This window comes from Leucogemmata humicola (genome assembly GCF_055379415.1).
Map to the genome: position 1 here is coordinate 3,277,031 of NZ_AP040875.1, position 114,791 is coordinate 3,391,821.

The window sequence follows — 114,791 nt, forward strand, 5'->3', positions numbered from 1 at the left end:
CTGAACACGGCCCGGCGCCGATTCCATGAGCGCCTGCGAATTGATGTAGGCGACCTTGAGAGAAGCTCCGCCGCCCTGCGCCTGCGCAACAGTTGCTACGACCGAGAGAATGAGCGCGATCGTCGTCGCGCGGAACGTGGAACGCATTTGAACTCCGATTAGAAGATCTGACCGAACTTGAAGTGGACCTGCCACTTTGGATCCTTGTGACCAAGTGCGTCGGTGCGATCGAACCCGTAGCCAAGATCGACGCCCAACGGACCCAGCGGGGTGACGAGCGAAGCACCAAATCCGGCACCACGGAAGAGGCGTGTCGGATCGAAATCACTTGGACGTTCCCACAAATTGCCCGCGTCGTAGAACGCGTCCATGTACAACTGCTGGCTGACACGAAGGCCGAGCTCAACCGTGCTCGTATAATACGCGTTGCCGAACGAACTCCGTTGGGCCTGGAATTGATCGGCGTTCGGAAGATATCCCCTCGGCGTGATCGAGAACTCCTCGTATCCGCGCAAAGGATTGCCATACTGCACGCCGCCCAGCGAAAAAGCTTGGGAGACGAAGAATGGTCCTGGGTTGCCGAACAGCGCACCGGCCCGCGCCGAAAGGCCAACGACGAGCGCGAGCGGCTCCGGTCCCAGCGATTTTCCAAACGTCGCTAGCGTCGAGTACGATCGCATCTCGGTCGTGAGTCGCTGGAATGATGCCGTTCCCCCCAGCGGACCACCGTTTAACTGCACTGCAACGTTCTCGTGAACACCCGCCACTGGGAACGGCGTCCCTAGGCGCGTGTCGTGGTCCAGGGTCAGTCCAACCGTCGATCGGAAGCACCCGTTGCAGTCGATCGTGCCGACGAGACCATCGCCGCCGTAGCTCACGCGCTCGCCGCCGTAGCTCAAATAGAGGCGCGTCCAGCGCGAATTCGGCAACGGGAAGCCAAGCTGTAGCTGGCCGCCGCTCGTGTTCGACTGACCGATGTCGCGAATGATGAATCGCGAACGCTGGTTGTAGAGGGAGACCGTTCCGGAAACGTTCGACTGACGGATGCGCGGATCGGTGTAGCTGAGGCTGAAGTCGCGAATGTACTGGCCGAACTGCCACTGCAGTGATCCGCGCTTGCACTCGCCAAACAGGTTGGGCTGGTCGAAGCCAAGGAAACCTCCGACACCGGTGCCCTGGCCCACGGACGCGCCAAAATTGACGTTACCCGTGCGCTTTTCCTTGACGTGGAAAATCAGGTCGATGTCGCCGTTCTCGTTCGCCTGACGCGTGTCCGGCGGCGGCATGTCCTGCTCGAAGAAGCCGAGGTTGGCGATGCTTCGATAGCTCTGAATGAGGCGATCGCGATTGAACACGTCGCCCGGCAGCATCACGATCTGATCGCGAATGCAGGTCTCGGTCGTGACGTCGTTTCCGAAGATGTCGATACGGTTGACGATGGCCGGCGTCCGCTCATCGATCTCCCATCGTAGGTCGACCGTTGGCACCGAGTCGGCACCGACCTTTCGGCGCTCGATGATCGGGCGAATGCTCGCGTAGATGTAGCCCTGGTTTTCGTAGGCTTCCTGAACCTTGCTGGTCGCCTCATCCCAGGCGGTCGCGTTGAAGACGTCCTTGTCTTCTTTCGGACCTTTGCCCACGAGCCCCTTCACGGTTTCCGTCACGCCCTTCTGCGACGTGTTCTTGTCGCTGAACGGATAGAGCCGAGCGATGTCGTCGCTACTGAAAACCTTGGCGCCACTCACTTCGAAGTCACCGATCTTGTACTGCTTGCCTTCTGCGACCGTGAGGCGGATGAGCGCCTTTCCGAGCTCGCGATTGATGATCAGGGTGTCCTTGATCACCTGCATGTCGATGTACCCATGCGACGCGTACAGCTGCGGAATCGTCTTACCCAGATCCTCGGCGAATTTGTCCTGATCGAACTCGCCGTTGCGCCACCAGAAAAAGCCCTCAGGCTTCGTGGCAATCGAGCTGACGATCGTCTTGTCGCTCAACGCCTTGTTCCCTTCGACCTCGACGCCGGAGATAGCGAGTCGGCGCCCTTCGTCGATGCGGAATACGAGAGTCGTCGTGACGCCTTCTGTAAGCGTGTCCACGTGAACTCTCGCGAGGTAATACCCTTCGCTCTGATAGAGCGAATCGATCCTCGCTACGTCTCGCGCGACTTGCGCTGGGTCGATCGGCTTTCCGACCAGGACGTCGACGCGGTCTTTGACCGAATTCATCGACACCTTGTCTGGTCCGACGACCTTTACGTCGCTGAGGACTCGCCTCTCACGTAAATGAAAAACGAGGAGGGTCTTTCCATCGACCTCCTCGCAGGACGTCGTGACGACATCGAACTGATTCGTCGCGTACAGGTCCTTGATCGCTTTGGACGTTATCCGTCCATTGATCGTAGTTTTGGGTGCGATTCCGACGTCGTTCCGGAGCACGTCTTCGGTGATGCGGCTTTGGCCGCGAAAAGCGACGCTATCGGGGGTGGCGCACGCGCCTACGGAGCTCTGTTGAGCTCCGAGTGCCGATCCGACCCCCAACAGCCCTGCAAAGACGAGCGCAGAACGCAAATATCGCATAGTCCGGGAATATACACAGAAAGCGGCCGGTCGATCCCAAGTGGGATTGACCGGCCGCTTTCCTCGTAAACCTTTACGCCTGGGGTGTCGGCGTCAGCACGCGGAACTCGAGCCGGTCGGCGCCGTCGGGAGCGACGTCGACCTCAATCTCATCCCCCCGCGAGAACTCTCCCATCAGAATCTTCTCCGACAGTGGATCCTCGATGAACTTCTGGATCGCTCTCTTCAGCGGTCGTGCACCGTACTGCTCGTCGTACCCGTGTCCGACGAGGAAGTCTGTCGCCGGCTGAGTGAGCTTGAGAACAAGCTCTTCCTCCGCCAAGCGTTTGCGCACGTCCTTGAGCAGCACGCTGACGATCTGCGAGATGTGCTCGCGGTTGAGCGGATGGAATACGATCACGTCGTCGAGTCGGTTCAGGAATTCCGGGTTGAAGACGTTCTTCAACTCCTCGCGAACCTTCTCTGCCCGCCGTTCCCAGTTCGCCGCGGCGTCACCACTCGTGAAGCCAAGCGACTTGGTCTTGGTGAGATCACGCGCGCCGACGTTCGACGTCATGATCACGACCGTATTCTTGAAGTCGATCACGCGACCGTAGTTGTCGGTCAAGTGACCTTCATCCAACACCTGGAGCAGGATGTTGAACACATCCGGGTGCGCCTTCTCGATTTCGTCGAGCAGGATCACGCTGTACGGCTTGCGGCGAACCGCCTTCGTCAGCGTACCGGAGTCTTCGTATCCCACGTAGCCCGGAGGCGCACCGATGAGGCGCGACACCGAGAACTTCTCCATGTACTCGCTCATGTCCACGCGAATCAGCGCGGACTCGTCGGCGAAGAGGAACTTGGCGAGGGCGCGTGCGAGCTCGGTCTTTCCGACGCCGGTTGGGCCGGAGAACACGAACGAGCCGATGGGTCGGCGAGGATCTTTGAGCCCCGCCCGACTGCGCCGAATCGCCTTCGAGATAGCCCTGATCGCCTCGTCCTGGCCGATCACGGTCTGATGCATTTCGTCTTCCATTCGCAGGAGACGCGCGGTCTCCGCTTCCTGGAGACGCGTCACCGGAATACCCGTCCAGCGGCTGACGATGAAGGAGATCTCCTCCTCGCCGAGCACAGGGCGGTGCGACTGACGCCGCGCTTCCCATTCCGATTGCTTCTGCTTGATGTTGCCCTGAATCTCACGCTCTTTGTCGCGAAGCGACGCCGCGCGCTCGAAGTTCTGATCGCGAACTGCAGCTTCCTTCTCGCCGTTGACCTTCTCGAGGTCGCCCTTGAGCGCCGCAACTTCCGGCGGCGGAGCCTGCGCAGCCAAACGCGCACGCGCGCCGGCTTCGTCGATCACATCGATTGCCTTGTCCGGAAGGAAGCGGTCGGTGATGTAGCGCTCCGACAGCTTCGACGCCGAAACCAGCGTCGAATCAGGAATCGTCACCTTGTGGTGATCCTCGTACTTCTTGCGAAGTCCCTTGAGGATCTCGACCGTCTCGTCCACCGAGGGCGGATCGACGATGACCGTTTGGAAACGGCGCTCGAGCGCTCCGTCCTTCTCGATGTACTTGCGGTATTCGTTGAGCGTAGACGCACCGACGCACTGCAACTCGCCGCGCGCCAGCGCGGGCTTGAGCATGTTGCTCGCATCGATTGCGCCTTCGGCAGCACCCGCACCCACGAGCGTGTGTAGCTCGTCGATGAACAGGATGATCTGCTTGTTCTGCGCGATCTCGTTCATGACCGCCTTGAGGCGCTCTTCGAACTGACCGCGATATTTGGTGCCGGCAATGACCGCCGCCATGTCGAGCGACAGCACGCGATGGTCGCGAAGCGACTCGGGGCACTCACCGTTGGCGATGAGCTGCGCGAGTCCCTCGACAATCGCCGTCTTGCCGACGCCCGGCTCACCGATGAGCACCGGATTGTTCTTCTTCCGGCGGGTGAGCACTTCCATGACACGCTGGATCTCTTTGGCGCGCCCGATCGTTGGATCGAGCTGGCCCTCGGCTGCGAGCTGCGTGAGATCGCGGCAGAAGTGGTCGAGCGCAGGTGTCTTGGATTTGTTCTTTTCGCCCTTCGGCTGGGCCTGGGGCGGCGCGGCACTGCCGCTCGCCTGCTGAGCGCCACCCTGCGGCATTTCAGTGCCGAGGATGCGCAGCGTCTCGGCGCGGGCGGCGTCGAGATTGACGCCCGCGTCGGTCAGGACCTGCGCCGCGATTCCCTTCTCTTCACGAAGGAGACCGAGCAGCAAGTGTTCCGTGCCGACGTAGCTGTGATTGAGTTCGCGCGCTTCGCTCATGGCGAGCTCGAGCACCTTTTTGGCGCGCGAAGTATAGGGAAGATCGGGTCCGGTCGTTTGACCGGCTTTTCCCTTCTTCACCGTCTCCTCGATCTTTTGCTGAATGTCGTCGAGTTCGACGCTGAGGTTTTGCAGCACCGTTGCTGCAACGCCTTCACCCTCGCGGATCAGACCGAGCAGGATATGCTCGGTCCCCACGTACTCATGGTGGAGACGCGCGGCTTCCTCGCGAGCCATCGCGAGTACTTTCCTCACCCTTTCAGTGAAGTTATAGCCGTTCATAGTTCCCTCACATCCGGGTCATGGTAGCGTTTAGCCAACCGAGCCCGCTTCCTCTTCTAGCGCTTTACGCACATAGCGTGCGCGCGCCAGGTTGGTTTCGCTTTCCGTGAGCGCTCGACCTTCGGCGAAGGCCAAGTGTGCGGCTTGCGAAAATATCAGGAGCTTGTTGAGGGTATATACACTGAGGGTACTGATCAGTTTCAGCCCGACCGCCAGCCGAACGCCGCTGAGGTAATTCATCGCCTCGTCAAACGTGAGGCTGCGTGCGTATCGAAGCGTGCCGTATGCGCGCCAAAGCTTGTCCTCGATAATATAACCCGCATCTCGCAAGAGCACACGACGAGCTTCCGCCTCTCGCTCGACGACGTGGCCGACGACGCGTAACAGTTGGTCGAGGAGTTCCTCCTCCGAGCGGCCCAAGGTGGTCTGGTTGGAAATCTGAAAGAAATTTCCCACCACCTCGCTCCCCTCTCCATACAACCCGCGATACGTCAGTCCCATTTGCTGCAAACTGGCTAAAACCTTTCCTATCTCCTTGGTCAGAACGAGCCCAGGAAGATGAATCAGAACCGAGCCCCGCATTCCCGTCCCAACGTTCGTGGGACAAGCCGTCAGAAAGCCAAACTCGTTGTGATACGAGTATGGAAGTCGCGCGCCTAAGTCACGGTCCAGCTTATCGATGGCCGCGAACGCCTCCTGTAGAGCGAAACCTGACCGGAGCGCCTGAAGCCGCAGGTGGTCCTCTTCGTTGACCATCACACCCAGGCCGTCGGCCAGGAACACCGCCGCACCCGTCCGAAGCGGGTGCTGGGCGTCGATCCCCGCCAACTCTTTGCTCACCAGGTGTCGCTCGTGAAGGAGCGCCCTGGCCGTCGGCGGGAGCTCGTCCAAGCGATACAGCACAGCCTGCTGCAGCGCCGAGACGGAACCGACCGCCTCACGCACCTGGGACAGTACGCGCAACCGCTCGCCATCTCGAGCCCGACCCGTAAACGCATAGCCATCGACGTTCCGCGCCAGGCGAATTCGCGTCGACAGCACGATGTCCGAATGCGCACCCGATGCGTCGAGCCAACCAACGCCACCGTCGGGAAGAAGAGAGAGATCCATGCTCACTCCATCACCCGAATGCGGTCACGTAGATCGGCCGCCAACTCGAACTGTTCGCTTTCCACCGCGCGCCGAAGACGATCCTTGAGCTCTCCCAACACCGCAGAGCGTTCGAGCGTCTCCGACATCGGCGGCTGATACGATCGACCAACGTGTCGATGGTTGCCGTGCACACGACGCAGCAGCTCGCGAATGCCCGCTTCAAAATTCGAGTAGCAGCGCGCGCAGCCCCAGCGTCCCGTCGCGCGAAAATCCGCCATCGTCGTGTTACAGAACGCGCAACGCGCGCCGCCAGCGCCACCCTCAGTCGGCGCTGCCGTCTGCTGGTGCACCGCCTGAAGAAATTCGCCCAACGGATGCTTGGGCATCGCCGCCGGCGTCTCGATTCCCCGCTCGGCCGCGCAGCGATCACAGAGGTGCACCTGATGGACGGCATTGTTCTCGATCGTCGTCAGGTGCACTTCGGCATCGCGCTCACGGCAGCTGTCGCACAGCATCAGGGAACGACCTCGCTCACGTCCGTATCGGCCAACCGACCGTCCTCCAACAACAACGTCCGGTCGGCACGCGCGGCAAGCGAGCGATTGTGCGTCGCAATCACCATCGCAATCTCCAGATCACGCGACAACTCGGCGAATAGATCGTGCAGTCGCTCACTGTTCATGTGATCGAGATTGCCCGACGGCTCGTCGGCCAACAGCACCGCGGGATCGATCGCCAATGCGCGCGCGACGGCAGTGCGTTGCTGCTCCCCGCCCGACAACTCTGCCGGCCGATGACGCACACGCCCTTCGAGCCCGACGCGCGCGAGCAAGCTCTGCGCACGAACGCGCGCGCGCTCGTCGTCCCATCCGGCGATGCGCAGTGGCATCATCACGTTCTCCAGCGCCGTGAATTCACGGAGCAGGTGATGAAACTGAAACACGAACCCGATCGACCGATTCCGCAGAGCCGACAGCTGATCGTCTGTTCGCCCAGCCAGAGCCTCACCCGCAACGCGAACGCTGCCTCGAGTTGGTTGGTCGAGCGCGCCGAGCAACTGCAAGAGCGTGCTCTTGCCCGTGCCGCTCGCGCCGACGACAGCCACCATCTGGCCTCGCGACACCTGGAGGTTCACGCCGTCGAGCACGGTGATCGTCCCGCCGTCGCCGCCGGTGTAGACCTTCGCTAGATCAACCGCCTCCAGCACGATCATTCGTGTCGAATCGCCTCCACGGGGTACAACCGCGCCGCCTGTCGGGCGGGATAGATCGTCGCAACCGCTGCGACGGCCAAGCTGGCTAACACGATCAGCGTCACGTCTCCCGCCTGAATCGAAATCGGCAGGTGGTCAATGAAATATACGGACGGATCCAGACGGATGAGTCGCCGTCCGTCGATCAGCATCGCCGCCGCGACACCAATGATCAGACCTGCGGTCGTCCCGATCACTCCAATCACCAAGCCTTGCGCGAAAAACACCCGGCGAATCGACGACGCCCGCATGCCCATCGCCCGCAAAATACCGATCTCGCGGGTCTTGTCTGTCACCACCATCACCAGCGTGCTGATGATGTTGAACGCCGCGATCAGCACGATCAACAACAGGATCACTCCCATGCCGAGCTTTTCGAGCTTGAGCGCGCTGAACAGCGAGTTGTTCTGTTGGTGCCAGTCGACGACGCGATACGGCATGCCCAACGTGTCCTGCAACTGGGCGGCAACCAGCGGCGCATCGTTGCGCGTTTTGGTTTTCACTTCAATGCCCGTCACCGACGGACCGAGCTGCGCCAACTCCCGCGCCTGATCGAGCGAGATGATCACGTACCGATCGTCGTACTCGAACATTCCCGTATCGAAGATCGCCGTCACCTGAAAGAACTTGGTAATCGGCTTCGGCATTCCCGTGGCTGGATCGATCTCATTAGAGATCGTGATCAGCTGGATCGAGTCGACGCCGGGTACCACGTTGAGGCGATCGGCCAACTTCGTACCGAGCGCAGCGCCGCGATACTTTCCATCGGGCGTTTGAAAGGAAAAATCGCCCGCGGTGGCGTGTTTGCGAATGGCCGTCACCTGCGGCACGCCGGCGCCGTCCGGCGGGATGCCCTCGACGATCGCGGCGTCGAAATACTTTCGCTTCGCGGCACGCACCACCGCCTGCGTATGAACGAACGGTCCCGCTGAAACGACTCCCGGTTGGCGCCGGATCGTTTCGAGGGCCTTGTTCCAGTCGTTCATCACCATGTCCTCACCCCAGGTGAGAACGCGCACATCGGGACTGCCAATGAGAATCTTCTCACGAAGATCATCCTGCAGGCCCGTCATGACGCCCATGATGACGATGAGCGCACTCACCGCCACGGTGACCCCGCCAATCGAGATGAGGCTGATCAGCGACAGCAGCTTTGAACCACGACGGCTGCGTAGATATCGCGACGCAAGCCCCCACTCGAGACGAGTCTTCATTCCGGTCGCAGCGTTGGAAAAAGAATCACGTCGCGAATATTCGGCGTGTTGGTGAGGTACATGAACAACCGGTCGAGCCCAACGCCCACGCCGCCCATTGGCGGCATGCCGTACTCCATGGCCCGCAGATAGTCCTCGTCGACACCCGATGCCTCGTCATCGCCGGCAGCCTTGAGGCGCGCCTGCGCTTCGAACCGACGACGTTGATCGATCGGATCATTGAGCTCGCTGAACGCATTCGCCAACTCGCGGCCACGGGCAAACAGCTCGAACCGCTCAGTCAGCAGCGGGTTGCCGCGCTTGGGCTTGGCCAATGGCGATAGTTCCACCGGATAGTCGACGACGAACGTCGGCTCCACGAGCTTCGATTCGACCAACGCTTGGAACATTTCATCCAGCAGTTTGGGACGGCTCAGATTCTCCACCTTCTGAACACCAACACGCTTCGCCGCGTTCCGTACTGCCGCATCATCCATCGTCATTGTGTCCGCGCCGAGCGCTGCGTTGAGCGACGGGACCCACTCGATGCGCGGGAACGGCGGGCGCAGCTCCGGCACGCCCTCGCTTCCGTGCTCGACCGCGCCCTGCACGTCGGGCGGCGCCCAGCCAGCCCGAACGGCGTCGGCAGCCCGAACCACCAGGGACTCTACCCGTGACATCATCACGGTGTAGTCCGCATAGGCCTCGTAGAACTCGAGCATCGTAAACTCCGGATTGTGCGTCCGATCGATGCCCTCGTTTCGAAAGTCATGCCCAATCTCATACACACGGTCGAAACCGCCCACCACCAATCGCTTGAGATACAGCTCGTCCGCAATGCGCAGGTACAGCGGCATATCGAGCGCGTTGTGGTGCGTGATGAACGGACGGGCCGTGGCGCCACCGTACAGCGGCTGCAGCACCGGTGTTTCGACCTCGAGATAATCGAGCTCGTCGAGCGCACGGCGGATCTCTGCCGTCATGCGCGAACGCGCGCGAAACAGCGACCGCACTTCCGGGTGCACCGCGAGATCCGCATACCGCTGTCGATACCGTTGCTCGGGATCAGAGAATCCTGAATGGCGCACGGTCACGCCCTCCACGACTTCCTCTTTGCCAAACGGCAGCGGACGTAGCGATTTTGCGAGCAGATGCACTTCAGTGGCGCGCACCGTCACTTCGCCGGTGCGAGTTCTGAACAACGGCCCAGCGACGCCAATCACGTCGCCAATGTCGAACAGGTCGAGCGTCGAGTAGGTCTCGTCGCCCAGCTGGTCCTTCTTGAAGTACAGCTGAATGCGACCCGTGTCATCGGCGAGATGCGCGAACGTTGTCTTTCCGTGCGCGCGCCACGCAACCACGCGGCCTGCCACGCGCACCGTCGCGCCTTCCTCCTGCTGTCCTTCCGGGTGCGATGCGATCGCATCGGCCGCATGATGCGTACGATCGAACGAGTACGCGAACGGCGTGATTCCGCGCTCGGCGAGTGCATCGAGCTTCTCGCGGCGTGCGCGCTGGACGAAGTTGAGATCCTCGCTCACGCGGCAGCACTCCCATCAGAGGCTCCGCTCGGCGCGCCGAGCGACGAGAGATACGCTTCGATGAAGGGATCGATGTCGCCGTCCATGACGCGTTGCACGTCTGGAATCTTCAGCTCGGTGCGGTGATCGTTGACCATCGTGTACGGTTGAAAGACGTAGCTGCGAATCTGGCTGCCGAAACTCACGTCGCTCTTGGTCGCATCCAACTCGGCCTTCTTCTTCGCCTGCTTGTCCGCCTCGAGTTGATAGAGACGGTTCTTCAACTGCTTCATCGCCGTCGCTTTGTTCTTGTGCTGCGAACGCTCCGCCTGCGATGACGTGACAATCCCGGACGGAATATGCGTCAGTCGGACCGCGGAGCTCGTCTTGTTGACGTGCTGCCCCCCGGCACCGGACGCGCGGAACACGTCCATCTTGATGTCCTCGTCGCGGATTTCGATGTTGATCTCGTTGTCGACCACGGGATAGACGAAGGCCGACGCAAAGCTCGTATGACGTCGCGCCTGCGCATCAAACGGAGAGATGCGAACGAGACGATGGACGCCGGCTTCCGCCTTGAGAAATCCGTAGGCGTACAGCCCCTTGATCTCGAGCACGGCGCCCTTGATTCCCGCTTCTTCGCCTTCGCTCAGATCGAGAATTTCGACGACGTATCCCTTTCGTTCCGCCCATCGCGTGTACATGCGCATGAGCATCTGCGCCCAGTCCTGCGCTTCGGTCCCTCCGGCGCCAGCGCTGATCTCGAGCTGCGCGTCGCGGAAATCGTCTGGACCAGACAGCAGTGATCGCAAACGGAACGCTTCGATCTCGTTGCCCAGCGCCGTAGACTCACGCTCGACTTCGGCCGACAGCTCTTCGTCTGGCTCTACCGCGAGCATCTCTTCGAGCTCGCTCGCGCTCTGCACTCGACCGCTGATCGCTTCAAACGGTTCGAGCCAGCTCTTCAGCGCTTTCACTTGCTGGACAACAGCCTGTGCGCCCTGTTGGTCACCCCAAAACCCGGGCGCGGACATGCGCTCCTCGAACTGCCTCAGCGTGTTCTGCTTGGCATCCAGGTCAAAGGTACCTCCTGAGCTCCGCAAGACGCTCGGCATACTGCCTGAGCTGTCGCGCGCGCTCGCTTTCGGCCATCTGACTCTCCGGTATGACACGAGCCGTCCTGCGCTACTGGCAGACGGCTCGTGTGTGAAGTCTCGTCTCTGTTGAAGATAGCGGCAAAGGGTGAGGCAGCATACCCCGACGCCGCTCGCGTGTTCTAGAACATCTTCTGACCGGCGGCGAGAATCTCGTTCAACGCATCTTGGAAATGCGTCGTGGAGTCGGCGAAATCTCTGCCCACCTGATCGACGTATTCCTCGTAGCTCTTCTTGATTTCCTCACGGAACAGATCGCGCAACGTTCCGTCGCGCAGTCCTTCATCGCGCCGCTGCGGAAAGTACGTCACCAAATCGGAAATCAACGCGCGTGACAACCGACGCGCCTTTGCATTCGGATCGTTCGCGAGGAACGGATTGATCGGTGCGCGCGTCGGCGTCGGCGCACTACCAGCCGGCGCAGTCGGCCGCGGCGCGGCTGGCGGTGCCGCGATGGGCGCCTGCGGTGCCTGCGGCATCGCCGGAGCGACCGGAGCTGGCGGCAGCGACGACGCGCCTGATGGCCGACTCGGGGCCGCTGGACGCGCCAATGGCGGCGTCATTGGCGGTGCTGCGGGACGTCCGATGCCAGCCGCAGGCATGGGGCTCCGCGGCGGGAGACCGGTTGGCCGAGCGGGCGTGGCCGGCGGCATTGGGGCGGCGGATGCGCTGGGCGTGGGACCGGCCGGCCGCGGCGGAAACATCGCCGGGCGGCTGGCCGCCGGCGTGGCCCGCGGCGGCACGAGCGGTCGCGCTGGTGTGAGCGGCGCGGCAGGAGTTGGCGTGCGCGGAACAGCACGCGGCTGCACTGGCGGTTGCGGCGCGACGGGCGCTACCGAGGTCGGCACCGGTGGCGTCGGTGACCTCGGGGGTGCAACGGCCGGCGTTGAACGTGCGCCGGGTGCGGGAGCCGATGCCGCCGCGTTCGATCGCGGAGCAGTCGACGCGGTCGACTGCATCGCATGGAACGGTACCGTCGGCGCATCATACGCGGGCGCGGGCGCCGACGGAACGATGGTTGGCGCACTCGGCGCACGTTGCGCCCTCGGCACCGATGCACCGATTCGACTCGGCGGCCCGAACTCGTCTTCGATCGACGACCCGACGCCGACAGTGATCACGCCGCCACACACCGAGCAGCGCGCGCGAATGCCGCCCGCAGGAACCTTGGCGGGATCGACTCGAAAAACGGACTGACACTCCGGACAGTGAACGTTCACTTCGCCTCCGTGGCCGACGTCACTCGCCGCGATTCCGATCCCGCCATCTCCGGCGGCGGCGGCGCGTCGGTGCGCCGATCGATCGAATACACGGACCCAGGGAGCGTCTTGGCGTAGCTCTTCATTTCGGTCGCGAGCGCGCTCACCTGCGCCGCGTGCGTGAACCGCCGGCGCTCGTTCGTCACCACTCCGATCGACACCGTCATCAATGGTACACGATGAAGCTGTCCACGGCGATCCTTGCCGAAAAAATACCCGGCGCGTCGATCGGGTTCGGAATACTGGAACGGGATGAGCGTGTCGAACACCGAAACGATTTCGGTGCACACTTCGTTCACATCCGCGAGCGGAATGATGTAGATGAAATCGTCGCCGCCGATGTGCCCCACGAAGCCGTCTTCGCGGCAAATGCCCTTCACGACGTCGTGGAGAATCTGTGCGAGGATTCGAATGACACGATCGCCTTCGTAGTACGAATACCGATCGTTGAATTCCTTGAAGTGATCGAGGTCCGCGTAACACGTCGCAAAGAGCGTGTTGAGCGCGAGACGTCGTCCGATCTCCGATTCGATCTCCACGGCGCCTGGAAGGCGCGTCGACGGATGCACGTACAGATCGCGATCGGATCGACGCAGCATGGCGTCGAGGCGAATCGTCGCCTCGGCGGGATCGGCCGGGTCTCGAATCACTTCATCGCCGCCAGCGCGAAAGCCGGCGTCGAATGACTGCGGATCGTTCGCCGAAATGACCACGGCGGGCACTACGCCGGTGTACGAATCACTCTTGACTCGGCGAAGCGCGTCGAGGACCTCGGCCGGTCGACGACGACTATCGAACACCACGACTCGCGGTCGGCTGCGGAGCGATGCGCCCATGAGCGTATCCGCGTCCGTCACGGTCACGATCGGAACCCCCAGCGCGTCGAGCCATCGCTGCACCACTTCGGGCGGAGCGACGCCATCGGGCGAGTACAAGATCGCGCTTGTCTTAGCCACTAATGTGTGGAGGGGTGTCAGGCGTAAGGCGCCATAATATGGCCGCCGTTGAGTGAAGTCAACTTATGATAGCGACAGCAGTTGCGAGCTTAATGGTGCTGTGACTTGGCTCACCACGGAACGCTCGCGCCAAGCCTTGTCGATCCGTCGGTTCCGTGCTGCACCTGGAGCCGAAACGTCGTAAACGCGTCCACCATACTGAGGAAGTGATTCGCGCCAACCAGCAGCAGGTCGCGGATTGCAGCGCGGTTCGCGTCGTTCCGCTTGTCGGTGTAGCGCTTGAAGATATCCCACTCGAATTGGTGATCATGCCACGACCAGCGGAATTCCGGCTTGATCGCCACCTGCTCGTACGCTGCGAGCGCTTCGGCCTGTGTCGGATACACGCTCTGTAGCGTTTCCCAACGCTTCCCATTGTACGTCGTCGGATCAGTCTCCGGCACGACCGGCCCGCTCGTGGTCTTGCTATAGACGCCGCTCTCGAGCGCGTCGCGCATCCATTCGTAGTATGCCCAGTTCGCGTCGGGGAATGTCGTCGTGTAGTGAGCGCGTGCCACGTCGCGTGCGATTTCTTTAAACTGCCGCTCGCGATCTTTTCGATCGTTGATATCCTTGGCGTACATCCACCACGCCAGCGCCTCGACCGCGAGATAGCCGACGAATCGGTCGTCGCCCAGCAGGATTTGACCAGAGCCTGGCACGACCGCTGACGCGAGCGGTGAGTATTTCCGCAAATGGCTCGGCGCCTGAAATGGGGCGAGCATCCGGTGCAACGCTGTCGCGCTTTCGAATTGCAGCGAGCGCACATCGTCAGTCGCGGCATTCGAGCCAACAGAGTCTCGCCCGCGCTCACGAACGCCAGCGCGGACTCCATCGAGACTTTGCGCGCGCGCTACCACCGCGCCGGCCGCGAAACTCATCGCGACCGCAACAACAAGCGCGCGCACCGCCCGCATTAGAACCCGTACCGGATCGAGAGGTACGTGAACTTGTTTCCCGTATCGCCGCCGACGTCGCTCAGGAACTGAGCAAAGTCGAGCCGCCACCGTGCGAACGACGCCCCCGCACCGACCGTCGGCCCCGATCCGGTCGGGCCACTGAAAACGTACCCAGCGCGCGCGTGATACAGCTTCACCCACGAGAACTCACCGCCAACGTTGAAACCCGGGCTTCCTACGCCGTTGAGTCGCGAGACTACGTCGGCGGCAATGCGCACGCCGGCGTCCGGGTAGGCCTTCATGCGCGGCGTGAACTGAATGCCGATGTCAGCCCGACTCGGGAGCGGATCCGCTTGCGGCGAATCGTTGACTTGGAGCGGGAATCCAACATTGCGTACCGTCGCGCCGATGACGAACAGCGAATCCTTCGTGACGATATACTGCCCGCCGACATCGATCGCGCCAGTAATCGGCCGACTCTGTGAGACGGTCTCGACCTGACCTGTCGTGCTGAAATTGAGCGCCAGCAATTTCAAACTGAGTCCAAAGGCCAGGCGGTCACCAAACGGCGCGGCGATCGTTGCCGCGGCGATGTTCGTCGAATTGCGAAAGCTACCCGTTTTCACATCGCCCTGAATGGCATCTTGCTCGCCGGCATCTACGTAGCGAAAGCTCACGCCAAACGAAATGATGTGCGGCATCGGATACACGAAACCGACGCTGACGTCTGTCGCGTCAGGGACCGCGCCACCAGTGACGATGTTGAAATTCAGTTCGCGCGAGCCTCGCGCGATTAGCGCCGGATTCCACCACAGCGCCTCCGTGCCCGTAGCACTCGCCGCCGCGGCTTGACCCATGCCGAGAACGCGAGCGCCGTTTGGACGCACAAAGTCCGGCGCGCCTTCAACCGGGTTCCCGGTCTGCGCGCGACTCACCCGGCTCGCGCCGAGTACGAGGCAACACCCAGCAACGAATCGCCACGACACGTTAGAGCGGCGTGGCCTCATCGATGAGCATAATGGGGATCCCGTCGCGAATCGCGTAGCGAAGACGACAGGTATGGCAGATCAATGCCGCTTCCGTCTCGCGATACTCGAGCGCGCCCTTGCACTTGGGGCACACGAGAATGGCGAGAAGCTGTGGGGAGACGGTCATGACGAGCGGTCCTCGGGGAGCTTGTAGCCCAATCGGTTCAGTGCGTGCGGGTTGCGTCGCCAATTCGGAAGGACCTTCACCCACAAGTCGAGATACACGCGCGAACCGATCAGCGTTTCAATCTTCTGTCGCGCCTCGCGTCCGATGGAACGGACGCGTTGCCCTCCGGCGCCGATGAGGATTTGCTTCTGGCTGTCGCGCTCGACGTGGAGGACTGCTCGAATGTACACAGGCGACTGCGATTCGCGGAACTCCTCAATTTCGCAAGCCACGCTGTACGGAACCTCGTCGTCGAGCTGCTCGAGCGCCGTTTCGCGTACGAGCTCTCCGACGAAGAACCGGACTGTCTGTGTGCTGAGTTCATCCTCCGGATAGAGGAACGGGCTTTCGGGCAGCATCGCGGACAGTGCAACGAGTAGCGCGTCCACTCCCTCGCCCGTGCTGGCAGCGATGAAGTGTGCGTCGGGCTCTCGTTCGCGGAGCGACTCACGCTGACCGTCGTTGAGAAGGTCGGTCTTGTTGATCGCCAGAACGACGGGCGCGCGGACGGGCTGTTCGAGCTGCGCGACTTCAGTGAGCGGCGCGGGCGGTCCTTCCCAGCCGTCCACGAGATAGAGCACGACGTCGGCCTCGTTCAGAGCGGCGAGCGCAGTGCCGCGCATCGATTGCTGCAGCGGGTACCGCGGGTTCAGGAGCCCCGGCGTGTCGAGGAAGATCATTTGCGCGTCGTCGGTGGTCTTGATGCCAACGATGCGATCGCGCGTCGACTGCGGCTTCGGGCTGACGATGCTCAGTTTTTCGCCGACGATGCGGTTCAGGAGCGTGGATTTTCCGGCATTCGGCTTTCCGACGACGGTGATGATGCCGGCTTTAGGCATATGGGAAAGCTAGTGGCGTGTGCGCAGACAATAGACGACAGGGATGTGAGATGGACACGGCGCGCGTGAGGCGTTCGGCGTGCGGCGTTCGGTTTGCGGGCGTTGAGGCGTGAGGCGTTCGATGTGCGGGCGTGCGGCGTGAGACGTCGGTCCTAGAAAGCACAATGCCCCCTGGCGGGAAGCCAGGGGGCATTGCAAAGAGGTGCCGGCGACGGCCTACTCTCCCGCGCTCTCGCGAGCGGAGTACCATCGGCGCTGTAGGGCTTAACGATCGTGTTCGGAATGGGAACGAGTGTGGCCCCTACGCTCTGGTCGCCAGCGTAATACGTCAGTTGTAATGACGACGGAAGGTGTGGTAGATCGGAATTTCGAATTCCCTTAAAGATCGTGTTGCTCTGCTTGCAGTTGCTTGTTTCCCAAATTGGGAGTAGTCAAGCCGTACGGGCGATTAGGACCGCTGCGCTTGGAACGGATTGCTCCGCGTCCACGGGCGGCCTATCGACGGGATGGTCTGTCCCGGCCCTTCAAGAGGCTCAAGGCCTCGGGAGAGTTCATCTTGGGGCGTGCTTCCCACTTAGATGCTTTCAGCGGTTATCACAGCCGACCATCGCTACCCGGCGGTGCCCTTGGCAGGACAACCGGGACACGAGCGGGTCGTCCGACTCGGTCCTCTCGTACTAGAGTCCGCTCCCCTCAACTCTCCAACGCCCACGACGGATACAGACCGAACTGTCTCACGACGTTCTGAACCCAGCTCATGTACCACTTTAACCGGCGAACAGCCGGACCCTTGGGACCTTCTCCAGCCCCAGGATGTGATAAGCCGACATCGAGGTGCCAAACCGCGCCGTCGATGTGAACTCTCGGGCGCGATAAGCCTGTTATCCCCAGCGTACCTTTTATCCGTTGCGCGATAGCCGCTCCACCCCGGGCTACCGGATCACTACGGCCCACTTTCGTGGCGGCTCGATCCGTCGATCTCACCGTCAGGCTGGCTTCTGCCGTTACACTCTAGAAGCGCGAGTACCGTCCGCGCTGAGCCAACCTTGCGCGCGCCTCCGTTACTGTTTCGGAGGCGACCGCCCCAGTCAAACTGCCCACCTGCCACGGTCCCAGAAAGGGTGTGCCTTCCGTGGTGAGGGCGTCGCACGACGCAGGGTGGTATTTCACTGATGTCTCCCCGGAAGCTAGCGCCCCCGGATCATCGACTCCCACCTATGCTACACAGCGATGTGCAACGACCAATGACAAGCTGCAGTAAAGGTGCATGGGGTCTTTTTGTCCTGTCGCGGGGACTCGGAATCCTCACCGAGACTGCAATTTCGCCGAGCACGTGGTCGAGACAGTGCCCAAGTCGTTACGCCATTCGTGCAGGTCGGAACTTACCCGACAAGGAATTTCGCTACCTTAGGACCGTTATAGTTACGGCCGCCGTTTACCGGGGCTTCGGCTCAAAGCTTCGAGAGCAAGCTCTCTAACCTCTCCCCTTAACCTTCCGGCACCGGGCAGGCGTCAGTGTGTATACGGCGCCTTGTGCGGCTTGGCACACACCTGTGTTTTTGCTAAACAGTCGCTTGGGCCGATTCGCTGCGACCTACGAAAGCTTCATTGTACATGTCACCTTCGTAGGCATCCCTTCTTCCGAAGTTACGGGATCATTATGCCGAGTTCCTTGACCACGTTTCACTCGTTCACCTGAGGCTGCTCGCCTCACCCACCTGTGTCGGTTTACGGTACGGACGTCTTGCAACTCCCCCGAAAGCTTTTCTCGCCTGTCGACTCCACACGACGTGCACTTGGGTTGCCCCGCGTACTTGTGATCAGGTCTCGACGATTTTTAAGGTCATCTACACCCTTCAACGGCCATCCACAAAGCCGCTCGTGCTTCGTTCCAGTGTCCCTCTCGGCTTCAACGTTGCAACACGGGACGGGAATTTCAACCCGTTTACCATCGGCTACGCCTCTGGGGCCTCACCTTAGGCTCCGCCTCACCCTGCGCTGATTGCCATGGCGCAGGAACCCTTGGGTTTCCGGTGTCTGAGGTTTTCACTCAGATTTGCGCGTACTCATTCCGGCATCCTCACTTCTGGTCGCTCCAGGCCAACGTTTGCCACGGGCCCTTCACTGCTCCCAGAACGCTCCCCTACCCCTCATTCAAAGAATGAAGGCCAAGCTTCGGCGGGCCGCTTAATCCCGACCATTCTCGGCGCAATCACGCTGGACGAGTGAGCTATTACGCACTCTTTAAAGGAATGGCTGCTTCTAAGCCAACCTCCTCGTTGTCACGGCACGATCACATCCTTCGCTATACTCAGCGGCCACTTCGGGGCCTTAGCTGTGGCTCTGGGTTCTTTCCCTCTCGCCGTTGGACATTATCGCTCAACGACTGCCTCCCGAGGTCCATCGGTCAGGTATTCGGAGTTTGGTTGGGGTTGGTAGGCCGCTCTGGCCCCCGCGCCCATCCAGTCGCTCTACCCCCTGCCGACATGTCTCGAGGCTCTACCTCAATAGATTTCGGGGAGAACCAGCTATCTCCAGGCTTGATTGGCCTTTCACCCCTACCCACAAGTCATCCGAGCGGTTTTCAACCCACACCGGTTCGGGCCTCCACTGCGTGTTACCGCAGCTTCACCCTGCTCATGGGTAGATCGCCCTGGCTTCGGGTCTGCACCCGGGTACTCTCGACGCCCTCGTTACAGGACTCGCTTTCGCTCTGGCTCCGCTGGTGACCAGCTTAGCCTCGCACCCGAGTAGCAACTCGCCGGATCATAATGCAAAAGGCACGCAGTCAGAGAACATCCAGGGCGAACCCCAGAGTCTCCTCCTACCGCTTGTAGGCATGTGGTTTCAGGATCTCTTTCACTCCCCGCACGGGGGTGCTTTTCACCTGTCCCTCACGGTACTCGTCCACTATCGGTCACACGGGAGTCTTTAGCCTTGGAGGGTGGTCCCCCCAGCTTCACGCCCGGACTCTCGTACCGGGCGTTACTCAGGAACTCCACCTCGATTGACCCATCGGCTTCGGCTACCGGGCTGTCACCGTCTCGGGCGCCCCGTTCCAAGGGACTTCGCCTGCCTTCGTCAATCGATCCTGTGGGTCCTACAACCCCAGTCCCACAAGGAGACTGGTTTAGGCTGAGGCCCGTTCGCTCGCCGCTACTAGGGCCATCTCACTTGATTTCTCTTCCTCGAGGTACTGAGATGTTTCAGTTCCCCCGGTTCGCTCCGTTCGAAAACGGTGATGGGACTCGCATCCCAACGGGTTGCCCCATTCGGCCATCTCGGGATCAGTGCGTGTGTGCCGCTCCCCCGAGCTTATCGCAGCTTACCACGGCCTTCATCGCCTCCGTGTGCCCAGGCATCCCCCACATGCCTTCACTCGCTTGACTACAAAGTCTGTATTCAAGCAGAGCTCCTACGATCTAACTATTACAACATTTCGAGTGACAATCGTCTACGTCAAACAAGACGTCTTACAGACGTGCTGCTGGACGAAATAGAAAGTCCTCAATAAGGATTCTAAATCCGCGATCTACCACTACTTCCGTTGTCAAACAGCATCGACACTCATCACTCCGAAGAGTGCGGTGTCAAAACTGAAGAAATTGAGATTTGGGAATGGATGTTCGAGACGAGCGACTTACGAACGCTTTCCGCTCACGGAGACCGAAGTCTTGGAGCTTACTCGCGATCCGTTAAGGAGGTGATCCAGCCGCAGGTTCCCCTACGGCTACCTTGTTACGACTTCGCCCCAGTCACTGCGCTCGCCTTCGGCCGCTTGATCCCTTGCGGGTTTCGACACGGACTTCGGGCGCTCACAGCTTCCATGGCGTGACGGGCGGTGTGTACAAGGCCCGGGAACGTATTCACCGTGGCGTAGCTGATCCACGATTACTAGCGATTCCAGCTTCATGGAGGCGAGTTGCAGCCTCCAATCCGCACTGAGATCGGCTTTCTGGGATTGGCGCACTCTCGCGAGTTGGCAACCCTCTGTACCGATCATTGTAGCACGTGTGTAGCCCTAGACGTAAGGACCATGATGACTTGACGTCATCCCCACCTTCCTCCGGTTTGGCACCGGCAGTCTTTCTAGAGTCCCCGACTTTACTCGCTGGCAACTAGAAACGGGGGTTGCGCTCGTTGCGGGACTTAACCCAACATCTCACGACACGAGCTGACGACAGCCATGCAGCACCTGTGCATGGACTCCGAAGAGGGGCCCTGGTTTCTCAGGGCTTTCCCATGCATGTCAAGCCTAGGTAAGGTTCTTCGCGTTGCGTCGAATTAAACCACATGCTCCACCGCTTGTGCGGGCCCCCGTCAATTCCTTTGAGTTTCAGCCTTGCGGCCGTACTCCCCAGGCGGGGCACTTAATGCGTTAGCGCCGGCACTCAGGGGGTCGCTCCCCCAAGCACCTAGTGCCCATCGTTTACGGCGTGGACTACCAGGGTATCTAATCCTGTTTGCTCCCCACGCTGTCGCGCCTCAGCGTCAGCTACTGCCCAGCAGGCCGCCTTCGCCACCGGTGTTCTTCCGGATCTCTACGCATTCCACCGCTACACCCGGAATTCCACCTGCCTCTACAGTGCTCAAGCCCGGAAGTATCGACGGCCGACTCGGGGTTGAGCCCCAAGCTTTCACCGTTGACTTGCCGGGCCGCCTACGCGCCCTTTACGCCCAGTGATTCCGGACAACGCTCGCACCCTCCGTATTACCGCGGCTGCTGGCACGGAGTTAGCCGGTGCTTCCTCACCCGGTACCGTCAGGCTCCTCGAAAGAAGCTGTTCGTCCCGGGCAACAGTGGTTTACACACCGAAATGCTTCATCCCACACGCGGCGTCGCTGCGTCAGCCTTTCGGCCATTGCGCAAGATTCCCCACTGCTGCCTCCCGTAGGAGTCTGGGCCGTCTCTCAGTCCCAATGTGGCTGGCCATCCTCTCAGACCAGCTACCCGTCGTCGCCTTGGTGAGCCGTTACCTCGCCAACTAGCTGATAGGCCGCGAGCCCCTCTCAATGCCCCGGAGGTTTCCTCGTAACGGGACTCCCCGTCACGATCGTATGCGGTATTACCCGGCCGTTGGGCCGGCTATCCCCCACATCGAGGTAGGTTGCTCACGTGTTACGCACCCGTTCGCCGGTTGCCCTTGCGGGCCCCCGTGACTTGCATGTGTTAAGCACGCCGCCAGCGTTCGTCCTGAGCCAGGATCAAACTCTCCAAGAGTGTTTGAAATAGCTCTCTCGAACTACGCTGTCTCCGCTGTCGCTTGTGCTAAGCGTCGACAGCGTTGTCCGAATCACAGAAATGTTCGGTCTAAACTCTTCCCGATGCCCCGAACGGACACCGGATCAATGAGTTCGCCTCGCACATCCAGATTCCCAAACTCAATTATCAAACAGCGTTATAAGCTTCGCGTCGCATTCAGCGACAGCCTTTAATCATACCAAGATTCGGTCACATCGTCAAGTCAATTTCGAAACATTTCTTCGACATTTCCGCGACCAAAATCGCAGAGCGACTCGACAACTTCGAAGCCATTCCTACCAGCCTCTACCGCCCAAAAACTCGCTGCAAAAACCAACAAACTTCTGGGCGAGCCCTAATCATAAACCTCTGTACTCCAGCCCTCAACCCCTAACGCGAGATTTTTTCATCCACTTTCGTGGCTCTCACGCCCCGAGCTGAGGACCCTCAACTCACTACTCCACCGACGCTACGGGGACCCGTGGCCGGGTCCCCGTAGCACGGCAATTATGGGCCGTGTAGGAATCGAACCTACAACCTAGCGATTAAGAGTCGCTTGCTCTGCCAATTGAGCTAACGGCCCGAGCATTTTCGGGCGAGACCTACTCCCGTTTGACGCGCCAGGAGGGAATCGAACCCCCGACCCACAGCTTAGAAGGCTGTTGCTCTATCCAACTGAGCTACTGGCGCTTCATCCACCAATGGCGGCCTTAGGTCGGGGCGCCCGGATTTGAACCGGGGACCTCCTGCTCCCAAAGCAGGCGCGATACCAGGCTACGCTACGCCCCGCGAGCCTTCGAATGTATCCGCACACCCGAACAGAATCAACTGCTCAGTTTCGCTGATTTTCAATTCGGATTTCACCGCCCCCTGCAACCACCCACACCCCCTAACCAAGCCGCCCGACCTCGGCGCCCACACGCTCGAGCAGCGCCCGAAATGCACGCGCTCGATGACTTACGCTCTCCTTCGACGCACGGTCGACCTCGCCGAACGTACGACCGAGCTCGTCTGACCAGAAAAACGGGTCGTACCCGAAGCCAAACGTGCCGCGAGGACTCTCGACAATCGACCCGTGCACGACGCCGCGACTCACGAGCTCGCGCGCCCCATCGACGTACGCCGCAGCGCAAACATAGTGAGCCCGCCGGTCGCTCACCCCGTGTAGCCGCTCGAGGAGCAGACGATTGTTCTCATCGTCGAGCGCCTGCCCCGCGAGATCGGTGCGACCGCTCCATCGCTTGCTGTGCACACCAGGGCCGCCGCCGAGCGCATTGACGACGAGTCCTGAATCATCGGCGAACGTCGGCCGCCCACTACGGGCGTGAAAATACCGCGCCTTTGCCAGCGCATTCTCTTCGAACGTCGCAAACGCCTCGAGCGCATCCTCGTCCGGTGTCTCATCGATGCCGGCGTCACCGAGATCGATCACGGCGACGCGATGTGCCGCAAACAACGGACGTAGCTCGCGAATCTTTCCGCCGCTACGGGTCGCCAACAGCGACGCGTCGTCAGCGAAGGGCAAGTGCGCGCTGCTGTGCAACGTCCAACTCCCCGAGGCCCTTCACGGCGAGGTCGAGCAGCGCGTCGAGCTCTCGACGGTCGAACGTTCCGTGCTCGCCCGTGCCCTGGACTTCGACGAATCCGCCTTCGCTGCTCATCACAACATTCATATCGACGGCAGCGCGAACATCCTCTTCGTATTCGAGATCAAGACGCGGCGTCGTCCCGATCACGCCCACGCTCACCGCCGATACGCGGCGTTTCACCGGCGTCGCGGGGATTCGTCCGCTCTCGACGAGCCAGTTGAATGCATCCACCGCCGCCACGCACGCGCCCGTGATCGACGCGGTTCGCGTACCGCCGTCGGCGACGAGAACGTCGCAGTCGAGCTTCACGGTGTATTCACCAAAGCGAAAGTCGTCGAGCATTGCGCGAATGCTCCGACCGATGAGGCGCTGGATTTCCTGCGTGCGTCCGCCAATCTGCGTGCGCTCTCGCGACGTTCTCGTCTTTGTCGCGCGCGGCAGCATCGCGTACTCGGCGGTGAGCCAACCCTCGCCACGACCGCGTTTCCATCCGGGAACACCTTCTTCGACGGATGCCGTGCACAGCACACGGGTCGCACCAAACGAGATGAGGCACGAACCCTCGGCGTACGGCGCGACGCCGCGCTCGAGGGTTACAGGGCGCATTTGATCGTCGGTGCGTCCAGAGCGAGTCGGAACGGTTTCAGTGGCCACGGAGACGGGCAATGGTGGATGTCGTAGAGTGGCCCGGCGTGAGTGGAATGACGACGACATCCCCGCCCCATCCGCGGACTTCAGTCGCGCCGACGATCGAGGCTTCGGTATAGTCGCCGCCCTTGACCAACACGTCGGGGCGGAGCACGGAAATCAATTCGAAAGGCGTATCGTCGTCGAAGACGACAACCGCATCGACCATCGAGAGCGCGGCCAGCACGTAGCAACGCTCAGGCGCGCTGCGAACCGGTCGCTCGGGTCCTTTGAGACGGCGCACTGATTCGTCGCTGTTGACGCCGACAACGAGGGCGTCGCCGGCGCGACGTGCGCCGAGGAGAACATCGATGTGACCTGGATGCAGCAGGTCGAAAACGCCGTTGGTGAAAACAACCTTGCCCGATACCGTCGCGCGCCACGCTCGCGCGCGCTCCCAACTCATCACACGTTCGAGTGGATCGGAGATCACGCTCAAGGCGTGCCCTCGGCGTGCGGATGGAAATGCACCTCACGCACGTACATGGGCACTTCGATGTTCACGTAGTAGTCGGACTCGATGGCGATCGACTTGTCGGTACGCCGAATTGAAATCTTAGTGGCGCCTTCGGGCAGACCAAGTGAATCAGCCGACGCTTTGAGGTGCGCGAGAATCTGATCGTTCGTCCGCTGACTGGCGAAACGAACTTCCTGGCGCATGTCATCCTGATACTGATAAAAACGCCAGTAGACGCGGCCGATGTTCGCACCGAAATAGACGATTGCGGCAACGACGAAAAGACTGAACAGACATCCCAGGGCCGAAGCCCCACGCCGTTGATTCACCAATTGCTCTGTACCCCCTCGATGATCTTCTGAACCAGCTTCGCGATCGCCTGCTTCCGCCCGTCGGGTTCTGCACGCTCGGCGTAGTCCGCCTCCTCGCGCAGCGACTTGTTCTGGTAGAGCACGTGACCGTTCGACTGATCGATGATCTCGACTTCGATGGTGACTTGCAGGCGGCGACGCGCCGTCACGGCCTGCTGCGGGTTGGCGCTGAAGCTTACGGGAATATCGGCATCGTACGACACAAGCGTCCCATGCGCCAGCGCATCGGCGCGCTCACGCGGCGCGTCACGAACACCCAACCGCTTTTGCAGTTCGGAGTGCATCTGGTCGTACAGTTCTTTGGGAAGATCGGGCGACGTCGTCTGATTGTCGAACGGAGCGACGGCCATGGTGCCGATGTTCGGCGGCAGACCCCCGCCCGCGAAGCTGTACATACAGCTCGTGAGCGACAGCAGGAAAAGACTACCGACTAAACCGCCAAATCGACGCATCAAATCCGGGGACCTCTTCACGACGAGTAATCGACAGCTGGAGCGAACGACGCGCTCCCTCGTTTCGGTAGCGCACGTGTGACGCGTCTGTGCGCTCGACCCATTCTGCTACCCGCCCTCCCGAGACTCGTTCGGCTCTTACTAGTGTGTCACCGCGGAACGTGAGACGCCAAGCGACCGGACTTCCGATGTCTGCGCGAAGGAGCGGACCGTCAATTCTGATAGCGGTATCGGGCAAATTCGGGAGCGCCACACGCCCGAGCGCTGCCCACATCAAGGTAGGTGGTGGAATGAATCGGCGCACCATATCACCACCGGGCGCATCGAGCGAATCACGAATGAGAATGGCCGCGCCACCAAGACTTCCACCGAGATAGAAATCGAGACGAGCACTGTCTGGAGCCGCAATCCGTGCGGCTCCATCACCGCGACCAGCCAACCCGCGATCATCGAGCTCCCAATCGAAGACGAGCAGATAGTGCCCGGGGAAAAGAACAGTTCGCGGGAGACGCTCCGCAGGGGCCGGAGCACCGGTCAACGGCGTCAGTTTCGGCGCGCAGGCGGCGACGGCGCAAAGGAGCCCAAGCGCGGCAAGGCCTCGCTTCATGTGCGGTCGAAGAGCGCGCGCACGACGGTCGGCAGCGCTGTCGGCCTGCCTTTTGGATCGATCGAAACGAGCGCTGTGCGCGCCGTCACCAATCGATGGCCGCTGTCGGCCTTAGTAATCACGTAGTCGAACGTGATCCCTCGCGATCGGACTTCGGCAAGCGTCGTACGAATCCGAATCATGTCGTCGTAGCGTGCCGCCGAGTGGAAACGCGCCGAGAGTTCAGACACCGCGAGCCCAATGCCGGCGCGCTCCATGTCGGCATAGCTCATCCCGCGCGCCCGAATGAAGTCGGTACGTCCGACTTCACACCACACAAGATAGTTCGTGTGGTAAACGACACCCATCTGATCGGTTTCAGCGTAGCGGACGCGAAACTCGACGTCGTGGAACAGCGGCGCGACCTCAGCGCCAGTCGATTCGTTGGTCACGCGGCGAAGATCGTTGGGAAGCTCATGTTTGTAAAGCGACTGGACGGTGATAGAATTCGCGCGTGCTGACCACGCCGTGCTACATCATTTCCGACGCACATTTGGGGTTCGCATCGGCGGACGTCGAGCGCGCCATCATTTCCTTCGTTCGTCACGTCGCCGAGACCGGCGGATCGATCGTGATCAACGGCGATCTGTTCGAGTTCTGGTTCGAGTGGAAAACGGTCATTCCGCGACGTGGGTTTCGCACACTCGCCGCATTGGCCGACGCAACGGACGCCGGCGTCTCGATCACGATGATCGCCGGCAATCACGACTGTTGGGGCGGCGACGTCTTGCGTCGTGACGCCGGCGTCGACTACAGATTTGGTCCGTGGCTTGGGGATCTGGCCGGTTGGCACACGCGCATCGAGCACGGAGACGGGCTGCGCTTGAAGGAGGACCGGCGATATCGCCTGCTCCGCCACGTCCTGCGCAACTCGCTGGCAATTCGTTCGTTTCGTTGGGTGCACCCCGACGTCGCAACGCGCTTGGCGACGGGAAGCTCGCAAGCCAGCCGCACCTACTCCGCTCGTGATGGCGGACGCGGCCTCCGTGACGCGGCCATTCGGGCCGGTGAGGCAGATCGGTCGCTCGAGCTCATCGTGTTCGGCCATTCGCACGTCGCGACGCTCGAGCGGTTGCCCAACGGCGCGATCTACGCGAATCCAGGATCCTGGCTCGATGCGCCGACGTTCTTGAAAGTGACGCAGAACCAGATTGCGCTCCGGCAGTGGGATGGATCAGCCGAGAGTGCGGATCTCAACACCTTCCATCGTTCCGCCGAGAAAGCGCTGCCCTAGTTGGAGAAACTGCAGCGGATCGTCGGAGGCGATGAACCGATAGACCGGATCCGCATCAGACTTCGCGGCGAGCTGCGCCGACGCGAGCGTGCGCGCCGTCTCCGCCGCGGTCTCCTCGGCGCTGTCGATCAGGCGCACGTCCGGTCCGAGTACATCGCGCAAAAGCGGCTTGAGCAGCGGATAGTGCGTGCAACCGAGAACGAGCGTATCGATTTCGGCTTCGAGCATCGGCTCGAGATACTCGCGCGCGATCAATCGCGTTGCGTCGTGATCCGTCCAACCCTCTTCGACGAGCGGAACGAACAACGGACACGCGCGAGGCGTCACGAGGACGTCAGGGCTCAGCGCGCGAATCGCGCGCTCGTAGGCGCCTGACTTGATCGTGCCCGCGGTGCCAATCACGCCGATGTGACCTCGCCGTGTTGCGGCGACGGCGGCACGCGCACCTGGCTCGACGACGCCGATCACTGGCATATCCATCTCATCGCGCAACACGGTGAGCGCATGCGCCGTCGCGGTGTTGCAAGCGATGACGATGCCCTTCACACCCTGATCGCGGAGAAAGCTCGCGATTTCGCGACTGTACCGACGTACTGTATCGGGACTCTTTGGTCCGTAAGGCACGCGCGCGGTGTCGCCGAAGTAGACAATACTCTCATGCGGCAACTGTCGAATGACTTCGTGCGCGACTGTCAGGCCGCCAATGCCAGAGTCGAAGACGCCGATGGGCGCCGGGTTCGTCATCACCACTTGAACGACGCGCGGACCGTCGTTCCCCCTGATCGCGGGAGGATACTCAGACCCAGTCGCGCCGGAACGTCCCAGAGGTGTGCAGCGACGAACGCATCTGCGCCAGCAAAGAGATGGTTGGCAACGAGAAGCGCAGCCCAATCTTCGACGTGTGCGGCGCGTGTGTGCACGTACGCGTCATTGAATTGCGCCGGCGCCACGAACGGAGGCGTGAGAACTTCACCCTGATCGTTCACATACTGCGTCACGACACTGTCGTTCGCGGTTCGCCGCGCCTCGTGCAGATCAGCGCCCGACTCGCGAATCATCGCGATACTGATTGCTTCAACGAGTAGAAACGCCGCAGCCGCTTTGTGACGGCCAAGCACGGCCTGCGAATAGCCGGGCACGAGAAACGAATACAGGAAGGCGCGTCGCGGCGTAATCGGCGGTTGCAGGAGTGCGGCCGACGGCGGCGGCGGTGCTGGGACGGCCCGCGCCGCGCTATCGGGCCGCTGCGCGCCGACGTGCGACGCGCACAACATGAGCGCTGCGATCAGTGGAACGAGTCGCGAACTACGCGCGAAAAACCAGAGTTTCATCACTGAGTAAGTCGGTCGCGACCGGCGTGGACGAAATGGCGGGAGTGCATGGGAATCGAACCCACCCAACCCGACGTGGTCAGGTCGCGAACGGTTTTGAAGACCGTGAGAGCCACCAGGCTCCATCCACTCCCTCGTAGCTCACGCAAGCACGAGACCGTAGCGCTGCCGCGGAATGATCTCACCGATCTCCACACCTTCGGGGATGAGCGAAAGGTACTCGGCAACTTTAGTCGCGGGCACGGCGACGAGGAGTCCGCCCGACGTCTGCGGATCCATGAGGAGGGCGCGATCGGCCTCGGAGGCATCGTTCCAATCCACGCGCGATTCGAGGTAGGCAGCATTGCGTTCAGCGCCACCCGTTCGAATACCGCGGGCCCACGCCTCTCTTGCGCCCGGCAGCCCGGGCACGAGCCTGGGATCGATCTTCAACGTGACTCCACTCGCTTCGGCAATGTGCGATGAGTGGCCGAGGAGACTGAATCCGGTCACGTCCGTCGCGCACTTTGCGCCGACGGCAATCGCTGCGCGGGAAGCTGCACCGTTGAGCTTGCACATCGACGCATACAGCGCCGCAGCCTCATCGGTTCCAAGTTCGCCCCGCTTCCCCGCGGTAGCCAGAATGCCGGTCCCGAGCGGTTTGGTGAGCACGAGCCGCTCACCGACCGACGCGCGTGCGTTGCTGAGAATCCGCTGCGGATGGACACGGCCGGTCACGGAGAGCCCGAACTTCAACTCCTCGTCGATGATGCTGTGCCCACCGACGACGAGCGCCCCGGCTTCGTGCACCTTGTCCTGGCCGCCGCGGAGAATCTCGGCCAGCACATCGGTCGAGAGCTTGCCGGCGGGAAAACCGACGATGTTCAGCGCCGTGAGCGGCTCCCCCCCCATGGCGTATACATCGGACAGCGCATTGGTCGCAGCGATCTGACCAAAAAGATACGGATCGTCGACGATCGGCGCGAAGAAATCGACCGTCTGCACGAGTGCGAGATCATCGGACAACAGGAACACGCCGGCGTCGTCGAAGGTCTCGCGACCAACGAGCAGCCGTGGGTCCGACTGAATCGGCACGGCCTGCAACGCGCGCGTGAGATCCGCGGCGCCCAGCTTCGCGGCACAACCGGCACACCGCGCGAAGCTGGTGAGACGAACCGTGTCTTCGAACGCTGGCGATGTCGTCGATGATAGATTTGTCATAACACTCTGCTAATCGGCCTACGGAACCGCGACGACTGCCTCGATCTCGACGAGAACACTGCGTGGAAGTCCCGCGACCTGCACCGTCGATCGCGCCGGCCGCGCGTCGCCGAGGGCTCGTGCGTACACCTCGTTGACGGCGGGAAAGTCGCTCATGTCCTGCAGAAAGATCGTCGTCTTCACGACATCCTTCCACGTCGCGCCGACAGTGGCGAGTACTTCGGCGAGATTCGCCATCACACGTTCGGTCTGCGCACCGACGTTGCCCTGCACTACCTGGCCGGTGGCGGGATCGATGGCGATCTGACCGGCCGTGTAGAGGAAACCGTTGGCGACGATGCCCTGCGAATACGGACCGATGGCGGCAGGCGCCTTGTCCGTGTGAACGATCTTCAAGCTCACAATTCGCTCCTCGGGGAAATTGGAAGTCTGAACAGGCGCACGGTATTCGCCAGCGTCAGCGCTCCGCACGCCGTTGCGTCGATGCCGCGGGCCGCGGCCACGCGCGCGACGGTGAAGCTAACCCAAGCGGGCTCGTTCCGCTTCCCGCGATTCGGGACAGCCGCCAAGTAGGGCGAGTCCGATTCGACGAGGACGCGATCGTCGGGCACGAGGCGAATCAGGGCGTCGTCGTCCCATTTCTTGAAGGTGACGATGCCGCTGAAGGACACGCACCACCCGGCCGCCAGCCCCACCTCGGCGAGGTTGTGTGAACCCGTGTAGCAGTGCAAAACGCCGCGAATTCCAGCCGCACCCGCCTCGGCGACCATGGCCGCGGTGTCCGACTCGGCCTCGCGAGTATGGACTACAACGGGGCGATCGAGCTCTCGGGCGAGCGCGAGTTGCGCAGCGAAGGCGCGACGCTGGAGGTCTCGCGGCGAATGATCGTAGTGATAGTCGAGCCCACATTCGCCGATGGCGACAGCGCCGCCCTGCACGAGTTCTCTGATCGCGGCGACGTCAGCGATCGGATCGAAATCGGCGGCATCGTGCGGATGGACCCCAGCGGTCGAGAAGACGAATCCGGGATGGGCGGCGGCGATCGTCGAGGCGCGCGTGGCCGCGGCAATCGACTCTCCAATGCACACAACCGCGCGCGCGCCAGTAGCGCGGGCGCGATCAATGACGGCATCGCGGTCATCATCGAATGCCGGGTCCGCGAGGTGGGCGTGGCTGTCGATGAAGGTGGTCATAGATGCACGAACCGCCGCACAGGGCGGCGGTTCGTCGATTCAGTTGGTCTAGCGGGTTCCGACTGGAGTCGGTCGCTCACGCTTGCGATCCTCGGCAAGTGCGCGGGCCGTGCCCTTCGTCTCGGTGCCCGTGCTACGCGGCCACTTGTGCTCGATCCACAGAAGGATCGGACCGGCAACGTAGATGGAGCTGAACGTTCCGGTGAACACACCGAACGCCATGATCCACGAGAACGGACGAATGACTTCACCAGCAAAGACGAGCAGCGACAGCGTCGCGGCAAGCACCGTGGCGTGGGTCAACACGGAGCGCGGCAGCGTTTCGTTGATCGACCGATTGAGAACGTCGCGCAACGACTCCTTGCGCTGCTTCTTCAGATTCTCGCGAACGCGATCGAAGATGATGATCGTGTCATTGAGCGAGTAACCGATAACCGTGAGCAGTGCGGCAACGACGGTCAGCGACACCTCGAGGTGCATCATGGCAAGGAATGCCATCGTCGTGAGGATGTCGTGTGCCGTGGCGATGACCGCGGCCACACCGAAACGCCACTCGAACCGGAACGCCAGGTAGATCAGCGTCACGAGGAACGAGATGAGAATCGCCGTGAATGCCTTGGTCTTGAGCTCAGCTCCGACGCTAGCACCAACCGATTCAGCGCGAACGACCTTTGCCGCATTTGCCGGAAGCGACTGCTGAAGCGCGTTGACGATGGCGCCGCCGACACTGTCGGCGTTGGCCGCCGCCTTTGCACCCGCCGCAGGCGGAACCTTGACGAGGTACTCGTTCGGCGAACCGAACGCAGCGATTTCAGCTCCTGCGAAGCCCGCCTTATCCGCCGCTGAACGAACTACTTCAGCCGCCGCCGGACCGTTCTGGAACTGAAGCTGAACGACGGTGCCGCCGGTGAACTCGATGCTGTAGTTCACCGCTTCGCCCGTGCGCGCTCGGTGATACGCCATCAGCGCTACGCCGAGCAGGATGAACGCGATGGTCGCAGCGACCGCCGTTCGCCAATGCTTGACGAAATCGTATTTGGTGTCGTGAAGAATGCGCAGCATTAGATGCTCAACGTCTGGGCACCGCGCGAGCGGTTCAGCCACAGGAGGTAGAAGGTCCGCACCACGAAGATCGAGGTGATGAGCGAAGCGAAGATACCGGCGATCAGGGTGACAGCGAAGCCTTTGACCGGACCTGTGCCGTACTGGTAGAGCACCGCAGCCGTGAGGATCGTCGAAACGTTGGAGTCGACGATCGCCGGCATGGCGTGGCGGAAGCCTTCGTCGATTGCCGTTCGAACAGTCTTACCGCGGTCGAGTTCTTCACGGATTCGCTCGAAGATCAGCACGTTCGCGTCGACGGCGATACCGATCGACAGAACGAAGCCAGCGATTCCTGGAAGCGTGAGGACCGCATCGAAGCCGGCAAGCGCAGCAAGCGTGTACAACACGTAGAGCACCAGTCCGCCGACTGCAAGCAGTCCGGAGAAGCGGTAGTAAACGATCATGATCAACACGACGAGCGCGATGGCAATGATGCCGGCGCGAGCGCCCTTGTCGATCGAATCCTGGCCGAGGCTTGGTCCGATGGTCTGCACCTGAGCAACGCGAAGCTTCACGGGAAGCGCGCCGGCATTGAGCACGAGCGCGAGATCCTGAGCGGCCGCGAGATCCTTGCCACCCATCGTGATCTGACCACGTGTGCCGATCGCGCTGTTGATGACCGGTGGGCGTCCCATCACGCGGTCATCGAGGATGATCGCCATGTAGTCGCCCACGTGCTTGCCAGTCTCACCGCGGAAGCGACGTCCACCTTCGTTGCTGAGCTCGAACTCGACGATCGTACCTTCGGGGCCCGTGTTCGGACGCGCCTTCGTCAGGTATTCGCCGGTGATGATCGGCTTGGAATCAACGAGATAGTACGTGCGATACCACTTCCCCTGCAGCAACGACGAATCGGTGCCGGGAATGAAATCCTTTCCCGGCGGCATCACGGCGCGAACCGCCGAGTCAGCCAGGTAATTGGTCAGCGCGGGGATCTTGCTCACGTCGACGTAGAACTCGCCGGGCATCTGGCCCTGTTCGAGCAGCGTCGAGAGCGCACCACCAGGCTGGAGCTTGAGAGAATCAGCGGCAGCCGCCGAGTCTTTCTTTGCAGAGGCGACAGCTCCCTTCTTGGTCGTGTCCGCCTTCTTCGACGTATCCGACGTCGTTAGCAAACCCTGAAGACCCTTGTTGGCGGCCGAAGCGGTCTTGGCGCTCGTGTCGTTCTTGGCGACGAGGCCACGCTGCTTGATCGCGGCATCGAGCCGCGGCAGTGCTCGTTCGAGCGCCTGGGTCTTGTCGGTGATCTTGAATTGGAGGAAGGCCGTTTCTTCGACGACCTTTCGCGCGCGAGCCGGATCCTGAATGCCGGGAATCTGAACGACGATGCGATCAGAGCCCTGCTTCTGGACGACGGCTTCCGACACGCCGAATCCTTCGATACGCGTGCGGACCGTCTTGAGCGCGCGATCGAGGGCTTCTCCCCTCTGATCGGCGGGAATGGTCTGCTTCGAATCGTCGACTTCGAGCGCGAGGTACGTTCCGCCCTTGAGATCGAGGCCTCGCTGCAGGGGAACCTTACGCGAGGTAACGTCCTGGAGTGTTCCGTCCGGCTGTCGTTCGCGCCGCGTAACGTTACGCGGGAACAGGAACCAGACCGACACCAGACAGAGGCCGATGATGGTCAGTACGCGATACTTCAGGGGCATACGACTGCGGGAAAGGGGTGGTTGTCTTTCAGTGAAGCTTCACAAGAGCCTTTAACGTTAACTGGCCCTTAGGCTTGGGTCAACGCAAGTCGCGCGGCAGCGGCGTCTCGACCGAGCTGTGCTTTCAGGGCGTCGAGGCCGTCGAATTTTACGGTGTCCCGGAGGCGGGCCACCAGCTCAATCGACACTGCCTCGCCGTACCAATCGCCACTCACATCGAACAGATGAACCTCGAGCGTAGGCGTGAAGTCGCCGAAGGTGGGACGTGGGCCCAGGTTCATCATACCGCCGAAAACGCCACGCGTTGTTTGGGCGCGAACAGCGTATACACCGACTGGCGGAAGAAGTTTGCGCGCGGCGGATACCGCAATATTCAGCGTCGGATAGCCGATGGCGCGGCCGCGCTGATCGCCGGGCACGACCGTTCCGCGAAACCCGTAGGGACGCCCAAGGGCGCGTCGCGCCCGCTCCAGATCGCCGTGAGCCACCGATGTGCGGATGGCACTCGATGAGATCGGTGCACCGGCAGCATCGAGCGTGGGCGGAACCACATCGACTGTGAATCCGCGACGCGAGCCAATCTCGGAGAGAATGTTCGCGTCGCCCTGCCGGCCGCGGCCGAGGCCGTGGTCATAGCCAATGACGAGCTCGCGCATGTGGTAGCGCCGCTGCAGTAGCTCGACGACGAACTGCTCGGCGGAATACGACGCCAGCGTTTGCGTGAATGGCAGAACGACGGTGAGCAGCGGTCCGCTGTCAGCCAGAGCGTCTCGCTGTTCGGCATCCGGCGTCAGCAGCATCGGCGCGGCGGACTGATTGACGACCTCGAGCGGATGCGGGCTGAACGTGACGAGCAGTCCGGGCAATCCGGCTGCAGTTGCCCGCTCGCTCACGCGCCGCAGGATGTCCCGGTGGCCAAGGTGGACGCCGTCGAACGTGCCGACGGTTATGACCGATCCAGCCGCGAGCTGCGGAAATCCGTCGTCGTCACGCATCGCGAAAGACCGCTTTGGGGCGGAGCTGACCGTCGCGCGTATCGGCGATGGCAACCAGCTCTCCCAGAGCGTCCACGAGCGCGACACGCGGTCCCTCGACGCGCGGCGCAATACCATTTCCGTGCGTCACGCGTCGCAGGTCGTCGCCGTCGAGAGCTTGCACCGGGAGATCGGGAATCGCGGCGGTGAGGGGACGCTGGAGGCCAGCGCCATTCTCGATGTCGGACATCGACGACGCTTCAGCGACCGAAAACGGGCCGGAATCGGTGCGCCGCAGTTCAGCGAGGTGTCCGGCGCTGTTCGTGAGACGTCCCAGATCGCGAGCCAGCGCACGAATGTACGTGCCCCCGCTGCACGTGATCCGAGCGTCGAGTCGATTGCCCTGGCGACTCGTGATGGTCCATCCATGGACCGTGATGCGAACCGGCTCGAGTTCGAGCGGCATTCCTCGTCGCGCGGCATCGTAGGCGCGTGTCCCATCCACCTGCTTCGCGGAATAGTTCGGAGGCAGCTGGTCGATGACGCCCGTGAGTTGAGCGATTGCTAAATCGACGGCCGCGTCGGTCGGCAGCTCCGCCGTGCGCGTTACAGTGCCGGTGCGATCGTCCGTGTCGGTCTCGGTGCCGAGCTCAATGGTGGCTTCGTACACCTTGGGCTCACCGGGGACGAACGGAATTAGTCGCGTTCCGCGACCAAATAGCACGACCAGGAGTCCGGTCGCAAACGGGTCGAGCGTTCCAGCATGTCCCACGCGCTTGGTGCGAAGTGCGCGACGAACGATGGCGACAACGTCGTGCGACGTGATGCCCGCCGGTTTATCGACGAGCAGCAGACCGCTCGACTCAGTGGCCGGCGTCGCCATCCGCGCCATCCCCGGGGTCCTTCGGCGGTTGGGCGTCTTTGATCTTTGCAAGAAGGTCCTCGATGCGGGCCGCGCGAGCGATGCTCTCATCGGGCTTGAACGTGATCTCGGGAGCGAGCCGGAGCCTGAGCGCGCGGCCTACACGCGATCGAAGGTGCAGAGCGACGCTGTCCAATCCCTCATACGTCGCGCTGCGTTCTTCGTCCGTCCCCATCACGCTGACGAACACCTTGGCCTGACGAAGGTCGCGGGTCACCTCAACGCCGGTGACCGTGACCATGCCCTTGATACGCGGATCCTTCACGTCTTCGGCCAGGAACGTCGCAACTTCTTCACGGATGCCGGCCGCCACGCGGTCTGCGCGGCGATTGTCAGGAGGCATCGCGGCTCAGGTCGACGCGGTCGACTCGAGCGTACGCGCGACCGATTCGGTCCGGTAACACTCGATGATGTCGCCCACCTTGAGATCGTTGAAGTTTTCCACGCCGATACCGCACTCGAAGCCTTCGCGGACTTCGCGAGCGTCGTCCTTGAAGCGCTTGAGCGACGAGATCGTTCCGTCGAACACTTCGACGCCATCGCGAACGACACGCACGCGTCCCTGTCGGTTGATGATGCCGCTGCGAACCGAGCAACCGGCGATCGTTCCGATACGAGAGATCTTGAACACGTTGCGCACTTCCGCTTCGCCGAGCACGACTTCGCGTTCTTCCGGACGAAGCATGCCTTCCATTGCCGCGCGAACGTCGGCGACCGCTTCGTAGATGATGCGATAGAGCTTGATCTCGACGCCTTCACGCTCAGCGGCCGTACGGGCGTTATTGTCCGGACGCACGTGGAAGCCGATGATGACCGCGCCAGCCGTGCGCGCGAGCAGAATGTCGCTCTCGGTGATTGCGCCAACGCCGCGGTGAATGACCTCGACCTTGACCTCGCCAGTCGAGAGACCAATCAACGCGTCGGCCAGCGCTTCCGCCGGACCGCCCTGGTCAGCCTTGATGACGATGTTGAGCGTATGCGCAACACCAGCGGCTGCCTGCGCCATGAAGTCTTCGAGCGTGACGCCACCGCGCGTTCCGCGACGACTCTTCGCTTCGCGATCGAGACGTTCGCGTCGCTGCGCAACCTCGCGTGCGGCCGCCGCGTCCTCGACGACGAGCAACTGATCGCCCGCCATTGGAACGCCCTGGAAGCCGAGGATCTGCACTGGGATTGCCGGGCCAGCCTTCTTGACCGGCTTACCACGTTCATCGAGTAGCGCGCGAACGCGGCCGGAGTACATGCCGCAAATGAAGTCGTCGCCAACGCTGAGCGTTCCGTTCTGGACTAGCACCGTCGCAACCGGGCCCTTACCGGCGTCGAGCTGTGCTTCGACCACGGTGCCCTGGGCACGGCGATTCGGATTCGCCTTGAGGTCGAGGATTTCCGCCTGGAGGAGAATCTGATCGAGGAGCGTGTCGACGTTCGTGCCCTTCTTCGCCGAAATCTCGGTAGAGAGCGTGCTGCCGCCGAATTCCTCGAGCACGACGCCGTACTGCAGCAGCTCCTGCTTGACCTTGCCAGGATTCGCCTGCGGCAAATCGATCTTGTTGATCGCGACGATCAGCGGCACGCCGGCGTTCTTGGCGTGCGAGATCGCTTCGATCGTCTGCGGCATGACCGAGTCATCCGCGGCGACGACGAGAACGACGATGTCGGTCACCTGCGCACCGCGCGCACGCATGGCCGTGAATGCTTCGTGGCCAGGGGTGTCGAGGAACGTGATGAACTTTCCGCTCGGCAGCGATACGTGGTACGCGCCGATGTGCTGCGTAATACCGCCCGCTTCACCCGCGACGACGTTCGCCTTGCGGACGTAGTCGAGCAATGACGTCTTACCATGGTCGACGTGACCCATGATCGTGACGATCGGCGGACGCGGTGACAGATCTTCGGGTGCGTCCACCTCGGCGGTCGTGACGCCTTCCTCGGCCTGATACGCATCTTCACGCACGGCTTGGAAGCCGAACTCGCCGGCGATCAACTCGATCTGATCGAAGTCGAGACGCTGATTGATGGTGACCATCAATCCGAGATTCTTGAACGCGAACGCGACGATTTCCGTCGCAGCGATCTTTAGAATCTGTGCAAGTTCGCTGACCGTGATGAATTCGTTGACGCGAACGGTCTTGCGCTCGCGCTCGGCCTCGGCCGCACGGGCGGCTTCGAGTTCCTCGCGCGATCCACGTCGGAGATCGCTGGAGCTTCGTCGCGACGGCGCACCGCGCAGGGTGGCCATCGTTTTCGAGATGTTCGCATCCACCGCTTCCTGATCGACCGCTCCGCGCTTGCCCTTTTTGCGACGACCACCGCGATCGGCGACGCCACCGGCTGCGCCACCACCGCCGCCCTGGTTGCCGCCACCACCGCCCTGTCCACCGCCGCCGCCGCCACCACCACCCTGACCACCACCGCCACCGGGACGGCGATCATCGCGACGCGCCATTCCGGGACCGCCGCCAGGAGCGGCAGACGCGATAGGACGCGGCGGGAAACCACCGCTGCTCGCGACAGGTCTGGGGCGCGGAGCCCCAGGCGTGATCGGTCGCGGACGCGGACGTTCCGGTGTAGCCGGATGCGAATGCGTTGTCGGCGCCGGACGCGGACTCTCGCCAGCGGGCGACGACGGACGCGCCGCCTCTGCTTCCGCAGCGCGCGCCTCGGCGCGCTCGGCGGCGATGGCGGCAGCAGCTGCTTCGGCCTGCGCGCGAGCGGCTTCTTCGGCGCGCATGACTTCGATGCGCGCGGCTTCGAGGCGAGCCTGTTCGGCGGCGATCGCTTCCTGCTCGGCGGCGTAGGCGGCTGCCGCTTCTGCGGCTGCTGCAGCGGCTGCGGCCTGCTCTTCGGCGGCGGCTTGAACGTCAGCGGCCTTACGGCGACGGCGGACGGGTTCGCCGGCGGCGCCGGTAGCGGCAACGTCCACCGGCTCTGGCACCGGCTCCGGCGCGGGCGCCGTGCGACGACGACGCGCGGTCGGTGCGGGAGCAGTCTGCTTCTCGGCGCGGGCGCGCTTCTCACGCTCCCAACGCGCGCGGATGCGAGCGACCTGGTCGTCGGTGAGCATACTCATGTGGCTACGAATGGGAATGTCCATTTGCCGAAGAAGGGTGACCACTTCTTCGGCGGACACTGCGAATTCGTTCGCCAACTCACTGACTGAAAGCTTGCTCAAACATCCTCCTCATGTGCCTTAGGACGGCTCGCCGTGGCAGCCTCGCGGAGGCCGGCAGCTAACTGCCGGTCCACGACGCCCACAACTGCCGTTTGATCACGTCCGACGGCCGCGCCTAAGTCGGCCGCGGACGGAACTTCTATAAACCTAACCCGCCGTGCATTGAGCAGCGGAACGATCTTATCCAAGCTGTTCTGCGACGCGTCGGCGGCAACGATCGCGAACACAACTTTGTTCGCTCGCGCCTCTACGCGCACCTGGTTTACACCTACGATTACCCCGCGCCCTCGTATACCGAGACCAAGCAACCGAAAGACGCGTTCCAGATCCACGAATACTCGCTATGCGGCCGAATCGCCTTCCCCACTACGGCCCGATTCCTCGTTGCTGGAATCTTCGGTGGTGAGTTCGTCGATCATGGCCATGATTCGATCAGCCTCTTCCGGCGCAATACCAGGAAGCTTGAGGAAATCCTCGCGATCGAGATCGATGATGTCGTTGAGCGTGCGATATCCGGCATCCTCGAGCACCGCTACCGTTGCCGGCGGCATGCCGCCGATTTCCGTCAGGCGAACATCCGCCATTTCCTCTGTTTCTTCTGGAAGCGGAGCGAAGATCTGCGATTCGGCGCCGCCGCGTTCCATCCATTCACGACTCGAGTACAGATCGATCTTCCAGCCGCTGAGCTCAGAAGCGAGCCGCACGTTCTGCCCGTTGCGTCCGATGGCCAGCGAGAGCTGGTCTTCGTCGACAACGGCCTGAATCGTCTTCGTTGCCGGATCGCTGAACACGCGAGCCACCTTGGCCGGCGCGAGCGCGAGCTTGGCGAAGCGCTCTGGATCGGGCGACCACGGCACGATGTCGATGCGCTCGCCATTCAACTCGTTGACGACGGCCTGCACGCGCGAACCCTTGAGTCCGACGCAAGCGCCCACCGGATCGATTGAATCGTCGCGCGAGAACACGGCGATCTTGGTGCGGCTGCCGACTTCGCGAGCGGCCGCGCGGATCTCCACGATGTTCTGCTGGATCTCGGGGACCTCGAGCTTGAACAGCGCCTTCACGAAGAGCGGGTCGCCACGGCTCAGAATGAGGCGCGGGCCCTTTGGCGTTTCCTCGACGCGCTTGAGAACGGCGCGAATGGGTTCGCCCTGATGGTAGTGCTCGCGGTGATTCTGTTCGCGATACGGAATGATTGCTTCCGCTTCACGGAACTTGTTGAGCATGACGACGAGTTTGCCGCGTTCGATCTGCTGCACTTCGCCGGAAAGCAGATCGCCGACGCGCGTTGCGAACTCGTCGCGAATGCGTGTGCGCTCGCCTTCGCGGACTCGTTGAATGATGCGCTGCTTGGCGGCCTGCACTGCGGCGCGTCCGAAGACCGCGAAGTCAATCGGCTCTTCCATGACGTCGCCGGCTTCGAAGCTTTCGTCGAAGGTCTTGGCGTCCTCGATGGAGATCTGATTGCTCGAGTCTTCGACGACTGCGACGACCGTTTTGAGGAGGACGATGCGAATGTCGCCCTTGCCGTCGTCGATGTTGACTTCGGCCTGCACGTTGGGTCCGTACTTCTTCGCGAGGGCGGCAAGAATGCCGTCCTGGAGCAGTGCGTACAGTTCCGCGCGATCGAGCTGCTTGGTATTCGACACCTCGCGAAACGCGGCGAGAATCTCTGCAGAACTGACCATCCAGAACCCCTCGTGTTTATGCGTCGTCCGGCGCGCGGAACGTCCTCCGCGGGCCATTCAACCGATTGTTTCGATTTACAGATGAAACGCTAGCCGCGCCTCCTTGACGTCAGCCAGCGGGATGCGACGCTCGGCGCCTTTCTTCGGCACCAGCACCGCGACTTCCGACCCCGACTCGCCTTCAACTGCCAGGATTTTTCCTTCGATCCTGCCCCCGTGCTCAGGAGCGAGCACGTTTGCCCATTGCCCGACGAACCGCTGCCAATCCGCCGTGGTACGCAGAGGCCGCTCACCAGGAGACGACACCTGCAACACGTACTGCGGCGACACCAGGTCGCTTCCGTCCAAACGCGCCTCGAGTACGCGCGAAGCCCGTGCACAGTCGTCGACCGTGACGGGCGCAGCATCGCGCCGATCGATCCGGATCTCGATGAGTGGCCGCGCTTTTGTCCCACCGCGCCGCAGCTCCACAAGATCGAACCCTACCGCGTCAAGCTCAGAAACTACAACATCTTCCAGCGCGTCCTTCACATCCAGTCGAGGAAGTTGTCAAGAACAAAAAAGTGTGGGGAACCTCCCCCACACTTCACGCGCGGCCACAAGTACCGCGCAGCAGAAAAAATGTAGACCGGTCGTACCAGTCCGTCAAGCGAGCAGGACGGGAGCTACTACGAACGATCAGTCTTTAAGTCGATCGAACGCTCATGGAAGCTGCCCGCTCGACACCAGTCTTTCGGCGTCGAGCGAGCCACTGCCATTGAGCTACAGCAATAACTCAGTTGGCGGTCACCGTAAAGGTCACTGCCGCCGCTCCTGGCGACGCCACCGTCACAGTATACACCGCTGCGCCTGCGCCAGTCGCCAGGGTCACCTGGGAATGGCCAGTGGCATCGGTCGTCGTCGTCGTCGCGCTAAGCGTACCGGCCGACGCGGCCCACGTCACCGTGGCGTTGGCAACCGGGTTGCCTGCGAGATCTTGAATCAGCACCACCATCGGAGCACTCGTTGCGCCCGCGGCGATCGACTGCGCATCACCACTCGTCTTGGTGATCGTGGAGGTAATTACACCAGCCTGTCCAGATGCCGTGATGAGCACAGACGGACCGCCGGCGATCGATGCACGAAGCGTGTTCTCGCCAACTGCCGGGCCGAGGGTCCAAATCACGGACGCGTTTCCATTCGCATCGGAGATCGATGCGGCCGAGCTGACCGATCCGCCACCCGTGACGATTTCCCACGTGATGATGGAGTTCTGTGCCGGATTACCGTTGCGATCAACGACGTGCACGATGATCGGATTTGGCAGCGGCTGCCCAACCGTTCCAGTCTGTCCGTCGCTGCCGGCGTTCACCGAGATGCCAGAAGCAAGGATTACTACGGCGTTGAAGTCGTTGTTGTCGCACGCCGCGCCGCCCAAAAGGAGCGCGCCGCTCAAGGCACCAATAAGCCAACGTGAATTGCGAGTGCTAAACTGCGGCATTGTCACATCCCCTCCCCAATGGTCCGAAATCGTTCATTGCACACGTGTCGCGTGCGGATCGGCCATTCGTATTGCGTCGGACGTGCCACCCGATCGTCACAGAGCAGGCTGAACGCGTTTAATGACAACGCGTTGCGGGCACAGGCGGATGCGCAATCGACGGGGATTGGGCGCGCGAATTTCGCCCCGAACGTCGGGGCGCGCCACAGCATCGATTGTGAGAGATCGCTCACGACGGTGAGCGCGGTTGGCGGGACACGTTCGTAGAGGAGGTGCGGCTCGCTCGAGGAACCACATCGAGCGAGCCAACCTCACTAGTGTCGCTTCGTGATCAAGTACCAGTCACGGAGAAACTCACCGGCGTTGCCGCGCCACTGCTCGCGGACACCGATGCTGCTCCGGGGACTGCGTTCGTGGTCAGCGTCACCGACGCCTGACCATTCGCATCGGTCGTCGACGAGGCTGCGCTCAACGTGCCGCCGCCCGTCACTGCCCACGCGACGGTCGCGCCGGCAACAGGATTGCCGAACTGATCAACCAGCGTCACCACCATCGGCGCGCTGATCGTTCCGGCGAGCACTGATTGATTGTCGCCGCTTGTCTTGTTGATCGTTGCGAGCGGTCCTGCCGTTGCCGTGGCGGTGATCGTAACCGACGCGCCCGTTGCGATCGCTGCCCGCAGGGAATCCACGCCGACGGCGGGTCCAAGCGTCCACGTCACCGACGCGTTTCCAGCTGCGTCCGTCAGACTCGTGGCTGAGCTCACTGAACCGCCGCCGGACACAATCGTCCAACCGACCACAGCATTGGCGAGTGAGGCACCATTCTGATCTGAGACGTGTACTACAATTGGCTGAGCGAGGGCCTGACCGGCGATGCCGGTTTGTCCATTGCTGGCCGCGCTTACCGAGATGTTGCTCGCAACCAGCACGAGCGAGTTGGTGATTTTGTCGTCGCAGGCAGCGCTGCCCAGAAGGAGCGCACCGCCCAATGCGGGTACAAGCCACCGCGTGAAACGAAAGCTACGTTGCTGCATGTTTACTACTCCTCCGTACTGCGACTGTCAGTTGTTGGCTTCTGCACGCCGTGTCGACGTGCGCATCGGCGTCGGTCTATTGCGTTCGATGTACCACGCCGATCGATACGAGCGGGCTCAAGCCGCAAATCCTACCTTTTGACCTAGAGCGAGTCGCTTCAGCGATCTCGAGCATTGACGAGGCGAACGCTTCCTCGTCTTGACGGCAAGACCCCCCGCACGTCTCTTCGCACCACCCACCATTGCTCCGCTGTTCGGCGAACGAGCCAGGTTGTTCCCACCACTGCTCGTGGCGCCTTTAGTATTTCCTCATTAGGGCAGATGTTGATGTTCAATTGGCGACGATCGGTCGCGCCGCTGACGGCGTGCCTCTGTGTGCTAGCCGCGCGTGTAAGCAGCGCACAAAGCGGGACGAGCCCCTACTCCTCGTCCTTCACGATCACGAACGGCCTTGCGTCGAATTCACACGTCGATCTCAACGCCTCACCGCTGACATTCACGGGCCTCGGGTACAACCTGGGTCTCGGCATGCGCCGCGGGTTCGGGCGTTGGAGCTTTGCAACGACATTCGACGGCGCGCACGGCTCCTACACGACTCACCTCACCGCCGGCACGCCGGCCCGAGAGACGTCGTTCGACGGCCGTCTGGCGCTCAGTCTCGTTCGTGAACTCGGTGCAACACCGGGCCACGGTTTCGGCGTCGGACTCTTTGCTGATGCGAGCGGCGGGCTGCTTCGGCATCAGTACGCGGATCCCGGCGCGACAGTCTCAGACTACGTGCACGGCGTCGTGTCGCTCGGACCGCAGGTCACGTGGGGCAAGGCGATCGGCGACGGCCTCGCGCGCGTCGACATTGGTGCGCCAGTCGTTGGGTTCGTGCATCGGCCCTATGCCGACACGAGACAGGAGCGTCCCGCACCGACGTTCTCGTTCGCCTCACCGAGCTCACTGCGCGCCGTCAACGCCGGCGTGAGCTACGAGTCGTCGGAACGCCGCCGACTCGGTTTGTTCGCCGCCTATCGCCTTCGCGCGATGGATCTCACCGAACCGCAGGCGTTACGCTCGGTGACGAACTCGTTCTCGCTCGGCATTGTCGCACGCTTCGGCCGGGGGAAGCCATGAAGCTGAAAGCCCTGATCGCCGCGACGCTCGCCGTCGCGAGTGCAGCGTGCAGCGACACGATCCTCGGCCCGCCACCGTCGACCGATCGCACCGCCGTCTTTGAAGACGTGTGGCGCGAGTTCGATTTGCACTACTCGTTCTTTCAGCTGAAAGGAATCGACTGGACAGCCGTTGGCGCGAAGTATCGCCCACAGGCAATCGCGGCAAAGTCGGATATCGACTTCGCGGTGGTCGTGTCGAAGATGCTCGCCGAACTGCATGATCCGCACGTGTCGCTCACACCGTTTGGGCCGGGCAGCACGATGCGGTACATCTCGCCGTACGATACCGCGGCGATGTACTACAACGCCAACACCACCATGCGTCGGTACATCACCTCGGGATCGGTGACGAGCGGCGGCCACATTCGCTACGGCCGGGTGGGAACCAACGGCGGCTACGCCGTGATCGAGAGCTTTCTCGGCGACGGTTGGGCCGGAGAGATGGACGAAGTTCTCGACAAACTGAAAGACGTTCATACCATGGTGATCGACGTCCGCAACAACAACGGCGGAAATCGAACGCTGGCAATCGACATTGCTGGACGCTTCACCGACAAATCGAAGACGTTCGGGTATCTGCGCATTCGAAATGGCTCAGGCCACGGAGACTTCACCGACTTCATTCCGGCCGAAGTGGTTCCACGCGGTCCGCGCCAATTCACCGGACCGGTGTACGTGCTGAGCAATCGTCACGACTTCAGCAGCGCCGAGGATTTCGTTCTCGCGATGCGCGGAACGGGCTCGGCCAAGATCGTTGGCGATACGACGGCAGGCGTGACGGGCGGACCGATCGTGCGCGAACTCGCGAACGGTTGGACGTACGAGTTGTCGCAGTGGATCGAGTACACGGCCGACAAGAAAACCTTCGAGGGCGTTGGACTCGCACCGGACGTTGTCGTCAAGTCGAGCGCGGCGCTCATGCGCGCGGAAAACGATCCAGCGCTCGAGCGCGTACAGTCGATGGCGTCGCTCAGCTCTCCAGGTCGCTGATCAACACGCCGAGCTGGCGACCCCCGTCGCCGGCTCGGTGTGAGAAAAACCGATCGTTGTTGCACCGAGTACACGACGCGCTCGTGGTGATCTGTCTGACGCCACGAGCGTTTGCGTGTTCGGCAATGAGCGCGCGCAGATCAATCGTCGTGGGTTTACCGGGGTTTGATCCGGTGAGCTCGGCATAGACGTCGGCGCTGACTTCGTAGCATGCACCGCAGATCGCTGGTCCGGTGTGTATCAGCAACTCATCGGCGGGAAAGCCGCGCGCACCGAGCGCGTCAATCGCTCGCTCGACGATTCGCGCCGCCGTTCCACGCCACCCCGAGTGTAGTAACGCGATGGCGCCCGCCGGATGCGCGACAAACACGGGGACGCAGTCCGCAACGGTCACGGCGAGCGCAGTTCCTCGATCGACAGAGATGTGCCCGTCGGCTGACTCGCCCCTCAGCCAGCCAGCCCATCCCGGCTGGTGAATGAGGATGTTTGAACCATGAACCTGAATGGCCGTTGCGAGACGCGAACCTCCTGTGCTGAGTTCGCCGCGTAGCGCTGACCATCGCCCCATGACGACGCGAACTGGCTCGTCGCTCGCTGTCCCGAAGCTTCCGACCTGTCGAGTCGTGGTGAACGCCCGCATGCCGAACGCGGCGAGTCCGGGCACGACTTCGGACTCCGCCGCGATGCTGCCCCCTGCGCTCACGAGCCGCGTCGCTCTTCCACGCGCTCGACGTTCGCGCCAAGTGCGCGCAGCCGCTCGTCGATTCGTTCGTAGCCGCGCTCGATCTGGCCGACGTTGTTGATCGTGCTTTCGCCTTCGGCGCACAGCGCGGCAATGAGCATGGCCATTCCGGCGCGAATGTCGGGAGACTCGACCGAACTTCCGCGCAACTTGGATGGTCCGCTGACGAGTGCACGGTGCGGATCGCAGAGCACGATACGTGCGCCCATTCCGACAAGCTTGTCGACGAAGAACAGTCGCGACTCGAACATCTTCTCATGGATGAGAACGAGTCCCTGACACTGCGTCGCCGTGACGAGCGCGATGGACATGGTGTCGGCCGGGAACGCCGGCCACGGCTGGTCTTCGAGCTTGGGAACGTGACCGCCAAGGTCGCTCTGAATGACCTTCTCCTGCTCGGCCGGCACGACGAGGTCCTGGCCGTCGATTACGCACGACACGCCGAGTCGAGCAAAGCCCATGAGCGTGGAGCGAAGGTGCTCGACACCGGCGTCGGCGATGCGGAGCTGCGACGACGTGACGGCGGCGAGTCCGATGAACGATCCGACTTCAATATGATCGGGACCGATGCGGTGCGTGGCGCCACCGAGCTGTCGACCGCCGTTGACGGTGACCTTGTTCGTGCCGATCCCGTCGATCTCGGCGCCAAGCGCGACGAGGAAGTGACAGAGATCCTGCACGTGAGGCTCGCTGGCAGCGTTGCGCAACACCGTGGTGCCCTTGGCGGCAACCGCAGCCATGAGCGCGTTCTCGGTGCCGGTGACGCTCGGCTCGTCGAGGAACACGTCGGCGCCACGAAGACCGGGCGTCGACAGGTGAAAGCTGTCGTTCAGCTCGAACGACGCACCGAGGCGTTCGAGTGCGAGAAAGTGCGTATCGACGCGGCGGCGTCCGATGACGTCGCCGCCGGGCGGTGGCAGTTCGATTTCGCCGCAACGAGCCAGCATTGGCGCGGCAAGGAGAATCGACGCGCGGATCTTTCGGCAGAGATACGGATCGAGCTTGTCAGCGCGGACCGTCTTGGCGTGAATCTCGAGCGTATTTCGTCCGCTCCAGTTCACGTTCGCGCCCGATGAAGCCACGAGCTCGACGAGTGTCTCGACGTCGCGGATACGCGGGACGTTTTCGAGGGTGACGGGATGTTCGGTGAGCAGGGCTGCGCACACAATTGGCAGTGCGGCATTCTTATTTCCGGAGGGGCGAATCGTTCCGGAGAGTTTCCTTCCCCCTTCGACGACGAACTGCAGTGCGCTCATGTGCGGGCGGTAAATGGTGCGAATGTGAGAATCCGCGAAGAATGAACGACCTCGTGAGTCGCGGTCAATGGGAAGGCGCACAATCCATGCTGTCGTTGAGCGTTGGCTTGACACTCGCGCCGAACCCAGGATAGGATCCGGCCGAGTGGTTGGCCCCGCCTTTGCAAAAAATCGTGGGTTCAACGCCGGCCCATCAGAGGCCGAGCGACGCACCATTTCCCATCGAGGCCTTTCGCGATGCCGAGCGTGTTGCAACAGATCACCGAGGTTGCGACGATCCTCATCGCGCTTGCGCTCCTCGTGCTAACGGTCGTCGCGATCCCGATCGCGTTTGAGCTCAGAAAGACCCATCGGCGCGTCCAACAGCTGCTCGAGCGGACGCACGACGACATCGCGGGAATCGTTCGCAACACCAGCCGGGTGAGTGAGAACGTCAGCTTCGTTACCACGGCGATACGCAGCGACGTGGACAAGGTGAACGCCGCACTGCACGATGCGAATGAGCGGGTTCAGGAGGCGATGTCGCTGGCCGAACAGCAGATCAGCGATTTCAACGCGCTTCTATCCGTGGTCCGCCAGGAAGCAGAGCACCTGTTCGTCTCCACGGCATCGACGGTTCGAGGAGTTCAACGGGGCGCGCAGGTGTTTCGCCGTCGTGGTGGGATGGACCTTGCGTCTGACGAGCTCGATGCGGCCGAGGTGGCCGACGACATGATGACTCAGGAGGAAGGTGATGGCCACGACAGCAGCTCCGAATCAGCCGCGCAGGCGCTCCCAGCAGCCCCGCGCGTCCGTCCGCGTCCGGGAAGCCGAAGGCGGGCATGAGAACGAATACGATCTCCTCACGGCGGCGCTGATCGGCGTCGCCATCGGCGGCGGGTTGCTGTACATGCTCCGCCGCGGACCGTCTGGGCGTCGTCCCATGACGCCGGTGATCGAGACGGTCGGACGCGGCGCCGGTTGGGCCGGCCGCCATGCCGCCCGCCTCGGAGGCGTCGGCGCCCGCTGGGCGGCCCACCGCGGCGAGGAGATGTGGGATAAAATTCCACGGGATGAAATCCGTGATCAGCTCGGTGACTATCGCGAGCACATTGGCGAGTACATGGGACGCGCGCGCGAAGCGATCGACGACGCCGTTGCGTCGGAGCTCGACGATTTGCGCAAAGCCGTCCGCCGACAGCGGAAGCGTCTTGGTGTCTAAGGCACTCCCGTCGCGCCGCGCGTGGTTCAGCGCGCGGCGTGTCGCGGGATGGCTCGTCGTGGCAGTGATCGCTCTCGCGATTGCTCCGGGTACGGCCCACGCGTGGACGCCCGGAACGCACGTCTTCCTCGGCGAAGCAATTCTTCGCTCGCTCGCGGTTCTGCCGCCAGCGGTCGCCGCGCTGCTGCAGGAATTTCCGTACGATTTCCTGTACGGCTCGATCGCGGCGGACACCAGCATCGCGAAGAAGTACGCACCGGCTGGCCGGCACTGCCATTCGTGGAATGTCGGGATGGAAATCTTCGACGGCGCGCGCGACGATCCATTGCGTGCGTTCGGGCTCGGATATCTCGCCCATCTCGCCGCCGATTCAGTCGCCCACAACTACTTCGTTCCGAAGCAACTCGCGGTTACAACCAGCACGTCAGGCTTCGGCCATTCGTACTGGGAGAGTCGCTTCGAGACGCATTTGGGCACGGAGTGCGCCCGTCGCGCTCGTGAACTCATTCTCATCGACCACTCGCGATCTGACGGTCTGCTCGACCGCGTGTTGAGTCCGACGATTTTCAGCACGCCGACCAACCGGCGAATTTTTCGCGGAATGGTGATCGCTGCCGACAACGAGTCGTGGCAGCGAATTTTTCAGATGATGAAGGAGCGCAGCCGGTGGGATCTCGCTGACGACGACGTGGGTCGATACATCGCCAGGTCGTACGACTTCATCATGGACCTGCTGATGCGCATGGACGGCGCCGAGCCATATCGACTCGACCCGTCGGGCGATCAGGCGCTGCGGTTGGCCAAGCGTGTCCGCCGCCAGGTGCTGCGCGAGGGCGACGAACAGCGTCTCCACGAAGAAGCCGATCGATATTTCGGTATGCCGACGACCGCGCTCACCTTCGCGTCGCGCCTCGGCAAACCGATCTACGCGCCAGGCGCGGCCCGCTCCGCCAACAGCTGATTCACGCGCTTGGGATCGGCGCTGCCCTTCGAGCGCTTCATCACGTGGCCCACGAGCACACCTTGTAGGCGTTTCTCACCACCAACGAAACGCTGCGCTTCGGCGGGGAACTCGGCGAACACGGCATCGATCCAACCGATGAGCGCTGTGTCGTCGGTGACCTTGAGCAAACCCTCACGATCGGCGATGTCGCTCGGACGATCGCCGGTTTTGACCATCGTGGCGAAGATCTGCTTGGCCGCACTGTGGCTCACGACATTGTCGCGCACCATGCCGAGGAGCGCCGCGAGATCGGCAGGTCGAACGGTGAAGTGTGCAATGGACTGTCCTGTCGCGTTCACGGCGGCGAGGACTTCGCCCATCATCCAGTTCGCCGCGGTCTTTGCGTCGCCGCTCTGACGGGCAACTTGCTCGAAATATTCACCCAAAGCTGGCGACGCCGTGAGAACTTCGACGTCGTAGTCGGTCAGGCCAGAGTAATCGCGACGGTAGCGCGCACGGCGAGACGCCGGCAGCTCAGGCAACGAATCCTTCAGCGCTTCGATGCGCTCGAGCGGAATGACGAGCGGCGGAAGGTCTGGCTCCGGGAAGTAGCGATAGTCGTGACTCCCCTCCTTCGATCGCGCTGGGCGCACCTCTCCGGCGCGATCATCCCACAACATCGTTTGCTGCTCGATCGTACCGCCGGCGTCGAGGACGGAGCATTGCCGCTTGTATTCCACCTCGAGGGCGCGCACGACAGACGAGAAGGAATTCATGTTCTTAACTTCCGTCTTCGTGCCAAGCTTCGTCTCGCCGAACGGGCGGATACTAATGTTCGCGTCGACGCGAAGGCTTCCCTCCTCCATGTTGACGTCGCTCACGCCGGCAAACTCCAGGATCTGCTTCACGGCACGGAGATACGCGTCGGCTTCGGCCGAGCCACGAATGTCCGGTTCACTCACGATCTCGGCGAGCGGAACACCGGCGCGATTGAGATCGACGGCCGTGACGCCCGGAAAGCGATCGTGCACGGACTTTCCGGCGTCTTCTTCCATGTGCAAACGCGTGACGCCAATCGCGTGCACCGTCCCGTCATCCTTCACGCCAATCTCGACGCGGCCGCCAGTTGCCAGAGGGCGATCGAATTGAGAGATCTGATAACCCTTCGGCAAATCGGGATAGAAGTAGTTCTTTCGCGCGAAGATCGACGTCGTGTGGACCTGGCACTCGAGCGCGAGTGCGGCTCTGGCGGCCAACTCCACTGCGTGTGCATTGAGCACGGGAAGCGCGCCTGGAAGTCCGAGGCACACCGGACACGTGTTCTGGTTCGGCGGGGCTCCGAAGTCCGTGGAGCACGAACAAAAAATCTTCGTCGCCGTCTTGAGTTGCACATGCACCTCGAGACCGACGACCATCTCATAGCGCTGCGCCTTTTCAACAGAGGCCGCGGTCATCGCTGTGCCTCCAAACCGAGCACCCGTTCGAGTGCGTAACCCGCGACGAACATCTGGCGTTCCCCGAAGTGCGGAGCGATGAACTGCCCTCCAACAGGCAGACCGTCGACGCGCCCGATAGGCACCGACATCGCCGGCACGCCGGCGAGGTTGGCCGTGCAGGTGAAGACATCACTCAGGTACATCTCGTACGGATCCGATTTGGAGCCGAGCGGAAATGCCGGGGTTGGCGTGGTCGGCGTGAACAGCAGATGAACGCCACTGTCAAAGACGTTGGCGAAGTCCTGCGTGATCAGCGCGCGCACCTGCTGCGCTTTGCGATAGTACGCGTCATAGTATCCGGCCGACAGCACGTACGTACCGAGCAGGATGCGTCGCGTCACTTCGGCGCCGAAGCCGCGAGATCGCGTGGCTTCGTACATGGCGCGGAGCCCGTCGCCCTCGATGCGAAGACCGTAACGCACACCATCGAACCGCGCGAGGTTCGACGACGCCTCGGCCGGTGCGATGATGTAATACACCTCGATGGCAAGCGACGTGTGCGGGAGCGAAACGTCGCGCACCTCGGCGCCAAGCCGTTTGAGCTCGTCGAGCGCAGCATCACACTTTGCGCGAATGCGAGGATCGAGGTCGTCTGGGAAATACTCGACGGGACGCCCGATCACGACTCCCGTGAGACCACCGCGCGCCGCGTCGCGATATCGCTCCACGGGCTTGACTGCGCTCGTGGCGTCGCGCGGATCACTCCCAGCAATCACCTCGAGGCCGAGCGCCGCGTCGTCGACGCTTCGACCAAACACGCCGATGTGGTCGAGCGATGACGCGAAGGCCACGAGACCGTAGCGACTCACGCGACCATACGTGGGTTTCACTCCGACGATCCCACAGAACGCCGCTGGCTGTCGCACCGATCCACCGGTCTCCGACCCAAGCGCGATGCGCGTGATTCCCGCGGCAACCGCGGCGGCGGATCCACCGGACGAACCACCGGGGACGCGATCCGGTGCGAGCGGATTCTTTGTCGGGCCGTACGCGCTGTTCTCGGTGGACGAGCCCATCGCGAACTCGTCCATGTTCGATTTTGCGACGACGATCGCACCCGCTTCGCGCAGACGACGCACCGCGGTGGATTCGTACGGGCTGACATAGCCCTCGAGAATTCGCGAACCGCATGAGGTAGGTAGCGTGGTCGTCGCGATGTTGTCCTTGACCACGACGGGCACGCCGTACATCGGACCCCGCTGATCAGGTAACACGCGTGCGAGATCGGCAGCGTCATTGCGCGACGCGTTCTCGTCTTGATGCAAAATGATATTCAGACCGTCGCGTCCTGCACCCGTGGCAGCAGCTTGCTCGAAACTCGCGCGCACCGCCGCACCTGCGGTTATGTCGCCGCGCACGATTGACTCACGCAGTTCCGCTGCGGACAGCGACGTTGGCGCGGTCACGATGCCGACTCCGGCTGTTCGTGCGTCGACAAGCGCGGCACGAGGAAAAACCCGTCGCGCATGCTCGGCGCGAAATCTTCACGCGCCCGCTCGAGCGGAATCGCTGGGCCAACGTCCGGACGCAGTGGCGAGGCGTTGGCGCGCGCAGCCGACTCGTCGACGCCAGAGGTGTCGACCTGTGACAGGACATCCATGTGCGCGAGGATGGTATTGAGTTCACCGACGAGCGCCTGTGCGCGCTGGTCATCGAGTCCAAGGCGCGCGAGCGCGGCGATATGACGAACGTCGTCGAGCGTGACAGCCACTATTCATCGCCTCGTTCGAGGTTGGCCTGCGCGACGACGAGCGTTTTTCGGCCGATCGCTTCGTCGTCAAAGTCCACTTTCACCTTTGCGTCACGTCCACTGCCGGAGAGTTCGGCGATCGTGCCGCTGCCAAACTTTCGATGCTTGACTCGCGCGCCAATCACGAGTCGCGCCGCGTCCTGCGACTCTTCTTCCACTGGAGTCGCCGAAGCGAAGCTGACCACCGGCGTTCCCGGCCGCCGGGCAGACGGCGACGGGCGCACCGGAGCATCGTCGCTGACTCGCGACCTTCCACCACTTCCGAAACCAAACCCGCGGTTGCCGTAACTGTTGTAGTCGCTGCCGCCTGCACGCATCACCGAACGACCGGAGCTTCGCACTTTGATGGTGCTTCGCTTCTCGATCATGTTGTCGGGAATATCGTCGAGAAAGCTCGATTGGCGCGACGGCAGCAGTTCGCCATTGCGCCGACGTTCCTCGGCGAAGGTGATATACAGCTTTCGCTCGGCGCGGGTTATTCCCACGTAGAACAAGCGGCGCTCCTCCTCGAGCAGCGGCGGATCCTCATACGCTTTGGCGAGCGGAAAGAGTCCGTCTTCGAGCCCCGTGACGAACACCACTGGGTACTCGAGACCCTTGGCGTTGTGCAGCGTCATGAGCGTAATGGCATCGGCATCCGCGCTCAGATCGTCCGCGCCGGCAACGAGCATCGCGCGCTGGAGGAAGTGATCCAGTGGGCTGAGACCGACTTCTCCGAGATCGTCGACCACCTGTTCGGCTGCGCTCGTCACCAACTCTTGCACGTTCTGCAGGCGATCCGCGGATTCCGGACCCTCGGCGCGAAGGTAATCGCCATAGCGAATCGCTTCGACCAGCTCCATCAACAGCTCGTCGACGGCCACGTCAGCAATCCGCTCGCGCAACGATGAGATCAGTCGAATGAACTCGGCGAGCGATGCTCGCGCCGCTGGGCGCAGTATGGAAACCACTTCCTCGAGGCGCGCACCTTCGAACATCGGCACACCGCGCTGACGCGATTGGTCGGCAAGCAGCTCGATCGTCGTCTCACCGAGGCCGCGCTTCGGAACGCCCACGGCGCGGCGAAACGCCTCGTCGTCGGCTGGGTTGGCGATCAGCTTGAGGTAGGCAACGAGATCGCGAATTTCGCGACGGTCGTAGAAGCGCACCGCTCCGACGAGGCGATACGGCAGCGCGTGGCGACGAAGGATTTCTTCCATCGCGCGGCTCTGTGCATTCGTGCGATAGAGGACCGCAACGTCGTTGAGCCGGAGCGCATTCGACGCCGACCGTCGGGACATGATCTCGCTGACCACGAACTCGGCCTCATCGCGCTCGTCGAGCGAACGAACCACCGTGATGGCTTCGCCACTGGGATGTGTTGCGCGCAGCGTCTTACCCATTCGCTGCGTGTTGACACTGATCACCGCGTTGGCGAGGGCGAGAATCTGCGGCGTGGAACGGTAGTTCTCCTCAAGGCGTACGACAGTCGCTTCGGGGAAGTCTTTGTTGAAGTCGAGAATGTTCTTGATGTCGGCGCCGCGCCAACCATAAATCGACTGATCGTCGTCGCCGACGACGCAGACGTTCGTGTGCCCGCCGCCGAGGAGTTTGATCAACTCGTACTGCGCGCGGTTCGTATCCTGATACTCGTCGACCAGGATGTATTGGAAGCGCTGGCGATACTGCGCGAGCTTGTCGGGATGGTTCTGCAGCAAGCGCACGGGCAGCACGAGCAGATCGTCGAAATCAACGGCGTTCGACGTCTGGAGCGCGTCGCCGAGCGACCGAAAGATTGGAGCGATTGCCTTGGCGAATGGATCCATCGCCAGTCGCTCGAATTCGCTCGGCATGACCAGCGCGTTCTTCGCGTCGGAGATCGCCGACTGCACGCCACGCGGCGTGAAGTTCTTCGTCGAGATGTTGTGCTGCTCCATCAATCGCTTGATGACGTTCAGCGAGTCGTCCTGATCATAGATCGTGAACGACGGCGTGCGCCCGACGAGGTGTGCGGCAGAGCGCAGCATTCGCGCCCCGATGGCGTGGAACGTTCCCGCCCACATTCCCGCCGGTTCGGCGCCGAGGATGCGACCGATGCGCTCACGCATTTCTCCGGCAGCTTTATTCGTGAACGTCACGGCAAGAATCTGCCGCGGATCTACGCCCTCGATGTCGATCAGACGCGCGATGCGCGTCGTAAGTACGCGTGTCTTGCCGGATCCGGCGCCAGCGAGAACGAGCAGCGGACCGTTGACGTGGAGCACGGCCTCACGCTGCGCCGGGTTGAGGCCGGCGGTCAGTTTTTCATCGAGCAGCATCGACATCAGTGAAGGATAATCTCGAACGTCGCTCCTCGCTCCGTTGGTGCGAGCGTGAGTTTTCCGCCGTGATTCTCTTCGACGATGCGCTTTGCGAGCGAGAGGCCGATGCCCCACCCGCTCTTCTTGGTCGAGAAGCCGGGGTCGAACACGCGCGCTCGAAGTTCGCGCGGAATGCCTGGTCCGTCATCGGCGACGGCGATGATCGCGCTATCGTCACCCACGCGTGTCGCGGACACGCGAATCGTGCCGCCGCGCCCGGCGAGCGCGTCGATCGCGTTCTTGGTCAGCACTTCGACCGCCCACTCCAGGAGTACCGGATCGCCAAAGACTCGCGGTAAATCCGAATCCACGGCGGATTCGATGACGATCGTGTTCTTGAGCGTCGGCACGCGCGCCTGGAAATAGCGGACGATCCGGCCCACGATCGCCCCGACGTCGACAGGCTCGAACTTCGGTTCGCGGCCAATGCGTTCAAAGCGATGCGCGACACGATCTAAACGCTCGAGATCGCCGCGCATATTCGCGACTGCGGCGTGCGAGGAATCGTCTGTTGCCCGCTCCTCCATGAGCTCGACCCATCCGCTGAGACTCGAGAGCGGCGTTCCTAGCTGGTGAGCCGACTCCCGCGCCATGCCAGCCCACAGCCGCTCACGCGCCGCATCATGCCGTGTTCGAATGATGTAGCCGCCAGCGATCAACAGGATGAGTGCCGTCACCACCTGAAGCATCGGGATCACGCGCAGGCCGTTCACGACGGGCGGATCGCCGTAGTAGATCTTGCCGAGCAGCGAATCGACAACGGGCGGATGTCGTTTCGCCAGCACGTCGATGTACGCGGCTACTCGCGGATCGTCGTTCGGTACCGAATCTCCCTTCGCATCGAAGGGCAGATTCGCGTGATCGTTCGGCACGCCTTTCCGATCGGTGAGGATCAGCGGAACGCCCTGCTCGCGAATGCTGGTCGCGAGACCGAGCAGCGCCTGCGTTTCCGCGCCGGCCGCTGTGTCGGCCAAAGCGTGGTAGACGCGAACGTACATGTCGCTCGACCGGCGCGCGTCGGCGCGAAGGTCCTGGATGACACTATGCGTGTACCAGACGTACCAACCCAGAAGCAGCAGAAGGAGCGTCGCAACCAGCAGCTCTGGCTTGCTGCGGCGCATGCCGGGCTAGCTCAGGCGATCAAGGCCAACATACGGCCGCAGCACCTCAGGGACCGTCACAGAGCCGTCGGTATTCTGATAGTGCTCGAGAATGCACGCGATCGTGCGCGGGAACGCGAGGCCCGATCCATTCAGCGTATGAACGAACTTTGGCTTCTCACCCTTTCCCGGCCGGTACCGAATGTTCGCTCGCCGCGCCTGGTAGTCGGTGAAGCAGCTGCACGACGACACCTCGAGCCACGCGCCGACACCAGGCGCCCACGCTTCGAGATCGTATGTCATGGCCGAACTGAAGCCCGTGTCGCCTGCTGCGAGCAGTTTGCGGCGGTACGGGATGCCGAGGCGCTCGAGCATCGTTTCAGCGTGACGCGTGAGCAGTTCGAGCTGCTCGCCCGATGTTTCGGGAGTCGCGTACCGAACCAGCTCCACCTTGTCGAACTCGTGAGTCCGCAGAATACCGCGCGTGTCCTTGCCCGCCGATCCAGCTTCACGACGGAAGCATTTGCTGTATGCGACGAACGCCGCAGGCACCGCGCCGACGTCGAGAATCTCGTCGCGATAGAGGTTCGTGACGGGAACCTCCGCGGTGGGGATGAGAAAAAGCTCATCACCGCGCGTGACGTACGCGTCGTCTTCGAATTTGGGCAGCTGACCGGTGCCAGTCATCGTCGCGCGATTCACGAGCAACGGCGGCCAGATTTCTTCGTAGCCATGCTCGTCGCGATGCACGTCCATGAAGTAGTTCAGCAGCGCGCGAACGAGGCGGACTCCGTTCTTGCGATAGAACACGAATCCCGACCCGGAGACTTTCGACGCGCGCTCAAGATCGAACAGTCCGAGTGCGGTGCCAATCTCCCAGTGGGGTTTGACGCCCTCGGGCGCGCGCGGCGTTCCCCACTCGCGGACGATGACGTTGTTCTCTTCCCCGCCCGTTGGTACGTCCGGGAGGGTGATGTTGGGAATCTCGAGCAATACGCTGCGTAGCGACTCTTCGGCGCGCGCGAGTTCCTGCTCTAGCTGCGCAATCTCGTCGCCGAGGGCACGTCCCTGCGCAATGAGCGCGTCGACGTTTTCGCCGGCGCGCTTGAGCTTTGCAACTTCCTGGGCGTTGGCGTTGCGACGGGCTTTACGCTCGTCGGTCGCCGCGATCAGCGTTCGTCTTTCACCGTCGAGCGCGTGACCACGGTCGATCGCCGGCTCGAGCGCCTCGAACATGCCGCGACGACGCATGCCGTCGCGCAGTTGATCGAGGTGCTCGCGGAGCACTCGAAGGTCGTGCACGATTTAGTCCTTGGGGATACCGGTCGCGAACGAGCGGAAACCGCAGTTGGGATCGACGGTGTAGCGTAGACCAATTTGGCGCGCCGGCACGTTGACCGACGTGACCACGAGCTTCGCGTGGATGGTCGTTCCCGTGACCGACACACCGCAGACGATTGGGTCCTGACTCTGGGCAATGATCACCTGCCCCGGCTGCACAACCATCGCCGTGTCGGCTCGATAGCCGGACTTCGGCGCCGAACCCACTCCGTCGAACGTCGAGGTCGACGCCTGCAGACCAACAGCGTGCGTCGTCGCGAGTCCGCTCGACACGACTCGCATGGGCAGAAATACCGCATGCCCCGTGGCGTCGATGTCGAACGCAATGTCGAAGATGAAACTGGCGTCGGCCGCCAGCAGTGTTCCGCTGTAGAGATGCAGCGCCGTTGGCGCACCCGCGGGCGCGCCATTGATGGCGTACACCACACCGCTGTCCGTAAGCGTCGCAAGCGACGCCGGAACACCGGTGAAGTCCTTACAGGAAACCGCTGTGACCGCCGCTACTGCGACGGCGCCCAGCGCGAGGCGCGTTGGCGCAAAGCGAATCAGTCGATCGATCATGTTGGAGAGGCTCAAGGGCGAAGAATAGGAGGGCATTCGATATTCTTCAAGCGATTGGCTTCGCTTGACTTCGGTGTATTTCATCTCTAGCTTCGCCACCACTTTGCTGGGGAGCTGACGCACAGGCATGCCGAGCATTCGTGATCTGGTTGCCGCCATTCGGCAACGCGAAGGAGTTGACGCGGCGATCGTCCTTGGGCGCGACGGTCTGCTGATCGACAGTCAACTCGGTCCAGGGCTCGACGCCGAAGACGTCGCCGCTCGCATCCCATCGATCATCGGACCCGCTGACGAGTTTGGCGCGGCCATTGGTCGCGGCGAACTGCTCACCGCGGTGCTCGAGCACCGCCACGGGCTCGCCATCGTATCGGCGCTCTCGTCCGAAGCAATCCTGCTCGTCCTGGTCACTCCGCGCGCCAACATTGGCCAACTGCTCTATGAGCTGCGTCGCAACCGAGAACACATCGCCGCCCTTGTGTGAGCGCTCGTGACTAGTACGCCTGCCGCGTGTCACGTCCTCGTAGCCGATGACGAACCGCACATCGGCCGTATCATCAAAATGAAGCTCGAGCAGGGTCCGTTCCGCGTCACGCTCGCCTACGACGGGCGCGAGGCGCTCGAGGTGCTCGAGCGTGAGCCGGACATCTGTCTCGTGCTCCTCGACCTGATGATGCCCCATCTCAGCGGTCTCGACGTGCTCAGCGCCATGCGAGCCGACGACCGCTGGCGCGACCTGCCGACGATCATTCTCACCGCCGCCGGCCAGGAGCAGCAGCACACGAGCGCCATGCAGCTCGGCGCCAACGACTTCTTGACGAAGCCGTTCAGCCCCAAGCGACTCTACGCCCGAGCCGCCGAGCTCGTAGGGATCGCGACCGACGAACCATCTGGAGACAACGCATGACGCGCTGGGCCGTAGTCCTTGCTGGTGGTGTCGGATCTCGGTTCTGGCCGTTGAGCACGCCAAGCCGTCCAAAGCAGCTCCTTCCCCTGGTCACCGGCGAGCCATTGCTCGCCGAGGCGGTCGCGAGGGTAAAGCCCATCGCACCACCGGAACGTGTCCTGATACTCACTAATGACACTTTGGTGCCGGCCATCTCCAAGCTGCTCCCGGAGATCCCCGCCGAGAACCTCATTGCCGAACCGCGAGCCGGAGGCACCGCAGCCGCGCTGACGTGGGCGGCGCAGGAAATCGCTCGTCGAGACGGACCAGATGCCACGATGATCTCGGTCCACGCGGATTGGGCTGTGGCCGACGCGGCTGGCTTCCAACGCGCCTTGATTCGAGGCGCCGAAGTCGCCGAGCAGCACCACGCCCTGGTCACTGTGGGCGTCGTCCCCACTCGCGCCGATCCCGGCTTTGGGTACATCCAGCCCGGCCCCGAGGTCGAGAAGGGTGTTTCGCGCGTCGCGCGCTTCGTCGAGAAGCCCGACCGCACGCGCGCCGAAGAGATGCGGCGTGACGGCTACCTCTGGAATTCGGGAATCTTTGTGTGGCGGGTCGGCGACTTTCTCGACGACGTTCGCCGCCATAGCCCAGAGGTGGCGCCTGCGTTGCACAGCCACGCCCACGACATTCGCGCGTTCTTCAGTGCCGTCACGCCGGTCTCGGTCGACGTCGGCGTGCTCGAGCGCAGCGACCGCGTGGTGGTGCTACCGGGGGATTTCGGCTGGGATGACGTTGGAACGTGGGGAGCACTTCGCCGAGTCCGGCCGCACGATCACGCCGGCAACGCCATGCACGGTCACGTGCACGCTGTTGACGCGCGTGACAACGTGGTGCACGCGCCCGATGCCAACGTGGTCATGTATGGCGTATCGAACCTGGTCGTGGTCGTGGAAAATGGTACCGTTCTGGTAACCACGGTCGACCGGTCGAGCGATTTGAAAACGCTCATGGATGCCCTGCCAAAGGGCATCCGGGACCGGCAGTGACGACGGTCTTTCTCTACGACGACGCACGCGCTCGAACGTTCGAGCCGTTCGCGTCCACGCGACCCATCTCCGAGATGGTCGCGGGCACGACGTTGATCCGTGACCGTTGGAAAGCCGCGGTCGGCGCGACCGACGTGCAGTTCCTCGCCGGACCTCGGCACGCGGATTTCGACGAGCCCGGTGCACGCGCTGCGACGGGCACGCTGCCGGCTGGGTCGATCGTCGCCAACGCTCGCTGCATACCTCCGCTCGTCACCGATTCAGCACGCGCCGACCGCAACGCTGCCTCGTGCAGTTTGTGGCGCAGCGGCGATCAATTGGTCGCAGTCCGCGCGCGTCAGCCAATCGAGGTGAGCGCCTTCGCCGACGGCTCGTTGACACTCGACGAGCTGCACGCCGGCACCGGTTCGATCGGCAACATTGGCGGCTGGGTGTTGAACGAAGTGTGGGATTTCATTCGACTCCTGCCCGAGCAACTCACGGCCGACATCGCGCGGCTCATCGAGCGCGACCGCCTTCCGCTCGGCGCGCCATCGCATGCGACCGTCATCGGCAACCATCCTATTGTCACGCAGAGCGTGGCCGGCAGCGCACCGATCATCGTCGAGCCGCACGTGGTTCTGGACGCGAGCGCCGGTCCGATCTTCATCGGCGCAGGCAGTCATATTCGCGCCTTCACTCGGCTGACTGGTCCTTGCTACATCGGCCGGGACGTGCAGATCATGGGCGGTGATCTCACCGCCTGTTCGATCGGCGACGTCTGCAAAGCGCGCGGCGAGTTGAGCAACACGATCTTTCTTGGACACTCGAACAAGGGGCACGACGGATTCGTCGGCCATTCGTACCTCGGCCGTTGGGTGAACATTGGCGCGGGCACGATTACGAGTAATCTCAAGAACACGTACGGCACCGTTGCGCTGTGGACGCCGGCCGGGGTACGCGACACCGGCATGCAGTTCCTCGGCACCATGTTCGGCGATCATGTGAAAACTGGTATTGGGCTTCGTCTCACGACCGGAACGGTGGTCGGCGCCGGCGCCAACGTGTACGGCAGCATGCCGCCCAAGGCGGTGGCTCCTTTCTCGTGGGGCGACGCACCGAACTACTCGGCTTATCGCGCCGACAAGTTCATCGAGACCGCGGCTCGCATGATGGCGCGCCGCCACGTGGAGCTGTCCGATCGCGCACATCGGCACCTGACCGCCGTGCACGCCGCTCGCTGGACCGTGCAGGTAGACTCACTGTGAAAATCTGGACCCTCGGAAGTGGGAGTCGAGGGAACTCGGTCCTCATCGAGTGCGAAGGTTCTCGCCTGCTCGTGGACTGTGGTTACGGAACGCGGACGCTGGCAGCGCGACTCAAGACGATCGACGTAAAACCAGAGTCGATCGACGGCTGCCTGATCACGCACGAGCACACCGATCACGTGAGTGGCGCGGCATCAGCGGCGAAGCGATGGGGCTGGAGTCTGTATGCGACCGCCGGCACTGCGTCTGCGGCGGAGCTCACCGGAAAGCACGTCCATGTGTTCGAACCCGGAGCGACGATCGACTTTCCGCGCATGACGGTCACATCGACGCGGATTCCTCACGACGCGACGGAGCCAGTGGGTTTCGTGATCGAGAGTCGCGCGACGGGCGCGCGCGCCGGTCTGTTCTACGATATCGGGTATGTCACGCGGCGAATCGCGAAAGCGTGCGAGTCGCTCGACATCTTGATCATCGAGTCGAACCACGACGAGGACATGCTGCGGTACGGCCCGTACACGGCCGCACTCAAGCGTCGCATCGCGGCGCGCTTCGGGCACCTCAGCAATCCCGAAGCGGGGCGTTTTGCGAAAGAGATGGTGACGCGCGATCTCAAGCACGTGGTACTCGCGCATCTGAGCGAAGAGAACAACTCGCCCGAAGTCGCCACCACGTCGATGCGCGGCGCTATGGCGCGAACGCGCTTCAAAGGGACGATCACCGCCGCACAGCAGGACGCGGTCGTCGGTCCGTTCGTTCCGAACGCGACACGCACCGAGACGCCGCTGCAGTACGGGTTGTTCTAGCCGCTACGCAAAGAAAAACGGGGGGCGCCGCAAGGCGTCCCCCGTTTTCACAGCTACGACGTCGTACGGCCTTCGCCGCACGCCGCAGGCGCTTAGTACATGCCGCCCATGCCGCCGCCCGGAGGCGCCGGATGTGCCGCTTCCTTCTCCTTCTTCTCGACGATCAGCGCTTCGGTCGTGAGGAGAAGTCCGGCGATCGACGCGGCGTTCTGCAACGCCGTGCGGGTCACCTTGGTCGGGTCGATGACGCCGGCCTGTACGAGGTTCTCGTACGTGTCGGTGAGGGCGTTGTAACCGAACGCGTCATCCTTCGACGCACGCACCTTCTCGACCACGATCGAGCCTTCGCCGCCAGCGTTCTGCACGATCATGCGGATCGGCTCTTCGATGGCGCGCTTGATGATCTCGATACCGATCTGCTCATCGGCTTCGGGCAGCTTCATGCCCTTGAGCGCGCGCTGAGCGCGGATCAAAGCCACACCGCCGCCGGGGACGATGCCCTCTTCCACGGCCGCGCGGGTTGCATGCAACGCGTCTTCGACGCGGGCCTTCTTTTCCTTCATTTCGGCTTCGGTCGCGGCGCCGACGTTGATGACTGCAACGCCACCGGCGAGCTTGGCCAAACGCTCCTGGAGCTTTTCCTTGTCGTAGTCGGACGTGCTGGCATCGACCGCAACGCGGATTTCCTTGATGCGACCCTGAATCTTGGTCTCATCGCCAGCGCCGTCGATCAGCGTGGTGTTGTCCTTGTCGACGACGACGCGCTTGGCGCGGCCGAGGTCCGTGATCACGGCGTTCTCGAGCTTGAAGCCGACTTCCTCGCTGACGACCTGGCCGTTCGTGAGAACGGCGATGTCCTGCAGCATCGCCTTACGACGATCGCCGAAGCCCGGAGCCTTGACGGCGCAGACCTTGAGCGTGCCGCGGAGCTTGTTCACGACCAGCGTGGCAAGCGCTTCACCTTCGACGTCTTCGGCGATGATGAGCAGCGGGCGGCCCTGCTGAGCAACCTTCTCGAGGACCGGGAGGAGGTCCTTCATCGAGGAGATCTTCTTGTCGTGGATCAGGATGTAGGCGTCTTCGAGCGCCGCTTCCATCTTTTCCGGATCGGTGACGAAGTACGGCGAGACGTAGCCGCGATCGAACTGCATGCCCTCGACGGTGTCGAGGTTGGTCTCGAGGCCCTTCGCCTCTTCAACCGTGATCACGCCGTCCTTGCCGACCTTCTCCATCGCCTCGGCGATCAGATCGCCGATTTCCTTGTCGTTGTTCGCCGAGATCGAACCAACCTGGGCGATTTCCTTCTTGCCGGTGGTCGGGACGCTGATCTTCTTCAGCTCTTCGACGACAGCCGCAACGGCCTTCTCGATGCCGCGCTTGATGGCCATCGGGTTGGAGCCGGCGGTGACGTTCTTGAGGCCTTCACGGAAGATCGCCTGCGCGAGGACCGTAGCGGTCGTCGTGCCGTCGCCCGCGTTGTCCGACGTCTTGGTCGCGACTTCCTTCACCATCTGCGCGCCCATGTTCTCGATCGGATCCGAGAGCTCGATTTCCTTCGCGACAGTCACGCCGTCCTTGGTGACGGTCGGAGCGCCAAACTTCTTGTCGATGACGACGTTGCGGCCCTTGGGGCCGAGCGTGACCTTCACCGCTTCGGCCAGCTGATCGACGCCGCGCTTGAGTGCCGCGCGCGCATCGACGTTGAAATGAAGTTCCTTCGCTGCCATGGTGCCCAATCCCCTAGTAGTGGGTTTTAATTAGCGTTCTTGAAAATCAAGCAAGGACCGCGAGCACATCGGACTCGCGGAGGATGAGCAACTGCTCGCCGTCGACGGTGACTTCGGTGCCGCTGTACTTGCCGTACAGGACCTTGTCGCCAACCTTCACGTCCATCGGCACGCGCTTGTCCTTCTCGAAACGTCCCGGGCCCACGGCGACGATCTCGCCCTGCTGGGGCTTCTCTTTCGCGGTGTCGGGGATGTACAAGCCGCCGCGCATCTGTTCGGTCTCTTCGAGCGCCCGAATCACAACGCGGTCGGCCAACGGGCTGACCTTCAGACTGGTCTTGGTGGCCATACGGTCTGCGCCTCCCTGTCTATGGCTGCGGTGAAAAACGAAAAACTGAGATGAATGCGGTTCGTTAGCACTCGACGCGCATGAGTGCTAACAGGCCGAATTCTACCCGCCTCGGACGCCGCAGTCAAGCCGCTGACGCCGCAACGATGCCGCTAAGTTATTGTAACGGAATATCTTACAGCTGAGCTTCCGGGCCGCGCATCAGGGCGTGGGCCAGCTGAAGTCCCTGCAACGTCAAGAACGGCTCGACGCGATCGAACGAGGTACAGAGCTGCGCCATCGTCTCGGCGAAACCGCCCGTCGCGATCACCATTGGCGTCTGCGGACGCGGCCAGCTCTCCTTGATACGCCGCACGACACCGTCGATCGCATCGGCGCCACCGAACATCACGCCCGCACGAATACACTCCTCGGTCCGGCGACCGATCACGCGACTTGGGATACTGAGCTCAGTCGCCGGAAGCTTCGACGTACGACGCGTGAGCGTTTCCGCCGACGTTCGAATTCCCGGTGCAATCACGCCACCGAGGAACACGCCGTCGGCCGTGATGCAGTCGTAGGTCGTGGCGGTCCCCATATCGACGACAATCGCGTCACGCGCGAAGATGCGGCTTGCCGCCAGCGTGTTGATCAGACGGTCAGCGCCCACGGTCTGCGGCTCGTCGACGTCGAGCGTGATCGGCAGATCCGCGCGCGCGTCGACGATCAACGGCTGGCCCACTGTGAAATAGCGCATGCACGCCTCGCTCAACGGCTCCGTCACTCGCGGAACCACGGAACCAATGGCAACACTCCGTACGACATCCGGGCCGAACGCGCTCGTTCGCAGCAGCGAGTGCAGAAGCACGCCGAATTCGTCGGCCGTGCGCGCGACATCCGTCATTACACGCCAATGCCCGCGCAATTCCGATTCGCTAAACAGCCCAATCGTCAGCTCGGTGTTGCCAACGTCGAAGACGAGGATCACTGCTCCTCCTTGAGCACGAGAGAGCCTGCACGAACCGTCACCACCTTCGAACCTTCTGAACCTACGTCCACCAGTAGCGCACCGCCGCGATCGATGCCGCGCACTCGGCCCGCGACGGGCTCCACGCACTCGCGGCCAACCGCAAAGTCCCGCGCCGCGAACGCTTCCAACTCGGACGGGACGAGCCCACCCGTACGCGCTGCCGCGCGACGAATGGCCGGCACGACTGCCGAGAGAACGTCGGACCGAGACGTGCCAGGCCGCAACCCAATCGCGCGGACTTCGTTCGCCGGCGCACGCACGTTGATCCCTACCCCGATTGCGACCCAATCAGGTGCGCCTTCGCGCCAACGCGCTTCGATCAACACACCTGCAAGCTTTCGCTGCCCGACGTACAGATCGTTCGGCCACTTGAGCCGAATGGTGCTCTCCGCGAATGCATCGAGCGCGGGCGCCACCTCGAGGCCGATGCGCAGCGAAAGGACGTCGAGCGCGGTCACGTCGCTCGGTCGTTCGAGCAACGTCAGCCAAACCCCTGCACCCGATTCCGATTGCCAGCTTCGCCCCTGACGCCCACGGCCCGACGTCTGCGCGTCTGCCACAACCAATGTTCCTGCCGGCGCGCCCTCGACTCCCAGCGCGTGCGCAACATCGAGCGTCGACGAAATGCTGTCGAAGACAACAGCTCGCGGAATGCCGAGTCGCGCCGCAAGCTCCGCGTCGCTCACACCGTCGTAGTGCGCGTTCGAGGTCGTCGGAATCGCCGATCGGTCAGCGGCTGAAGGCAATGGCGAGAATGACAAGACCGAGAATGACGCGATACGCAGCGAATAGGCCGTAGCTACGGTGCGCAACGAAGCGCAGCAGGATCGCGATCGCAGCCCAGCCGCTAATGGCCGACGCCAATACTCCGACGACGAGCGTGGACGTCAGGCCCTCAGCCTTAAGCACGTGTGGAACCTTCATGATCGACGCCGCGGCGATGATCGGCATGCTCATGAGGAAACTGAACACCGCCGCGCTCTCACGATTCAACCGCAGCGCGCGACCTGCCGAGATCGTCGAGCCGGAGCGCGACACGCCAGGAATGATCGCGAACATCTGCGCAAGACCGATCGCCAAAGCATCGCCATAGGTCATGTCGCCGATCGCACGATCACGCTTCGCAAACTTGTCCGCGGCCCAGAGCACGAGGCCCATGACGATCAATGCCACAGCGATCAGCCGGGGATCGCGAAATGCCGTCTCCGCATACTTCTCCAGCGCCAACCCCGCGATCGCACCAGGAATCGTTGCGACGATCAGGAAAACCACACGTCGCTCTTCATCGGTCTCGATCCGCCGCCGCTTCACGATGCGCAGTGCCGCGCCGGCAAGCGTGATCCATTCGGCACGAAAGTACCAAAGCACGGCGACGAGCGTTCCGAAATGGAGTGCGACGTCGAAGGCGAGACCGGGATCCTTCCAGTGAAACAGCCAAGGCGCGAGGGTCAGGTGCGCCGAGCTGCTGACCGGCAGGAATTCAGACAGCCCCTGGATGAGGCCGAGGACGAGCGCTTGAAAGACGGTCACGTAGTCGCCGAGCTAAGGTCGGGAGCGGGAGTGCTGGGACGCACCACGGCGGGCGGTTTGGCCAGCGCATATTCGTAAAACGCTTCATAGTCCGCAACGATGGCGTCGAGAGAGAAACGCTCACGCGCGTCTTGCACGCCGCGATCGCTCATCGCTTGCCATCGATCGCGGTCGGACAGAATCTGAACCGCGGCGTTTGCCATCCCTTCGATGTCGCCGACTGGTCGCAAGAATCCCGTTTCGCCATCGCGGACCACTTCGGGAATTCCCGCGGTATCCGTCCCAATCACTGGGACGCCTGATGCCAAGGCCTCGAGTGCGCTCAATCCGAACGACTCGCTCGCCGACGGCAGCAGAAAGAGGTCTGCACCCGCGAGGAGCGGCGCAACGGTATCGATCTTTCCGAGGAAAAACACGCTGTCCTGCACCCCGAGGTTGCGCGCCTCCGCCTCGGCGTCGATGCGATCTGGTCCATCGCCAACCATCATCAGCACGGAAGGAATCCTTTCGGCGACGCGTGCAAAGATGCGAACGACGTCCTTCACCCGCTTGACCGGCCGGAAATTCGACACGTGCATGAGCACACGCTTATCGGCGTCGACGCGACCTTCGAACGGCGGCGGGTACTTCGTGCGATCATAGACGGCCGGATCGATGAAGTTCGGAATGACTTCGATGCGGCAGGCGGTGCAGCCGAAGGTCGTCAGCGTTTCGCGTTGTAGATAGCGCGAGACCGCGGTGAGACCGTCGGACTTTTCGATCGAGAATTTCGTGATCGGACGGAACGATGGATCTTGCCCAACGATCGTGATGTCCGTGCCGTGCAGCGTCGTCACGACGCGCACGTCCGCGCCGGTCTGATGCAGCATCTCCTTCGCAATCCACGCGCTCGTGGCGTGCGGAATGGCGTAGTGGCAGTGCAACAAATCCAAGCCATGCGCCAACACCACTTCGTGCATTCGCACGGCGAGGGCAAGATCGTACGGCGGGAACTCGAACAGCGGATAGCGCCCAACGTCGACTTCGTGGAAGTAGATCCCAGGAAGGAAGGACGGAAGGCGAAACGGCTGCTGATAGGTGATGAAATGGATCTCGTGGCCGCGGCGCGCGAGGGCGATGCCCAGCTCTGTCGCCACAGCGCCCGATCCACCGTAAGTCGGGTAGCAGGTAATACCGATCTTCACGCGGTCCCCATTGCGGTGTGCGTGCCCAGCCGCGCCCAGTCGGCGGCCTGGCGCTGCCAATCGGCGGCGTTCGGGTCGAGTCGGGTAACGGCGTCGGGCGGCAGCTGATGGCGGAACCAAGTACGCTGCCGCTTCGCGTACTGGCGCGTGGCGATCAGAATTTCCTCATGAGCTACCGATCGCGAGACATCGCCGCGCACGAAGCGCCGCACTGCGTCGTATCCGGTGGCATTCCACGCCGGCGCCTCTGCTGGTACCGTATGCATCAGCCCTCGCACCTCGTCCGCCCATCCGTGATCCAGCATCTCGTCGATCCGGGCGGCAATTCGTGGCGCCAAGAGGGGACCCGGATCCACCACAAGATAGCGCGGCCGCCAACGGGAGGTCCTGGCCCGGGAGCGGTGCAGATCGCTCAATCGATGCCCCGTGAGCAGCGCGATTTCGACGGCGCGCACGAGCTGCGTTCGCCCCAGGTGGGCACGCGTCGGATCCAGCGCCTGGACCCAGCTCCGCAATTCCTCCACGGACATGGCCTCGAGCGTCAGCCCGAGCGCGGAGCGTCGAGCCTCATCGAGCGGCGGCTCCTCGAAAAGCCCGTCGAATAGCGCGCGGAGATAGAGCCCCGTCCCGCCCACCACGAGCGGCAATCGTTTGGCTCGAACAGCGTCGGCGAGCCATTCATCCGCCGCCTCGGACCATGCCGCGGCCGAATATCGGTCGACTGGGTCGACAATATCGATTCCTTTGTGAGGCGCCCGGGCGCGTTCTTCCGTCGTAGGCTTGGCCGTTCCCACATCGAAGCCACGATATACCTGCCGCGAGTCCGCACTCACGATCGTGACCGGAGCGTAGTCGGCGAGCCACATTGCGACCGCGCTCTTCCCTGCCGCGGTCGGACCGCAGATGACGCCGATCTCAGCGACGTCCGAAGCGTCGCTCAATCTCGTCCCAGGTCAGCTGCACGATCGTGGCGCGACCGTGGACGTCGTGCGCCGGCAACGTCGTATCGCGCAGCGCAATGAATAGCGCGCGCATCTCGGAGGGCGATAGCACGTCGCCAGCCTTGATCGCCGCCTTGCATGCAACGGTGGCAGCCAACCGTTCGTGTCGCGCATGCGCTCCGGTATCGCGATCGCCAGTGAGCGCAGCGAGGGTCTCGCGCACGCATCGCTCCGGATCGAAGCGCGGATGCGGCATCGGCACAGAACGCACCAGCAGTGTGTGTCCGCCAAACCCCTCGATTTCGAAGCCCAGTCGTTCAAAGATCTCTCGATTCGCTTCGAACGCGTCGCTCTCCGCGGGGCCAAGATGCAGCGTCATCGGAAAGAGTAGGCGCTGCGCCGGCTGTTCGCCCCGCTCGAGCGCGTGCATGAACTGCTCGTACAGCACGCGCTCGTGCGCAGAATGCTGATCGATGAGCACGACGCCGTCGTCGTGTTCGAACATCAGATACGTGCGCCGGAGCTGAACGAGAACCGGCACCTCGGACAGCTGCCGCGCAGGCTCCTCGCGTGGTGCTTCGTCGACCGACTCCGGCGATGGCGCTGTCGGTTCGAACAGACCGTCTCTCGCTTCTTCCGTTTGCGACGTGGCCAATGCTTCAACGTCGACCGTAACGACAGGACGTGGCGCAACCGACTGGCTTGGCGCGGGAACAGACCACGACGGACGGCCAAACATTGCGCCCGCGTCGAAGGTGCCGAGTGCGCGACGAACGGCCGTTTCAACAGTGCGTTCTACCTGCCATCGGTCGCGGAAACGCACCTCGGCTTTGGCAGGATGCACATTGACGTCGACCATGTCGGCCGCGACGACGATGTCGAGAAAGAGCGTCGGTCGCACGCCGGCCGGAATCGTCGATCGATACGCGGCCTCCGCGGCGCGAACGATTCCGATATCGCCAATCGCTCGGCCGTTGATCGACAGAAAGACGCGACGCGTTGCCGTGCCGACGTCGGCCGGGCGTTCGACGAGTCCCGACACGTGGGTAGTGCCGCTCACGTCATCGACGTCGAGCAGCCGGCCTGCAAAGGCCCCGCCGTGCACCGCAGAGAGACGATCGCGCAGTGCGGCTGCCGCAGGCAGCGTGAGCATCGCCTTGCCATCGTGCGTCGCCGTGAGGCGAACATCACGCCGCGTGAGCGACATCGATCCGATCACGTTGAGGATCGCACGCCATTCGGAGCGAGCACCGCGCAGGAACTTGAGTCGCGCGGGCGCGTTGTAGAACAACCTCGCGACGCGCACTGTTGTCCCGCGCCGTCGCGCGATCTCTGTCGTTTCGAGGATGGCACCGGCGGCGGCGCGTACGAGCGTTCCCTCGCCGTCGTCGGGTGCGGTCTCCAGCTCGAGCTGCGACACCGAACAGATCGCCGCGAGCGCTTCGCCACGAAAGCCAAAGCTCCGGACGCCGACAAGGTCCTGCGCCGTGCGGATCTTGGACGTGGCGTGCCGTTCCAACGAGAGAATCGCGTCCTCGCGTGACATGCCGCTGCCGTCGTCGCTGATGCGAATCAACTGACGCCCGCCATCCTCGATGGCGAGATCGATCGAATGGGCGCCGGCGTCTAGCGCATTCTCAATGAGTTCTTTGACGACCGACGCCGGGCGCTCGACGACCTCGCCGGCCGCGATCTGGTCGGCGACGGCGCTGGTGAGGACCGCGATGCGTGAGATGGATGCGACGGACACCGCGCAAAGCTACCCGACGCGCGCCGAGAGCGTCAATCGGCGTCGATAAACGCGTCGGGTTAGTTGGCGCGAATCTGCTCCGCGTCGCGCGTGTCGAGCGACACGAGCGCCGCGCTGTCGATCCAGCCGTCACGGCCGTCGTCGAGACGGACCCGGCTCCAGGCGCCCTGACGCCCCGTGATGCGAACGACCTCACCGATGATCGCCGTCGCCCCGCGTTCACCACCGAGTTGCGGGTCAGTGTTGAGCGACGCAGTGTGGCGCATGACGGCGAGGTGTTTGCCCGACAGCCGCTCGTTCAGCGCGAAACCGCCGATCGCGAGCACGGCGGCAACGACACCAAGGGTCATGACTGCCCGCGTCCCCAGCGGCCGATTGCGCGACGCACGGAACGCGGCGATTCCCCAGGCGGCCAGCCAGAGCACGGCGGCGAGGTTGAAGATCCACGTCGCCGGCAGCGGCGGAACGTACCCCGCTGCCGACCACGGCAGCGCGTGCACGAGCTCGGCGCGCTCCCGCACATCCGACGCAAGCGGTTCGATGCGCAGTGCGCGCTGCCACGCCGCTACGCTGCGTGCCGTGTCGGCGACTGCCCACGATGCGGTGCCGAGGTCTGCCCACGCGTCGGGCGCCGCCGGACCTGACACCACGGCTTCGATGAATGCCTCGCGCGCCGCCACGAAATCGCGGTGTTCATACGCTGAGACGCCTTCATCGAAAGCACGACGCGGATCGGCAGCGTCGAACGCGTGCGCGGTTGCAACGCCCGCTACGAGCAGTCCAATGACGGCAAACGTTCGGACGGCGATCTGCGTGCGCGGCAACGCATCACCATCCACCTTGCGATAGAGCTCCGTCGCGCGCTTCGCCGCGTCGGCAGACAGCGTACCAGATGCGCCAAAGGCCGCTTCATCCAGCTGGCGCAGAAACGTCTCCGACTCGAGCGCGAGCTCCGGTGATACACCACGACGACGCATCGCGCGAGCGAGTGCCCCGGGCCGCGTAAAGTTGTCCCCCTCGAGGCCGAGGCGGTCGGCCAGCGCGCCCGTGTAGGCCCGACGGACTTCGCACGCATCGCGTGAGATGTCAGACGTCTGCGCGATTGCTGCGAGTCGTGCCGCGCGAGTCACGGGCTTGGCAGCCTTGCGACGACGACGCTCGCGTCCGGTGAGCGATAGCGCAGGAAGCGGTGCGAGCGCCATCATCGCCCAGAACACTGGGTTCTCGTGCAGCGGCGAACTCGGCGCGCCACGATACCGTGCACGCAACGGAAGCAGTGTTTCGTTCTTCGCCGTGTCTCCCGAAGCGAGACCGCCGGCGCTGATGTGCACGCGAGTCGGATTGGTCGACGCCGTTTCGTATCGTCGCGAATCGGGATTGAAGTACGTGTACTTGATCGGCGGCAGATCGAGCTCACCGGCGATTTTTGGCGTAAGTACCCAGTCGAATTCCTTCGCGCCCGAAATCTTGCGAGCGTTGGTATCGACTTGCACGCGTTCGTCTCCCTTCACCAGCGAACCCCACGGCACGCCGACCAACGGGCGCGGAAACAGCTTCACATTGCCGGAACCAGAGACGCGAACGGTAAGTCGAATCGGATCGCCAACCCGCGACGCGACCGTATCGAGCTTCGACGCCACGCGCAGATCGCCGACCGCCCCACCATAGCCCACGGGACGCCCCTGCGACGGCGGCTCCATGGCGACGATCACCGTGCTGTCCGTCTGCAGCTCGTGCGTTTCCTCTCGGCTGAAGAAGCTGGCCGAGAGCGGAAGCGAATACACGAGTTGCGCCGGCGGAATGGCGAACCGCCCCGCCATGAGTGGAAAGAGGGCGCGTTGATAGACCAATGCGTCAAAGCAGTGCGAGCCAACCTGCCGGCGCGGCGGTTCTCCGCGCGTCGGCAGGTCATACGCGAGCATCGACTGCATGTCCGGCGGAAAGAACGTCGGATTACGTCGCAGACGATCGCGGACCGTCTCATTCAGAAAGACGGCGACCTCGTAGTTGGCCTGCTGTCCGACGTACACCGTTTCAGGCAACGTCACGACGCGAAAGTTCACAGCGAGACTCGTATCGACGCGCGCGCGCGCCACGACGGTCGGCACGTTATTGCGGCCCGACGCGGCGCGCACGGAAATGGCGACCGGGCGCGACCGCGCGATGCTGTTGCCGAGTCTCGCCTCGAACGATGGAATCGCAAAGGTGCCGACGCGATCGGTCGTGATCACATACCTGTATTCGGCGATCACCGACCCGTTGCCGTACGTGATGTGCGGCACGCCCGACGATCGCAACACGTCAAACGGCGCGAGCGACGGCGGGACGATGATCGGCGCCACATTGCCCGGCGCGTTGATCGCAACGCTGAGTTCCACTGCGTCGCAGGTCGAGGCAGTGTCCGGCGCGTGCGTGACGATCGCGAGTTGCGCGAAGAGTACGAGTGCGCCGATCACCAGTCCTTCCCTCCCGGCGGAGGCTCGACCTTGTTCTGTTTCTGCTTCTTGGCCTGCACGTCACGCTCTTCGCGCGCCGCGCTGCCCAACAGCTGCTCGGCCTGTTGCTTGCCCAGCCCGCCCTGCGGTTGAGGCGCCTGACCCTGCGGCGACTTGTTGCTCGATCCGCCGCCACCACCGCCGCCGCCACCGCCATTCTGCTTTTTGCGAAGGGCGAGCTCGTAGTTCCACTTCGCGTCCAGATCGCCTGGATGCATCATCAGAGCTTTCTTATAGACGGCGAGCGTCGAATCGAGTTCGCCGCCGTCCTGGCCAGCGGGCGCGCCAAGAGCGGGCTTGAGGTGCGCGAGCCCGAGATTGAAGAGCGAGCGAAAGCGCAGATCCTCGTTCTTGTCGTCGATCAAACGACCCAGCACTTCAACGGCGCTCTTCACGGAATCGCCGGCCACAAGCGCTGTTCCGAAGTTGTACATCGTCTGGGGCGACTTGTCGCCCGCGGTGATCGCATCGCGGAAGAGCGACGCCGCGGGTCCGAATTGGCTCTGCTTGTACGCCGCCACAGCCTTCTGGCTCCGCGACAGCGGAATGCATCCGTTCAACGAAAGGAGGAACAGGACCGACGCTGCAGCTACCGTCTGCGCGGCGGCGATGCGCCGAGGACGCCGGCCACGGCGTTCGATGAGCGCTGTATCGAGCAGCAAGAGGAAGAACGCAGGAAAGAGGAACCACTGATATCGCGGCGTCTTCGACTCGCCGGCCACGCTCGAGCGCGTTTGCGTCCGGAGCTTGGCCAACGCCGACTTCACGCGCGATGCCTTGTCCGTGGCGTTCGCGGGAATGAACGTCCCGCCCGCCGCATCGGCTGCGCCCTGTAGGAATTCCGGGTGGTATTGCGTGATCACCGTGTTTCCGGTCTCATCCTTCTTGGTGCTAATCGATCCATCGGGCGCTTTGATTGGAATCGTCGCGCCGGCCGTAGTGCCGAATCCGACGGTGACGAGGCTGATTCCCTGCTCGGCAGCTCGCGCCGCTTCGGTCTGAATGTCCTCGATCGGCTCGAAGGCCTCGCCATCACTCATGACGACTAGTGCGCGGTCCGCGCCACTGTTGGTCAGGGTGAGCAGATCGACTCCCTGCTTGATCGTTCTGGCGAGCGAGCTGCCAGCCTGACCGACGACTGAAGGGTCGAGATTGTCGAGGAACAGGTCGAGAGCGCCCTCGTCGATCGTGAGCGGTGACAGCACGTAGCTCCGTCCGGCAAACGCCAGCACGCCCATTCGATCGCCCGGCGATGCCGCGCGCAGCCGACGCACTTCCTCCTTCATCTTCTCCAGCCGGCTGGGACGCTCATCCTCGGCCAGCATCGACAGCGACGCGTCGAGTGCCAACACCATATCGATGCCGCGCGATTTCACCGTCGTGCGCTCTTCACCCCACCGCGGGCCAGCGACCGCGACACCCACGAGCGCGCTCGCCAGTCCGAGTCGGACCATTCGCCAACCCGGCGGAGTGAGCGTGTTCGGAGGCAGCAGTCGATTGACGACGGCCATGTTGCCCAGGCGCTCGAGCCGCGCTTTGCGTTGACGGAAGGCGTGACGGAGCACGAACACCGCAAGCAACGGAAACAAGACACCGAGCGCGAGCAGATATGGATAGTCGAATACGATCTCTTTCATGGCAGCGGCCCTCGGCGCGCGGCCAGCAAGAGTTCGACGACAAGCGCCAGCGCGGCCAAGTACAACGGCCAGCGGAAGAGTTCCGTGTACCGCACATAGGAGCGCGTCCGCACAGGCTCGCGCTCCAGCTGATTGATCTCGTCGTAGATGCGCTGCAGTGCCGCGGCATCGCGGGCGCGGTAGTACCGGCCGCCCGTGGTCTTGGCGATGTCCATGAGCAACGGCTCGTCGATTCGGACGAGTCGATTCTCATAGCGAAGACCGAACAGCCCACGACCGACCGGAACGGGAGCCATGCCCTCCGTACCAACGCCGATCGTGTAGATCTTGATGCCGAATACTGCAGCCGCCTTCGCTGCGGTGCGCGGATCGATCGCGCCGCGGTTGTTCTCACCGTCGGTGAGCACGATCATGACGCGCGACCGTCCGGGTGCATCGCGCAAACGGTTCGCGGCTGTTGCGATGGCGGTGCCGATCGCCGTACCGTCTTCGAGTTGCCCTGCTGCGAGGTTGTCCACCGCCGCGCTCACGACCGGATAGTCGGTCGTCAGAGGAACCTGCGTCAGCGCCTCGGCGGCGAACGCCACCACGCCAATGCGATCGCTGTTACGCGCGGCGATGAAGCGCTTCACGACGTCCTTCGCGACCTCGAGGCGATTCTGCGGCTGAAAATCCTGCGCGAGCATCGAGCTCGAAAGGTCGATTGCGAGCACGATGTTGATGCCTTCAGTCGTCGAATCTTCGGCGTGCGCACCAGCGCGCGGTCGAGAGAGCGCGACGATCGTCGACGCCAGCAAGAGATTCCGCAGCACGAACAGCGCAAGCGTCGTCGCACGTCCAGCGCGTGGACCAGCGGCGAGCACGGACACTCGCGAAAAAACGATCGCTTGCGATCGTTGTCTTCGCCGAATCAACCACCAGAGGGGCAGGAACAGGAGCAACAGCAGCGCCCACGCCGACGCGAACTGAATCGAGCCGATGGAGATCACGCAGCGACCTCCTGTTCGGGCGCTGGACGCGATGCCTTGTTCTCCTCGGCGACGATCGTCCGCGCTTCGCGACCAATCTCTCGTGCGCGATCGCCGCTCACCGGCCGCCGCGCGAACTTGATGAGATCGGCCTCGCTCAACACGCGCGTTAGCCGTTCCTCCGGAACCGTGGGGAGTGCGCGAACCGTGCGCTGCAACTCTGTGCTCGTGAGCGACAACGCGGCCTGCGTATGACGGGCGGCGAGATAGTCGCGCACCACGTCGATCATCAGCGCGACGTAGCGCCCGCGTTCACCAGCGTCGAGGAGCCCAAGTCCTTCGATTCGTTGGAACTCGGCCTTGGCCTGCGCGAATGGATCGACGACCACCGGCACGGCATTCTTCCGACGGCGGCGGAACAGCCACCAGATGAGCCATCCGAGTGCAATCGCCGCCGCAACGAGCAGCGCGATCACCCACCACGGAAATGCATTCGACTCGAATAGCGCGCGCGGCGGCTTGGGCACGCGCTGCGCCGAGTCCGCCGGCAACACGGTCTGAACGAACACGGCTCCGCTCAGCGGAATGTGTCGCTCCGCGCCGTTGTAGCGCACGATCGCGTCGCCGAGCCGAATGGCCTGAGCGCCGACGTCCCATGCCGCGACGCGATAGTCCGCATACTGCTCGGCCGCTGTGGTATCTGCGCTCGTCCGAACCGCGACCGGGTCGAGCGACTGCACCGTTGACGCAGAATCGGTCGCGCGTGGGAACTCGATCGTCGCTCCGCGCGGGGCTCGAATTCCGACCGTCACGCGGAAGGGATCGGCAACCTTCACCGTCTCCGGAGCAACGGTGATTCCGGCTTTGACCGGAATCTGCTGCGCGGCAACTGGCACCGCCGCACCCAGCACACTCGCGACGGCGAGCGCGATCATTCTGAAATATCGAATGCGCCTCATTTGCGAATCCTCCGCTCGCGCATGCGAAAAAAGCGGAGCAGCGGGTCCATGATTCCCTGCTCGGTATTCACGGAGATTTCGTCGATGGCCAATCGTCGCAGTAGATGTCTGCGCTTCTCTGCCTCGACGCTCACCGCCTTGTCGAATTGCGTGCGCACCGCCGGATCGCTGGTATCGATGTTCAACGTTTCGCCGGTCTCCGGATCCACGAGTCGCACCAACCCGATGTCCGGCAGAATTCGTTCGCTGGGATCCTCGAGCGTCACAGCCACGACGTCGTGTCGCTGCGCGAGCAACTTGAGCGGTCGCTCGATATTCTCGCCGAGAAAATCGGACACCAGGAAGATGATCGCCTTGTGCGACAGCATCTTATTGAGATACTCCGTCGCGCCGCCGATGTCGGTGCCACGGCTCACCGGCTCGAACGCCAGGATGTCGCGAATCAATCGCAGTGCATGGCGTCGGCCTTTGCGCGGCGGAACGACATGCTCGATGCGGTCGGTGAACATCAAGTTGCCGACGCGATCGTTGTTGCGGATTGCCGACATGGCCAACACTGCCGCCAACTCCGACGCGACTTCGCTCTTGAAACGACGGCGCGTGCCGAATCGCTCGGAGCCGGACACGTCGACCGCGAGCATTACGGTGAGCTCACGCTCTTCGATGTACCGCTTCACGTACGGTCGCTGCATGCGCGCCGTCACGTTCCAATCGATGCTGCGCACTTCGTCGCCGGGTTGGTATTCGCGCACTTCGGCGAACTCCATTCCCTGGCCCTTGAACGTCGAGCGATACTCGCCGGTGAATAGCGAGTTCACGAGCCCGCGCGTGCGCAGCTCGAGCAGCTTCACTTGGCGAAGCACTTCCGGTGGCACCGCCGCGGGCGGCTTTCGCTCGCCCGTGTCCGGTTGCGCGCGCGGCGGTGTGTCGAGCGCGATGGCGCCCGACTTCTTGCGTCGACGAAAGAGCTGCCAAGCCATTCGTTCGATCGCCTCAGCTCTTCGAGCGGTCGCTCAAGCGGGCAATCACGGCGAATCGATCTTGGCCAACACCCGCTGCACGATCTGATCGCTCGTCACTTCCTCGGCTTCAGCCTCATACGTCGTCAGCACGCGATGACGCAGCACGTCGGGCGCGATCGCCTTCACGTCGTCGGGCGTCACGAAGGCGCGACCGCGGAGGAACGAGTGGGCGCGCGACGCCTGCGCGAGCGCGATCGTCGCGCGCGGACTGGCGCCGAATTCGATCAGCGGCGCGAGTTCGGGCAAGCCTGCCGCCGCCGGCTCGCGCGTCGCATGCACGATGTCGACGATGTAGTCGACGATGCGATCATCCATGTACAACTCGGAGATGCGATGACGCGCCTCGAGGATTGCCGTGGGCGATGCGACGGCTTCGACGTCGATTGGATCGCCGCCGGCCATGCGCCGCATGATCTCCTTCTCTTCGTCGCGCGTCGGATAGCCGACGCGCAACTTGAGCATGAATCGATCGACCTGTGCTTCGGGCAGCGGATACGTGCCCTCTTGTTCGATCGGATTCTGCGTTGCAAGAACGAGAAACGGCTCTTCGAGCTTGAAGGTCGTGCCGCCGATCGTGACCTGCTTTTCCTGCATCGCCTCGAGCAACGCGGCCTGCACCTTGGCGGGCGCGCGATTGATTTCGTCGGCGAGAATGATGTTCGCGAAGATCGGTCCGCGCTTCACCGAGAACTGTCCGGTGGATTGATCGTAGACCTGTGTTCCGAGCACGTCCGCCGGGAGGAGATCCGGCGTGAACTGGATGCGATGGAACGTCGTGTCGATGGTCTCGGCGAGCGTTCGCACCGTGAGTGTCTTGGCCAGACCCGGCACGCCCTCGAGCAGCACGTGACCGCCCGTGAGAAGGCTGATCAGGAGCCGATCGACCATGTAGTCCTGCCCCACGACGCGTCGCGCTACCTGGCGCGCAACGTCCTGCACCAACCGTGAGTCCGCCGCCTGTGAGACCTGAGTAGCCACGATGAATCAGGGTTTAGGGTTTAGGGTCGAGAGCCCAGGGAGTGTGTGCGACAGCCGCGCTGTGCGCGGTCATCACCTCACTCGGATGCAGGGAAGTCTCACATGCAGTCCAAGGGCGCGAAGCGCCCATTCCCTCCCCGCACCCTAACCCTCGACCCTAAACCCTACTGTGTGACCTACACCAACTGACAGACGAGGTGCCGTGTGCCCTGATACAGCTAGAGGCCAATGACGCCGAGACCCGACCGTTCCTTTGGCGTGAGCCTGCGGGTTTCGCCGCTCGGAAGATCGCCGAGCGCGACTGGCCCGAACTTCGTACGCACGAGCCGCTCCACCCCGAGGCCGAGCGCAGCACAGAGACGACGGACTTCGCGCTTTCGCCCTTCAGTGATCGTGACTTCGAACTCCCACCGATCACGGCCCAGCTTCCGCGCGTCGACGCGCTTTGGGTGCACCGGCCCGTCTTCCAACGTCACTCCCTCACGCGCCACGAACACGGCCTCGTCGGCCTTACCGAGCACCGTTGCGACGTACGTGCGTTCCACTTCGTTGCTCGGATGCGACAACCTATGCGCGGCGGCGCCATCCGTTGTGAGGAGGAGCACACCTTCCGTCAAATAATCGAGGCGCCCGACGTACGTGAGTCCCGGAATATCCGGGATCAGGTCGAATACCGTGCGCCGACCATCCGGATCCGAGCGTGTGGTCATGACGCCCGCTGGTTTGTTCAGTACCAGCCATTGGGTCGCGCGCGGCGTCTCGAGCGGCTTGCCGTCGACGACGATTGTATCGCGCGACGGGTCCACCGGCTGTCCAGTGACCGCGACCTCGCCATTCACGCGAACGCGACCGGCAGCGACCAGTTCTTCGGCCTTGCGACGCGACGCGACTCCGGCGCGCGCGAGGGCGCGTTGGATGCGCATCGTCTCTGACATTATTCGCTCGCGTCGGCCGCAGCGACGGGTTCGGGCGCTCGCGGCTGCACACGCAGCGCGATCGCCAGTTCGTCGGCGCGTGGCAATTCTTCGAGATGTCGAAGCGCAAAGTGCTCGAGGAACACGGCCGTCGTCCCATACAGCAGCGGACGTCCAAGTCCTTCTGCGCGACCGACCACGTCGATCAGACCACGCTCATGGAGCGACTTCAACACGCCGCCCACCGCCACGCCGCGAATCTCCTCGATCTCGGCGCGGCTGATCGGTTGACGATACGCAATGATCGCGAGCGTCTCGAGCGCCGCACCGGACAACCGGGCCGGGCGCGCCGCGAGTTGGGCGCGCTCGATGGCCTCGGTGTATTCGGCGCGCGTGAGGATCTGCCATCCGCCGCCGATCTCGATGAGCTCGACGCCGTGACCGTCCACATCATAGTGCTCGCGCAATTCGTCGAGCGCGGACTGCAATTCAGCGCGCGACGCCTCGGGGTCGAGCACCGAGAGTTCTTCGCTGGCGATGGGTCGCGCACTGGCAAACAGCGCCGCTTCAAGCAGCTTCGCTAGCGGCGTCACGAGAGATTTCCACGTTGGCAAAAGGTTTGGGCTGAACGACTCGAAGCTCGCCGAGCTTCGCGAGCTCGAGCAGTCCGAGGAGAGTCGAGAGGATCTGCCAGGGTTCGGCGCTCGTCTCGACGATTTCCGTCCACAGAATACGTGCCCGCAGTGCGAGCACGGAGCGAATGATCGTGATCGCGCCAGGAATGTCGATGGCACGCGGCACGATCTCATGCATGTTCGGCTGCTTCGCGGCGCGAAGCACACGATCCACAGCCGAGAGAAGTTCGGAGAGCGATAGGGCGAGCGGAGCTGCGGGCGCGGCTGGCGCCTGCGGCAGATACGCGCGCGAAAACTGATTGCGCCGTTCTTCGCCGCGACGTTCGAGCACGTCCACGACTTCGCGCATCTGTTGATACTCCAACAGCCGCCGAACGAGCTCGGCGCGCGGGTCTTCCCACTGCTCTTCATCGTTGCGCGGCAACAGCAGCTGCGCCTTGATGCGCAACAACCGCGCGGCCATCTCGAGATATTCGGCGGCCTCGTTCAGACCGAGCGAGCGAATACGCACCACGAACTGCTCGCAGATGCGCGCGATCGGAATGTCATAGATGTCGACTTGCTCTTCGCGAATGAGCGAGAGTAGCAGGTCGAGGGGACCGGAAAACGCAGTCGTCTCGACGACGAATCCGCCTTCGGACGGCGGAGGAGACGACACAGTCGGCGTCAGAGCTTCTGGTGCGTAGGCGACAGTCATCAGATGCGCAGGCTCACGTCAGCCATTGGCCAAGGGTGGACAGGGCGAAGGGACTGGCCCACCGAAGCAGCACCGCTTCGAGCGCCAAGACGGGTCGCATCCACGCAGTGAGGAAGCTGCCGCCGGCGTACAGAATGACAATGAGAATGAGAATTCCAAAACGACCAAAGCGCTCGTACTGCACCGCCCAGGACGCCGGCAACAAATGCTTGATCACGTGCGATCCGTCGAGCGGCGGGATCGGAATCAGATTGAACGCGAGCAACAGCAGATTGAGACGCACGCCGATCATCATCATCGCTTGCGCGATTCCAAGCACCGAATCGGCCGCTGGCGCCACGCGCCCGAGAAGGCCGATGAGGACGAACAGCAGAATCGATGCAATCGCGAGCAGCAGATTAACAAAAACACCAGCGAGCGACACGATGATGTCGCCGCGCCTGAAATTGCGGTAGTTCGCCGGGTTGACCGGCACCGGCTTCGCGCCGCCAAGCATGATCTTTCCGCCCGACCCGAAGTACAACATTGCGGGCAGCAGCACCGTCATGAACGGATCGATGTGCTTGACGGGATTCCACGTGAGCCGACCCAACATCAGGGCGGTAGTGTCGCCCTGTTTCAAGGCCGCATAGCCATGCGCGTACTCGTGCGCGATGACTGAAAACAGCAGCACCGGCACGAAGAGCAGCAGATCCTGAAAGTGCAACGTCGGCTTTTGCGAAACTGGTGGCTCGACACCCGACGCGTACACACCGAGGGGCCGGATGGGCGGAGGGCGATCGGCCGAAACGTAGTGATCGCACCAACGAGTGTCAAAGCGTTATGCTGCCTTGACTTTCGCTATGTGCTCCCGTAGCTTCAACCCTTCTCGGAATCCCGAGAATCACACCGACTTTTGGAGAGTTTTTTCGTGCCGAATATCGCATCCGCCAAGAAGAACATGCGTAAGTCGCGCGCGGCGACCGTGCGCAACCGTGCGCAGCGTTCCGCCCTGCGGACAGCGCTGAAGAAGGCTCAGGCCCCAGACGCCACCCCAGAAAGCCGCATCGCCGCAGCCCAGCTGCTCGATCGCGCGGCGCGCAAAGGACTGATCCACGGCAACGCTGCAGCCCGTCACAAGAGCCGCTTGAGCAAGGCCAGCGCGGCGTAAGCTTCTCTCCCCGAGAAACAACAAGGCCCGACAATCTCGATTGTCGGGCCTTTGTGTTTTCAGAACCCCGCTCGCCTACAACGCCGCGAGCTCCGCGCCGCACCGCTCGCAGTACCACTCGGTCGGGTAGTTCATGGCGCCGCACTCGTTGCACTTGAGCGTCTTCACCTGCTCCGTCACCGCCGACTGACGCAGCACGATCGGCATATTCGCCGACACATTCGCCGCGAGCGGACGTTCGGCCGCCGGCTTCGCGTGCTCGAGACCCGCGAGCAGCGAATCACTCGGACGCTCCTCCTGCGCGACACCCACCGGCGCACTGAGCAACGGCTCGGTGCTCCGACGCTCGACCAGCGGGCCTTCCGGAACCGGAATCGCCACCGGACGGCTTCCGTCGCTCGGCTTTCCCACGATCGAACTCAGGAACGCGAGCTCGTCGAACGACTCGCGCTTCGGAACAGGCGCCTGCGCAACCGGCTCTTCTTTCGCCGCGACTTCGGCCGACGGGACCTCAGCGACCACAACGGGCTCTGGGCTCTGGACCGGCTCCGCCACCGCCGCGGTTGCGACGACTTCTGGCACCGCCGCGACATCTACCGGCGCCGCGACGATCTCTGCGACGACGGGCGCCGGCTCCTCGGCAACCGTCGCCGGCTTCGCCGCTTCTTCATCCAAGAGCGCCTGCAACTCGGCAACGCGGGCAGCCAGTTCGTCCTTCTCGCCAACGAGGCGAGCAATCACTTCGTCGACGCTGCCAAAGGCCCTGTCGGCCTCTTCTCCCACTAGCTCGCCAACGTGAGTGCGCAGCTCGAGCTCGGCGCGTTCGTCGCGATGTAGTTGCTCTTCCGCGGCCAAGAGCGAGAGACGCGACTGCACGCTGGCGCGCTCGCTCTCGATTGCCTGGCGGTGCGAAGCGAGCTGCTCAGCCACCCGCTGCAACCGCGCGCGATAGTCGGTTTGCACGCGATCGAACACGTGTTGTGGCGTGGACTCGCGACGCGCATCGAGCGCGGCGAGCCATCCTTCATACCGGCGGCGCTCGTCGAGCAGCGCCGGGACTTCGTTCAACGAATTGTTCGAATCGGTCATCGTAATTCCTCGCGCGGACTGCGGAGCGCGGCGACCTCGCTCGCGCTCAATGCGTTCACCCTACCAAGCGTGCGCGCCGCGAGCAATATCCTCGCGGCGTGTTCGAGACTTTCCATACGTTGATGTGCAACGTCGAGCGTTGCGCCAAGCGTCGTGGCGCCGTGGTTGGCCATGAGGAACGCATCGCACCGATCGATGTACGGCTCGCAACTATCTGCCAAAGCGTCCGTTCCCGGTGTGACGTACGGCACAAGCGGAACCTCGCCCATTTGCAGAATGACTTCTGGGAGCACCGGTAAGTCGAACGATTCGCCGGCGACCGAGAAACCCGTCGCGATTGGTGGATGCGCATGCACGACCGCACGCACATCAGAACGACGGTTGTAAGCCCGCAAATGCAACGCGATTTCCGTCGACGGACGCCCTTTTCCTTCGAGGACTCTCCCCGCGAGATCGACCACGACCAGATCAGTCGGCTGAACGTCGACCTTGGACATGCCCGCCGGCGTCACGAGAATGACGTCGCCCGTCAGCCGGACCGAGACGTTTCCGTCTGGACCGGCGACCAATCCGCGCTCATACAACCGGCGACACACCCGCGCGATCGCCGCTCCAGCCGTTTCCCGTTCGTTCGACCCGCCGCTCACGCCTCGTCGCGATGCGCTACCCGGCCGCCGACGAGCGTGTAGCGCGTCCGGCCCTGTAGCGTTTGACCCGAATACGGCGTGTTGCGGCCTTTCGATCGGAACTTCGACGGCTCGACGAGCCACTTCATGTTCGGGTCGAAAACCGTGACGTCGGCGTCAGTGCCGCGACGCAGCGATCCGCCGGGGAGCTTGAACACCCGAGCCGGCGCGCACGACATCCGATCGATCAGCACCGGAAGGCTGATGATTTCCGACGCCACGAGCCAGGTGATGTTCACGGCGAGCGCCGTTTCGAGCCCGATGATTCCGTTCGGCGCGTGCGCGAACTCGCGCTCCTTCTCGTCGTAGTGGTGCGGCGCGTGATCCGTCGCGATCAAGTCGATCGTTCCGTCGCGAACGGCTTCCTGAAGCGCAGCAACGTCGTCGGCAGTACGAAGCGGAGGATTCATCTTCGCGTTCGTGTCGTACCCCTCCACCGCTTCTTCCGTCAGCGAAATGTGGTGCGGGCACACCTCGGCCGTGACTTTGATGTTGCGGTCCTTGCCCCATCGAATGAGTTCGACCGAACCGCGTGTGCTCATGTGACAGAGATGCACGTGTCCGTCGGTGCGACGCGCGAGCAAAATGTCGCGGATCGCCATGATCTCTTCGGCTTCAGCAGGAATTCCTTTGAGGCCAAGCCGCGCGCTGACGATGCCTTCGTTCATCGCGCCGCCGTGCGCTAACGTCGGTTCCTCGCAATGGTCCGCGACGGGAATGCCGAACGTTCGCGCGTACTCGAGCGCCGTACGCATGAGGTGCGCGCTCGCGACCGGTTTGCCATCGTCGCTCACCGCGACAGCGCCGGCGGCGATCATCTCGCCAAACTCCGCGAGCGACTCACCCTTCTGGCCAACCGAGATTGCGCCGATTGGATAGACGCGCGCCGCATTGGCGATCGTCGCCTGACGAATGATGAAGCCCACCGCCGCCTGATTGTCCGTCACAGGATCGGTGTTCGGCATTGCGCACACCGCGGTGAATCCGCCGGCAGCCGCCGCGCGCGCACCTGTCGCAATCGTCTCGACTTCTTCCCTGCCCGGCTCGCGTAGGTGACAGTGCACGTCGATGAATCCGGGCGAGACGACAAGGCCCGAGCAATCGATCGTCTCGAGCCCGTCGCGATTCTTCGCGTCGCCTGATACACGTCCGCCGACGGCTTCGATCTTTCCGTCGACGACGAGCACGTCGGCCACTTCGTCCATCGATTGCGTCGGGTCGATCACCCGTCCACCGCGCAGGAGTACCGAGCCGCTCATCGAGCGCCTCCGCCCTTTGCCGACTCGGCGAGTTCCGGCTTGCCGCCCGAGAGCAGATAGAGCACCGCCATGCGTACAGCCACGCCGTTCGTCACCTGATTGAGAATCACGCTGAATGGTCCATCGGCCACGTCGGAGTCGATTTCGACGCCGCGGTTCATTGGGCCGGGGTGAAGAATGAGAATGTCGCGCTTCGAGCGGTCGAGCCGCTCACGCGAAATACCAAAGACTCGATTGTACTCGCGCAGCGATGGGATGTAGCCCGCGGTCATGCGTTCGAGCTGCAGCCGCAGGATGTTCAATGCGTCCGCCCACTCGATCGCCTCTTCGACGCGCGTGAACACTTCGACCGGAAGCTCTGCGATCGCGTTCGGCAGCAGCGATCTGGGACCGCAGACGCCAACCTTCGCGCCCATTTTGGTGAGCCCCCAGATGTTCGAGCGTGCAACCCGCGAGTGCAGCACGTCGCCAACAATGCAGACCTTCACGCCGTCGAGCTTTCCGAAGTGGTCGCGAAGCGTCAGCATGTCGAGCAGGCCCTGGGTGGGGTGCTCGTGCGTCCCGTCGCCCGCGTTGATCACATTCGACTCGATCCGCTCGGCGAGGAACTGCGCCGCGCCAGATGCGCCGTGGCGGATGACGACCATGTCGATCCGCATTGCCTCGAGATTCCGCGCCGTGTCGACGAGCGTCTCGCCCTTCGACACACTCGATCCGGTCGACGCGACGTTCACCGTGTCGGCCGAGAGTCGCTTTTCAGCAAACTCGAAAGAGATTCTCGTTCGCGTCGACGCTTCGAAGAACAGGTTGACGATCGTCGCGCCGCGCAGCGTCGGCACTTTCTTGATCGCCCGTTCACTGATCTCCTTGAACGGCTCGGCGGTATCGAGAATCAACTGAATTTGCTCGCCGCTCAGCGGCTCGAGGCCCAGAAGATCCTTGCCGAGCGAGAGCGTCACGTTTCGCCTCGATCAGCGATGATGGCGCCCTTGCGTTCGTCGAGTTCTTCGACGAGCACGTCGACCCGCTGCCAGGGCTCAGCGGAGACGGTCTTCCCAACGATGTCCGGCTGGATCGGCAGTTCGCGTCCGCCGCGATCGATCAGCACCGCGAGCGCAATTCGCTTGGGCCGGCCGAAATCGGCGAGCTCGTCGAGCGCAGCGCGAATCGTTCGGCCGGTGTAGAGCACGTCGTCGACGATCACGACGTTCTTCCCGTCGATGTCGACCGGAATCTGCGTCTGGCCAACGACGGGCCGAGGCCCGACCGTCTGCAGATCGTCGCGATAGAGCGTGATGTCGAGCGCGCCTTGCGGCACGTCGGCCTTTTCACGTTCGACGATGGTGGATACGATTTGCGCCGCGAGCTGAACGCCGCGGCGCTGAATGCCGACGATGACGAGATTGTCCGTACCGTTGTTCAGTTCAACGATCTCGTCGGCCATGCGTCTGAGCGTTCGATCGAACGCGCGCGCATCGAGGACTACGGAATGTTTTGGGGGCGCAGCCATGGTGGGGGCAATATGAGCGGTCCGGGCTTGGAACGGTAGCGCGGCTCCGACTCAAGTCTTTGGGCGCATCGGACGAGACTCATCGATGGACACCCTACCCGCGCCCCTATGCGCCTGAAACACCGCTCAACCCGATCTCCAGCCTTTCATCCCGCGCCTGCCGAGGCGTCCGAGGAGTCTTTTCCGCGCGCCGTCGCCGGTGAGGATTACGATCGGTACGCTCGCGCGATGGCCAAGCATGCCGACCAATGGGTCGCGGCTCACCTATCCCGGCTGAGCGGCGCGCCGATCGAGCCACAGGATTTGCGAGACCGGCTCCGGTCCGCGGCCATGGGCGAGCTCCGCCGAGAGCTGAACGCTCAGGAAGAGCGGCTCCTTGGTGAGGTCTTCCAGCGACATCCGGAGGCGTCGAACCCGGCCGATCGAGTCGAGCCGGAGATTCCGTCGTTCCTGCTCAAGCGCATGGCGTCCTGAGACCGGTGGGTCGTGTCGCGTAGGTCAGCCGAGAAAGCCGGGCGAACGTTTCCGCATATCGTCGGCTGAATACGACGGCTCCGTGGCGCAGCGGAGGGCCCACCAGTCGGCGATGACGCGCTCGACCTGCTCGGGCGTGAGTGCGAAGGGCGCGGCCGGTCCGATGTAATCCCGACCGTTGATGTCAACAATCCACCAGCGCATGCCGCCGGCGTCGATTCCTCCCGCGTCGATGCTGGCGGGGATCTGAATGCGCATGACACGAAATTCGAGATTGCCGACGAACACCTTCGTCGCGCTGTCGTGCGCCATGGTGCGGCTCCTCCAGAATCGTGGCCTCGCCGGTGGCCCGTTGCTCGGGTCAAGGGGTCAAGATACACCACAGAACAAGAATGAGCACATTTTAATCTTCCAATGTTGCTCTTCTTTTTGCTGACGCAAAGAAATCCCGACATCGCGGCGGCCAACACGTAGCCATTTGGTCGCGGTTCGGTTCCCAGCGTCGGCTGTAGCGGCCGATCGACTCGCGTTTGAGCTGCCTCGCGGTCCGCGCTCGATGCGCCCTCAACGCCCATTGATTCGCCCCCCACTGGCGCTTCCATCGATTGACATTATTTTGACATAATGGCGACGAAAAAACGTCAAGCGAGGAAGCTGGCTCGCATCACCGCGGAACGACTCGAGGAGCTGCGAATGGAGAGCGACCTGACCGTCGCGGAGTTTGCCGAACGCTGCACCCTGCCTGGAAAGCCGAGCCCGGCGCACACCACCTTCGTCGCGTGGCGCAGCGGCGGCAGCGTTCCCGGCGGGGAGTACCTACGTCAGATCGCCGTCGAGTTTGGCGTTACGACGGATTGGCTCTTGGGCATCGCAGGCGCGTCGAAGCATCCCGACCAATCGCGATCGAAGCACGCCCTGGCGGAGGATTTGGCTGCGGCCGTCGAGCGCGAGTTGCGTCAGCGCGTTCCTCCCACGGTGCCCGGGACGACGGAGCCGTATTCGTGGCGTGTCCTCGGCGACGCGGCGCTGCAGTCCGTCATCGACACACTCGAAGTGGATGCGCATCAAGCGCTGGAGCGGCAGCGCGCGCATACGGCATTCATCACGGATGTTCAGTCACTCAGCCGGGCGGTTCGACCCATCACCGATCGGATCGCGCGCGGCGAGGAAATCTCGGAGCGCGAGGCCGCCATCGCGCAACGGTTGGTCGCGGTGAGTCAGCGTATCATCGAGCGTGTCCAGCCCCAGCTCGAGGGAGACGCCGAGGCGCGCGTGGTATTGCGGCAAGAGGGAGAGAAGGCCGCGTCATAGGACGACAGGACGAGACTCAGCCTCTATCAGCGATTTCTAATCGGAAGGGCCAGCATCCCGCCAATGAGTGCGGCCGGCACGGCAAGCAACGCGGCCACGACCAGGGCGACGAACGCGATCTTCTCGAATGGAAGTGAGCCGCTTCCACCTAGCGCTCGCGCGATCGTGGCGGCTTGCGGACGCGTGAGTAGCGCATAGGCGATCGCCAGCCCGCAGAATCCCACGGCTGCGGCGATGGCGCCCGTCTTGAACGCAGCCGCCAACGCGCGCAACGCTGATGGCGTCTCGCCAGACGTGGTTTGGCCAATCCCTACGACGACTGCGCCGGCGATGAGCGGCCAGAGCAAGGGAAACGATCCGGAGTGCGGAAAAAGGCCGTGCACGAACAAGCAAAGGCCACCGACCACGCCTCCAATGCGCACCGGACGTTGCCGGAAATCCATACACCACTCCGAAAGAGACGTAGTGCGGCGGTGCAATGGCCGCACCAATCGGCTGCCGATCCAGCGCGTGTCGAGCCTGTGCGACTCGCTATCTCGTGTACGCGTAGCGCTTGCCCTTGAACGCCAGGATCAGCGCATTGCCACTGACCGAGCCAACGAAGCCCGATGTCGCTCCGCCATTCGTCAGGACAAAGTTGATCTGGCCGTTGGCGATGCCGTAATTGCCCGACACAGCCAATTGACGAGTCGGCACGGTGTCGACGCCTGCGACCACCGGGACCGTGGGGACTCCGTCGACGAGAGGAAGTACGCGGTAGGTCGAGGTCTCGCTCCACGTTCCGTCTGGTGCGAGCACGATGGCGTCGGCGGTGAGGCGCCACTCCTCGGTTGCGGTCGTGAACACGGTGAACGGCAGAGGTACACCGTCGGCATTGATCAGGCCGAAGGTACCGATGACATTGACGCTCGTGACTGGCAGCGGCGGGCCGGGTATCGGCCCCGTGAAATTGAGAACGTCGCTTGAATCAGCGCATCCGACGAGCGCCAACACGGCGAACAGGCGAACGAACGGACGACGACGCATGTGTCGCCACCTGATCAGCAAAGTGTGAATTCGAGGGGACTCGACCCCAAACCATTCGGCGCCAGAACCTAAGTCTGGTGGGTCTGACGTTTCCGCTACCGTGGCAACAACTCAGCCTGCGACGCGCGCAACGTGGGAACGCGCAGTCGAGCACGAATCGAACGGTTCTGTGGGCACGCCCGAGACCGACCGTCAGATGCAAAAAACCTCACCGACACTTTAAGGTGTCGGTGAGGTCAACGGACGGGGTGGTATTCGAACCACGTTAGGCTTTTGACCTAAACACACTTTCCAGGCTCAACAGACACCGACCCAACCCGGCGCGAATCCCGAGTTTTCATAGGGACAGCCCCGCGATCTGCCGGGTTCATGGTTGAGCAATTCGGAAGCATTCCGAGTACGAACGGCGGGCGGAACGCCGGGCACTCCGCGAGACAGACTCACGCGCACTATCGGTTCCTTTTGCCCCGTTTTTCTTCCCCTCCAATTCCCTCCAAACTCCCTCAAGAGACCCAACCAGATGCAACACATCTTCTTCCTTGGATCGTTCTACATCGAGTTTCGCACATCACCCGAACCATTCCTTCGCTATCTCAACGGGCGCCTTGGCCCGGTAACGTGGCTCTGTCTCGGGTTGGCGTTGCTAGCATGACGCTCGGATATGACTGGACCAGAGGACGCCAGTTCAAGAACTCTCTCGGCGTTGCGGCATAGGGCGCCAATCGCTCTAGGATCGCTTCTAACGAAATCGGGGTGTCTCCATACTGGGATGCCCCGATCGTCGTTTGGCCGGCGTGTGAGCGAGGAATCGCATAGTGACTGCGCACCTTCTAGGTTTTTGCATTGGGGCTCGCGGCGTTTGCCTCGACCCTACATACCATCAAGACTGGAGTCTCTCGATGAAAAAGAACGAGAACGGTCCGGCTTGGCGCGACGAAATGAATCCCGCCTTTTTTGAACATGCGGGTCGAATGGTATCGGTGTCCTCTACTTCCGCGCTCACCCATCAAGGCGGCGATGCGCGCGAGAGCGTTCCTCATTGGGTATTTGGGGCAGCGGGAAAGCGTAGCCTCGGGCCAGCGATTCACGACATCGACGCGAGCGTCGACGAGGTTGCGACGATCTACGCGGAATGGATCACAACAATGAGCGGCAGACAGTAGGAGCACTTCCCCCCATTGGAATCGCGCCTAGACGAAATCGGGATGTCCCTAAGCGGGCGTCCCGATCGTCGTTTGCGAAGGTGCATGGCGGCTTATTTACCGGCGCATGTAGATTTGCCATAGCTGGCTCAGCCGCAACGGCGTTAGACCCTTCGCCCTCCCGCACCTTGCCAACGCACAGCATCGACGCGGCCCGCAAGAAGACTCGTTATGCAGTCGAATATCGCTATTCGATTCCCGAGATAGCCGACCAGCGCGGTAAGATTTTGACCGCGATGAGGAAACATTTCGGCGCGAAGCTTGGGCACGTGCAAATGGACGCGCAGCAAGTCCTTCTAACAACCTCGGCTCAACAGCCCAAAGACGAGTTCTTGTGTGGTATCTCGAAGACGCTGTTCGTTCTCGAAGACGCGCCCAAGCTCGCCGACTTTGTACAGCAGGCGGATGCAGCATTCGCAGCGCTCTACGACGTGGTGGGCGAGCACCTCACAAAGGTCGATCGTTTGGGCGTGCGCTTCATGGAGATCGCCGCGTCTCCAAAGCCCACCTTCGACGCAACCCGGAACTTATTGCTTGAGAAGTTTCAGAAGCTTCCGTTTGAGGTTCCCCTACAGTGGACGGATCTTCAGATCGTCCTACAGCACTCGCAAGGGCAGATCGTTGTAGCGCCCATCAGGAAGGGAGAGCCCTGGGTCGAAGGAATCTTTCGAGATAGGGTGGCGAACGTACCGGACATAGGCGTTGCGATTGACGTCGATTCGTACGCCGAAGGCATCCTCATAAACAGCAAGGATGAGTTCATCCGCGCGTTTCACACCGTCCTGGATCTGACCAAATCAGTCGAAGCGACTGTCTTGGCTGGTGCAGGAATTATCGCATCGCCGCCGCCAGCAGGCCGACAACTGTGAGGTTGGCGTGACACCTCGGCGCGGACAAAGCAGAAACCCGGCCGCGACGGACGCACGCGAGGCGCCCCACTATCAGGATGCCCTGAAAGCGGTTCAGCAACTCCAGAAAGCGCCGGTCGTCGGAGGCAGCCGCTCGGCTAGGCGGTTGTTGCAGACCAGTGCGACAGAGAGTGAGCGTTCGGCCCCTCCGACAGAGGAAGCGAAAGCACCTACGGCCTCAGCCGCTCCACCCGCTGTCGAGGATAGAGTTCCGCGTGCCGCGCAGACGGTCGAAGTCTCGCGTATCGGCGTCAGCACGGGCGCGTTCTACACCGGCCTGATTGGGGCGCTCGCGCTTGTTCTGACCGTGCTCGGCATTCTGTTCGCTGAGATAAGCGGCCTACGGACCGACCTTCGCGCGAGCGAAAACGAGCTGCGATCTGAGATAGAGCGTAAGGCTAGCGAGCTTCGCGAGAGCATGAAGGATCAGGAATCGAGACTGCGAAGGCTCGAAGAGAAAGCGCGGCGCTAGTCTTCCCGTAACAGCGATGCCCCGCTCGTTTACAGGGTCGCCGCGAATCTATTACAGCTATACTCTCTCGGCTCTCGCGCTCGGGTGGGTTCGTTACGGTCGCTCAGTCGCTAGTTCCGTCGGACCTTCGCCCTGAACACCGCCGGACGGTCTAGCGGGTGACTGGTCGCGTTGCCTGTTGAAGCCCCCGGATCATCGCGGCGCTCTCCGCATGAGTCATCGTTGCCTTCATCACATCCGTCTTCGCCTTCCACTCCTGTTGGAATTGCACATCACCGTGGTACTCGGGGTGATTCCCAGGCTCGTAAGTGGCAAGCGCGTAAATGACGAACAGTATGAATGCTACCGTGAACCAGAAGTCGCTGCGCTTCCGGTTCTTGCGTGCTTTCCGTCGTCGTGCTTCGCTCACGGGTCTTTCGTGTAGCCTTTACGGGCCACGTCAAGGAAAGCATAGCCGATGCTCGTGAGGAGCCAACATGCGGCGAGTAGTCCGCCGATGATGATGAGTAGACTGAGCCAGCCGGGGAGATTCACGGCATACCTCGAATCGGTTCGTTTAGAAAAGACTGCACACGACTATGAAATGATGACGGTCAACGATTGTTTCGCAAGCCGCATCAGTCGGCTACAAAGCAAAAGGACCCGTTCGGCGCCACCAAACGAGGCCCTTCACCCCTACTTATGTCCGGTGCGCGCTACTGCTCGTATACGGGTGACTGGACAGGCGCGGAGGGCGGAGGCCGGAACGAACACTGAGTTCCGCGCGTGTTGGCGTTTACGCGTTCGTGTTCGTCAGCGCGGAGCTTGCAGCGGCGATCATCAGAGGTAGTGATTCTGACGTGCCAGGAGGAAGCCCCAGTTGAGCCGCGTGATGCTCGAGGATGAACTTCACGACAACGGTCGTGACCTTCAGGAACTGCCCAACAGTTACGATGTTCTTAAGAACCTCAATGACCTTCGGACGCTGCCCTTCGCGTTTCATCGACGCAGCGGTCACAAAATCAGACAACGCATGGGCGACGGCGTCAGGACCAAAGATCGCAAACTGATCCAGTAGGCGGAGTAGCCGCTCTATGCCGCTGCGGAAGGCGTCTTTGAAGTCGGCGTCAAGTTCATCGTCCGCTAGGATTTCATCGAGAGCGTTTCGCAAATGCTCACGCGCGGTAGCGATCGCGTCCGGACTCGGATCGGACACCCTCACAAGCAGACCGACGAAGATGGCAGTGCTCTCGAAGGATCTCGGCTGGTGCTCTAGCAAAACCTGAACAGGCGCCGCCGGGCTGGTTGAAAGCAAACGATCGTGGAGAGCACGTATCGGTGCGACTAGCTTTCCCAGTTCTTCGACGCTGCCTCCACTAGCATAACACGCCTCGACTTCGCTCATCGAAGCTGCGGTGAGCCGAATAATGTCACGATACGCGTCGAACGCCTCGGTCGGACTAAACTCCTTTTCGTCTCCGACTAGCATTTTCTGAAGAACGGTACGAATCGGCGTTCCGTTGCCAAGGTGAACGCCGATTCGGTGAATATCCGTCAACATCGCGTGCAGGCGCTTAGTTGCGCACGTCGTAGTCATTGCTCATGTTCCTCGACAAAGAGGTATTCGTCGCGCTCGACGGATCACTCGTCAGAACTTCAACGACTTCGCGACGCGTTGACGGCGCTCCTCTGCCGCGATCGTCGCTTGGAGTCGGAGCCGCGCATCTGCTTCCTGTTTCCTTGCGCGCTCCACTACCGTCCGCACATACTCGCGATTCGCGAAGGCGACGTACGCTTTGAACTGATTGATTTGCTCCTGCGCGGTCTTCTCTGAGGACGCCCAATGCGCCTTGGTACCCGAGAACCGTATTGAGCCGGGCGGATAGTTGAGATAGTGTGACCCACCCATGCCGTTGGTGGCAAGCTGTTGCCACTCGCTCGGTGGCGATTGACTCAACGTGAACACAAGCCGGCCTCCCTCCCAGTTTCCACCTGTGACCTCAATAGGACTCTTGGCGACAGGATCGTCGACCGTGACGACCGGTACAACGGAGGATTTCAAAGCGTCGAGCTTCTGGCGCTGGACGAACTCCTGTTGCCGACCGATAAGGGCATTCTTAATGTCGCCGATTGAGCCGGGGCGATCTTCAGGCCGCTGCGAAATCATTGACTCGACGATGCCATCAAGAAACGCGAAGGCTGGCGCTTTCGCACCAATCGACATAAAACCGGTGCCCTGCGGCACGGCACCAGTGAACATCTCATTCAACATCAAACCCAACGCGAAGATATCGGCGCGACTATCTACCGGCTTTCCTGGTTGGCGCTGCTCAGGAGCCGCATAGATAAAATTGGCCAACCGGGTCGTTGGTTTTGTCTCGATGTCAGTGGCCATCTGCTCCGCCGCGAAGCGCGCGATGCCAAAGTCGGCGATGAGGGGGCTTCCTAACGCGTCGATGAGGATATTCTCTGGCTTAAGGTCGCGGTGGACCACACCGAGGAGGTGAGCCGCTTCAACGCCGTCGAGAATAAGTGAAAAGACTGGCAGGATTCGCTCAGGGGATAATCCCGACTTAATTGCTCCGCGTAGAGTACCCGCATATCGAGGCATCACGTAGAACTGTTTGGACTGACCGTCGTCAAGCCACAGGCCGTGATCCAGAATTGGGACGATGTTCTTATGCGTGTTACGGGTGCCGAAAAGAATCTCGTTCTTGAACCGCCGAGCCTTCTCGCGAGATGCGCTGTCGGCATCGAGCACCTTAACCGCGTATTTCGCGTTGTCGTCAGCATCGACGCCATACACGCGACCGGAACCACCCTGGCCAAGGATCTCAGTGGTACGATAGACGCCGAAGGTCGTTTGAAATTCCGGAAGTTTCGTGGCCATTGTCAGAATTGTATCGCCATTTGCCGCCCGAAATACGATCAGCTAGCGCAACATGGAATCCCTAAACATTAAGTGCTCAGTCTTCCTTTCCAAATTGGGTACAACGAACAATCGTGCGCGGTCGTCCGTTGTTAGAACGCGATCCATTCAAGGGCTTGGAAATGCCGAAGGAGGTGAGTCCGCGTCGACCGATCGTGTCAGCGAAGGAGTACGCCACGCTGAGACAGGCTGCGGAACGACTCGGCGGGCCTGTTGGACTGTTCTTGTTCCTCGCGCACGAAACGGGGCACAGGGCTAACGCGATTCGTCAGCTACGATGGAACGACATCGACACGGCGAATGGACGGATTCTCTGGCGAGCGATGACCGACAAGTCCGAGTTCGAACACCATTCCCCGCTGTCTAAGCTGGCCATCGAACGACTGAAGGCAGAGCGCAAGGCAGTTAGTCGAATCGGCGACGGATGGGTCTTCCCGTTCGACACCAACCCTGACCAGCCAGTCACACGGCACCCCGTCAACAACTGGTGGGGCCGATTGGAGAGGGACAGCGGATTGCCGAAGCAGAAGGGCCTTGGCTGGCACTCACTCAGGAGGAAGTTCGCCAACGATGCCAAGCGAACAGGCGCGCCGCTGGTCGACATCGCGCGACTTGGAGGCTGGCAGGGACCGGAGACGCTACTACGGGTCTACATGCAGCCAGACGAAGCGACGATGATGAGCGTGCTGGAGAAGATGGAACGGCTCAGGGCAAGCGGCCAATAGCACCAACGGCGGACAGGAACGGCGGGCAGGCTCCGCAGATGCCCGAAAAAACAAACCCCACCCACACGCTAAGTGTAAGTGAGGTCAACGGATGGGGTGGGATTCGAACCCACGTTAGGCTTTTGACCTAAACACACTTTCCAGGCGTGCGCCTTCAACCACTCGGCCACCCATCCAAAAACAACGAACCGGCGCGAGCGACTCTATCAGAGTCGCCGGCCGGTAGCTGAAAGAACGGACAGGGAGAGATTCGAACTCTCGATACCGTTGCCGGTATGCCGGTTTTCGAGACCGGTGCCTTCAGCCACTCGGCCACCTGTCCTTGTCAGCAACTTATTGATTTACAACTATTTAGACGAGCAACACTGCACCAGGCCGTCAACCATTCGCGGCCGAGATTCCCAGCGTGTTCCAGACGAGCCAGCTTCGTTGGCGTGCGAAGACCACCCTCAGGAATACATCCCCCGAAACTAAACGATTCCAACGGTTGAGGGGAGTCGTGTTATCCCATTTTTCGGCCGCGGACTCGCCGCGACGCCGGCCGCTCTCGCCAACCAGAATTCATCGAGGATTCTTCGTCGCGCCGCGGCGCAAGTCGTCGACCACACGTCGCACCGCCGCGATCACGGCATCTGGCTGATCGAACTGAATGTGGTGCTCCGATTTCTGAACGACGATGTGCGTGCCGCGCGTCGACGTTTTGGCGAGCGCCGCAAGGCTCGCGACACGAGTCGTCTCCATGATCGATCGCTGTGCTGGTGTGAAACCCGGCGGCGCCGGCTCGGCAGCGCCGTCGTGAATCAACACGACTAGCGGCCGATCGCCAAAGCCAACGGACGCAGCATCGAGTTGGCGGTCGTCCACACTCGTCATGTCCGCACCCGGCCAGATGCTGCTGTACTCGGACAGCGCCGCCGCGAGAAGCCGCGTCCGCGCGTACTGCCGTGTCAGCTCGGCTCGAAGGGTGTCGTCGATGTTGTCTCGATAACCCTTTGTGTCGAGGCACGCGCGCGCGTCGTCGCTCGTCGGATTCGCCAGTGCACCGGTTCGTGCGAGCGCGACGCAGGCGCGGATGAAATCGAACACCCCCGCGTATGCGTCTGTTAGCTTCGCGCGATCGGCCGGAGAAAACGTCGCCGTCATCTTCTGATCCGAGTGCGCGAACGCCGGATCAACAAGCACGACACCGGCAACGTCCTTTGGATAGGTAGCCACCCAGAGCGTTCCGTAGAGTCCCGCCGCCGAATGTCCGACGTAGACGATAGGCGTCCGGAGGTGGGCGGCGCTCAAGAGACGGTGCAGATCGTCGACGGTGTTGCGCGCGTCGGACGCGCGCGTTGCAGAATCGCTAAAGCCGTAGCCGGCACGATCGTAGGAGCACGCCCGCGTGACGGCCGCGATCTGCCCCTGAACGTGGCGCCAGACCATCATATTTTCGCCTGCCCCCGCGTCGAACAACACTGTGGGTTCGCCAGTACCCAAGCAGTAGAGGTTGAGCCGACGGGCGCCATCGATCGCCACGAGCTTCTGCGCATGGACATACGCGCTCGATGCAACGGTCGCTTTCGATTGCGCAGCTACCGGTGCCGGAAGCCACGTAACGGCCGCGGTCACAGCCACGATGACGCGCGCTAGCCAAGAAGCGAGCACGGAGCGGGTGACGTTCCGCCGCACCAAGAAGATCATGGATGCCTGAGCAAGGGAGATGACGTCGCCGGTCTCAAGACCGTTTTTGGGCGCCGCCGAGACGTGACGTAGACAGCGCAGGTGCGAGATTGGTTGGCCGATTCATCTCGCGATGGGAACGACCGCCGCGCCTACGTCGTGGACGACGACGTGTCGACCGCCGGCGGGCCGTTCACGCGACGGGTTCGGAAGAACTTGGTCAGCATTTGCGACGATTCGTCGGCCGCCAGTCCGCCCATCACCTCGGGCCGATGGTTCAGCCGCGGATGACGAAGCAAATCCGCGACGGAACCTGCCATTCCCGCCTTCGGATCCCACGCGCCGAACACGACGCGATCGACGCGCGACAGCACGATCGCACCGGCGCACATGGCGCACGGCTCGAGGGTCACGTAGAGGGTACAGCCTTCGAGTCGCCACGACTCGAGTGCGGACGCCGCAGCGCGGATTGCAATTGCCTCGGCGTGCGCCGTCGGGTCCTGATCGCGAATCGTCCTGTTCCCCGCGCGCGCCAACACGACACCGTCGCGCACGATCACCGCACCGACCGGAACCTCACCCGCGGCATGGGCGGCGCGCGCTTCCTCGAGCGCGACGCCCATCCACTGTTCATCCTCCGGCCGGACCACGGTCACGCTGCCCTACGCCCCAATCGTGGCGCGGGATGGTTCATTCGAGAACTCCAATGCCCCGTTCCCGTCCGGGCGCACGACGATCGAATCGCCCTCGCTAAACCGCCCCTCGAGCACGGCCATCGCAAGCGGATTCTGAATCAGTCGCTGAATCGACCGCTTGAGCGGACGCGCACCGAACGCCGGGTCAAAGCCATCTTCGCCAAGCACGCGCTTGGCCTCCGGCGTCACGTCGAGCGTCATCTTGCGCTCGGCGAGCAATTTTCTCACGCGCTCCAGTTGCAGATCGACGATCTTCTCGATCTCCGCCATGCCGAGCGGTCGGAAAATGATGATGTCGTCGACGCGGTTGAGAAACTCCGGTTTGAAGTTCTGCCGGAGCGTCGCCATCACCTGCGTTTCGACGAGTGCCCAATCGCCAGTCGCGTGTTCGAGAATGAACGTCGAGCCAACGTTCGACGTCATGATGATCACGCTGTTGCGGAAGTCGACCGTGCGCCCCTGCGAATCCGTGAGGCGACCATCGTCGAGGATCTGCAGCAGGATGTTGAACACATCCGGATGGGCCTTCTCGATTTCGTCGAACAAAACCACCGAGTACGGGCGGCGACGCACCGCCTCGGTGAGCTGGCCGCCTTCCTCGTAGCCGACGTAGCCTGGCGGTGCGCCGATCAGTCGAGCGACGGCGTGCTTCTCCATGTACTCCGACATGTCGATGCGCACCATCGCGTGCTCGTCGTCGAATAGGAACTCGGCGAGAGCGCGCGCCGTTTCAGTCTTGCCGACGCCAGTGGGGCCGAGGAAGATGAATGAGCCAATCGGCCGATTCGGATCTTGAAGGCCCGCACGCGAGCGACGCACGGCATTCGCGACGGCCTGCGCCGCTTCTTCCTGGCCGATCACGCGGCGCGATAGTTCCTGATCGAGCTTCGTCAGGCGCTCACGCTCGCTCTCGAGCATTCTCGTAACGGGAATCCCGGTCCAGCGCGCCACGACTTCGGCGATGTCCTCGGCCGTCACCTCTTCCTTGAGATACTGCGGACGCCCCTCGGTGCTCGCCAGCTTTTGTTCAGTGTCGCGCATGCGACGTTCGAGCTGCGGAATTCGCCCGTAGGTGATTTCCGCCGCCTTGTTCAAATCGCCAGAGCGAGTCGCCTGCTCCGCTTCGATGCGCGCCTGCTCGATCTCCTGTTTGATTTTGCCGACGCCGCCGAGCATTTCCTTTTCCTGCTGCCACTGGGCCTTCATGGCCTGGGAACGCTCGCGCAGCTCGGACAGCTCGCGCTCGATTTCCTCGCGGCGCTCGATCGCCGAGCGATCCTTCTCCTTCACTAGTGCCATGCGCTCGATCTCGAGCTGCATGATGCGACGCTCGACCTCGTCGATCTCCTGTGGCATCGAGTCGATCTCGATGCGTAGGCGCGACGCTGCCTCGTCGATCAGATCGATCGCCTTGTCGGGCAGGAAGCGATCGCCGATGTACCGGTGTGAGAGCGTCGCCGCCGCGATGATCGCGTCGTCGGTGATGCGCACGCCGTGGTGCGCTTCATAACGCTCCTTGAGGCCGCGCAGAATCGCAATCGTGTTCTCGACGCTCGGCTCGCCGACATACACCGGCTGGAAGCGCCGCTCGAGGGCGGGATCCTTTTCGACGTGCTGGCGATATTCGTCGAGCGTCGTGGCGCCGACGACTCGCAACTCGCCTCGGGCGAGCAGCGGCTTGAGCATGTTGCCGGCGTCCATCGAGCCTTCGGCCTTCCCGGCGCCGACGAGGGTGTGCATCTCGTCGATGAAGGTGATGAACAGGCCTTCGGACTCGGTGATCTCCTTCAGTACCGCCTTGAGTCTTTCCTCAAATTCGCCACGGAACTTCGCCCCGGCGATGAGCGCGCCGAGGTCGAGCGACACGAGGCGCTTACCCTTGAGACCTTCGGGGACGTCGCCATTCACGATGCGCTGCGCGAGCCCCTCGACGATGGCTGTCTTGCCGACGCCCGGCTCGCCGATGAGCACCGGGTTGTTTTTCGTGCGGCGTGACAACACTTGAATCACGCGACGAATCTCTTCGTCGCGGCCGATGACCGGGTCGAGCTTGCCCTTGCGCGCGGCTTCGGTGAGGTCGCGCGTGTACCGCTGCAGCGCCTGGTACTGGTTCTCAGGCGTCTGGTCGGTGACGCGGTGCGATCCGCGAACGGCTTCGAGCGCATCGAGCAGCGCGGCGTGCGTCGCACCAACGGCGCTGAGCAGCGTGCGCGTCTCGGTGCCTTTGGTGTCGGACAGAGCGAGCAGCAGATGCTCGGTGGACACGTACTCGTCGCCGAGTCGCTTGGCCTCGTCCTCGGCCTTGTCGAAGACGGCGTTGAGCTCGCGCGACATCGTTGGCTGCGCGCCGCTCTGCTTGGGGTACTTCTCGATTCCGCGGGCGACCTGTTCTCGCAGCGCGGTCACACTGGCACCGAGCTTTTGGAGAACGGGAACGACGATGCTCTCGTCCTGCTCGAGGAGCGCGGCGAGCATGTGCAGGTCGTAGACGAGCGGGTTGCCGTTACGACGGGCGTTGTTCACCGCTTCGTTCAAGGCCTCGCCGGCCTTTACGGTGAGTTTTTCTGGATTGATCATGGGTGGACGCGGAGCAACGTCGGTGCCTGTCCATCGCGCCAAAGCGGCTGACATCCGTCGCGCCGCCGAATGCCGGAAACTAAGCCGCTGCCGATTCGGCCGCTCTAAAACGCGAATCGCGCCAAGAGCGACAGCCCTTGGCGCGATTCACCGTCGATTGACGCAGTGAGGAGCCTACTACTTGGCGTTGTAAATCTTCCTCGGCGGCGCCGCCAACTTGTTGTCTACGAACAACTGAACGATGTACGTCCCGGATGCCGCTTCCTTGCCGTTCGGCAGGTTGCCACTCCAGTACGCCCTGTAGCTTCCGCAACCCAACTTCACATTGGAAAGCAGTTGCCCGTTCGCCACACCAACAGCAGCGGTGGCGCTCGTACTTGCTGGACCCTGCAGCTGAAAGAAGGCGACTGGCATGCCTAGAACATTCAGAATCCGCAGAGTGACGACGTGTTGCTGACTTCCATCCGTACAGGTTTGATCATCAACCCCGAACGTGATGTAAGTCTCCGGATTAAAGGGGTTCGGAGAATTTTTTCCGAGTGACCCTGCACTGTGCCCTCGGGGCGGTTGCTGCGACTCCGTTTGCCCCGCCGCATTCTTTGGCGACATCGCACAAAGGGCGAGCACGAGCACTAGTGCTGCCCAGCGGTGGAACATGATTTTTCTCCCGCGCTAACGAAACAGGGACCGTTACGGGACTCCTGAAATGGTGGTGGACCTGAACCTCTTACCTGATTCCAAGCTACGATCGAGTCTCAGTACTGTCAAGCGAACCCTGCTGACCTATTCTACTGACCTGTCGGGCTTTACGACCTCCCCCAAACCCTTCCCGCTCCCGTTCGCCGAGTAATTCCGACCCGGTCACAGTACTCCAGAAACGGGATCAAAAACTTCCGAGAAAGCCCCAACGCATCTCTGAGATCCGCCGGACTTCGCTCCAAACCGCCCGCCATGGCCTCTCCAAGGCGCCCGACAAGCACCTGCAATTGACCGGCCGCATAGTACCGATTCTGCTCGACTTGCACGACCTGGCCTGATCGCTCGAGATATCGCACGAGCGGGACAATCTCCGAGGAGAACCTTAAAGCGAACTCCTCTATTGTTGGAGGTTCGGCGCCAGCGGCCTCGAGTTGAGAAACTAGCGTTTGGAGTAACAAGACTTGCTCATCCGACGGCGACGGGACCCAGTCGGTCAAACTGACCACACCCGCCAAAATCGAGAGACGCCCCGCAGAAACCAGCTCGCCGAGCGCCAGATCGACGATTTCCCCGGGTACCCCGGTTTCGCTTCGCAGCCTCTGAACCGCGACCCCAGGTTCCAGTGGGTTCGCTACGTGGTACTCGGACGTGAGCGCAACCAGGCGGTCACCGAGCTCGGAAAAGTCGCGTCGAGCGACCAAGCGGCCGGCGACGACGCGAGCCTGCGCGAAAGCAGCCACGATCGACACGCACTCAGTCGGTGTATTGCCCAGCCGCGTCGGAAGTGTCGCGACGTCCACGCCGGCCAATCCCGCTTCCGCCACTAACCGCTCCAGGCGTTCGAGCGTCGTGAGGCCTGTTGGCCACGCCCGGGCACGGCGTGGCGGATACGGATCGACGACGACACCTCCGCCGATCGTGTTCAACGGCGCGGTAGCTCGCAACACGAACCGATCGCCAGCTCGAATGAGGACTTGTTGATCAAAGACTACTCGCGCCGCAAACGGCTCGCCGGCACGAACATCCCTCGCCACGACTCTGGCCCCGACCTCGGCGGTACCAACGTGGGCGCGAAACCACGTGCGCGGACGAATCGACGCTTCGGCGCCGGGCACAAGTGTGATGTCAGCGCGCGCGAGCATCGTCGGCTGCCACGCGTCGCCAGCAAGAAGTGTCGAGCCGCGCGGCACGTCAGCCGGCTCGACGCCGACCAGCGCGATTGCCGTGCGACCACCGGCGTCGCTCGTGTCGAGTTGCGCACCATGGCCCTGGATTCCGCGAACGCGCGCGGTGTTTCCGCCGGGGAAAATGCGAATTGTCTGATCGCGCGTCACGCGCCCGGACCAGATCGTTCCGGTCACCACGGTGCCAGTTCCCTTGATCGTAAAGGCGCGGTCGACGGGCATGCGAAACAGATCACTGTCGGTGCGCGGCGGTACGGTCAAAGCGATTGCCGCGAGCGACTGACGCAGTTCAGCGATCCCCTGCCCGGTCTGCGCCGCGGTCTCCACAATCGCCGCATCAGGGAGAACGGGCGCAACGGCCGCGCGCACATCCTCTGCAACAAGCGCAAGCCACTCGTCGTCGACGAGGTCCACTTTCGTGAGTGCCACAACGCCCCGACGCACACCCAGCAGTTGCAGAATGGCGAGGTGCTCACGCGTCTGCGGCATCATCCCCTCGTCGGCGGCGACGACGAGCAACGCGATATCGATCCCGGTCGCGCCGGCCACCATCGTGCGCACGAACGCCTCGTGTCCGGGAACATCGACCACACCGACGGTTCCAACACCGTCGAGCACTAGCGGGGCAAAACCAAGTTCGATCGTAATGCCGCGACGCTTCTCCTCCGGCAATCGATCCGTATCGACGCCGGTCAAAGCGTGTACGAGTGTGGTCTTGCCGTGGTCGATGTGGCCCGCGGTGCCGATGATCACACGAGCTCTCCGCGTGTGCTCAATGCATCTCGCTCCCACGCGTCGAAGGCGCGCAGAGGCCGGTCGTCGGCAAGGTGTTCGCGAACGAATTCGCGAAGCAATCGCTGATGTGCCCGAACTTCCTGCGCGTCGGACAATGGATGCGCAGTTCCCACAAGCCAGTCGCGTAACGCACCGCGCGCCGTTGGTGGCAGCGTGCGTCCGCTGCGCGCGAGGTGCGAGCACCGCTGGCAGACCACGCCGCCTGCCGGATGACTGAACGTCGCCGGCATATCGGCGTCGACATCAGCATGACACTCGGCGCAGTTATCGATCGTTGGAGCGACGCCGAGCTCCGACAGAACGCGCCACGCACCGCCGAGAGTGATGTCGCGCGCACGGTCGGGCGCGGCGATCGCGAGATCGTCCAGCGCGACGAGCACTGCGTCGAACAATCCGGGATCGGAGGCGTCTCGCGCGCAACGTAGGGTCAGCTCGGCGATCGCGCTCGCGCCGGTAAAGCGATCGAGCTGCGCGGCGAGCTGCGGACGTGCGCGCGTTACGTCGAATGCGGTGAGCGTGTCGAGTTCACGGCCGACCTTGATGTGCAGCTCGGCACTGCCCTGCGCGTAGAGGTCGAGCGCGGCCCCGAACCGTCGCTTCGATTTCCTCGCGCCACGCGCCAACACCGAGCGAACGCCCGCTTCTCGAGTAACGATCTTGAGAATGCGCGACGACTCCAGGTAGTCGAACACGTGGAGGACGATCGCATCGGTGACGACGAGGGACATACTTGGAAAGCTAGCGTGCGGACTTGAGCGGAAGTTCGATTCCGGCAACGAGCAGCCGAACATCGTCCGCTGCGGCAGCCACCAACTGATTGGCGCGACCGAGGGCGTCGCGGTAGGCTCGCCCGAGGGGCGTGGGAGGAACGATGCCGAGCCCGACCTCGTTGCTCACGACGATCCAGCGTGGCGCGTTCGGCGCCGCCGCATGTTTTGCCACTACTGCCAACAGCGACTCGACGTGACGCGCAATGAGCGCCTCGGCGTCCTCGCCCTCGCCAGCAGCAAGGAGGATGTTGCTCACCCAGAGCGTGAGGCAATCGATCACGACGGCGCCGACGTCACCGACGCGAGTGAGGTATGCGTCGAGGTCGGACGGAACGTCGATGGGCGATTCGAGCGTTTCCCAGTGAACTGGGCGTTCGCGACGATGCGCGGCGATTCGGCGCCCCATTTCGTCATCGAATGCCTGGGCGGTGGCGACAAAGAGCACGCCGCGATCTCGCTCACTCTCAGCTGCAAGGTGCAGCGCCTTTGCACTCTTGCCGGCTCGAACGCCACCGAGGAGCAGCGTGAGCGCGGCCACTAGATGGCGCTCATTGCCGGGAGTCCGATCATCGACATGATCGCATCGATGTCGAGGTTGTCGCGAACGGCGTCGGCCAGCGTGTCGATCGCATCATCGACGGAGGCGAGCGCTGGCCCCACCGGCAACGCCACGCCCTTTCGCGCGGCGAGTCGCGCGAGTAGAGCCCGGCGTAGTGGTGCGTTTTCGAGAAGGCCGTGCATGTAGGTACCAACCACGAGACCGTCGGGCGAGGTCGCGCCGTCGCAACTCTCCGTCGATTCGAACAGCATCGAGAAGGGCGCGGGATGCTCGTCGCCACGAGTGATTCGGTCGGTACGACCCATGTGAATTTCGTATGCGTCCAGCGCGTGCCCGCCAAGACGTGAGGGTTCGCGATCTGTCTCATCGCCTACGACATCGTCGGGCGCCCAGAGCGCGTTCGCCTTGACGACGCGGCCGGTGACGCGTCGCGTCACCTTCTCGGGGGCAAACACCGTTGTCATCGGCAAAAGGCCAAGCGCGTCGACCGACGCGCGTGCTTCCACGCCGCCCTCGTCGATGACGCGGGTGCCGAGCATCTGGAACCCTCCACAGATTCCGAGCACTGGGGTGCCCGCGGCGCGCTTCGAGAGAATCGCATCGGCAAGACCTCGCTCGCGGAGCCATGCGAGATCGGCGACAGTGGACTTGGTGCCGGGGATGATTATCAGATCCGGACTGCCGAGCTCGTTCGGGTCGGCGACGAAGCGCATGGCGACGCCGGGTTCGCAGGCGAGGGCCTGAAATTCGTCGAGGTTCGCGACGCGCGGCAGTCGCATGACGGCGACATCGATGAGCGTTTGCTCATTGGCATTCCGGCCGAGCGAATCCCATTCAACGGCATCCTCGGCCGGAAGCCGCGAGAGATCGAGATACGGAAGAACGCCGAGTGTCGGGACACCTGTGCGCTCGAGCAGCGTATCGAAGCCGGGGTCGAGGAGCGACGGATCGCCGCGGAACTTGTTGATGATGAAACCGCGAATCAGCGCGCGGTCCGATTCCGGGAGGAGCGCCACCGTGCCGAAGAGCGAGGCGAAGACGCCACCGCGATCGATATCGCCGACAATCACCACCGGTGCATTGGCGTAGCGGGCGACGCGCATGTTGACGATGTCGTATCGCTCGAGATTGATCTCGGCCGGACTTCCGGCGCCTTCGATGACGACGACGTCATACTCGGCGCGTAGGCGGTCGAGCGCCGCCGTGACAACGGGCCAGAGCTCTGCGGTGCGATCGTAGTACTCACGCGCGTTCGACGTGTGATGAACGCGTCCAAGCACGACGACCTGCGACGTGCGATCGCTCTGTGGCTTGAGCAACACGGGGTTCATGTCCACCGTCACCGGCACACCAGCAGCTGTAGCCTGCATGGCCTGCGCGCGTCCAACTTCTCCGCCGCCCAGCGTCACCGCAGCATTGTTCGACATGTTTTGCGCCTTGAATGGCGCAACGCGAAAGCCAGCGCGCGCGAAGATTCGGCAGAGCGCAGCCACCAGCGTCGATTTCCCGGCATGCGACGACGTGCCCTGTACCATCAGCACGCGCGCGTTCAGTTTCGGCTCGGACACGCGCGCAGTGTCACCGCGGAACGCGCTGCGCGCAAGGGCCGTGGGATGTTTCCAGCGACTTGCGCGAAGCGGCTTCAGCGTGATAGTGTTTCGAGCACAACTGAACTGAACGGGCCATGCAGTAGGAAGCCGGTGTGAATCCGGCGCGGCCCCGCCACTGTCAGAGGTCCTGTCGATGCGCCGCTCATCAGAGCGTCGGATCGGCGGGTCAGGTCGGCTTCATGCACCACCCACTGGCGCTTTGGCGCTGGGAAGGGAGAGCCGATCCGCCTCGAGCCAGGAGACCGGCCCGTTCGTTCCCGCATTAGGTCCCTCGAGGGAGGGGCGCGGGGTCGATCGCCGGTCCGCCGCGCCTTTGCCTCTCGCGCTTCGTGCCGCCTTCAGCCCCCGTCCCGCCGCTCACTGCGCTAGGACGGGTTTCGTGTTTTTGGGCATCGATGTAAAACGATCGATCGCGATCTGCGGCGCCATCGCGCTGCTTTCGACCGCCTGCTCGCGGGATGCCACGCGCGACGCGCGCATCGATTCCGCGGCACATTCCGCGATCGAAGTCAAAGACGACGCCGGCTTCACGATTCGATTGGCGAAGCCAGCGCAGCGCGTCATCTCGCTCATCCCAAGCGCGACGGAAACACTCATCGCGATCGGTGCGACGACACAAATCGTCGCGCGAACGCGATACGATGTGGCACCCGAAGTTGCCAACTTGCCGTCGGTCGGCGGCGGAGTGGATCCGAGTGTTGAGGCAATGGTCAATCTCCATCCGGATCTCGTGATCTCGTGGGAGAGCGACAAGCGTCAGCAGGTGCGCGAGAAGCTCACCGCGCTCGGCATTCCAGTGTTCATTCTTCGCACGCAAGACACGACGGACATTTTCCACGGAATCAGCAGCATCGGACGACTCAGCGGTCACGATTCCGCGGCGACGGCAGTCGCGACGTCGGTTCGTGCTACGCTCGACAGTGTTCGTACCTCGGTGAGCAATCGCCCTGCGCCGAGCGTGCTGTATGTCGTGTACAACGACCCGCCGATGACTGCAGGCCCGCAGACGTTCATCGGGCAACTGATCTCACTCGCCGGCGGACGTTCGATCTTCGCCGACGCTGCGGCGAATTGGCCGAATGTGGCGATGGAGGAGATCGTCCGCCGCGATCCCGACATCCTCGTTGTGCCTGTTGGAGAATTCAAAACCAATTCGCTCGATCGCTTCCGCGCGATGGCGGGCTGGCGCGACCTTCGCGCAGTGCGCACGGGCCGCGTCGTTACGGTGCCGGCTGATTTGATGAGCCGTCCGAGTCCGAGTATCGCGGCAGCATCACTCGTTTTGCGACGCGCACTGCATCCGGAAGTTGCCGGCGTCGACTCGACGCAGGCGGCCGGAGTTCGACGGTGAGTGTTCGTGCGCGCCTTGCCTGGCCGCTGTCTCTGCGCCTGGCAGTGCTCAGCGTCCTAGTCGTCGTGGCGCTGTTTGCCGCCGTACGACTGGGCGCCGTGGCGACGAGCAACGGCGCGCTGATTGACGCCATTTTCGGTCGCGGCGATCCGACGACCATCACGATCATTCGCGCGCTGCGAATGCCACGCGCGCTGCAGGCCGCCCTCGCCGGCGCAGCACTCGCGGTGAGCGGTGCAACGTTTCAGGCGCTCCTGCGCAATCCGTTGGCCGAGCCGTACATCCTTGGTGTGTCGAGCGGCGCGGCGATGGGAGCGGTCATCACCGTCGTGACAGGGTGGTCGCTGCGCTTTGTCTGGGCGTTGCCGCTTGCCGCATTCGCGGGTGCTGTGTTGTCGATGCTGCTCGTGTTTCGAATCGCATTCAGCGTTGGTCGCACGCTCGATACCCGCGTGCTATTGCTTGCTGGCGTCGTGGTGAGCGCGTTTCTCGTCGCGGTGATCTGGCTCGTGCTCACGTTCGCCGATACCGAGGCGGTGCGTTCGGCGATCTTCTGGATGATGGGAAGCCACGCCAACGCGTCGTGGCGAAGTGTCGGAATTCTTGCGACATGCCTCGTTCCCGCGCTGGCTGTTCTGTTTTCACTCGCGCGTCCGCTCAATTTGCTGGCGATTGGTGAGCCGACAGCTGCGTATCTCGGAACGTCGGTCGAGCGAACGAAGCTCATTGCCTTCGGGACGGCGACGCTGCTGACGGCCGCGTCGGTGTCAGTGAGCGGCACGATCGGGTTCGTGGGACTCGTGGTGCCGCACGCCGTGCGACTCGTGTGGGGCGGGGACAACCGCGCGCTCCTGCCCTGCTCCGCGCTCGCAGGCGCGGCGTTTCTGGTAGCCGCAGATACGCTGTCGCGATCACTGGCGGGCGCCAATGAACTGCCGATCGGTATCGTGACGGCGCTCGTTGGCGTTCCGTGCTTCGTGTGGTTGCTTCGTCGGCCGGCGGCGGGAGTGGCCACGTGATCGCAGCGCGCGACGTTGGCTCGTCGTCGGTTTGGTCGTTGCGCGACGTGCGCTTCCAGCACGACGGCGCCGCGCGCCCAACCATCGATGACATCTCAGTCGACGTTTCGCGCGGGAAGATGACCGCACTGCTCGGGCCAAACGGCGCAGGCAAGTCGACGCTACTTCAACTGCTACTCGGCACACTGGTTCCGGCGACGGGCAGTATTGCGCTCGATGGTAAGCCACTCGCCGAATGGACGCGACGCGAAATCGCCCTTCGCATCGGCGTCGTGCCGCAGGGCGAGACGGAGCCGCTGTTTAGCGTACGCGAAATCGTCGCGATGGGCCGCTACCCGCATCTCGGACCGTGGCAGCGTGAAGGCGCAGCTGATATCGCTGCGATCTCGCGCGCGATGGCGCGGTGCGACGTTACCGAGTTCGCCGATCGGTGGCTGTCGACACTGTCGGGCGGCGAACGTCAGCGTGTTCGGCTTGCGCGCGCACTTGCGCAGGAGCCGAGCGTGCTCGTGCTCGACGAGCCGACGACGTTCCTCGACATCCGCCACGAGATGACGACGTTCGAACTCCTTCGCCGTCTGCGCGATGAGGGCACGACAGTCGTTCTGGCGACGCACAACTTGAATCTCGCGGCGCGATACGCCGACGAGCTGCTGCTGCTCAACAAGGGTCGTCTCGTGGCGCGCGGTGCTCCGGCGGACGTGCTTACGGCAGAGCGCGTCGCCGAGGTTTACGAGTGGCCAGTGTCGATCGTGACGCATGCTGGGGGCGCTCCACAGGTAGATCCACGCGACTCGGTGGCGTCGTGAGACGGGGGCTTGGGTGGTTGGCACTCGTGGGATTACTCGCGGCGTGGCCGGCATCGCGTGTGGCGGCGCAGGTTCCCGGCGAACTCCGCGGTCGCGTCACCGATGCGCGCACCGCACGCCCGATCCCCGACGCGCGGGTGGAAGTGACGGGCCAGTCGGAAGTCGCTCGGTCGAGCGCGGACGGAACGTTCGTGCTTCGTGGGCTGGAGCCGCGCGACTATATAGTACGCGTCCGCGCGCTCGGTTTCGCTGCCTTCGATCGCGAGGTTCGAGTCGCCAACGGGCGCACGACGATCATCGAGGCGGTGCTCGAGCCTCTCGCGACCACGCTCGGTCCGGTGGTCGTGCGCGCCGCGCGCGATTCACAAATCACGAATGCGGTCATCTTCGATCGCGCAACAATCGAAGCATCGGGTCGTCGCGATCTCGGCGAACTCTTGCAATCGAGCCCCGGGCTCGTCGTGACGCAGGCCGGCGGTCCAGGATCGGCGAGTCACGTTTCGATTCGCGGTTCCAGCGCGAGCGAAGTGCTCGTGCTCGTCGACGGCGTTCCGATCAATTCGCAGATCACTGGCGACGCCGATCTGTCGCGCGTGTCGCTCGAGTCGGTAGAGAGCGTAGTGGTTCAGTCGGGCGCGCAATCGGCGCGGTATGGCGGCCGAGCGCTGGCAGGTGTTGTCGCAATCACGACGCGCCGCGCGTCGCGAGAGTCGTCGGCACTCGTGCGCGACGGCGCGTGGGGCGAGCGACAGATGTCAGCGACGATTGGCGACGGCCGCTCCGCGGGTTCGCTGCGGTCGAGCGGCTCTCTCACGGGGGAGTACCGCACCATCCGCGGCGACTTTCCGTACGATGTTCCGGCGGTGCGCGGCGGTGGCTCGACGCATCGGATCAACTCCGACGTCACGTCGCGACAGGTGTTGGGGAGCCTTGGGTTTGAAAACGATTCAGCGGTGGTTCGCGCACGCGGGTCGTGGAACGATCTGGCACGCGGTCTTGCTGGCTCAATCGTTCAGCCGTCGTCCACGGGGCGGCAAACCGATTCGCGCACGAGCGGCGGCCTGGACGCGCGCGTCACACGAAGCGGCATCTCGTGGATGGCTACCGGTGATATCACGCGCGAGCACTCGACGTTCGTAGACTCTTCACCGCCGTTCGGTACGCCGTTCGACGACGGCGTGACAGCCACGGGCGTGACCGGTACCGTTGGCGCCACGGCGTCGCACGGGTCGTTGGTTGGTTCAATTGGCGCGGACGCGCGAGGGCTCGACGTGTCGTCGAGCATGCTCGCGCCGAACGCGCCGCATTGGCAGCGACTGCTCGGCGCCTGGGCGACGACGCGGGTTTCACACGTCTTCGACGCCGCTCAGGTGCGTTTCGATGCTGACATGAGCGCGCGTGTCGACCAGAGTTCTCTGATCGGCGACGGCGTCGTCTCGCCTAGAGGCGCGCTCGCGCTATCGCGGGGGCCGTTGGTGGCGTCGGCGTCGATTGGCAACGGATACTCGCCGCAGTCGCTCGCGGATCAATTCTTCCACGAAGGCGTACTCGTGCGCGCGAATCCGGCACTGCGTCCGGAACGCACGACGGGAGATGTCGAGGCACGGCTTGGAGTGCACGATGTCGCAGCGGGACCCGTCGTGCTGACCGGCGAAGCTGCTGCGTTTCGTGCGAACGTCGACGGGATGATTCTCTGGCTGCCGGATTTTCGGTTCATCTGGAGCCCGTCGAACATCGCGGTGCATCGGTCGGGTTGGGAGTTGAGCGGCCGCGCCGCACTCCCGAGTCAGCGGATCGATGTTCAAGGAACGCTCAACCGCGCCGATGTCGTCTATGCCGGCCCGGTGCTCGACGGGCAGATCCCGTACCGCCCGAGAACGACGGCGAGCATCACCGCTGGCGGCGCCGTTCATTGGGGTCGCGTCGAGTTCACGAACCGGTACGTCTCGTCGCGACGCACGGTGTCTGGCTCCGCATTGAACACGCTCGACCCGTATTGGCTCACCGACGCGCGATGGACGATGTCGTCAATGCACGGACGTTGGCTATTCGACGTCGGCGTGGGTGTTGACAATCTGCTCGACCGACCGGCGGCAATGCTGGTCGACTACCCGTTTCCCGGCCGGACATGGAGCGTATCGCTTCGCGTTCGCCGTTCACCTCTCAGCTGAGAATTCGCAATGCAACGCACCACCCGCTTCCGTTTGCCTGTCATCGCCGCTGTCACGCTCGCCGCGGTGGCCGCGGGATGCAGTGATTCGACGTCACCGTCAGTCGCGCCCGGTTTCCTCGGAGGCACCAGTACCAATCACGAAATCGGGCTTGTCGTCAATTCAACGGGCAAAGCACTCACTCTGTTCCAGCTCGGCAGCCCGACGACGCAGCAACAGGTTCCACTCGGAACCAGCAGCACCGTCACTCCGGTCGGGTTCTCGGTGCGTGGTCGGCGGGCAGCCGTTCCGCTCGGAAACGCCGCCAGCGTTGCGTTGATCAATCTCGAGACGCCCTCGATCCAACGCTATTTCACGTTCGCGAGCGGCAACACGACCGGCTCTGCGTTCGCCGACGATACGACGATTCTCGCGGCAAACGTCACGCTGGGTACCGTCGGACGGATGACCGTTGGTCAGACGGGAGACGCGATTACGAGCACGGTGAAGGTCGCTCCACAGCCGACGGCGATTGCCATCGCCGGAGGGCGTGCCTTGGTCACGTCGTCGAATCTCGATGCGAACTTCGTTCCGATCGGCAACGGCGTTGTCACCGCGATCGACCCCAAGACGATGCAAGTGCTCGGCACCGCCCAGATGGGTGGAACGAATTCGACAGACGCCGCGCTCGGACCAGATGGATTGCTCTATGTATTGAACACCGGGGACTACGTCGCACAGGGCAGCCTGACGATCGTGAATCCGGTGACGATGGCCGTCGTAACCACGATTCCCAACATGGGTGTCGGCCCCGGCGCGATCAGCATCGACGCGAGCGGCCTCGCCTACATCTCCGGCTTTTTCTCGGGCACGATTGTCTGGAACACTGCGTCGCGTGCGTTCGTCCGCGGCCCTGACAACCCCGTCTGCGCAAAGCTGGCGAACGGCAGCTGCCGTGGTGCGGCCGCGGCCTCGACGAATGCCGCCGGCAATGTGTACCAGGTGTTCTTCGGCAGCTCGTCGCAGAGCTTGCCGCCGTACGTATTCGTGTTCAAAGCCGGCACCTTCGCGCTTACAGACAGCATTTCGGTTGGCGCCGGGCCAATCGCCATCGGCATCAAGACGTTCTAATGGCGAGCATGTTGGCGTGACGATGAGTTCCGCACTCGCGGCACTCATCGCCGACGCAACGCTCGGCGAACCGCCGTCGACGTTGCACCCCACGGTTGGGATGGGCCGGTGGATCGCGCGCGGTCGCGATCGCCGGTCCTCTCGCGCAGCGGCGCCTTCACTTGTCGAAGGCGCGCTTCTCGTAGCGAGTGGTGTCGCCATTAGCGCTGCAATCGGCGGCGCGGCCGACCTACTGCTGCGTAACGCACCACCGGCAACGCGGCCGGCGTTGCGCGGTGTCGCGCTCAAACCAGCGCTCTCGCTCAAGCCACTCGTGAGAGCAGCAACCGAGGTTCGCCGCGCGCTTCAGCGCGGCCATTTGATAGAGGCGCGTCGACTCCTCGGATGGCATCTCGTCTCGCGAGATACGACGGACTTGTCGCGCTCCGAGGTGGCGGGAGCGGCCATCGAATCTGTCGCAGAGAATCTGAGTGATAGCGTCGTCGCCCCATTGATGGCATTTCGCTTCGGCGGCCTTGCGGGCGCGTACGCATATCGGATGTTGAACACGGCCGACGCGATGCTCGGCTACCGTACGCCGGAGCTCGAGTGGTTTGGCAAAGTTGCGGCGCGCGCGGACGATGCCGCCAACTTCATTCCCGCTCGTGTGACCGCGGCGCTCATCTGCTGCACGGCGCCTGTGGGCCGCGGTTCTCCGTCTGGCGCTGCGCGCGCGGCACTGTGCGATGCAGATCGCACCGACAGTCCGAACGCAGGTTGGCCAATGGCAGCGATGGCCGGGGCGTTGGGAGTGCACCTGACCAAACGCGGACAATACTCGCTAAATGATGTAGGACGTCCGGCGCGAGCACGAGACATCGCACGCGCCTGTCGCATCGTCGTCGCAGCGGCGTCGTTGGCCGCGCTCGTGGCGGATCTCGCGTGATCGTACCGCGTCCCGAGGTGTTGACTACGCCGCTGGCGGAGCATGGTGGTCGTTTGGCGCTGGCACGCGGCGGGATGAACGCCCGATACGATTTCAGTGTTTGCCTGAATGGGTACGGAACGTCCGACGTCGTTGCGAACGCGATCGCCGTTGCCACGTACGACGAATATCCCGATCCGCGAAGCATTGTCGCTCGCCGGGCAGCGTCGGAGCGATGGCATCAACCAATAGCGGATATCGTATTTGCGGCCGGTGCGGCCGAACTGATTCACGCCGTTTGCTTCGCGTATCTCCGCGCTGGCGACTTGGTTCTCGTTGCGACGCCCGCGTTCGGCGAGTACGACCGCGCCGTTTCATTGTGCGGCGCGTCGGTTTGCCGATCCGAACTATCCGAGACTGCGAGTGCCATCGCGTCCTTCTGCGCCGAGTTGGCACGCGTTCGACCTCGGCTGACCTTCCTCGCGTCGCCAGCCAATCCAACCGGGGTCGCGCTCTCGCACGACGACTTGCTGCGTATCGCGAACGCCGCGCGCGCCAGTGACAGTCTCCTCGTGCTCGACCAAGCCTACGATGCATTCGCTGCCACGCCGCTCGGCACACCGGCCCTCGCGAACCATCCCGCGGTGCTGCATCTGCGGTCGATGACGAAGGAACACGCGCTCGCCGGGGTACGCGTGGCGTTCGCCGTCGCGCCGGCAGCCGTCGCCGAAGCGGTCGAACGAGTCCGCGTCCCGTGGGCGGCGTCGAGTGCGGCGCAAGCAGCAGGCGCGGCGGCGTTGAGCGACGCTGCAACGACGCACGTCAATCGAACGACCGCCCTGCTTCGATCGGAAGCCGCACGCATCGCCACGACAGTGCGGCGCCGAGGAATCGACGTGCGATCGTCGGCTACTCATTTCTTTCTCGTGCGATGTCCGTCGGCACGGGCAACGCGAGATCGCCTGATTGCCGAAGACGCGCTGTTGGTCCGCGACTGCACGTCGTACGGGCTACCAGAATGGATTCGCGTGGCGGCCCGTACGCCCGCGGAGAACGACATCTTAATTACCGCCCTCGACGCCGTGTTGACATGAGTGATTCTGAATTGGAGCCGCGTACTGATCCGCTCGCACGCCCGGTCCCGCCAACACCGGCGCCTGGGCGCAAGGCTCCCGTACCAAAGCAGAAACGCCCCGGACCTTACCGAGTTCCGCCACGCGAGCAGCGCAACGGTCTATTGATCGTGAACACGGGCGACGGGAAAGGCAAAACGACTGCGGCCCTCGGGCTTCTCTTGCGGGCGACGGGACGCGGCATGCGTGCGGCGATGTTTCAATTCGTCAAGCGAATGACGGACGCTGGCGAGCATCGCGCGGCGCAGCGGCTTGGCATCGAGATCATTCCTCTTGGCATCGGCTGTACGCTCGGAAATGACGATCTCACGGACGATGCCGCCGCAGCCCGCGCCGGATGGGCTCGCTGTGACAATCTCCTGACGTCTGGCGAGTACGAT

At 62.8% G+C, this 114,791-nt stretch carries 111 protein-coding genes, 6 tRNA genes, 3 rRNA genes, 1 pseudogene and 1 riboswitch (2 of these 122 running past the window's edge); of the genes and pseudogenes, 26 read left to right on the forward strand and 95 right to left on the reverse strand.

Going from position 1 to position 114,791, the window contains the following annotated elements:
• From AC6H4Z_RS13735 to AC6H4Z_RS13875, 29 genes and pseudogenes are all read right to left on the reverse strand, one after another.
• On the reverse strand, positions 1–147 hold the start of the coding sequence (locus AC6H4Z_RS13735) for an OmpH/Skp family outer membrane protein (protein WP_497542530.1). It extends 486 nt beyond the left edge of the window; 147 of the gene's 633 nt are visible here — the first part of the coding sequence; its start codon is at positions 145–147; the stop codon falls past the left edge of the window.
• Between the two features lie 11 nt (positions 148–158).
• Positions 159–2,579 (reverse strand): outer membrane protein assembly factor BamA, encoded by a 2,421-nt coding sequence (bamA, locus tag AC6H4Z_RS13740; RefSeq protein ID WP_497542531.1) that lies wholly within the window; start codon positions 2,577–2,579, stop codon positions 159–161.
• A 73-nt stretch (positions 2,580–2,652) separates the two neighbouring features.
• Positions 2,653–5,151 (reverse strand): ATP-dependent Clp protease ATP-binding subunit, encoded by a 2,499-nt coding sequence (locus tag AC6H4Z_RS13745; protein ID WP_497542532.1) that lies wholly within the window; start codon positions 5,149–5,151, stop codon positions 2,653–2,655.
• Positions 5,152–5,181: 30 nt separating this feature from the next.
• Entirely contained in the window at positions 5,182–6,192 is a 1,011-nt protein-coding gene (locus AC6H4Z_RS13750; protein WP_497542533.1) for an ATP--guanido phosphotransferase, read from the reverse strand.
• Positions 6,193–6,263: 71 nt separating this feature from the next.
• Entirely contained in the window at positions 6,264–6,758 is a 495-nt protein-coding gene (locus AC6H4Z_RS13755; RefSeq protein WP_497542534.1) for a UvrB/UvrC motif-containing protein, read from the reverse strand.
• Positions 6,758–7,456 (reverse strand): ABC transporter ATP-binding protein, encoded by a 699-nt coding sequence (locus AC6H4Z_RS13760; RefSeq protein WP_497542535.1) that lies wholly within the window; start codon positions 7,454–7,456, stop codon positions 6,758–6,760. The genes AC6H4Z_RS13755 and AC6H4Z_RS13760 overlap by 1 nt, the downstream gene beginning before the upstream one ends.
• Positions 7,453–8,709: an FtsX-like permease family protein gene (locus tag AC6H4Z_RS13765; protein WP_497542536.1), complete on the reverse strand. Its 1,257-nt coding sequence runs from the start codon at positions 8,707–8,709 to the stop codon at positions 7,453–7,455. The genes AC6H4Z_RS13760 and AC6H4Z_RS13765 overlap by 4 nt, the downstream gene beginning before the upstream one ends.
• The gene (lysS, locus tag AC6H4Z_RS13770) at positions 8,706–10,229 is read right to left on the reverse strand and encodes a lysine--tRNA ligase (RefSeq protein WP_497542537.1); all 1,524 of its coding nucleotides are present in this window, start codon (positions 10,227–10,229) and stop codon (positions 8,706–8,708) included. The genes AC6H4Z_RS13765 and lysS overlap by 4 nt, the downstream gene beginning before the upstream one ends.
• A protein-coding gene (prfB, locus tag AC6H4Z_RS13775; RefSeq protein ID WP_497542538.1) for a peptide chain release factor 2 occupies positions 10,226–11,360 on the reverse strand; the annotation gives its coding sequence in 2 pieces (ribosomal slippage) (positions 10,226–11,296 and positions 11,298–11,360; 1,134 coding nt in all). The genes lysS and prfB overlap by 4 nt, the downstream gene beginning before the upstream one ends.
• Before the next feature lie 124 nt (positions 11,361–11,484).
• Positions 11,485–11,841, reverse strand: coding sequence for a hypothetical protein (locus AC6H4Z_RS13780; RefSeq protein WP_497547088.1), 357 nt, complete (start codon positions 11,839–11,841; stop codon positions 11,485–11,487).
• A gap of 681 nt (positions 11,842–12,522) precedes the next feature.
• Positions 12,523–12,582, reverse strand: a pseudogene (locus AC6H4Z_RS13785) (zinc-ribbon domain-containing protein); the annotation flags it as partial.
• The gene (locus AC6H4Z_RS13790) at positions 12,579–13,577 is read right to left on the reverse strand and encodes a diguanylate cyclase (protein ID WP_497542539.1); all 999 of its coding nucleotides are present in this window, start codon (positions 13,575–13,577) and stop codon (positions 12,579–12,581) included. The pseudogene AC6H4Z_RS13785 and the gene AC6H4Z_RS13790, both read right to left, overlap by 4 nt.
• 110 nt (positions 13,578–13,687) lie before the next feature.
• Entirely contained in the window at positions 13,688–14,497 is an 810-nt protein-coding gene (locus AC6H4Z_RS13795) for a hypothetical protein (RefSeq protein ID WP_497542540.1), read from the reverse strand.
• A 35-nt stretch (positions 14,498–14,532) separates the two neighbouring features.
• Entirely contained in the window at positions 14,533–15,522 is a 990-nt protein-coding gene (locus AC6H4Z_RS13800) for a PorV/PorQ family protein (RefSeq protein WP_497542541.1), read from the reverse strand.
• Complete coding sequence (locus AC6H4Z_RS13805) at positions 15,503–15,670, reverse strand: Trm112 family protein (protein ID WP_497542542.1); 168 nt, start codon at positions 15,668–15,670, stop codon at positions 15,503–15,505. Before AC6H4Z_RS13805 ends, AC6H4Z_RS13800 begins: the two co-directional genes overlap by 20 nt.
• Positions 15,667–16,548: a GTPase Era gene (era, locus tag AC6H4Z_RS13810; protein ID WP_497542543.1), complete on the reverse strand. Its 882-nt coding sequence runs from the start codon at positions 16,546–16,548 to the stop codon at positions 15,667–15,669. Before era ends, AC6H4Z_RS13805 begins: the two co-directional genes overlap by 4 nt.
• Before the next feature lie 203 nt (positions 16,549–16,751).
• Positions 16,752–16,868: ribosomal RNA gene (rrf, locus tag AC6H4Z_RS13815) — 5S ribosomal RNA — on the reverse strand.
• A gap of 107 nt (positions 16,869–16,975) precedes the next feature.
• Positions 16,976–19,937, reverse strand: a 23S ribosomal RNA gene (locus AC6H4Z_RS13820).
• Between the two features lie 307 nt (positions 19,938–20,244).
• A 16S ribosomal RNA gene (locus AC6H4Z_RS13825) occupies positions 20,245–21,769 on the reverse strand.
• The 16S, 23S and 5S rRNA genes sit together here, the layout of an rRNA operon.
• Before the next feature lie 531 nt (positions 21,770–22,300).
• Positions 22,301–22,373 (reverse strand) — tRNA-Lys (locus AC6H4Z_RS13830).
• 33 nt (positions 22,374–22,406) lie between these two features.
• Positions 22,407–22,480 (reverse strand) — tRNA-Arg (locus AC6H4Z_RS13835).
• Positions 22,481–22,505: 25 nt separating this feature from the next.
• A tRNA-Pro gene (locus AC6H4Z_RS13840) sits at positions 22,506–22,579 on the reverse strand.
• Between the two features lie 100 nt (positions 22,580–22,679).
• On the reverse strand, positions 22,680–23,315 hold the full coding sequence (locus AC6H4Z_RS13845) for a non-canonical purine NTP pyrophosphatase (RefSeq protein WP_497542544.1): 636 nt from the start codon (positions 23,313–23,315) through the stop codon (positions 22,680–22,682).
• Positions 23,302–23,985: a ribonuclease PH gene (rph, locus tag AC6H4Z_RS13850; protein ID WP_497542545.1), complete on the reverse strand. Its 684-nt coding sequence runs from the start codon at positions 23,983–23,985 to the stop codon at positions 23,302–23,304. Before rph ends, AC6H4Z_RS13845 begins: the two co-directional genes overlap by 14 nt.
• Positions 23,986–24,022: 37 nt before the next feature.
• A complete protein-coding gene (gene rfaE2 / locus AC6H4Z_RS13855; protein WP_497547050.1) occupies positions 24,023–24,499 on the reverse strand; it encodes a D-glycero-beta-D-manno-heptose 1-phosphate adenylyltransferase in 477 nt (158 codons plus the stop codon).
• A 2-nt stretch (positions 24,500–24,501) separates the two neighbouring features.
• The gene (locus tag AC6H4Z_RS13860) at positions 24,502–24,852 is read right to left on the reverse strand and encodes a hypothetical protein (protein ID WP_497542546.1); all 351 of its coding nucleotides are present in this window, start codon (positions 24,850–24,852) and stop codon (positions 24,502–24,504) included.
• Positions 24,849–25,289 (reverse strand): LPS assembly lipoprotein LptE, encoded by a 441-nt coding sequence (gene lptE / locus AC6H4Z_RS13865; protein ID WP_497542547.1) that lies wholly within the window; start codon positions 25,287–25,289, stop codon positions 24,849–24,851. The genes AC6H4Z_RS13860 and lptE overlap by 4 nt, the downstream gene beginning before the upstream one ends.
• A gap of 28 nt (positions 25,290–25,317) precedes the next feature.
• Positions 25,318–25,953 carry a hypothetical protein gene (locus AC6H4Z_RS13870; RefSeq protein ID WP_497542548.1) on the reverse strand — a complete coding sequence of 212 codons (636 nt, stop codon included), beginning with the start codon at positions 25,951–25,953 and terminating at the stop codon, positions 25,318–25,320.
• The gene (locus AC6H4Z_RS13875) at positions 25,950–26,384 is read right to left on the reverse strand and encodes an acyl-CoA thioesterase (protein ID WP_497542549.1); all 435 of its coding nucleotides are present in this window, start codon (positions 26,382–26,384) and stop codon (positions 25,950–25,952) included. The genes AC6H4Z_RS13870 and AC6H4Z_RS13875 overlap by 4 nt, the downstream gene beginning before the upstream one ends.
• 62 nt (positions 26,385–26,446) lie before the next feature.
• Here AC6H4Z_RS13875 and AC6H4Z_RS13880 point away from each other — a divergent pair, with 62 nt between their 5' ends.
• A complete protein-coding gene (locus tag AC6H4Z_RS13880) occupies positions 26,447–27,226 on the forward strand; it encodes a UDP-2,3-diacylglucosamine diphosphatase (protein ID WP_497542550.1) in 780 nt (259 codons plus the stop codon).
• Here AC6H4Z_RS13880 and murI read toward each other — a convergent pair.
• From murI to AC6H4Z_RS13965, 17 genes are all read right to left on the reverse strand, one after another.
• Positions 27,167–27,970: a glutamate racemase gene (gene murI, locus AC6H4Z_RS13885; protein ID WP_497542551.1), complete on the reverse strand. Its 804-nt coding sequence runs from the start codon at positions 27,968–27,970 to the stop codon at positions 27,167–27,169. The two genes, AC6H4Z_RS13880 and murI, sit on opposite strands and share 60 nt — an antisense overlap.
• Positions 27,970–28,557 carry a hypothetical protein gene (locus AC6H4Z_RS13890; RefSeq protein ID WP_497542552.1) on the reverse strand — a complete coding sequence of 196 codons (588 nt, stop codon included), beginning with the start codon at positions 28,555–28,557 and terminating at the stop codon, positions 27,970–27,972. Before AC6H4Z_RS13890 ends, murI begins: the two co-directional genes overlap by 1 nt.
• Positions 28,558–28,593: 36 nt before the next feature.
• Positions 28,594–28,691: transfer RNA gene (locus tag AC6H4Z_RS13895), tRNA-Sec, on the reverse strand.
• A 7-nt stretch (positions 28,692–28,698) separates the two neighbouring features.
• Positions 28,699–29,757 (reverse strand): selenide, water dikinase SelD, encoded by a 1,059-nt coding sequence (gene selD, locus AC6H4Z_RS13900; protein WP_497542553.1) that lies wholly within the window; start codon positions 29,755–29,757, stop codon positions 28,699–28,701.
• Positions 29,758–29,775: 18 nt separating this feature from the next.
• On the reverse strand, positions 29,776–30,159 hold the full coding sequence (locus AC6H4Z_RS13905; protein WP_497542554.1) for a RidA family protein: 384 nt from the start codon (positions 30,157–30,159) through the stop codon (positions 29,776–29,778).
• Entirely contained in the window at positions 30,156–30,950 is a 795-nt protein-coding gene (locus AC6H4Z_RS13910; RefSeq protein WP_497542555.1) for a TatD family hydrolase, read from the reverse strand. The genes AC6H4Z_RS13905 and AC6H4Z_RS13910 overlap by 4 nt, the downstream gene beginning before the upstream one ends.
• 48 nt (positions 30,951–30,998) lie before the next feature.
• Entirely contained in the window at positions 30,999–32,012 is a 1,014-nt protein-coding gene (secF, locus tag AC6H4Z_RS13915) for a protein translocase subunit SecF (protein ID WP_497542556.1), read from the reverse strand.
• A complete protein-coding gene (secD, locus tag AC6H4Z_RS13920) occupies positions 32,012–33,703 on the reverse strand; it encodes a protein translocase subunit SecD (protein WP_497542557.1) in 1,692 nt (563 codons plus the stop codon). The genes secF and secD overlap by 1 nt, the downstream gene beginning before the upstream one ends.
• Positions 33,704–33,771: 68 nt before the next feature.
• Complete coding sequence (locus AC6H4Z_RS13925) at positions 33,772–34,698, reverse strand: bifunctional riboflavin kinase/FAD synthetase (RefSeq protein ID WP_497542558.1); 927 nt, start codon at positions 34,696–34,698, stop codon at positions 33,772–33,774.
• Complete coding sequence (gene truB, locus AC6H4Z_RS13930) at positions 34,691–35,560, reverse strand: tRNA pseudouridine(55) synthase TruB (protein WP_497542559.1); 870 nt, start codon at positions 35,558–35,560, stop codon at positions 34,691–34,693. Before truB ends, AC6H4Z_RS13925 begins: the two co-directional genes overlap by 8 nt.
• Positions 35,541–35,942: a 30S ribosome-binding factor RbfA gene (rbfA, locus tag AC6H4Z_RS13935; RefSeq protein WP_497542560.1), complete on the reverse strand. Its 402-nt coding sequence runs from the start codon at positions 35,940–35,942 to the stop codon at positions 35,541–35,543. Before rbfA ends, truB begins: the two co-directional genes overlap by 20 nt.
• Before the next feature lie 6 nt (positions 35,943–35,948).
• Positions 35,949–38,771 (reverse strand): translation initiation factor IF-2, encoded by a 2,823-nt coding sequence (gene infB / locus AC6H4Z_RS13940; protein WP_497542561.1) that lies wholly within the window; start codon positions 38,769–38,771, stop codon positions 35,949–35,951.
• On the reverse strand, positions 38,768–39,103 hold the full coding sequence (locus AC6H4Z_RS13945) for a L7Ae/L30e/S12e/Gadd45 family ribosomal protein (RefSeq protein ID WP_497542562.1): 336 nt from the start codon (positions 39,101–39,103) through the stop codon (positions 38,768–38,770). The genes infB and AC6H4Z_RS13945 overlap by 4 nt, the downstream gene beginning before the upstream one ends.
• Before the next feature lie 9 nt (positions 39,104–39,112).
• Positions 39,113–40,459, reverse strand: a complete 1,347-nt coding sequence (gene nusA / locus AC6H4Z_RS13950; protein WP_497542563.1) for a transcription termination factor NusA — start codon at positions 40,457–40,459, stop codon at positions 39,113–39,115.
• A gap of 75 nt (positions 40,460–40,534) precedes the next feature.
• Positions 40,535–40,990 carry a ribosome maturation factor RimP gene (rimP, locus tag AC6H4Z_RS13955; RefSeq protein ID WP_497542564.1) on the reverse strand — a complete coding sequence of 152 codons (456 nt, stop codon included), beginning with the start codon at positions 40,988–40,990 and terminating at the stop codon, positions 40,535–40,537.
• 244 nt (positions 40,991–41,234) lie between these two features.
• Positions 41,235–41,939, reverse strand: coding sequence for an Ig-like domain-containing protein (locus tag AC6H4Z_RS13960; RefSeq protein WP_497542565.1), 705 nt, complete (start codon positions 41,937–41,939; stop codon positions 41,235–41,237).
• A gap of 331 nt (positions 41,940–42,270) precedes the next feature.
• Positions 42,271–42,975, reverse strand: coding sequence for an Ig-like domain-containing protein (locus AC6H4Z_RS13965; RefSeq protein ID WP_497542566.1), 705 nt, complete (start codon positions 42,973–42,975; stop codon positions 42,271–42,273).
• A gap of 321 nt (positions 42,976–43,296) precedes the next feature.
• Between AC6H4Z_RS13965 and AC6H4Z_RS13970 the strand changes: the two genes are divergently transcribed.
• Both AC6H4Z_RS13970 and AC6H4Z_RS13975 read left to right on the forward strand, forming a co-directional pair.
• A complete protein-coding gene (locus AC6H4Z_RS13970) occupies positions 43,297–44,097 on the forward strand; it encodes a hypothetical protein (RefSeq protein WP_497542567.1) in 801 nt (266 codons plus the stop codon).
• Positions 44,094–45,128: a S41 family peptidase gene (locus AC6H4Z_RS13975; protein ID WP_497542568.1), complete on the forward strand. Its 1,035-nt coding sequence runs from the start codon at positions 44,094–44,096 to the stop codon at positions 45,126–45,128. The genes AC6H4Z_RS13970 and AC6H4Z_RS13975 overlap by 4 nt, the downstream gene beginning before the upstream one ends.
• Here AC6H4Z_RS13975 and AC6H4Z_RS13980 read toward each other — a convergent pair.
• Both AC6H4Z_RS13980 and murA read right to left on the reverse strand, forming a co-directional pair.
• Positions 45,109–45,831 carry a purine nucleoside phosphorylase YfiH/LACC1 family protein gene (locus AC6H4Z_RS13980; protein ID WP_497542569.1) on the reverse strand — a complete coding sequence of 241 codons (723 nt, stop codon included), beginning with the start codon at positions 45,829–45,831 and terminating at the stop codon, positions 45,109–45,111. The genes AC6H4Z_RS13975 and AC6H4Z_RS13980 overlap by 20 nt on opposite strands.
• Complete coding sequence (gene murA, locus AC6H4Z_RS13985) at positions 45,828–47,126, reverse strand: UDP-N-acetylglucosamine 1-carboxyvinyltransferase (protein WP_497542570.1); 1,299 nt, start codon at positions 47,124–47,126, stop codon at positions 45,828–45,830. The genes AC6H4Z_RS13980 and murA overlap by 4 nt, the downstream gene beginning before the upstream one ends.
• 237 nt (positions 47,127–47,363) lie before the next feature.
• On the opposite strand from murA, the gene AC6H4Z_RS13990 reads away from it, so the two are divergent.
• The 3 genes from AC6H4Z_RS13990 to AC6H4Z_RS14000 all read left to right on the forward strand — a co-directional run bounded on the left by AC6H4Z_RS13990 (position 47,364) and on the right by AC6H4Z_RS14000 (position 49,288).
• Positions 47,364–47,951, forward strand: a complete 588-nt coding sequence (locus AC6H4Z_RS13990; RefSeq protein WP_497542571.1) for a DUF948 domain-containing protein — start codon at positions 47,364–47,366, stop codon at positions 47,949–47,951.
• A 97-nt stretch (positions 47,952–48,048) separates the two neighbouring features.
• Positions 48,049–48,327, forward strand: coding sequence for a hypothetical protein (locus AC6H4Z_RS13995; RefSeq protein ID WP_497542572.1), 279 nt, complete (start codon positions 48,049–48,051; stop codon positions 48,325–48,327).
• A complete protein-coding gene (locus AC6H4Z_RS14000; protein ID WP_497542573.1) occupies positions 48,320–49,288 on the forward strand; it encodes a zinc dependent phospholipase C family protein in 969 nt (322 codons plus the stop codon). Before AC6H4Z_RS13995 ends, AC6H4Z_RS14000 begins: the two co-directional genes overlap by 8 nt.
• On the opposite strand, the gene gatB is transcribed toward AC6H4Z_RS14000, so the two are convergent.
• Genes gatB through AC6H4Z_RS14035 form a run of 7 tightly spaced genes read right to left on the reverse strand, consistent with a single transcriptional unit; the run spans position 49,252 to position 57,872 of the window.
• A complete protein-coding gene (gene gatB, locus AC6H4Z_RS14005; RefSeq protein WP_497542574.1) occupies positions 49,252–50,724 on the reverse strand; it encodes an Asp-tRNA(Asn)/Glu-tRNA(Gln) amidotransferase subunit GatB in 1,473 nt (490 codons plus the stop codon). The genes AC6H4Z_RS14000 and gatB overlap by 37 nt on opposite strands.
• Complete coding sequence (gene gatA / locus AC6H4Z_RS14010; protein WP_497542575.1) at positions 50,721–52,172, reverse strand: Asp-tRNA(Asn)/Glu-tRNA(Gln) amidotransferase subunit GatA; 1,452 nt, start codon at positions 52,170–52,172, stop codon at positions 50,721–50,723. Before gatA ends, gatB begins: the two co-directional genes overlap by 4 nt.
• On the reverse strand, positions 52,169–52,477 hold the full coding sequence (gatC, locus tag AC6H4Z_RS14015) for an Asp-tRNA(Asn)/Glu-tRNA(Gln) amidotransferase subunit GatC (RefSeq protein ID WP_497542576.1): 309 nt from the start codon (positions 52,475–52,477) through the stop codon (positions 52,169–52,171). The genes gatA and gatC overlap by 4 nt, the downstream gene beginning before the upstream one ends.
• Entirely contained in the window at positions 52,477–54,819 is a 2,343-nt protein-coding gene (locus AC6H4Z_RS14020) for an ATP-dependent helicase (protein ID WP_497542577.1), read from the reverse strand. The genes gatC and AC6H4Z_RS14020 overlap by 1 nt, the downstream gene beginning before the upstream one ends.
• Positions 54,819–55,976, reverse strand: coding sequence for a sensor histidine kinase (locus tag AC6H4Z_RS14025; protein WP_497542578.1), 1,158 nt, complete (start codon positions 55,974–55,976; stop codon positions 54,819–54,821). Before AC6H4Z_RS14025 ends, AC6H4Z_RS14020 begins: the two co-directional genes overlap by 1 nt.
• 6 nt (positions 55,977–55,982) lie before the next feature.
• Entirely contained in the window at positions 55,983–57,257 is a 1,275-nt protein-coding gene (gene serS / locus AC6H4Z_RS14030; protein ID WP_497542579.1) for a serine--tRNA ligase, read from the reverse strand.
• A 3-nt stretch (positions 57,258–57,260) separates the two neighbouring features.
• Positions 57,261–57,872, reverse strand: a complete 612-nt coding sequence (locus AC6H4Z_RS14035; protein WP_497542580.1) for a hypothetical protein — start codon at positions 57,870–57,872, stop codon at positions 57,261–57,263.
• Between the two features lie 112 nt (positions 57,873–57,984).
• Here AC6H4Z_RS14035 and AC6H4Z_RS14040 point away from each other — a divergent pair, with 112 nt between their 5' ends.
• Genes AC6H4Z_RS14040 through AC6H4Z_RS14060 form a run of 5 tightly spaced genes read left to right on the forward strand, consistent with a single transcriptional unit; the run spans position 57,985 to position 61,845 of the window.
• Positions 57,985–58,338: a roadblock/LC7 domain-containing protein gene (locus AC6H4Z_RS14040; RefSeq protein WP_497542581.1), complete on the forward strand. Its 354-nt coding sequence runs from the start codon at positions 57,985–57,987 to the stop codon at positions 58,336–58,338.
• Between the two features lie 6 nt (positions 58,339–58,344).
• Positions 58,345–58,761, forward strand: coding sequence for a response regulator (locus AC6H4Z_RS14045; RefSeq protein WP_497542582.1), 417 nt, complete (start codon positions 58,345–58,347; stop codon positions 58,759–58,761).
• On the forward strand, positions 58,758–59,792 hold the full coding sequence (locus AC6H4Z_RS14050) for a mannose-1-phosphate guanylyltransferase (protein WP_497542583.1): 1,035 nt from the start codon (positions 58,758–58,760) through the stop codon (positions 59,790–59,792). The genes AC6H4Z_RS14045 and AC6H4Z_RS14050 overlap by 4 nt, the downstream gene beginning before the upstream one ends.
• Positions 59,789–61,039, forward strand: a complete 1,251-nt coding sequence (locus AC6H4Z_RS14055; protein WP_497542584.1) for a putative sugar nucleotidyl transferase — start codon at positions 59,789–59,791, stop codon at positions 61,037–61,039. The genes AC6H4Z_RS14050 and AC6H4Z_RS14055 overlap by 4 nt, the downstream gene beginning before the upstream one ends.
• Positions 61,036–61,845: an MBL fold metallo-hydrolase gene (locus AC6H4Z_RS14060; RefSeq protein WP_497542585.1), complete on the forward strand. Its 810-nt coding sequence runs from the start codon at positions 61,036–61,038 to the stop codon at positions 61,843–61,845. Before AC6H4Z_RS14055 ends, AC6H4Z_RS14060 begins: the two co-directional genes overlap by 4 nt.
• 92 nt (positions 61,846–61,937) lie before the next feature.
• On the opposite strand, the gene groL is transcribed toward AC6H4Z_RS14060, so the two are convergent.
• From groL to AC6H4Z_RS14150, 18 genes are all read right to left on the reverse strand, one after another.
• Positions 61,938–63,572, reverse strand: a complete 1,635-nt coding sequence (gene groL, locus AC6H4Z_RS14065) for a chaperonin GroEL (protein ID WP_497542586.1) — start codon at positions 63,570–63,572, stop codon at positions 61,938–61,940.
• A 46-nt stretch (positions 63,573–63,618) separates the two neighbouring features.
• Positions 63,619–63,921, reverse strand: a complete 303-nt coding sequence (locus AC6H4Z_RS14070; protein ID WP_497542587.1) for a co-chaperone GroES — start codon at positions 63,919–63,921, stop codon at positions 63,619–63,621.
• 175 nt (positions 63,922–64,096) lie between these two features.
• On the reverse strand, positions 64,097–64,888 hold the full coding sequence (locus AC6H4Z_RS14075) for a type III pantothenate kinase (protein ID WP_497542588.1): 792 nt from the start codon (positions 64,886–64,888) through the stop codon (positions 64,097–64,099).
• Positions 64,885–65,676, reverse strand: coding sequence for a biotin--[acetyl-CoA-carboxylase] ligase (locus AC6H4Z_RS14080; RefSeq protein ID WP_497542589.1), 792 nt, complete (start codon positions 65,674–65,676; stop codon positions 64,885–64,887). The genes AC6H4Z_RS14075 and AC6H4Z_RS14080 overlap by 4 nt, the downstream gene beginning before the upstream one ends.
• Positions 65,660–66,460, reverse strand: a complete 801-nt coding sequence (gene uppP / locus AC6H4Z_RS14085) for an undecaprenyl-diphosphatase UppP (RefSeq protein ID WP_497542590.1) — start codon at positions 66,458–66,460, stop codon at positions 65,660–65,662. Before uppP ends, AC6H4Z_RS14080 begins: the two co-directional genes overlap by 17 nt.
• The gene (gene bshA, locus AC6H4Z_RS14090; protein WP_497542591.1) at positions 66,457–67,644 is read right to left on the reverse strand and encodes an N-acetyl-alpha-D-glucosaminyl L-malate synthase BshA; all 1,188 of its coding nucleotides are present in this window, start codon (positions 67,642–67,644) and stop codon (positions 66,457–66,459) included. The genes uppP and bshA overlap by 4 nt, the downstream gene beginning before the upstream one ends.
• Entirely contained in the window at positions 67,641–68,585 is a 945-nt protein-coding gene (gene miaA, locus AC6H4Z_RS14095; protein WP_497542592.1) for a tRNA (adenosine(37)-N6)-dimethylallyltransferase MiaA, read from the reverse strand. Before miaA ends, bshA begins: the two co-directional genes overlap by 4 nt.
• Complete coding sequence (gene mutL, locus AC6H4Z_RS14100) at positions 68,560–70,335, reverse strand: DNA mismatch repair endonuclease MutL (RefSeq protein ID WP_497542593.1); 1,776 nt, start codon at positions 70,333–70,335, stop codon at positions 68,560–68,562. Before mutL ends, miaA begins: the two co-directional genes overlap by 26 nt.
• Positions 70,336–70,394: 59 nt before the next feature.
• Positions 70,395–72,791 (reverse strand): BatD family protein, encoded by a 2,397-nt coding sequence (locus AC6H4Z_RS14105; protein WP_497542594.1) that lies wholly within the window; start codon positions 72,789–72,791, stop codon positions 70,395–70,397.
• The gene (locus AC6H4Z_RS14110; RefSeq protein WP_497542595.1) at positions 72,788–74,467 is read right to left on the reverse strand and encodes a vWA domain-containing protein; all 1,680 of its coding nucleotides are present in this window, start codon (positions 74,465–74,467) and stop codon (positions 72,788–72,790) included. Before AC6H4Z_RS14110 ends, AC6H4Z_RS14105 begins: the two co-directional genes overlap by 4 nt.
• The gene (locus AC6H4Z_RS14115) at positions 74,464–75,456 is read right to left on the reverse strand and encodes a VWA domain-containing protein (protein ID WP_497542596.1); all 993 of its coding nucleotides are present in this window, start codon (positions 75,454–75,456) and stop codon (positions 74,464–74,466) included. The genes AC6H4Z_RS14110 and AC6H4Z_RS14115 overlap by 4 nt, the downstream gene beginning before the upstream one ends.
• Positions 75,453–76,394 carry a hypothetical protein gene (locus AC6H4Z_RS14120; RefSeq protein WP_497542597.1) on the reverse strand — a complete coding sequence of 314 codons (942 nt, stop codon included), beginning with the start codon at positions 76,392–76,394 and terminating at the stop codon, positions 75,453–75,455. The genes AC6H4Z_RS14115 and AC6H4Z_RS14120 overlap by 4 nt, the downstream gene beginning before the upstream one ends.
• Positions 76,391–77,374: a DUF58 domain-containing protein gene (locus AC6H4Z_RS14125; protein WP_497542598.1), complete on the reverse strand. Its 984-nt coding sequence runs from the start codon at positions 77,372–77,374 to the stop codon at positions 76,391–76,393. Before AC6H4Z_RS14125 ends, AC6H4Z_RS14120 begins: the two co-directional genes overlap by 4 nt.
• Positions 77,375–77,419: 45 nt before the next feature.
• Positions 77,420–78,394 carry an AAA family ATPase gene (locus AC6H4Z_RS14130; RefSeq protein ID WP_497542599.1) on the reverse strand — a complete coding sequence of 325 codons (975 nt, stop codon included), beginning with the start codon at positions 78,392–78,394 and terminating at the stop codon, positions 77,420–77,422.
• Between the two features lie 218 nt (positions 78,395–78,612).
• Positions 78,613–79,329 (reverse strand): pseudouridine synthase, encoded by a 717-nt coding sequence (locus AC6H4Z_RS14135; protein WP_497542600.1) that lies wholly within the window; start codon positions 79,327–79,329, stop codon positions 78,613–78,615.
• Positions 79,329–79,901, reverse strand: coding sequence for an SMC-Scp complex subunit ScpB (gene scpB, locus AC6H4Z_RS14140; RefSeq protein WP_497542601.1), 573 nt, complete (start codon positions 79,899–79,901; stop codon positions 79,329–79,331). Before scpB ends, AC6H4Z_RS14135 begins: the two co-directional genes overlap by 1 nt.
• Positions 79,876–80,640: a segregation and condensation protein A gene (locus AC6H4Z_RS14145; protein ID WP_497542602.1), complete on the reverse strand. Its 765-nt coding sequence runs from the start codon at positions 80,638–80,640 to the stop codon at positions 79,876–79,878. The genes scpB and AC6H4Z_RS14145 overlap by 26 nt, the downstream gene beginning before the upstream one ends.
• Positions 80,641–80,653: 13 nt before the next feature.
• On the reverse strand, positions 80,654–81,391 hold the full coding sequence (locus tag AC6H4Z_RS14150) for a site-2 protease family protein (protein ID WP_497542603.1): 738 nt from the start codon (positions 81,389–81,391) through the stop codon (positions 80,654–80,656).
• 159 nt (positions 81,392–81,550) lie between these two features.
• Here AC6H4Z_RS14150 and rpsT point away from each other — a divergent pair, with 159 nt between their 5' ends.
• Positions 81,551–81,790 carry a 30S ribosomal protein S20 gene (gene rpsT / locus AC6H4Z_RS14155; RefSeq protein ID WP_497542604.1) on the forward strand — a complete coding sequence of 80 codons (240 nt, stop codon included), beginning with the start codon at positions 81,551–81,553 and terminating at the stop codon, positions 81,788–81,790.
• A gap of 75 nt (positions 81,791–81,865) precedes the next feature.
• Here rpsT and AC6H4Z_RS14160 read toward each other — a convergent pair whose 3' ends face one another.
• The 5 genes from AC6H4Z_RS14160 to pyrR are packed head-to-tail and all read right to left on the reverse strand — an operon-like array spanning position 81,866 to position 86,334.
• A complete protein-coding gene (locus tag AC6H4Z_RS14160) occupies positions 81,866–82,879 on the reverse strand; it encodes a zinc finger Ran-binding domain-containing protein (RefSeq protein ID WP_497542605.1) in 1,014 nt (337 codons plus the stop codon).
• Entirely contained in the window at positions 82,876–83,526 is a 651-nt protein-coding gene (locus tag AC6H4Z_RS14165) for a class II aldolase/adducin family protein (protein WP_497542606.1), read from the reverse strand. The genes AC6H4Z_RS14160 and AC6H4Z_RS14165 overlap by 4 nt, the downstream gene beginning before the upstream one ends.
• Positions 83,523–84,824 (reverse strand): dihydroorotase, encoded by a 1,302-nt coding sequence (locus AC6H4Z_RS14170; protein WP_497542607.1) that lies wholly within the window; start codon positions 84,822–84,824, stop codon positions 83,523–83,525. The genes AC6H4Z_RS14165 and AC6H4Z_RS14170 overlap by 4 nt, the downstream gene beginning before the upstream one ends.
• Positions 84,821–85,783, reverse strand: a complete 963-nt coding sequence (locus AC6H4Z_RS14175) for an aspartate carbamoyltransferase catalytic subunit (protein WP_497542608.1) — start codon at positions 85,781–85,783, stop codon at positions 84,821–84,823. The genes AC6H4Z_RS14170 and AC6H4Z_RS14175 overlap by 4 nt, the downstream gene beginning before the upstream one ends.
• A complete protein-coding gene (pyrR, locus tag AC6H4Z_RS14180) occupies positions 85,780–86,334 on the reverse strand; it encodes a bifunctional pyr operon transcriptional regulator/uracil phosphoribosyltransferase PyrR (protein WP_497542609.1) in 555 nt (184 codons plus the stop codon). Before pyrR ends, AC6H4Z_RS14175 begins: the two co-directional genes overlap by 4 nt.
• A 108-nt stretch (positions 86,335–86,442) precedes the next feature.
• On the opposite strand from pyrR, the gene AC6H4Z_RS14185 reads away from it, so the two are divergent.
• Complete coding sequence (locus AC6H4Z_RS14185; protein ID WP_497542610.1) at positions 86,443–86,808, forward strand: hypothetical protein; 366 nt, start codon at positions 86,443–86,445, stop codon at positions 86,806–86,808.
• Positions 86,809–86,832: 24 nt separating this feature from the next.
• On the opposite strand, the gene AC6H4Z_RS14190 is transcribed toward AC6H4Z_RS14185, so the two are convergent.
• Positions 86,833–87,120: a hypothetical protein gene (locus AC6H4Z_RS14190; protein WP_497542611.1), complete on the reverse strand. Its 288-nt coding sequence runs from the start codon at positions 87,118–87,120 to the stop codon at positions 86,833–86,835.
• 312 nt (positions 87,121–87,432) lie between these two features.
• Here AC6H4Z_RS14190 and AC6H4Z_RS14195 point away from each other — a divergent pair, with 312 nt between their 5' ends.
• Complete coding sequence (locus tag AC6H4Z_RS14195; protein WP_497542612.1) at positions 87,433–88,119, forward strand: helix-turn-helix domain-containing protein; 687 nt, start codon at positions 87,433–87,435, stop codon at positions 88,117–88,119.
• A 26-nt stretch (positions 88,120–88,145) separates the two neighbouring features.
• Here AC6H4Z_RS14195 and AC6H4Z_RS14200 read toward each other — a convergent pair whose 3' ends face one another.
• Both AC6H4Z_RS14200 and AC6H4Z_RS14205 read right to left on the reverse strand, forming a co-directional pair.
• Positions 88,146–88,562: a hypothetical protein gene (locus tag AC6H4Z_RS14200; protein WP_497542613.1), complete on the reverse strand. Its 417-nt coding sequence runs from the start codon at positions 88,560–88,562 to the stop codon at positions 88,146–88,148.
• Positions 88,563–88,650: 88 nt separating this feature from the next.
• The gene (locus AC6H4Z_RS14205) at positions 88,651–89,145 is read right to left on the reverse strand and encodes a hypothetical protein (protein ID WP_497542614.1); all 495 of its coding nucleotides are present in this window, start codon (positions 89,143–89,145) and stop codon (positions 88,651–88,653) included.
• A 520-nt stretch (positions 89,146–89,665) separates the two neighbouring features.
• On the opposite strand from AC6H4Z_RS14205, the gene AC6H4Z_RS14210 reads away from it, so the two are divergent.
• The 3 genes from AC6H4Z_RS14210 (at position 89,666) to AC6H4Z_RS14220 (ending at position 91,216) form a co-directional block, all read left to right on the forward strand.
• Positions 89,666–89,797: a hypothetical protein gene (locus tag AC6H4Z_RS14210; protein ID WP_497542615.1), complete on the forward strand. Its 132-nt coding sequence runs from the start codon at positions 89,666–89,668 to the stop codon at positions 89,795–89,797.
• A gap of 247 nt (positions 89,798–90,044) precedes the next feature.
• On the forward strand, positions 90,045–90,308 hold the full coding sequence (locus AC6H4Z_RS14215; RefSeq protein WP_497542616.1) for a hypothetical protein: 264 nt from the start codon (positions 90,045–90,047) through the stop codon (positions 90,306–90,308).
• 167 nt (positions 90,309–90,475) lie between these two features.
• Positions 90,476–91,216 carry a hypothetical protein gene (locus AC6H4Z_RS14220; protein ID WP_497542617.1) on the forward strand — a complete coding sequence of 247 codons (741 nt, stop codon included), beginning with the start codon at positions 90,476–90,478 and terminating at the stop codon, positions 91,214–91,216.
• Positions 91,217–91,878: 662 nt separating this feature from the next.
• On the opposite strand, the gene AC6H4Z_RS14225 is transcribed toward AC6H4Z_RS14220, so the two are convergent.
• The 4 genes from AC6H4Z_RS14225 to AC6H4Z_RS14240 all read right to left on the reverse strand — a co-directional run bounded on the left by AC6H4Z_RS14225 (position 91,879) and on the right by AC6H4Z_RS14240 (position 94,596).
• Positions 91,879–92,136: a hypothetical protein gene (locus tag AC6H4Z_RS14225; RefSeq protein ID WP_497542618.1), complete on the reverse strand. Its 258-nt coding sequence runs from the start codon at positions 92,134–92,136 to the stop codon at positions 91,879–91,881.
• On the reverse strand, positions 92,133–92,261 hold the full coding sequence (locus tag AC6H4Z_RS14230; protein ID WP_497542619.1) for a hypothetical protein: 129 nt from the start codon (positions 92,259–92,261) through the stop codon (positions 92,133–92,135). The genes AC6H4Z_RS14225 and AC6H4Z_RS14230 overlap by 4 nt, the downstream gene beginning before the upstream one ends.
• Before the next feature lie 241 nt (positions 92,262–92,502).
• Positions 92,503–93,111 (reverse strand): hypothetical protein, encoded by a 609-nt coding sequence (locus tag AC6H4Z_RS14235; RefSeq protein ID WP_497542620.1) that lies wholly within the window; start codon positions 93,109–93,111, stop codon positions 92,503–92,505.
• Positions 93,112–93,354: 243 nt separating this feature from the next.
• On the reverse strand, positions 93,355–94,596 hold the full coding sequence (locus tag AC6H4Z_RS14240; protein ID WP_497542621.1) for a serine/threonine-protein kinase: 1,242 nt from the start codon (positions 94,594–94,596) through the stop codon (positions 93,355–93,357).
• 113 nt (positions 94,597–94,709) lie between these two features.
• Between AC6H4Z_RS14240 and AC6H4Z_RS14245 the strand changes: the two genes are divergently transcribed.
• Positions 94,710–95,360: a tyrosine-type recombinase/integrase gene (locus AC6H4Z_RS14245; protein ID WP_497542622.1), complete on the forward strand. Its 651-nt coding sequence runs from the start codon at positions 94,710–94,712 to the stop codon at positions 95,358–95,360.
• Between the two features lie 88 nt (positions 95,361–95,448).
• Here AC6H4Z_RS14245 and AC6H4Z_RS14250 read toward each other — a convergent pair.
• The 10 genes from AC6H4Z_RS14250 to AC6H4Z_RS14295 form a co-directional block, all read right to left on the reverse strand.
• Positions 95,449–95,536, reverse strand: a tRNA-Ser gene (locus AC6H4Z_RS14250).
• A gap of 59 nt (positions 95,537–95,595) precedes the next feature.
• Positions 95,596–95,682 (reverse strand) — tRNA-Ser (locus AC6H4Z_RS14255).
• Positions 95,683–95,921: 239 nt separating this feature from the next.
• The gene (locus AC6H4Z_RS14260; protein WP_497542623.1) at positions 95,922–97,046 is read right to left on the reverse strand and encodes an alpha/beta fold hydrolase; all 1,125 of its coding nucleotides are present in this window, start codon (positions 97,044–97,046) and stop codon (positions 95,922–95,924) included.
• A 131-nt stretch (positions 97,047–97,177) separates the two neighbouring features.
• Positions 97,178–97,681, reverse strand: a complete 504-nt coding sequence (tadA, locus tag AC6H4Z_RS14265; protein WP_497542624.1) for a tRNA adenosine(34) deaminase TadA — start codon at positions 97,679–97,681, stop codon at positions 97,178–97,180.
• A gap of 6 nt (positions 97,682–97,687) precedes the next feature.
• Positions 97,688–100,297, reverse strand: coding sequence for an ATP-dependent chaperone ClpB (clpB, locus tag AC6H4Z_RS14270; protein ID WP_497542625.1), 2,610 nt, complete (start codon positions 100,295–100,297; stop codon positions 97,688–97,690).
• Between the two features lie 177 nt (positions 100,298–100,474).
• Complete coding sequence (locus AC6H4Z_RS14275) at positions 100,475–100,711, reverse strand: hypothetical protein (RefSeq protein WP_497542626.1); 237 nt, start codon at positions 100,709–100,711, stop codon at positions 100,475–100,477.
• Between the two features lie 392 nt (positions 100,712–101,103).
• Positions 101,104–102,933 carry a selenocysteine-specific translation elongation factor gene (gene selB / locus AC6H4Z_RS14280; RefSeq protein ID WP_497542627.1) on the reverse strand — a complete coding sequence of 610 codons (1,830 nt, stop codon included), beginning with the start codon at positions 102,931–102,933 and terminating at the stop codon, positions 101,104–101,106.
• On the reverse strand, positions 102,930–103,703 hold the full coding sequence (gene recO / locus AC6H4Z_RS14285) for a DNA repair protein RecO (RefSeq protein WP_497542628.1): 774 nt from the start codon (positions 103,701–103,703) through the stop codon (positions 102,930–102,932). The genes selB and recO overlap by 4 nt, the downstream gene beginning before the upstream one ends.
• 10 nt (positions 103,704–103,713) lie before the next feature.
• On the reverse strand, positions 103,714–104,283 hold the full coding sequence (gene cobU / locus AC6H4Z_RS14290; protein WP_497542629.1) for a bifunctional adenosylcobinamide kinase/adenosylcobinamide-phosphate guanylyltransferase: 570 nt from the start codon (positions 104,281–104,283) through the stop codon (positions 103,714–103,716).
• Entirely contained in the window at positions 104,283–105,839 is a 1,557-nt protein-coding gene (locus tag AC6H4Z_RS14295) for a cobyric acid synthase (protein WP_497547051.1), read from the reverse strand. Before AC6H4Z_RS14295 ends, cobU begins: the two co-directional genes overlap by 1 nt.
• Positions 105,840–105,966: 127 nt before the next feature.
• Positions 105,967–106,179: riboswitch (cobalamin riboswitch) on the forward strand.
• Positions 106,180–106,293: 114 nt separating this feature from the next.
• Between AC6H4Z_RS14295 and AC6H4Z_RS14300 the strand changes: the two genes are divergently transcribed.
• The 8 genes in view from AC6H4Z_RS14300 to cobO are tightly spaced (at most 22 nt apart) and all read left to right on the forward strand, a layout consistent with a single transcriptional unit that may run on beyond the window.
• Positions 106,294–107,265: an ABC transporter substrate-binding protein gene (locus tag AC6H4Z_RS14300; protein WP_497542630.1), complete on the forward strand. Its 972-nt coding sequence runs from the start codon at positions 106,294–106,296 to the stop codon at positions 107,263–107,265.
• On the forward strand, positions 107,262–108,284 hold the full coding sequence (locus tag AC6H4Z_RS14305; protein WP_497542631.1) for a FecCD family ABC transporter permease: 1,023 nt from the start codon (positions 107,262–107,264) through the stop codon (positions 108,282–108,284). The genes AC6H4Z_RS14300 and AC6H4Z_RS14305 overlap by 4 nt, the downstream gene beginning before the upstream one ends.
• Complete coding sequence (locus tag AC6H4Z_RS14310) at positions 108,281–109,093, forward strand: ABC transporter ATP-binding protein (protein WP_497542632.1); 813 nt, start codon at positions 108,281–108,283, stop codon at positions 109,091–109,093. Before AC6H4Z_RS14305 ends, AC6H4Z_RS14310 begins: the two co-directional genes overlap by 4 nt.
• Positions 109,090–111,264: a TonB-dependent receptor gene (locus AC6H4Z_RS14315; protein WP_497542633.1), complete on the forward strand. Its 2,175-nt coding sequence runs from the start codon at positions 109,090–109,092 to the stop codon at positions 111,262–111,264. The genes AC6H4Z_RS14310 and AC6H4Z_RS14315 overlap by 4 nt, the downstream gene beginning before the upstream one ends.
• A gap of 9 nt (positions 111,265–111,273) precedes the next feature.
• Entirely contained in the window at positions 111,274–112,374 is a 1,101-nt protein-coding gene (locus tag AC6H4Z_RS14320; protein ID WP_497542634.1) for a YncE family protein, read from the forward strand.
• Between the two features lie 22 nt (positions 112,375–112,396).
• On the forward strand, positions 112,397–113,299 hold the full coding sequence (gene cbiB, locus AC6H4Z_RS14325; protein WP_497542635.1) for an adenosylcobinamide-phosphate synthase CbiB: 903 nt from the start codon (positions 112,397–112,399) through the stop codon (positions 113,297–113,299).
• Positions 113,296–114,372 carry a pyridoxal phosphate-dependent aminotransferase gene (locus AC6H4Z_RS14330; protein WP_497542636.1) on the forward strand — a complete coding sequence of 359 codons (1,077 nt, stop codon included), beginning with the start codon at positions 113,296–113,298 and terminating at the stop codon, positions 114,370–114,372. The genes cbiB and AC6H4Z_RS14330 overlap by 4 nt, the downstream gene beginning before the upstream one ends.
• Positions 114,369–114,791 carry the 5' portion of a cob(I)yrinic acid a,c-diamide adenosyltransferase gene (gene cobO, locus AC6H4Z_RS14335; RefSeq protein WP_497542637.1) on the forward strand. Its footprint extends 228 nt past the window's final position, so the window shows 423 of its 651 coding nt (coding positions 1–423); its start codon is at positions 114,369–114,371; its stop codon lies off the right edge, out of view. Before AC6H4Z_RS14330 ends, cobO begins: the two co-directional genes overlap by 4 nt.

Coding starts and splice junctions, on each gene's coding strand:
- AC6H4Z_RS14210 (WP_497542615.1), top strand. CDS start 89,666: ATGCAACACATCTTCTTCCTTGGATCGTTCTACATCGAGTTTCGCACA.
- AC6H4Z_RS14190 (WP_497542611.1), bottom strand. CDS start 87,120: ATGGCGCACGACAGCGCGACGAAGGTGTTCGTCGGCAATCTCGAATTT.
- AC6H4Z_RS14170 (WP_497542607.1), bottom strand. CDS start 84,824: ATGAGCGGCTCGGTACTCCTGCGCGGTGGACGGGTGATCGACCCGACG.
- selD (WP_497542553.1), bottom strand. CDS start 29,757: ATGACAAATCTATCATCGACGACATCGCCAGCGTTCGAAGACACGGTT.
- AC6H4Z_RS14020 (WP_497542577.1), bottom strand. CDS start 54,819: ATGTCGATGCTGCTCGATGAAAAACTGACCGCCGGCCTCAACCCGGCG.
- AC6H4Z_RS13870 (WP_497542548.1), bottom strand. CDS start 25,953: ATGAAGCGAGGCCTTGCCGCGCTTGGGCTCCTTTGCGCCGTCGCCGCC.
- AC6H4Z_RS14185 (WP_497542610.1), top strand. CDS start 86,443: ATGCGCCTGAAACACCGCTCAACCCGATCTCCAGCCTTTCATCCCGCG.
- AC6H4Z_RS14070 (WP_497542587.1), bottom strand. CDS start 63,921: ATGGCCACCAAGACCAGTCTGAAGGTCAGCCCGTTGGCCGACCGCGTT.
- AC6H4Z_RS14235 (WP_497542620.1), bottom strand. CDS start 93,111: ATGAGCGAAGTCGAGGCGTGTTATGCTAGTGGAGGCAGCGTCGAAGAA.
- AC6H4Z_RS14145 (WP_497542602.1), bottom strand. CDS start 80,640: ATGACTGTCGCCTACGCACCAGAAGCTCTGACGCCGACTGTGTCGTCT.
- AC6H4Z_RS14195 (WP_497542612.1), top strand. CDS start 87,433: ATGGCGACGAAAAAACGTCAAGCGAGGAAGCTGGCTCGCATCACCGCG.
- AC6H4Z_RS14205 (WP_497542614.1), bottom strand. CDS start 89,145: ATGCGTCGTCGTCCGTTCGTTCGCCTGTTCGCCGTGTTGGCGCTCGTC.
- rph (WP_497542545.1), bottom strand. CDS start 23,985: ATGCGCCCTGTAACCCTCGAGCGCGGCGTCGCGCCGTACGCCGAGGGT.
- AC6H4Z_RS13925 (WP_497542558.1), bottom strand. CDS start 34,698: ATGCGTGACGACGACGGATTTCCGCAGCTCGCGGCTGGATCGGTCATA.
- lptE (WP_497542547.1), bottom strand. CDS start 25,289: ATGTACAGCTTCGCGGGCGGGGGTCTGCCGCCGAACATCGGCACCATG.
- AC6H4Z_RS14050 (WP_497542583.1), top strand. CDS start 58,758: ATGACGCGCTGGGCCGTAGTCCTTGCTGGTGGTGTCGGATCTCGGTTC.
- AC6H4Z_RS13780 (WP_497547088.1), bottom strand. CDS start 11,841: ATGCCGCAGGCACCGCAGGCGCCCATCGCGGCACCGCCAGCCGCGCCG.
- AC6H4Z_RS14275 (WP_497542626.1), bottom strand. CDS start 100,711: ATGCCAGTCGCCTTCTTTCAGCTGCAGGGTCCAGCAAGTACGAGCGCC.
- cbiB (WP_497542635.1), top strand. CDS start 112,397: ATGAGTTCCGCACTCGCGGCACTCATCGCCGACGCAACGCTCGGCGAA.
- AC6H4Z_RS13795 (WP_497542540.1), bottom strand. CDS start 14,497: ATGAGTTTCGCGGCCGGCGCGGTGGTAGCGCGCGCGCAAAGTCTCGAT.
- recO (WP_497542628.1), bottom strand. CDS start 103,703: ATGTCCCTCGTCGTCACCGATGCGATCGTCCTCCACGTGTTCGACTAC.
- AC6H4Z_RS13965 (WP_497542566.1), bottom strand. CDS start 42,975: ATGCAGCAACGTAGCTTTCGTTTCACGCGGTGGCTTGTACCCGCATTG.
- AC6H4Z_RS14215 (WP_497542616.1), top strand. CDS start 90,045: ATGAAAAAGAACGAGAACGGTCCGGCTTGGCGCGACGAAATGAATCCC.
- AC6H4Z_RS13805 (WP_497542542.1), bottom strand. CDS start 15,670: ATGACCGTCTCCCCACAGCTTCTCGCCATTCTCGTGTGCCCCAAGTGC.
- AC6H4Z_RS13755 (WP_497542534.1), bottom strand. CDS start 6,758: ATGCTGTGCGACAGCTGCCGTGAGCGCGATGCCGAAGTGCACCTGACG.
- AC6H4Z_RS14295 (WP_497547051.1), bottom strand. CDS start 105,839: ATGGTACAGGGCACGTCGTCGCATGCCGGGAAATCGACGCTGGTGGCT.
- murA (WP_497542570.1), bottom strand. CDS start 47,126: ATGAGCGCACTGCAGTTCGTCGTCGAAGGGGGAAGGAAACTCTCCGGA.
- gatB (WP_497542574.1), bottom strand. CDS start 50,724: ATGACCGCGGCCTCTGTTGAAAAGGCGCAGCGCTATGAGATGGTCGTC.
- AC6H4Z_RS14025 (WP_497542578.1), bottom strand. CDS start 55,976: ATGCGCCGCAGCAAGCCAGAGCTGCTGGTTGCGACGCTCCTTCTGCTG.
- AC6H4Z_RS14260 (WP_497542623.1), bottom strand. CDS start 97,046: ATGATCTTCTTGGTGCGGCGGAACGTCACCCGCTCCGTGCTCGCTTCT.
- rbfA (WP_497542560.1), bottom strand. CDS start 35,942: ATGCCTCCTGACAATCGCCGCGCAGACCGCGTGGCGGCCGGCATCCGT.
- AC6H4Z_RS13995 (WP_497542572.1), top strand. CDS start 48,049: ATGACGCCGGTGATCGAGACGGTCGGACGCGGCGCCGGTTGGGCCGGC.
- AC6H4Z_RS14200 (WP_497542613.1), bottom strand. CDS start 88,562: ATGGATTTCCGGCAACGTCCGGTGCGCATTGGAGGCGTGGTCGGTGGC.
- groL (WP_497542586.1), bottom strand. CDS start 63,572: ATGGCAGCGAAGGAACTTCATTTCAACGTCGATGCGCGCGCGGCACTC.
- AC6H4Z_RS14125 (WP_497542598.1), bottom strand. CDS start 77,374: ATGGCTTGGCAGCTCTTTCGTCGACGCAAGAAGTCGGGCGCCATCGCG.
- AC6H4Z_RS13990 (WP_497542571.1), top strand. CDS start 47,364: ATGCCGAGCGTGTTGCAACAGATCACCGAGGTTGCGACGATCCTCATC.
- truB (WP_497542559.1), bottom strand. CDS start 35,560: ATGGCGACGCCGGCCACTGAGTCGAGCGGTCTGCTGCTCGTCGATAAA.
- clpB (WP_497542625.1), bottom strand. CDS start 100,297: ATGATCAATCCAGAAAAACTCACCGTAAAGGCCGGCGAGGCCTTGAAC.
- AC6H4Z_RS13745 (WP_497542532.1), bottom strand. CDS start 5,151: ATGAACGGCTATAACTTCACTGAAAGGGTGAGGAAAGTACTCGCGATG.
- AC6H4Z_RS13970 (WP_497542567.1), top strand. CDS start 43,297: ATGTTGATGTTCAATTGGCGACGATCGGTCGCGCCGCTGACGGCGTGC.
- nusA (WP_497542563.1), bottom strand. CDS start 40,459: ATGGTCAGTTCTGCAGAGATTCTCGCCGCGTTTCGCGAGGTGTCGAAT.
- AC6H4Z_RS13760 (WP_497542535.1), bottom strand. CDS start 7,456: ATGATCGTGCTGGAGGCGGTTGATCTAGCGAAGGTCTACACCGGCGGC.
- murI (WP_497542551.1), bottom strand. CDS start 27,970: ATGACGAACCCGGCGCCCATCGGCGTCTTCGACTCTGGCATTGGCGGC.
- AC6H4Z_RS13910 (WP_497542555.1), bottom strand. CDS start 30,950: ATGACCACCTTCATCGACAGCCACGCCCACCTCGCGGACCCGGCATTC.
- AC6H4Z_RS13960 (WP_497542565.1), bottom strand. CDS start 41,939: ATGCCGCAGTTTAGCACTCGCAATTCACGTTGGCTTATTGGTGCCTTG.
- AC6H4Z_RS14135 (WP_497542600.1), bottom strand. CDS start 79,329: ATGTCAGAGACGATGCGCATCCAACGCGCCCTCGCGCGCGCCGGAGTC.
- AC6H4Z_RS14240 (WP_497542621.1), bottom strand. CDS start 94,596: ATGGCCACGAAACTTCCGGAATTTCAAACGACCTTCGGCGTCTATCGT.
- secD (WP_497542557.1), bottom strand. CDS start 33,703: ATGCCCCTGAAGTATCGCGTACTGACCATCATCGGCCTCTGTCTGGTG.
- AC6H4Z_RS14110 (WP_497542595.1), bottom strand. CDS start 74,467: ATGAAAGAGATCGTATTCGACTATCCATATCTGCTCGCGCTCGGTGTC.
- era (WP_497542543.1), bottom strand. CDS start 16,548: ATGCCTAAAGCCGGCATCATCACCGTCGTCGGAAAGCCGAATGCCGGA.
- AC6H4Z_RS14120 (WP_497542597.1), bottom strand. CDS start 76,394: ATGAGGCGCATTCGATATTTCAGAATGATCGCGCTCGCCGTCGCGAGT.
- AC6H4Z_RS13890 (WP_497542552.1), bottom strand. CDS start 28,557: ATGAAACTCTGGTTTTTCGCGCGTAGTTCGCGACTCGTTCCACTGATC.
- bamA (WP_497542531.1), bottom strand. CDS start 2,579: ATGCGATATTTGCGTTCTGCGCTCGTCTTTGCAGGGCTGTTGGGGGTC.
- AC6H4Z_RS13765 (WP_497542536.1), bottom strand. CDS start 8,709: ATGAAGACTCGTCTCGAGTGGGGGCTTGCGTCGCGATATCTACGCAGC.
- AC6H4Z_RS13975 (WP_497542568.1), top strand. CDS start 44,094: ATGAAGCTGAAAGCCCTGATCGCCGCGACGCTCGCCGTCGCGAGTGCA.
- secF (WP_497542556.1), bottom strand. CDS start 32,012: ATGCTGCGCATTCTTCACGACACCAAATACGATTTCGTCAAGCATTGG.
- AC6H4Z_RS13800 (WP_497542541.1), bottom strand. CDS start 15,522: ATGAGGCCACGCCGCTCTAACGTGTCGTGGCGATTCGTTGCTGGGTGT.
- AC6H4Z_RS14040 (WP_497542581.1), top strand. CDS start 57,985: ATGCCGAGCATTCGTGATCTGGTTGCCGCCATTCGGCAACGCGAAGGA.
- AC6H4Z_RS14160 (WP_497542605.1), bottom strand. CDS start 82,879: ATGACCGATTCGAACAATTCGTTGAACGAAGTCCCGGCGCTGCTCGAC.
- AC6H4Z_RS14320 (WP_497542634.1), top strand. CDS start 111,274: ATGCAACGCACCACCCGCTTCCGTTTGCCTGTCATCGCCGCTGTCACG.
- pyrR (WP_497542609.1), bottom strand. CDS start 86,334: ATGGCTGCGCCCCCAAAACATTCCGTAGTCCTCGATGCGCGCGCGTTC.